Annotated in this window: 95 protein-coding genes and 5 pseudogenes (1 of these 100 running past the window's edge); 53 read left to right on the top strand and 47 right to left on the bottom strand. The window is 40.9% G+C overall.

Annotated features, from left to right (window positions below):
- From VB732_RS03140 to VB732_RS03120, 4 genes and pseudogenes are all read right to left on the bottom strand, one after another.
- Window positions 1–118, bottom strand: a pseudogene (locus VB732_RS03140) (type II toxin-antitoxin system HicB family antitoxin); the annotation flags it as partial.
- Window positions 115–354: a hypothetical protein gene (locus VB732_RS03135; RefSeq protein WP_323229363.1), complete on the bottom strand. Its 240-nt coding sequence runs from the start codon at window positions 352–354 to the stop codon at window positions 115–117. The gene VB732_RS03135 and the pseudogene VB732_RS03140, both read right to left, overlap by 4 nt.
- 15 nt (window positions 355–369) lie before the next feature.
- Window positions 370–3,909: pseudogene (locus VB732_RS35935) on the bottom strand (NACHT domain-containing protein).
- Between the two features lie 219 nt (window positions 3,910–4,128).
- Entirely contained in the window at window positions 4,129–4,785 is a 657-nt protein-coding gene (locus tag VB732_RS03120) for a Uma2 family endonuclease (RefSeq protein WP_323229359.1), read from the bottom strand.
- Between VB732_RS03120 and VB732_RS03115 the strand changes: the two genes are divergently transcribed.
- The 4 genes from VB732_RS03115 to VB732_RS03095 all read left to right on the top strand — a co-directional run bounded on the left by VB732_RS03115 (window position 4,764) and on the right by VB732_RS03095 (window position 8,774).
- Window positions 4,764–4,904: a hypothetical protein gene (locus tag VB732_RS03115; RefSeq protein ID WP_323229358.1), complete on the top strand. Its 141-nt coding sequence runs from the start codon at window positions 4,764–4,766 to the stop codon at window positions 4,902–4,904. The genes VB732_RS03120 and VB732_RS03115 overlap by 22 nt on opposite strands.
- A gap of 53 nt (window positions 4,905–4,957) precedes the next feature.
- Complete coding sequence (locus VB732_RS03110) at window positions 4,958–5,824, top strand: Rpn family recombination-promoting nuclease/putative transposase (protein ID WP_323229357.1); 867 nt, start codon at window positions 4,958–4,960, stop codon at window positions 5,822–5,824.
- A 676-nt stretch (window positions 5,825–6,500) separates the two neighbouring features.
- Window positions 6,501–8,315: a sugar dehydrogenase gene (locus VB732_RS03105; protein WP_323229356.1), complete on the top strand. Its 1,815-nt coding sequence runs from the start codon at window positions 6,501–6,503 to the stop codon at window positions 8,313–8,315.
- A 330-nt stretch (window positions 8,316–8,645) separates the two neighbouring features.
- Window positions 8,646–8,774: an element excision factor XisI family protein gene (locus VB732_RS03095; RefSeq protein ID WP_416235725.1), complete on the top strand. Its 129-nt coding sequence runs from the start codon at window positions 8,646–8,648 to the stop codon at window positions 8,772–8,774.
- A gap of 61 nt (window positions 8,775–8,835) precedes the next feature.
- Here the strand turns inward: VB732_RS03095 and VB732_RS03090 are convergent, their stop codons facing one another.
- Window positions 8,836–9,414: a Uma2 family endonuclease gene (locus VB732_RS03090; protein WP_323229354.1), complete on the bottom strand. Its 579-nt coding sequence runs from the start codon at window positions 9,412–9,414 to the stop codon at window positions 8,836–8,838.
- 1,058 nt (window positions 9,415–10,472) lie between these two features.
- The gene (locus VB732_RS03085; RefSeq protein WP_323229353.1) at window positions 10,473–10,682 is read right to left on the bottom strand and encodes a hypothetical protein; all 210 of its coding nucleotides are present in this window, start codon (window positions 10,680–10,682) and stop codon (window positions 10,473–10,475) included.
- Here VB732_RS03085 and nifB point away from each other — a divergent pair.
- The 7 genes from nifB to nifD all read left to right on the top strand — a co-directional run bounded on the left by nifB (window position 10,651) and on the right by nifD (window position 18,093).
- On the top strand, window positions 10,651–12,000 hold the full coding sequence (gene nifB / locus VB732_RS03080; RefSeq protein WP_323229352.1) for a nitrogenase cofactor biosynthesis protein NifB: 1,350 nt from the start codon (window positions 10,651–10,653) through the stop codon (window positions 11,998–12,000). The genes VB732_RS03085 and nifB overlap by 32 nt on opposite strands.
- Before the next feature lie 117 nt (window positions 12,001–12,117).
- Window positions 12,118–12,471 carry a 4Fe-4S binding protein gene (locus tag VB732_RS03075; protein ID WP_323229351.1) on the top strand — a complete coding sequence of 118 codons (354 nt, stop codon included), beginning with the start codon at window positions 12,118–12,120 and terminating at the stop codon, window positions 12,469–12,471.
- Window positions 12,472–12,497: 26 nt separating this feature from the next.
- Entirely contained in the window at window positions 12,498–13,706 is a 1,209-nt protein-coding gene (gene nifS, locus VB732_RS03070) for a cysteine desulfurase NifS (RefSeq protein WP_323229350.1), read from the top strand.
- Between the two features lie 110 nt (window positions 13,707–13,816).
- A complete protein-coding gene (gene nifU / locus VB732_RS03065; RefSeq protein WP_181928123.1) occupies window positions 13,817–14,716 on the top strand; it encodes a Fe-S cluster assembly protein NifU in 900 nt (299 codons plus the stop codon).
- Between the two features lie 222 nt (window positions 14,717–14,938).
- Window positions 14,939–15,295 carry a group 1 truncated hemoglobin gene (locus VB732_RS03060; protein ID WP_323229348.1) on the top strand — a complete coding sequence of 119 codons (357 nt, stop codon included), beginning with the start codon at window positions 14,939–14,941 and terminating at the stop codon, window positions 15,293–15,295.
- Between the two features lie 349 nt (window positions 15,296–15,644).
- Entirely contained in the window at window positions 15,645–16,538 is an 894-nt protein-coding gene (gene nifH / locus VB732_RS03055; RefSeq protein ID WP_193947864.1) for a nitrogenase iron protein, read from the top strand.
- A gap of 163 nt (window positions 16,539–16,701) precedes the next feature.
- Entirely contained in the window at window positions 16,702–18,093 is a 1,392-nt protein-coding gene (gene nifD / locus VB732_RS03050; RefSeq protein ID WP_323229347.1) for a nitrogenase molybdenum-iron protein alpha chain, read from the top strand.
- Between the two features lie 254 nt (window positions 18,094–18,347).
- On the opposite strand, the gene VB732_RS03045 is transcribed toward nifD, so the two are convergent.
- The 4 genes from VB732_RS03045 to VB732_RS03030 form a co-directional block, all read right to left on the bottom strand.
- Window positions 18,348–19,316, bottom strand: a complete 969-nt coding sequence (locus VB732_RS03045; protein WP_323229345.1) for a type II restriction endonuclease — start codon at window positions 19,314–19,316, stop codon at window positions 18,348–18,350.
- 11 nt (window positions 19,317–19,327) lie between these two features.
- Window positions 19,328–20,761, bottom strand: coding sequence for a DNA methyltransferase (locus tag VB732_RS03040; RefSeq protein ID WP_323229343.1), 1,434 nt, complete (start codon window positions 20,759–20,761; stop codon window positions 19,328–19,330).
- A gap of 279 nt (window positions 20,762–21,040) precedes the next feature.
- Window positions 21,041–21,343, bottom strand: a complete 303-nt coding sequence (locus tag VB732_RS03035; RefSeq protein WP_323229342.1) for a hypothetical protein — start codon at window positions 21,341–21,343, stop codon at window positions 21,041–21,043.
- A 216-nt stretch (window positions 21,344–21,559) separates the two neighbouring features.
- Window positions 21,560–21,715 carry a hypothetical protein gene (locus VB732_RS03030; RefSeq protein ID WP_323229341.1) on the bottom strand — a complete coding sequence of 52 codons (156 nt, stop codon included), beginning with the start codon at window positions 21,713–21,715 and terminating at the stop codon, window positions 21,560–21,562.
- Between VB732_RS03030 and VB732_RS03025 the strand changes: the two genes are divergently transcribed.
- Together VB732_RS03025 and VB732_RS03020 are read left to right on the top strand one after the other, a co-directional pair.
- Window positions 21,704–21,955, top strand: a complete 252-nt coding sequence (locus VB732_RS03025) for a DUF433 domain-containing protein (RefSeq protein WP_323229340.1) — start codon at window positions 21,704–21,706, stop codon at window positions 21,953–21,955. The genes VB732_RS03030 and VB732_RS03025 overlap by 12 nt on opposite strands.
- Window positions 21,952–22,284, top strand: a complete 333-nt coding sequence (locus tag VB732_RS03020; protein WP_323229339.1) for a DUF5615 family PIN-like protein — start codon at window positions 21,952–21,954, stop codon at window positions 22,282–22,284. The genes VB732_RS03025 and VB732_RS03020 overlap by 4 nt, the downstream gene beginning before the upstream one ends.
- A gap of 130 nt (window positions 22,285–22,414) precedes the next feature.
- Here the strand turns inward: VB732_RS03020 and VB732_RS03015 are convergent, their stop codons facing one another.
- The 5 genes from VB732_RS03015 to VB732_RS02995 form a co-directional block, all read right to left on the bottom strand.
- Entirely contained in the window at window positions 22,415–23,296 is an 882-nt protein-coding gene (locus VB732_RS03015; protein WP_323229338.1) for a DUF5677 domain-containing protein, read from the bottom strand.
- A 165-nt stretch (window positions 23,297–23,461) separates the two neighbouring features.
- Window positions 23,462–24,415, bottom strand: coding sequence for a polyphosphate kinase 2 (ppk2, locus tag VB732_RS03010; protein WP_323229336.1), 954 nt, complete (start codon window positions 24,413–24,415; stop codon window positions 23,462–23,464).
- 194 nt (window positions 24,416–24,609) lie between these two features.
- Window positions 24,610–27,747 (bottom strand): helicase-related protein, encoded by a 3,138-nt coding sequence (locus VB732_RS03005; protein ID WP_323229335.1) that lies wholly within the window; start codon window positions 27,745–27,747, stop codon window positions 24,610–24,612.
- Between the two features lie 347 nt (window positions 27,748–28,094).
- Window positions 28,095–28,280 (bottom strand): hypothetical protein, encoded by a 186-nt coding sequence (locus tag VB732_RS03000; RefSeq protein ID WP_323229408.1) that lies wholly within the window; start codon window positions 28,278–28,280, stop codon window positions 28,095–28,097.
- 36 nt (window positions 28,281–28,316) lie between these two features.
- The gene (locus VB732_RS02995) at window positions 28,317–28,895 is read right to left on the bottom strand and encodes a hypothetical protein (RefSeq protein ID WP_323229334.1); all 579 of its coding nucleotides are present in this window, start codon (window positions 28,893–28,895) and stop codon (window positions 28,317–28,319) included.
- A 170-nt stretch (window positions 28,896–29,065) separates the two neighbouring features.
- On the opposite strand from VB732_RS02995, the gene VB732_RS02990 reads away from it, so the two are divergent.
- Window positions 29,066–29,716 carry a TraX family protein gene (locus VB732_RS02990; protein ID WP_323229333.1) on the top strand — a complete coding sequence of 217 codons (651 nt, stop codon included), beginning with the start codon at window positions 29,066–29,068 and terminating at the stop codon, window positions 29,714–29,716.
- A 486-nt stretch (window positions 29,717–30,202) separates the two neighbouring features.
- Entirely contained in the window at window positions 30,203–31,159 is a 957-nt protein-coding gene (locus tag VB732_RS02985) for an orange carotenoid protein N-terminal domain-containing protein (protein WP_323229331.1), read from the top strand.
- A 715-nt stretch (window positions 31,160–31,874) separates the two neighbouring features.
- On the opposite strand, the gene VB732_RS02980 is transcribed toward VB732_RS02985, so the two are convergent.
- Both VB732_RS02980 and VB732_RS02975 read right to left on the bottom strand, forming a co-directional pair.
- Complete coding sequence (locus VB732_RS02980; RefSeq protein WP_323229330.1) at window positions 31,875–32,384, bottom strand: DUF6653 family protein; 510 nt, start codon at window positions 32,382–32,384, stop codon at window positions 31,875–31,877.
- Window positions 32,385–32,430: 46 nt separating this feature from the next.
- Window positions 32,431–33,621 carry a hypothetical protein gene (locus VB732_RS02975; protein ID WP_323229329.1) on the bottom strand — a complete coding sequence of 397 codons (1,191 nt, stop codon included), beginning with the start codon at window positions 33,619–33,621 and terminating at the stop codon, window positions 32,431–32,433.
- A gap of 269 nt (window positions 33,622–33,890) precedes the next feature.
- On the opposite strand from VB732_RS02975, the gene VB732_RS02970 reads away from it, so the two are divergent.
- From VB732_RS02970 to VB732_RS02950, 5 genes are all read left to right on the top strand, one after another.
- Complete coding sequence (locus VB732_RS02970) at window positions 33,891–34,196, top strand: hypothetical protein (RefSeq protein ID WP_323229328.1); 306 nt, start codon at window positions 33,891–33,893, stop codon at window positions 34,194–34,196.
- Between the two features lie 36 nt (window positions 34,197–34,232).
- The gene (locus VB732_RS02965; RefSeq protein ID WP_323229327.1) at window positions 34,233–34,658 is read left to right on the top strand and encodes a hypothetical protein; all 426 of its coding nucleotides are present in this window, start codon (window positions 34,233–34,235) and stop codon (window positions 34,656–34,658) included.
- Between the two features lie 281 nt (window positions 34,659–34,939).
- Window positions 34,940–37,123 carry an ATP-binding protein gene (locus tag VB732_RS02960; RefSeq protein WP_323229326.1) on the top strand — a complete coding sequence of 728 codons (2,184 nt, stop codon included), beginning with the start codon at window positions 34,940–34,942 and terminating at the stop codon, window positions 37,121–37,123.
- Between the two features lie 105 nt (window positions 37,124–37,228).
- Window positions 37,229–37,876 (top strand): class I SAM-dependent methyltransferase, encoded by a 648-nt coding sequence (locus tag VB732_RS02955; RefSeq protein ID WP_323229325.1) that lies wholly within the window; start codon window positions 37,229–37,231, stop codon window positions 37,874–37,876.
- Window positions 37,837–37,968, top strand: a complete 132-nt coding sequence (locus VB732_RS02950) for a hypothetical protein (RefSeq protein ID WP_323229324.1) — start codon at window positions 37,837–37,839, stop codon at window positions 37,966–37,968. The genes VB732_RS02955 and VB732_RS02950 overlap by 40 nt, the downstream gene beginning before the upstream one ends.
- A 38-nt stretch (window positions 37,969–38,006) precedes the next feature.
- On the opposite strand, the gene VB732_RS02945 is transcribed toward VB732_RS02950, so the two are convergent.
- Window positions 38,007–38,804, bottom strand: coding sequence for a dienelactone hydrolase family protein (locus VB732_RS02945; protein WP_323229322.1), 798 nt, complete (start codon window positions 38,802–38,804; stop codon window positions 38,007–38,009).
- Between the two features lie 250 nt (window positions 38,805–39,054).
- Here VB732_RS02945 and VB732_RS02940 point away from each other — a divergent pair, with 250 nt between their 5' ends.
- Complete coding sequence (locus tag VB732_RS02940) at window positions 39,055–39,594, top strand: DUF2267 domain-containing protein (RefSeq protein ID WP_323229320.1); 540 nt, start codon at window positions 39,055–39,057, stop codon at window positions 39,592–39,594.
- Between the two features lie 66 nt (window positions 39,595–39,660).
- Here the strand turns inward: VB732_RS02940 and VB732_RS02935 are convergent, their stop codons facing one another.
- Entirely contained in the window at window positions 39,661–39,753 is a 93-nt protein-coding gene (locus VB732_RS02935) for an element excision factor XisI family protein (RefSeq protein WP_323229318.1), read from the bottom strand.
- Window positions 39,754–39,807: 54 nt separating this feature from the next.
- On the opposite strand from VB732_RS02935, the gene VB732_RS02930 reads away from it, so the two are divergent.
- On the top strand, window positions 39,808–40,377 hold the full coding sequence (locus VB732_RS02930; protein WP_323229403.1) for a Uma2 family endonuclease: 570 nt from the start codon (window positions 39,808–39,810) through the stop codon (window positions 40,375–40,377).
- 144 nt (window positions 40,378–40,521) lie between these two features.
- Here VB732_RS02930 and VB732_RS02925 read toward each other — a convergent pair whose 3' ends face one another.
- From VB732_RS02925 to VB732_RS02915, 3 genes and pseudogenes are all read right to left on the bottom strand, one after another.
- Window positions 40,522–41,466 (bottom strand): protein kinase domain-containing protein, encoded by a 945-nt coding sequence (locus VB732_RS02925; RefSeq protein WP_323229316.1) that lies wholly within the window; start codon window positions 41,464–41,466, stop codon window positions 40,522–40,524.
- Between the two features lie 412 nt (window positions 41,467–41,878).
- Complete coding sequence (locus VB732_RS02920) at window positions 41,879–42,142, bottom strand: hypothetical protein (protein WP_323229314.1); 264 nt, start codon at window positions 42,140–42,142, stop codon at window positions 41,879–41,881.
- A gap of 73 nt (window positions 42,143–42,215) precedes the next feature.
- Window positions 42,216–43,559 (bottom strand): annotated as a pseudogene (locus VB732_RS02915) (site-specific integrase); the annotation flags it as partial.
- Between the two features lie 178 nt (window positions 43,560–43,737).
- Between VB732_RS02915 and VB732_RS35930 the strand changes: the two are divergent.
- The 13 genes and pseudogenes from VB732_RS35930 to VB732_RS02855 all read left to right on the top strand — a co-directional run.
- Window positions 43,738–43,905: pseudogene (locus VB732_RS35930) on the top strand (nitrogenase molybdenum-iron protein alpha chain); the annotation flags it as partial.
- A gap of 200 nt (window positions 43,906–44,105) precedes the next feature.
- Window positions 44,106–45,641, top strand: a complete 1,536-nt coding sequence (nifK, locus tag VB732_RS02910; protein WP_323229312.1) for a nitrogenase molybdenum-iron protein subunit beta — start codon at window positions 44,106–44,108, stop codon at window positions 45,639–45,641.
- A 195-nt stretch (window positions 45,642–45,836) separates the two neighbouring features.
- Entirely contained in the window at window positions 45,837–46,184 is a 348-nt protein-coding gene (locus VB732_RS02905; protein ID WP_181928153.1) for a Mo-dependent nitrogenase C-terminal domain-containing protein, read from the top strand.
- A 106-nt stretch (window positions 46,185–46,290) separates the two neighbouring features.
- Window positions 46,291–47,673 (top strand): nitrogenase iron-molybdenum cofactor biosynthesis protein NifE, encoded by a 1,383-nt coding sequence (gene nifE / locus VB732_RS02900; protein WP_323229402.1) that lies wholly within the window; start codon window positions 46,291–46,293, stop codon window positions 47,671–47,673.
- Complete coding sequence (gene nifN / locus VB732_RS02895; protein WP_323229310.1) at window positions 47,673–49,010, top strand: nitrogenase iron-molybdenum cofactor biosynthesis protein NifN; 1,338 nt, start codon at window positions 47,673–47,675, stop codon at window positions 49,008–49,010. Before nifE ends, nifN begins: the two co-directional genes overlap by 1 nt.
- A 191-nt stretch (window positions 49,011–49,201) precedes the next feature.
- A complete protein-coding gene (gene nifX / locus VB732_RS02890) occupies window positions 49,202–49,615 on the top strand; it encodes a nitrogen fixation protein NifX (protein ID WP_179071803.1) in 414 nt (137 codons plus the stop codon).
- A complete protein-coding gene (locus VB732_RS02885) occupies window positions 49,612–50,088 on the top strand; it encodes a NifX-associated nitrogen fixation protein (RefSeq protein ID WP_323229309.1) in 477 nt (158 codons plus the stop codon). The genes nifX and VB732_RS02885 overlap by 4 nt, the downstream gene beginning before the upstream one ends.
- Before the next feature lie 77 nt (window positions 50,089–50,165).
- A complete protein-coding gene (locus tag VB732_RS02880) occupies window positions 50,166–50,366 on the top strand; it encodes a CCE_0567 family metalloprotein (protein WP_323229308.1) in 201 nt (66 codons plus the stop codon).
- On the top strand, window positions 50,363–50,680 hold the full coding sequence (gene nifW, locus VB732_RS02875) for a nitrogenase-stabilizing/protective protein NifW (RefSeq protein ID WP_181928156.1): 318 nt from the start codon (window positions 50,363–50,365) through the stop codon (window positions 50,678–50,680). Before VB732_RS02880 ends, nifW begins: the two co-directional genes overlap by 4 nt.
- Window positions 50,681–50,690: 10 nt before the next feature.
- Window positions 50,691–51,500, top strand: a complete 810-nt coding sequence (locus VB732_RS02870) for a HesA/MoeB/ThiF family protein (protein WP_323229307.1) — start codon at window positions 50,691–50,693, stop codon at window positions 51,498–51,500.
- Between the two features lie 54 nt (window positions 51,501–51,554).
- Window positions 51,555–51,926 (top strand): HesB/IscA family protein, encoded by a 372-nt coding sequence (locus tag VB732_RS02865; protein WP_094327427.1) that lies wholly within the window; start codon window positions 51,555–51,557, stop codon window positions 51,924–51,926.
- A gap of 229 nt (window positions 51,927–52,155) precedes the next feature.
- A complete protein-coding gene (locus VB732_RS02860; protein ID WP_323229305.1) occupies window positions 52,156–52,455 on the top strand; it encodes a 2Fe-2S iron-sulfur cluster-binding protein in 300 nt (99 codons plus the stop codon).
- Between the two features lie 104 nt (window positions 52,456–52,559).
- Window positions 52,560–52,811: a FeoA family protein gene (locus VB732_RS02855; protein ID WP_323229304.1), complete on the top strand. Its 252-nt coding sequence runs from the start codon at window positions 52,560–52,562 to the stop codon at window positions 52,809–52,811.
- A 304-nt stretch (window positions 52,812–53,115) separates the two neighbouring features.
- Here the strand turns inward: VB732_RS02855 and VB732_RS02850 are convergent, their stop codons facing one another.
- Window positions 53,116–53,325, bottom strand: coding sequence for a molybdopterin-binding protein (locus VB732_RS02850; RefSeq protein ID WP_323229303.1), 210 nt, complete (start codon window positions 53,323–53,325; stop codon window positions 53,116–53,118).
- 650 nt (window positions 53,326–53,975) lie between these two features.
- Between VB732_RS02850 and VB732_RS02845 the strand changes: the two genes are divergently transcribed.
- From VB732_RS02845 to VB732_RS02835, 3 genes are read left to right on the top strand one after another with little or no spacing between them, the layout of a single operon-like run.
- The gene (locus VB732_RS02845; protein ID WP_323229301.1) at window positions 53,976–54,464 is read left to right on the top strand and encodes an ankyrin repeat domain-containing protein; all 489 of its coding nucleotides are present in this window, start codon (window positions 53,976–53,978) and stop codon (window positions 54,462–54,464) included.
- Window positions 54,427–55,713 carry a nitroreductase family protein gene (locus VB732_RS02840; RefSeq protein ID WP_323229300.1) on the top strand — a complete coding sequence of 429 codons (1,287 nt, stop codon included), beginning with the start codon at window positions 54,427–54,429 and terminating at the stop codon, window positions 55,711–55,713. The genes VB732_RS02845 and VB732_RS02840 overlap by 38 nt, the downstream gene beginning before the upstream one ends.
- A gap of 18 nt (window positions 55,714–55,731) precedes the next feature.
- Entirely contained in the window at window positions 55,732–56,106 is a 375-nt protein-coding gene (locus VB732_RS02835) for a hypothetical protein (protein ID WP_012407183.1), read from the top strand.
- Between the two features lie 16 nt (window positions 56,107–56,122).
- Here VB732_RS02835 and VB732_RS02830 read toward each other — a convergent pair whose 3' ends face one another.
- Genes VB732_RS02830 through VB732_RS02820 form a run of 3 tightly spaced genes read right to left on the bottom strand, consistent with a single transcriptional unit; the run spans window position 56,123 to window position 57,360 of the window.
- Window positions 56,123–56,596 (bottom strand): hydrogenase maturation protease, encoded by a 474-nt coding sequence (locus VB732_RS02830; RefSeq protein ID WP_323229299.1) that lies wholly within the window; start codon window positions 56,594–56,596, stop codon window positions 56,123–56,125.
- Between the two features lie 18 nt (window positions 56,597–56,614).
- Entirely contained in the window at window positions 56,615–56,956 is a 342-nt protein-coding gene (locus VB732_RS02825; RefSeq protein WP_323229298.1) for a XisI protein, read from the bottom strand.
- On the bottom strand, window positions 56,944–57,360 hold the full coding sequence (locus VB732_RS02820; RefSeq protein ID WP_323229297.1) for a XisH family protein: 417 nt from the start codon (window positions 57,358–57,360) through the stop codon (window positions 56,944–56,946). Before VB732_RS02820 ends, VB732_RS02825 begins: the two co-directional genes overlap by 13 nt.
- A gap of 56 nt (window positions 57,361–57,416) precedes the next feature.
- On the opposite strand from VB732_RS02820, the gene VB732_RS02815 reads away from it, so the two are divergent.
- Entirely contained in the window at window positions 57,417–57,605 is a 189-nt protein-coding gene (locus tag VB732_RS02815; RefSeq protein ID WP_323229296.1) for a hypothetical protein, read from the top strand.
- A gap of 161 nt (window positions 57,606–57,766) precedes the next feature.
- Here VB732_RS02815 and VB732_RS02810 read toward each other — a convergent pair whose 3' ends face one another.
- The 10 genes from VB732_RS02810 to VB732_RS02765 form a co-directional block, all read right to left on the bottom strand.
- Window positions 57,767–58,189, bottom strand: coding sequence for a hypothetical protein (locus VB732_RS02810; RefSeq protein ID WP_323229295.1), 423 nt, complete (start codon window positions 58,187–58,189; stop codon window positions 57,767–57,769).
- A gap of 205 nt (window positions 58,190–58,394) precedes the next feature.
- Window positions 58,395–59,690 carry an adenylosuccinate lyase gene (gene purB, locus VB732_RS02805; RefSeq protein ID WP_323229293.1) on the bottom strand — a complete coding sequence of 432 codons (1,296 nt, stop codon included), beginning with the start codon at window positions 59,688–59,690 and terminating at the stop codon, window positions 58,395–58,397.
- 40 nt (window positions 59,691–59,730) lie between these two features.
- A complete protein-coding gene (locus VB732_RS02800) occupies window positions 59,731–60,288 on the bottom strand; it encodes a DUF421 domain-containing protein (protein ID WP_323229291.1) in 558 nt (185 codons plus the stop codon).
- Between the two features lie 359 nt (window positions 60,289–60,647).
- Complete coding sequence (locus VB732_RS02795) at window positions 60,648–61,664, bottom strand: YihY/virulence factor BrkB family protein (protein WP_323229290.1); 1,017 nt, start codon at window positions 61,662–61,664, stop codon at window positions 60,648–60,650.
- Window positions 61,665–61,921: 257 nt separating this feature from the next.
- Entirely contained in the window at window positions 61,922–62,080 is a 159-nt protein-coding gene (locus VB732_RS02790) for a hypothetical protein (RefSeq protein ID WP_323229289.1), read from the bottom strand.
- A complete protein-coding gene (locus VB732_RS02785; RefSeq protein ID WP_323229288.1) occupies window positions 62,077–62,268 on the bottom strand; it encodes a hypothetical protein in 192 nt (63 codons plus the stop codon). The genes VB732_RS02790 and VB732_RS02785 overlap by 4 nt, the downstream gene beginning before the upstream one ends.
- A gap of 10 nt (window positions 62,269–62,278) precedes the next feature.
- A complete protein-coding gene (locus VB732_RS02780) occupies window positions 62,279–63,808 on the bottom strand; it encodes a YifB family Mg chelatase-like AAA ATPase (protein WP_323229287.1) in 1,530 nt (509 codons plus the stop codon).
- 189 nt (window positions 63,809–63,997) lie between these two features.
- Entirely contained in the window at window positions 63,998–64,702 is a 705-nt protein-coding gene (locus VB732_RS02775; RefSeq protein ID WP_323229285.1) for a DevA family ABC transporter ATP-binding protein, read from the bottom strand.
- Between the two features lie 81 nt (window positions 64,703–64,783).
- On the bottom strand, window positions 64,784–65,959 hold the full coding sequence (devC, locus tag VB732_RS02770; protein WP_323229284.1) for an ABC transporter permease DevC: 1,176 nt from the start codon (window positions 65,957–65,959) through the stop codon (window positions 64,784–64,786).
- Window positions 65,956–67,266, bottom strand: coding sequence for an HlyD family efflux transporter periplasmic adaptor subunit (locus VB732_RS02765; protein ID WP_323229283.1), 1,311 nt, complete (start codon window positions 67,264–67,266; stop codon window positions 65,956–65,958). Before VB732_RS02765 ends, devC begins: the two co-directional genes overlap by 4 nt.
- 253 nt (window positions 67,267–67,519) lie before the next feature.
- Here VB732_RS02765 and VB732_RS02760 point away from each other — a divergent pair, with 253 nt between their 5' ends.
- Together VB732_RS02760 and VB732_RS02755 are read left to right on the top strand one after the other, a co-directional pair.
- On the top strand, window positions 67,520–68,134 hold the full coding sequence (locus VB732_RS02760) for a TetR/AcrR family transcriptional regulator (RefSeq protein ID WP_323229282.1): 615 nt from the start codon (window positions 67,520–67,522) through the stop codon (window positions 68,132–68,134).
- 448 nt (window positions 68,135–68,582) lie between these two features.
- Window positions 68,583–69,290: a Crp/Fnr family transcriptional regulator gene (locus tag VB732_RS02755; RefSeq protein WP_323229281.1), complete on the top strand. Its 708-nt coding sequence runs from the start codon at window positions 68,583–68,585 to the stop codon at window positions 69,288–69,290.
- Between the two features lie 12 nt (window positions 69,291–69,302).
- Here the strand turns inward: VB732_RS02755 and VB732_RS02750 are convergent, their stop codons facing one another.
- Window positions 69,303–69,926 carry a PAS domain-containing protein gene (locus VB732_RS02750; RefSeq protein WP_323229280.1) on the bottom strand — a complete coding sequence of 208 codons (624 nt, stop codon included), beginning with the start codon at window positions 69,924–69,926 and terminating at the stop codon, window positions 69,303–69,305.
- 922 nt (window positions 69,927–70,848) lie between these two features.
- Here VB732_RS02750 and VB732_RS35925 point away from each other — a divergent pair.
- Window positions 70,849–70,998 carry a sigma factor-like helix-turn-helix DNA-binding protein gene (locus VB732_RS35925; RefSeq protein ID WP_416235724.1) on the top strand — a complete coding sequence of 50 codons (150 nt, stop codon included), beginning with the start codon at window positions 70,849–70,851 and terminating at the stop codon, window positions 70,996–70,998.
- 369 nt (window positions 70,999–71,367) lie between these two features.
- Here the strand turns inward: VB732_RS35925 and infC are convergent, their stop codons facing one another.
- Window positions 71,368–71,835, bottom strand: a complete 468-nt coding sequence (gene infC / locus VB732_RS02745) for a translation initiation factor IF-3 (protein WP_323229401.1) — start codon at window positions 71,833–71,835, stop codon at window positions 71,368–71,370.
- 258 nt (window positions 71,836–72,093) lie between these two features.
- Between infC and VB732_RS02740 the strand changes: the two genes are divergently transcribed.
- The gene (locus VB732_RS02740) at window positions 72,094–73,434 is read left to right on the top strand and encodes a DEAD/DEAH box helicase (RefSeq protein ID WP_323229279.1); all 1,341 of its coding nucleotides are present in this window, start codon (window positions 72,094–72,096) and stop codon (window positions 73,432–73,434) included.
- A gap of 177 nt (window positions 73,435–73,611) precedes the next feature.
- Here the strand turns inward: VB732_RS02740 and VB732_RS02735 are convergent, their stop codons facing one another.
- The gene (locus tag VB732_RS02735; RefSeq protein WP_323229278.1) at window positions 73,612–74,334 is read right to left on the bottom strand and encodes a carbonic anhydrase; all 723 of its coding nucleotides are present in this window, start codon (window positions 74,332–74,334) and stop codon (window positions 73,612–73,614) included.
- Between the two features lie 859 nt (window positions 74,335–75,193).
- Between VB732_RS02735 and VB732_RS02730 the strand changes: the two genes are divergently transcribed.
- A complete protein-coding gene (locus VB732_RS02730; RefSeq protein ID WP_323229277.1) occupies window positions 75,194–76,813 on the top strand; it encodes a glycosyltransferase family 39 protein in 1,620 nt (539 codons plus the stop codon).
- Window positions 76,814–76,815: 2 nt separating this feature from the next.
- On the opposite strand, the gene VB732_RS02725 is transcribed toward VB732_RS02730, so the two are convergent.
- Window positions 76,816–76,968: a hypothetical protein gene (locus tag VB732_RS02725; protein WP_323229276.1), complete on the bottom strand. Its 153-nt coding sequence runs from the start codon at window positions 76,966–76,968 to the stop codon at window positions 76,816–76,818.
- 339 nt (window positions 76,969–77,307) lie between these two features.
- On the opposite strand from VB732_RS02725, the gene VB732_RS02720 reads away from it, so the two are divergent.
- Window positions 77,308–78,318 carry a hypothetical protein gene (locus VB732_RS02720; protein ID WP_323229275.1) on the top strand — a complete coding sequence of 337 codons (1,011 nt, stop codon included), beginning with the start codon at window positions 77,308–77,310 and terminating at the stop codon, window positions 78,316–78,318.
- A gap of 248 nt (window positions 78,319–78,566) precedes the next feature.
- Here VB732_RS02720 and VB732_RS02715 read toward each other — a convergent pair whose 3' ends face one another.
- The 3 genes and pseudogenes from VB732_RS02715 to VB732_RS02705 all read right to left on the bottom strand — a co-directional run.
- Window positions 78,567–79,589: a zinc-dependent alcohol dehydrogenase gene (locus VB732_RS02715; protein WP_323229274.1), complete on the bottom strand. Its 1,023-nt coding sequence runs from the start codon at window positions 79,587–79,589 to the stop codon at window positions 78,567–78,569.
- Window positions 79,590–79,858: 269 nt separating this feature from the next.
- Window positions 79,859–80,044: a hypothetical protein gene (locus VB732_RS02710; protein ID WP_322641664.1), complete on the bottom strand. Its 186-nt coding sequence runs from the start codon at window positions 80,042–80,044 to the stop codon at window positions 79,859–79,861.
- Between the two features lie 256 nt (window positions 80,045–80,300).
- Window positions 80,301–80,438: pseudogene (locus VB732_RS02705) on the bottom strand (glycosyltransferase family 4 protein); the annotation flags it as partial.
- A gap of 435 nt (window positions 80,439–80,873) precedes the next feature.
- Here VB732_RS02705 and xth point away from each other — a divergent pair.
- Complete coding sequence (gene xth, locus VB732_RS02700) at window positions 80,874–81,656, top strand: exodeoxyribonuclease III (protein WP_323229273.1); 783 nt, start codon at window positions 80,874–80,876, stop codon at window positions 81,654–81,656.
- Between the two features lie 122 nt (window positions 81,657–81,778).
- Here xth and VB732_RS02695 read toward each other — a convergent pair whose 3' ends face one another.
- The 4 genes from VB732_RS02695 to VB732_RS02680 form a co-directional block, all read right to left on the bottom strand.
- A complete protein-coding gene (locus VB732_RS02695; protein ID WP_323229272.1) occupies window positions 81,779–82,867 on the bottom strand; it encodes a T3SS effector HopA1 family protein in 1,089 nt (362 codons plus the stop codon).
- 81 nt (window positions 82,868–82,948) lie between these two features.
- On the bottom strand, window positions 82,949–84,190 hold the full coding sequence (locus tag VB732_RS02690; protein ID WP_323229271.1) for an aminoglycoside phosphotransferase family protein: 1,242 nt from the start codon (window positions 84,188–84,190) through the stop codon (window positions 82,949–82,951).
- A 220-nt stretch (window positions 84,191–84,410) separates the two neighbouring features.
- The gene (locus VB732_RS02685) at window positions 84,411–84,629 is read right to left on the bottom strand and encodes a hypothetical protein (protein ID WP_323229270.1); all 219 of its coding nucleotides are present in this window, start codon (window positions 84,627–84,629) and stop codon (window positions 84,411–84,413) included.
- Window positions 84,630–84,847: 218 nt separating this feature from the next.
- Entirely contained in the window at window positions 84,848–85,711 is an 864-nt protein-coding gene (locus tag VB732_RS02680; protein WP_323229269.1) for a WYL domain-containing protein, read from the bottom strand.
- A 182-nt stretch (window positions 85,712–85,893) separates the two neighbouring features.
- Between VB732_RS02680 and VB732_RS02675 the strand changes: the two genes are divergently transcribed.
- From VB732_RS02675 to cas4, 7 genes are all read left to right on the top strand, one after another.
- Window positions 85,894–88,587 (top strand): CRISPR-associated protein Csc3, encoded by a 2,694-nt coding sequence (locus VB732_RS02675; protein ID WP_323229268.1) that lies wholly within the window; start codon window positions 85,894–85,896, stop codon window positions 88,585–88,587.
- Between the two features lie 20 nt (window positions 88,588–88,607).
- The gene (cas7d, locus tag VB732_RS02670) at window positions 88,608–89,636 is read left to right on the top strand and encodes a type I-D CRISPR-associated protein Cas7/Csc2 (protein ID WP_323229267.1); all 1,029 of its coding nucleotides are present in this window, start codon (window positions 88,608–88,610) and stop codon (window positions 89,634–89,636) included.
- A gap of 3 nt (window positions 89,637–89,639) precedes the next feature.
- On the top strand, window positions 89,640–90,398 hold the full coding sequence (cas5d, locus tag VB732_RS02665; protein WP_323229266.1) for a type I-D CRISPR-associated protein Cas5/Csc1: 759 nt from the start codon (window positions 89,640–89,642) through the stop codon (window positions 90,396–90,398).
- The gene (gene cas3 / locus VB732_RS02660; protein ID WP_323229265.1) at window positions 90,391–92,673 is read left to right on the top strand and encodes a type I-D CRISPR-associated helicase Cas3'; all 2,283 of its coding nucleotides are present in this window, start codon (window positions 90,391–90,393) and stop codon (window positions 92,671–92,673) included. The genes cas5d and cas3 overlap by 8 nt, the downstream gene beginning before the upstream one ends.
- Before the next feature lie 76 nt (window positions 92,674–92,749).
- Window positions 92,750–93,370 (top strand): 2OG-Fe(II) oxygenase, encoded by a 621-nt coding sequence (locus VB732_RS02655; RefSeq protein ID WP_323229264.1) that lies wholly within the window; start codon window positions 92,750–92,752, stop codon window positions 93,368–93,370.
- Window positions 93,360–94,229 (top strand): CRISPR-associated endoribonuclease Cas6, encoded by an 870-nt coding sequence (gene cas6 / locus VB732_RS02650; RefSeq protein WP_323229263.1) that lies wholly within the window; start codon window positions 93,360–93,362, stop codon window positions 94,227–94,229. The genes VB732_RS02655 and cas6 overlap by 11 nt, the downstream gene beginning before the upstream one ends.
- Before the next feature lie 31 nt (window positions 94,230–94,260).
- Window positions 94,261–94,517, top strand: the 5' portion of a protein-coding gene (gene cas4, locus VB732_RS02645) for a CRISPR-associated protein Cas4 (protein ID WP_323229262.1). The gene runs 337 nt beyond the window's last position; the window shows 257 of its 594 coding nt (coding positions 1–257); its start codon is at window positions 94,261–94,263; its stop codon lies off the right edge, out of view.

The raw sequence follows: 94,517 nt of genomic DNA, 5'->3' as shown, positions 1-94,517 counted from the left end.
GAGCGTCTTCGTAAGTCTCTCCGTGAGTGCAAGGCTGCATCATATCCGTAAACTCAGGTAGCGAAACCACATAACATTGGTCTTCTTCTGACCATTGAATCACGATTGTATATTTCATTCTTCTGAAACATAATTACGAATTGTTCTCCAGTTTTTTAGCCGACCTTCTGCAATATCTTTTTTACCTTCTTCAAATGATTCAATAAATCCAGGGATATCAAGTAACTCTTGGGTAGCATCTTCACTCTCCTTATCTGCTAGATATGCTAAAAAATCAGCAACCAGTTGTAAGCGTTCTGAAGATAATACATCTAAATATTGGTTGATTTGCTGACGAACTTCTGTGTTACTCATATTTTTGCAACTCTTCTACTTCTCTAATTGTGCCAACTTCTTCTGAGCAAATTCCCGCACTTGCTCATCTGGGTCATTTTGTGCGCGATCGCGCAACAGTGGTAAAGTCTGGGGATGCTGAGGAAATTGCTTGATAATTACTCCAAGTACCAGTGTTCGAGAGAGATTATCAAAGAGGTTCTCACTCTTAGAAGCTTGAGTGATGGCGATAACATGCAAAAATTCAAACATCCCTGGTTCATTATTGAAAGCACGCGCTAACTCTTGCACTGCGGAACGTTGTACATGGATACTATATTTATCAGAAGTCGCAAGTTGTTTAAGGAAAGATAGCGTGTCAGGATTCTCTTTCCAGCCATACGTTAACTCTCGCATTGCTACACTTTGCACACACGAATTACCATCTCTGGTAGCGAGTTCTTTGAGAAAAGTTAACGTGTCAGGGTTATCCTTCCAACCTCGTGCTAATTCCCTCACTGCTTCAGCTGGTAAATCAGAATCATCTTCATTTGAGGTTGCATGTTTTTCTAAGAAAGCTTTTGTATTCGTGTCATCTTTGAAAGAACGGGCTAACTCTCTTAATGCCTCACGCGCCACATTAGAATTATGATTAAAAATATGATCAAACCTAGTGTATTCCGCAAGCCAGCGTAATACTTCAGGATTATCTTTCCACCCTTTAGCTATTTGTTCCACGATGACTTGTCGCAGATGACCTTCTTTATCATTTCTAGCGATTTCCTTAAGAAAGGGTAAGATAGTAGGATCATGTTTCCACCCTTTAGCTAATTCGTAAATTACTGTTTGTTGCACTGGTATAAAATCTGATACCGCATGGTGTTTTAGGATAGCTACAGTATCGGGGTCATCTTTCCAAGAACGTACTAAGGCTAGCAAGGTAAATTCTCGTACTTCCTCACAACTATCGGTAGTACTTTCTTGGAGTAAGGCTTTGATGTCGAGATCATATTTCCAACCCAAAGCTAACTCTTGTACTGCTGCATATCGCACATAATCATCTTTGTCGGAGGTAGCAAGTTTTTTGAGTAAAGCTTTAATGTCGGGGTCATCTCTCCATTTCAAAGCTAACTCTTGCACTGCTACATATCGCACATCTCTATCTTCATGAGATGTCGCACATTTTTTGAGCCAGGGTAAGATGTCAGGGTAATCTTGCCAAGTGCTTACAAGTGCTGTAATTGCTTTGGTGCGAATCTCCTGAACTGAGTTATTATGTTCTATATCTTTTTCAAAATCTTCTATTTCAGTTATTGGCTGCGAAATGTTAATTACATTGCCATATTTAGTTAATCCTTTTATCTTTTCACGTAATTTATTGTCAACTAACTCAATTGCGTGACGATTTCTCACCTCTACAAGACATTTAGCCGCCAAAAAGAGATTGACAAACTTCTCCTCTTCACCATCTTGCGCCATTAAATACTCAAGAATCTCGCCAACAAATATTGGCTCAATCATTCCCGCAATTAGCAGCAAGACTTCATGCCAACTTTCATCCTGCCAATGTTTGCCAAAAACTTCATTCTTAAGTTCCTCAATAGTCAGAGTTTGCGTTTCTTTAAACTGCCAGACAAACTCCCAAGCACAGAAATATTCTAAAAATGTCCGATGCACAAAAGCATAATAATCCGCACCCCGGAAACATAACATAAAGTTGCGAGTCCGCAGTTGATTAATCATCACCCGCGCAGCTTCTCTGGGTTTATCAAATTCTATAGTTCTGAGATAATCAGTCAGAACTTTGACTAAATCATTTTCATTAATCAAATTACCTGCCAAACCTTTCTCACCAGTTTGCATAAGATAAGCAACCTGACGCAGCATCGCTTGCTTATCTTTATAATCAATAGTCTTGGGATCTAACCTTTTATCTTCTATCAAAACGCGTTCCACATCCCATCGATGTAGCAGTACCCGCGATGCTTCCTCATAAAGCTCGGCTCTCTTTCTTGGTAGCTCTTGATTACGATTAAGAATTGCCATCATCGTCAACAGCAGAGGATTTCCCGCCAATTCTGCAATAGCCTTGGAAGCTTCAATTCCTCTTTGTAGCCGTTCCCGTTTTCTCACCTTATCTACTGCATCGGTAAAAGTTAACTCATGCCAACGGTAGATAAAATCCTGAATTTGTTCAGAGTCTAAATCTTGTAATATAAAGTGGCGAAACTCAGCATTAAGCAATCGTTGCGGTTTATAGCCAATATAGCGTTTCCTAGTCTACTGAGGTACACCCAAATCTTGTTTACCAAGGTTAGTAGCTTTGAAAACGTACCTCACTAGGTTGGGAACCGCTATAATCCGAGATGTGACAATTACCTGCACATCAGGATACTCATTAGTAAAGCGATGAATATCAGTAATTACATCCTCTCGCTTACCAGGGTCAAATACCTCATCCAAACCATCAAACATCACTAAGGCATTACCAGCTTTTAATTGTTTATCTAGTTCAAGCTGATTGAGATGATGAACAGCACCACTACATTGATGAAAGAATTCTAGAAAATTATTGCACTCTTGATCTTCCCGTCGCCGCATATAAGTGCGTAACTCAATTAGCAAGGGAATTGGTAATGAGATAACATTATCCAGTGGGGACTCTGCCCAATTCAAAGCCAGAAATTGTAACAATGTAGACTTCCCGGAACCAGGATCGCCCAAAATCACAATGTATTTATAATCTTGCTTTTTATTGACAACATCTAAGACTGAACGGATCGGCTGTTCAAAATAAACCCGTTTGTGGCGTTCTAATTCTTCTAATTCCACTTCTGCTTCTACTTGGTCAGTTTCTCGCAGCCGTTTAAGATGTTCTTTAGGCAGTTCATGAACTTGTGCTAAAACTTGAGTTTCCCGGACATTTTGAGCAGTAAAAATCCGCCACAATTTTAGTTCGTTATAGGCATAGCCGCTAGTATCTAAGCTATCTAACTTGAGATTGCCATAGCTTTCGCGGATTCCTTCTTGATATTTAACTAAATCAAATGCAGTAATTTTCTGAGCATTGCCTTCTAAGATGTCTTTGATCTTATCCAGGTTTTGGGAATCCAGAACATCTCTGAGTTCAGGAATCCCTTGAATAATCTCTTTAACCTTTTGCAGATATTTTTTAGCAATCCGTTTCCAATTAAAATCATCTGGTAAGGGATTTGAAACATTAATTTCATCCCAAATTTTTTGTAATCTATTAGTGTCTATAGCTGGATTATTATCTTTAAAGGCATTTCCCAAAATTTCTTTGACTTCTTGATTTTTGAGAAATTGCTTTATCGGCTGCGTATACTTTTTGATTTCATCTTCAGAAAGTTCTCCACCTTTTAAATCTTCCTGCACCAGTTGTAAAAATTCTTTTAAAGCTTTACCAGCAGCGATTTCTATGTCTTCCTTCTTCAGTTTCTCTAAAATATTGCCAGGGATGCCTTTTAATAAATCTTTAGCCCAATCTTTAGCAGCATCCTTGGCTAAGTCTTCCAGAATGGGTTTAAAAATCAACCCGGCGGCCTGAGTTACACCCCAAATAACTAACCAGTCCATAATACCCGCGTCTGTTGAAAGTTTGACTACGAGTATATACACTAACTTAAGTAATGTTTCCAGATTTCAGAGTTATTGCAGAAATAATACTGCTCATCAGAGGGGAAGTTGATTTTTAGCACTACTAACGCCGATCATTCTTCTCTTGCTGAAGTCTCTGCGCGATCGCATGATCAAAGTAGTCAGTACTGAGTTAGCAGTTTTGAGTATAATTGCAGATTAATCAAGATTATCTGGGTCTATGCCGAGCGATCGCAATTTATCCGCTAGCCGTTGAATCTTCTCTTGTGGCGTAGGATAGCGTTTTCCTGATTCATCATACCAATAAAGCCATTCTCTGGTGACACCAGAATAATTGCCGCGATCGCAACCAATTCCTAAGCCAATTTCCGGTAGCCAAACCGGATTTCCTGCTTGTAATTCATACTTGCCATTTACTAATTTATGCACTTCCAAACGCGGTTTGCGACGGCGACGAGAAGAATAAATTACGTAATAAAGTACGCCTAAATCTGCGTATTCATCTAATTTAGTGGTATATTCTTTACGATAAGTTTTAGATACCACCTCTAGTACGAAAGTGGGTAAAACTTTTTCTTCCCACAATACATAACTGGGACGCAATTCTTCATCATAAAAGCGTTCTACCCCTAAACTCAAAAACCCATTTGGTACAATTGGCGGTTTATCAGGGTGATAATAAATACCCATATCTATGCCAAAGAACCAGTCCATGCGCTCTGCCCAAAGTATTAGTAGTATTGCCTTCAGCAAGCCTGGAATTAATTCTTGCAGTTCATTATCCACAGGCGTTTCGTCAGACTCTGGTAGTTCTTCGGCTGAAGGTAAGTAGCGTGGCAGGTTGTATTCTAACATGGCTGATTTCCCTAACACTCACCAAGATTATAGCGATTAACTCTGATTATTCTTCTGTTGCTGAAGTCTCTGCGCGATCGCACGCTCGCACAATCATACTAATTGCGATCGCTCACTAGACCACTCTCCACGAGATAATAACAATACCTTGTGAGATTCGTGTCTATTATTAATGTCCTTTGATAACCTGTGCAAACTGCTTTCAGAAAAACATCCCGCCACCTTTGCTAGTTGGGTTTTGGGAACACCACAAACGAACGTCAAAGTCCTGAAAACCGAATTAAGCATTGAACCGATTCGTGCTGATTATGTTACCTTTTTACAACTAGAAGGGCGGATTCTCCATCTAGAATTTCAAACCAAACTAGAATCAACACCACCTCTGCCCCTGCGGATGCTAGATTATTGGGTACGCTTGTATCGGCTATATCGTCTCCCAATAACGCAAGTTGTCGTATTATTGCTTCCTCCTGCACCAGAAACGGTAATTGAAACAGTCTTCAGTGTCGAAACCACCCGTCACGAATATCGTGTGATTTCTATATGGGAAGAAAAGCCCGAATTGTTCCTTAATGAGCCAGCTTTGTTACCATTAGCACCACTGGCAGCAACCACGCAACCGCAAACCTTGTTAAAACAAGTTGTGGAACGAGTTAATCAACTTCAGCCAGGACAACGGCCAGAAATTTCGGCTTACACCCAAATCTTGGCAGGGTTAAAATACAAAAAAGACTTGATTAGACAGCTATTTCGGGAGGGTATGATGCGCGAGTCAGTAATTTATCAGGAAATTCTTGCAGAGGGTGAACAAATAGGAGTGCAAAGAGGCGAACAAATAGGGGAACAAAGAGGTGAACAAAGAGAACGATCACTCATTCTCCGTCAACTGACTCGCCGCATAGGAGAATTACCCCAAGAAGTACTAGAACGCATTGAAACTCTTTCTCTAGAACAATTAGAAAATCTCGGTGAAGCTTTGTTAGATTTTCAGGCGATCGCAGATTTAAATGTCTGGTTTAGTACATTAGCCCAGCACTAGACAATCTGGCACTGAAGTGCAACCTAAATAGATGAATTCCCAGATAGTTGTTGGGACTGTTAGAGTACTCCAAGTAAAAAAATACTCAATTGTCATTGCGAGCGTTCGCGGAGCGTCTCGTAGAGAAGCGAAGCAATCCCAGCCCTTGCGATTGCTTCGCTTCGCTCGCAATGACGGGTTTTGGATCATTTATTTTTTGGAACACTCTTAATTAACTATAAACTGCGATGTCTACGATGGGCTGTGCGATCGCAGTTTTCCCTCACCTTCGCTATAAACATAAGTAGCCAGTAGTTCTTGTCAGGGATATGTGCGATCAATCACCAGACGAACTTACCCACTTTAATCAATTCTTTCAGTTAAATCACATCTTGAGTGTTGAGTTTGAGGGCTTTTTGAGTTGGAGAGAGCGATCGCTCTACCTTTGTTTGTTACCCTCGATTTCCCCATTTTTTGCTCAGAAAAAAATACAAGCATATAAATAAATTTAACGAAGTATTTTCAAAAACTCTTACCCTTAGTAATGTTTGTTCAAGCTCTCGGAAAAATTGGCTAGCCAAGAGTTCAGTGTAATAGAAACCAATACCACATTATGGGGAAGTTTAGAATCCTTATGTTTGCTTTAAACCCAACACGGATGCTTGGACGCATACTATTCACATCACTAATCAGTTTGATGTCCTTAGAGGTTGTTTCCACCGAAGCGTTTGCCATCCCACCTGCCGCCTCTGTTGACACTCTGGTGAAAGTGCCTGGTACAATGACCAATTCGCCCTTTGATACTAACCGTTACTTAAAAGTGCCACCCAACTTTTCCATCTCTGTTTATGCTCGCATTCCGAATGCTCGCTTTATGGCAGTTGCTCCCAATGGCGATCTTTTAGTATCACAGCCAAGTACAGGTAAAGTGTTAATTGTCCGGCCAAATGGCAGCAACGACCCAATTATTTCCGACTTCGTGACGGGTCTACGCAAGCCACACGATATTGTGTTTCATACAATTGATGGCATCACATACGTTTATATCACTGAGACTCATCAAATTAACCGCTTCATTTACAACTCTGGAGACTTAATCGCAACAAATCGCCAAATCGTTATAACTGGTTTACCAGACAGCAGCACATCAGAACTAAAAGGCGCTTATGGTCATGAACTGAAAAATATCGCCCTTGATGCCAATGACAAACTGTACGTGTCGATCGCTTCTGCCTGCAATGCCTGCAAGGAAGATACAGTCAGTGACCCAGTACGTGGTGCGATTTACCAGTATGACGCTACTGGAACCAATCGGCGGCTTTTTGCTCAAGGTTTACGTAATGCCGAAGGGTTAGCATTCTTCCCTGGGACAAATGACCTTTGGGTAGTCGTTAATAATCGAGACCAGATCGCTTATCCCTTCAACGATAGCACCGGCAATTACGGTAAGATTATCCCCTCTTACGTAGACGACCACCCACCAGAGGAATTCACGAAAGTCCGAGATGGCGGTAACTACGGTTGGCCATTCTGCAACCCCAACCCTGACACGCCAACTGGCCTCAACAATATGCCATTTGACCGTGACTATGAATACAATGCTGATGGAAATGTTAATTGCGATGCAATGGACAGGATTACCAAGGGTATCCAAGCCCATTCAGCGCCCTTGGGACTAACATTCTTACAAAATACTACCTTTCCCAGCCTGTACTCAAGTGGGGCAGTAACGGGGCTACATGGTTCATGGAATCGCCAGAAAAAAGTCGGCTACAAAATAGCTTACTTTCCCTGGGACACTACGACAAACGCTCCAGGAGATGAGATGGATTTAGTCAACGGTTGGCTGAATCCAGCAACGCAAGAAGTCTGGGGGCGACCCGTGGATATGGTAGTTGATCTACAAGGCAATTTGTTAATTTCGGATGATTATAGCGGTACCATTTACAAGCTCTCCTACAATCCCCCCTCCACGCAATCATCAGAAGTTAAGGTCTACGCAGAAGCTAATTTTACTGGAGTTTCCCAGTCTTTTACCACAAGCCCAGGGGTATACAAAGCCAACGAAGGTGACTTAAATGTTGTGGGGAATGACACTATTAGCTCATTAACTGTACCTGACGGTACAGTTGTACGTGTATGCCAACATGAAACTGGTGGTCTATGTCGTCAGTTTAGTGCTGGTAATTATGAATCTGTTGGAACTGAATTCAATAACATGATCTCGTTTATAGAGGTCAATCCGCGATCGCAGGTTAAGGTCTACACAGAACCTAATTTTGCTGGAGTTGCTCAGTCTTTTACCACAAACCCAGGGGTATATAAAGCCAACCAAGGTGACTTAAAGTTTGTGGGAAATGACGCTATTAGCTCATTAATCGTACCTGACGGTACAGTGGTACGTGTATGCCAAAGTGAAACTAGTGGTCTATGCCGTGAGTTTAGTGCTGGTAATTATGAATCTGTTCCACCTGAATTCGAGAACACGATCTCGTTTATAGAGGTCAAATAGCACCACTTGCCGAATTTTAGATTTTAAATTTTGGGTTTTGGATTGAGTAATTTAAAATCCAAAATTTAAATGAGAGCAAGGAAATTTAAATGCAAGAACAATTCTATTATTCAAAAGCCAAAATTCAGTCACCTGTGCTGTTTTTGGCTTATTGTCTCTAATCAACTAGAAACTGCGATGTCTACGACGAGCTGCTTCAACGCAATTTTCCCCACAGCAAGCCCAGTCTCGCTATAACTATGAGCCGCCGCAAGTTCTTGTAAAGGATATGTGCGATATTTTGCTGAATGAACTCATATCATGTCCGGTTAAATAATTGGCAAAATCTAGATTCAACGGGATGGCACAGAAGAAGGCATTGCCGCCGATTTAGAACGGCCTGGAATTCCTAAAGAGCATATTGTTCTAGGGTTTCGTCCACCGGAGTTAAGACCTTACACTGGCTATGCAGTTGCTTAAGGTGCATAGGCGCAGCCCGTCGTAGACATCGCTCTTTAAGAGTGAACACGGAACATTCTCTTTATTCTTCAGTGGTAAATACAACACCTTCGTACAGTAATTCAATCGGACACTCAAATTCAATACTCGATAAAGTGACGATATCTCCAGCCGTATAGGGATAGTAAAGCCACATCCTACCCTCACCCCGACAGTAACGCTCAACGGAGATTTGTTCCGAGTCAATCAAGATATATTCTTGCAAACTGGGGATTGTCAAATAATAAGTAAATTTTTCACCCCGATCTTTCGCGCTTGTACCTGGCGAAAGAACTTCGGCAATCAGCTTGGGATGTTGGATAAATTTGCGGGCATTAAGGTCTTCAGGGTCGCAACTGACAATAACATCAGGATAATAGTAGCGACTCTGGGCAGTGAGTTGCATTTTCACATCTGACACATTCACTCGACAACCCCTTGAACGCAAATGAGGGCGTAAGGCAGTGTACAAGTTAAGTGCAATGTCGTTATGGGGAATTGTACCGCCTGTCATCGCAAACACTTCGCCATTGGCATATTCGTAGCGAAGGTCTTGCTGGGGTTCCCATTCGAGATATTCCTCAACGGTCATTTTTGGCGGCTGCTGGGGGATAGCTATCATAACTTAAGATTTTTTCACGCTTGGTTTGATTGTAGCTAAATAGTATCAGCAACAAAGAGCGGTATCTGGAAAACCTCTCTCCTATAAGAAGAAATATTTTAAATTTTGCCCCTTCCCGTATTGGGAATGGGGTTTTTTGTTAAGGTTTGTAGTGAGCAATTCAGAAAATTCATTGCGATCGCTCAATCATGTTAGATTATAGTTTGTTGTTTCTCTCAAACACAAAATCTGAGAGTTTCCTGCCCATCTCCTCATTGTGGGAATGAAAAAAGAAGACTGAAAAGTTAAGTTTTTTGAAAATTATATGCAGCAACACATCTATTTCCATTAGCTTCTACGGCTTACCAGACAAGGCTTAAAGGCATAATTGAACATCATTCTCAAAGAAAAATTAAAAGAATATGAAGTGCATTTTTACCCTCAAAAAAATGATATGTTAGATACAGAATTGAATTTCGCACGTTTCTGGAGTAAAACAATATAAATTACTCCAGTTTTTCACCCTCAAACCCTTGTCATTTATACCTTTTGACGAAAATTGAGGGCAACCTGAGTACACATTTAAATAACCGAAATCCAGTTGCAATTAGATTAAATTCTTTGCTGGGATTGGTTTGTGGCTGAGTACAAAGAAATCCTGAACCCCTATCTATAAACACTAGAACCCCAACCAAAAAAGACTAGAACCCCTACCTGAAAAAAACTTTTTTAATTCTTGTAACGCTTGAAGAATTAGGGTTTTTAGTATTTGAGTACAAAAGTAATAAATCCAATAAATTCTATCCTGGAGAGACGCAACATCTGTCTGGGAGACGGCTGCTATAAATCTTATATCGCCAATCACCTAACGCTCTGAAACAAAACAAAGCGAAGGGTGAGTGGAGGGATGACATAGCACCATGCCTGAAGTGAAGAGAAGTCGCGGCTGTAAGCACCAATTCTACCCAAGAACCAAACGTTGACACACACCAGCCGAACATCAGATATCTATCGCCTGCCTGACTTGAAAACAAGTCGCCCTCACCCAAGGGTTTGCAGGCAGTGTGGAAGACGCGACTTCAATTCTGGGCATAGAGAGCAGCAACAACATCTCCCACAGTGGCAGCCAAGTCCACCGACCTTTTGCGAAACTCAATGACATCACCGTCTACACGACTCCTCAACTCCAACGCTACGGAATCGCCAACCCAAGCAAAATCAGGTGGTTGCGGCTGCGATAGCACCACCAGCACCACCGTGGAAAGGGACGAAAAGCTCCAAGAACGCATTGCTAAACATCCCTGCTACAGCGAAGACGCTCATCACCACTACGCCCGGATGCACGTTGCAGTTGCACCAGCTTGCAACATTCAATGCAACTATTGCAACCGCAAATATGATTGCGCTAACGAAAGCCGTCCTGGAGTAGTTAGCGAATTGCTAACACCAGAAGAAGCCGCACACAAAGCTTTAGTCATTGGTGGCAAGATTCCGCAAATGACAGTTGTGGGAATTGCTGGCCCTGGCGACCCATTGGCGAACCCAGAAAAAACCTTCCGCACATTTGAGTTGATTGCAGCACAAGCACCAGATATCAAGCTGTGCTTATCAACCAATGGTTTAATGCTGCCTGACTACATCGATCGCATTAAACAATTAAATATAGATCACGTAACGATCACCATTAACATGGTAGATCCAGAGATCGGTGCTAAGATTTATCCTTGGGTTCACTACAGACGCAAGCGTTATAGAGGTCTTGAAGGTGCGAAAATCCTCCACGAGAGACAAATGGAAGGATTGCAAGCCCTGAAAGATGCTGACATCTTGTGCAAAGTCAACTCCGTGATGATTCCCGGAATTAATGACCATCACTTAGTCGAAGTGAATCGAGTCATTCGTGAGAAAGGTGCATTCTTGCACAACATCATGCCATTGATTTCTGCACCAGAACATGGCACACACTTCGGTTTAATCGGTCAACGCGGCCCCACACCCAAAGAACTCAAAGAAGTTCAAGACAACTGCTCTGGTAACATGAAAATGATGCGTCACTGTCGCCAGTGCCGTGCCGATGCAGTCGGATTGTTGGGAGAAGACCGCAGCCAAGAGTTTTCCAAAGAGAAATTCTTGGACATGGCTCCCGAATATGACATGGAACAACGCGCTACTGTTCACGAAGGAATTGAGAAGTTTAAAGAAGAACTTAAAGTAGCCAAAGATAAGGCGCTAGCTGGCAAGAAAATTGCCAACAGTCCGAAAGTTTTAGTTGCAGTAGCAACCAAAGGCGGCGGATTAGTTAACCAACACTTCGGTCATGCGAAAGAATTCCAAATTTACGAAGTGGGTGGGGACGAAGTTCGCTTTGTTGGTCATCGCAAAATTGACCAGTACTGCCAAGGTGGATACAGCGAAGAAGCTTCTTTTGAGCATATTATGAAAGCGATCGCAGATTGCAAAGCAGTTTTAGTCTCCAAGATTGGTAACTGTCCTCAAGAAAAATTGCAAGAAGCTGGAATTAAGACTGTTGAAGCTTACGACGTAATTGAAAAGGTTGCTTTGGAGTTCTACGAGCAATACGTTAAGGAATTAGGGAATAACGAATAGGGCATGGGGCATGGGGCATAGGGCATGGGATAAGAATTATCCTCAATGCCCTACCCTAAACCCAATCCTCAATGCCCACTTCCCCACTGCCCCATTCCCAAAAAAGGAGAATAAATCATGGCTTACAAAATTCTTACTAGCCAGTGTATTTCCTGCAATCTTTGTCTAACGGTATGTCCCACAAATGCAGTAAAAGTAGTTGACGGACAGCACTGGATTGACCCTGAACTCTGTACAAACTGTGTTGGTAGCATTCATACTGTGCCTCAGTGTAAAGCTGGTTGTCCCACCTGCGACGGTTGCGTTAAGCAGCCTAGCGATTACTGGGAAGGCTGGTTTGCTAATTACAACCGCGTAGTTGCTAAATTAACAAATAAACAAGATTACTGGGAACGTTGGTTTAACTGTTATTCCCAGAAATACTCGGAACAGTTGCAAAAGCGCCAACCCCAAATAATTCGTAATTCATAATTCGTAATTCGTAATTGAAGACAACAATGCAAAATAACTGCATCTATCTCGATAATAATGCCACCACTAAGGTAGACCCAGAAGTTATAGAGGTAATGCTACCTTACCTGACGGATTATTACGGCAACCCCTCCAGTATGCATACCTTTGGTGGGCAAGTCGGTAAAGCAGTGAGAACCGCAAGAGAACAACTTGCAGCTATGCTGGGAGCCGATGAGTCTGAAATTGTCTACACAAGTTGTGGTACTGAGGGAGATAACGCGGCGATTCGAGCCGCACTGTTAGCGCAACCAGAAAAGCGCCACATCGTCACTACCCAAGTTGAACATCCAGCAGTACTCAATGTCTGCAAACAATTAGAAACCCAAGGTTATAGTGTTACCTATCTATCAGTAAATAATCAAGGGCAGCTAGATTTAGATGAGCTAGAAGCCTCCTTGACGGGTAACACCGCCTTGGTGACAATTATGTATGCTAACAATGAAACAGGCACGATTTTCCCGATTGAGCAAATTGGGTTGCGCGTCAAAGAATATGGAGCTATCTTTCATGTAGATGCGGTGCAAGCAGTGGGAAAAATCCCGTTGAATATGAAGACTAGCACCATCGATATGTTAACCCTGTCTGGTCACAAGCTGCACGGGCCAAAAGGAATTGGTGCTTTATATATTCGGCGCGGGGTTCGGTTCCGTCCCTTCATTCTTGGAGGACACCAAGAACGCGGACGTAGGGCGGGAACAGAGAATGTTCCAGCAATTATCGCCTTGGGCAAAGCTGCGGAACTAGAACTGTTACACTTAGAAGAAGCGACGGCAAGAGAAAGAAAGCTGCGCGATCGCCTCGAACAAACTTTACTCGCTAAAATTCCCGATTGTGTCGTTAACGGTGACGTTACGCAGAGATTGCCAAACACAACCAATATCGGCTTCAAGTACATCGAAGGTGAAGCAATCCTACTGTTATTGAACAAATACGGTATCTGTGCATCATCCGGTTCTGCTTGTACCTCCGGTTCTCTGGAACCCTCCCATGTCCTGCGGGCAATGGGCTTACCCTACACAACTTTGCACGGTTCAATTCGCTTCAGTCTTTGTCGCTACACCACTGAAGCAGAAATCGATCAAGTAATAGAGGTAATGCCCAGTATTGTAGAACGTTTACGCGCCCTCTCACCCTTCAAAAATGATGAAGCAGGTTGGTTGCAAGGACAAGAACAAGCACTAGCGCATCGTTAATTAATTAGGGAATAGGGAATAGGGAATAGGGAATAAAGAATTTACTACTCCCTACTCCCCACTCCCCACTCCCCCACTCAGCACTCAGCACTCATTACTCAGAACTAAATATGTGGGACTACACCGATAAAGTATTAGAACTGTTTTACGATCCCAAGAATCAGGGAGAAATTGAAGAAACGGGCGAAGCTGGAGTTAAGGTTGCAACGGGTGAAATCGGTAGCATTGCTTGCGGTGATGCTCTGAGATTGCACCTGAAAGTAGAAGTAGAATCTGATAAGATTCTAGATGCTCGCTTTCAAACCTTTGGTTGTACTAGTGCGATCGCATCTTCTAGTGCATTAACCGAAATGGTTAAAGGTTTAACCTTAGATGAAGCTTTGAAAGTGTCCAACAAAGACATTGCAGATTACCTGGGTGGTTTGCCAGAAGCAAAGATGCACTGCTCTGTCATGGGACAAGAAGCCCTAGAAGCCGCTATCTATAATTATCGTGGCATTCCTCTAGCTACCCATGATGATGACGATGAAGGTGCGTTAATTTGCAGTTGCTTTGGCATCAGCGAATCTAAAATTCGTCGCGTCATTTTAGAAAATCATCTCACGGATGCCGAGCAAGTAACAAATTATGTAAAAGCTGGTGGCGGATGCGGTTCCTGTCTGGCTAATATCGATGATATTATTAGATCAGTTCAACAGGAATACGCCTCACCTGCTCTCAACAACTACGGCGTACAAGTTGCCACAGAAATTGTTACATCTAAGCAACGAGCGCTAACAAACGTGCAAAAGATTGCTCTAATTCAAAAGGTTCTCGATGAAGAAGTCAGACCCGTACTGATTGCAGACGGGGGAGATGTAGAACTATATGATGTAGAAGGCGATCGCGTTAAAGTTGTACTGCAAGGTGCTTGCGGTTCCTGTTCTAGTAGTACAGCAACTCTGAAAATTGCGATCGAAGCCAGATTACAAGATCGTGTCAGCAAGAGCCTTGTAGTCGAAGCAGTTTAGGAATTGCTGTAGGACTTAACGTAATCTACAAATACGCTCTAATATGCATTCAGCCAGGAACAGAAAGTAGGATTTGAACCATATAATTGTCTCCACATCAATGCTTCAATCCTACCGGCAACCAATAGCTAAATTTAGCTATGAGGCTAACAGCATATAGGCAAAGAGATTAAGTGCCTACTTGCAAATTTCATCATCCAACTCGCTTCAAAGGAACAGGATATGAGCACATTGTACGACAACATTGGTGGACAACCAGCTATTGAACAAGTAGTAGATGAACTCCACAAACGCATTGCTACAGACAGCCTCCTCGCTCCCGTTTTTGCTGGTACAGACATGGCGAAGCAACGCAATCATCTAGTTGCTTTCTTAGGTCAAATATTTGAAGGGCCAAAGCAATACGGCGGTCGTCCAATGGACAAAACCCACGCTGGAATGAACCTACAGCAACCACACTTCGATGCGATCGCCAAGCATCTCGGTGAAGCAATGGCTGTGCGTGGAGTGTCAGCAGAAGACACCAAAGCTGCACTAGATCGCGTCACAAATATGAAGGGCGCTATTTTGAACAAGTAATAGGACTTATGTATTGATTGTTGACAAATAACAACATCAAGTCCTATTGAATCTTGCAAGCTGAAACACATTATGACGTATTTGTAAATCGCGTAATTTTCTTTGTTCTTTGTCAAAACAAATGACAAAGGACAAAGGACAAAAAATCAAAAGAAAAAAATTTTAACGAGGAAGATCGATGAACTTACTGTCAATAATTTTGGCTGTGGAGCGATCGCCCCCAGCAGGCATTTATGCCAACGCTACCAACGATGCTCTACACGCGCTCACTACTGTCGCTCAACTGGCGTGAACGCAACTGACAAACGCACAGACCCACCAACCAACCAATTGCAGGGAAACAAGAACCATGACAGACGAAAACATTAGACAGATAGCTTTCTACGGTAAGGGCGGTATCGGTAAATCTACCACCTCCCAAAACACCTTAGCAGCTATGGCAGAAATGGGTCAACGCATCCTTATCGTCGGTTGCGACCCTAAAGCTGACTCCACCCGTTTGATGCTGCACAGCAAAGCTCAAACAACCGTTCTTCACCTCGCCGCAGAACGTGGTGCAGTAGAAGATATCGAACTCGAAGAAGTAATGTTAACCGGTTTCCGTGACGTTCGTTGCGTAGAATCTGGTGGGCCAGAACCCGGTGTAGGTTGTGCAGGTCGTGGTATTATCACCGCCATCAACTTCTTAGAAGAAAATGGTGCTTACCAAAACCTAGACTTCGTATCTTACGACGTATTAGGTGACGTTGTGTGCGGTGGTTTCGCAATGCCTATCCGTGAAGGCAAGGCACAAGAAATCTACATCGTAACATCAGGTGAAATGATGGCGATGTATGCAGCTAACAACATCGCTCGTGGTGTTCTTAAGTATGCTCACACCGGTGGCGTGCGCTTGGGTGGTTTGATTTGTAACAGCCGTAACACTGACCGGGAAATCGAATTAATCGAAACCTTGGCAAAACGGTTGAACACCCAAATGATTCACTTCGTACCCCGTGACAACATCGTTCAACACGCTGAATTGCGCCGCATGACAGTTAACGAGTACGCACCAGAAAGCAACCAAGCTAACGAATACCGGACATTGGCTACCAAGATCATCGACAACAAAAATCTAGCTATTCCTACACCCATCGAAATGGAAGAACTAGAAGAATTGTTGATTGAATTCGGTATCCTCGAAAGCGACGAAAATACCGCAATGCTAGTTGGTAAGAGTGCTGCTGAAGCTCCTGTAGTATAATTCGCTGCTAATAAATAACGCTTTAGCACAAGGAAAAAGGAAAAAGGAAGAATCTCACATTTGACCTTTGACCTTTGACCTTTCCCTCTAATCTCCCCCCTAATCTTAGAGGGGACTCCTAGTCCCCCTATGCCCCGATCCTTACGAGTCACAGAGGCTAAATATGACACCTCCAGAAAATCAAAACATCATCGAAGAAAGAAAAGAACTAATTAAAGAAGTTCTAGAAGCTTACCCGGACAAAGCTAAGAAAAAACGGGAAAAGCACTTAGGCGTATACGAAGAAGGTAAGGCCGATTGCGGCGTTAAGTCTAACATCAAATCCCTTCCTGGGGTAATGACCGCTCGTGGTTGTGCTTATGCCGGTTCTAAAGGTGTGGTTTGGGGTCCTATTAAGGACATGATCCACATCAGCCACGGGCCTGTAGGTTGCGGTTACTGGTCTTGGTCTGGTCGTCGTAACTACTACATCGGCACCACAGGTATTGACACCTTTGGTACCATGCACTTCACTTCTGACTTCCAAGAACGAGATATCGTTTTTGGTGGTGACAAGAAACTTACCAAGCTCATCCAAGAACTTGATGTACTTTTCCCACTCAACCGTGGTGTTTCCATTCAATCAGAATGCCCCATCGGTCTAATTGGGGATGACATCGAAGCAGTAGCTCGGAAGACATCGAAAGAAATTGGCAAGCCAGTTGTACCTGTTCGTTGCGAAGGCTTCCGGGGTGTTTCCCAATCTTTGGGACACCACATCGCTAACGACATGGTTCGTGACTGGGTTTTCACCAGAGCAGACCAAGCGAAAAAAGACGGTACACTTCAGTTTGAAGGTACTCCTTATGATGTAGCCATCATTGGTGACTACAACATCGGTGGAGATGCTTGGGCTAGCCGCATCCTGTTAGAAGAAATCGGCTTGCGCGTAGTCGCTCAGTGGTCTGGTGATGGCACAATCAACGAAATGTTGATGACCCCCAATGTGAAGATGAACCTCATCCACTGTTACCGGTCGATGAACTACATCAGCCGTCACATGGAAGAAGCTTATGGTATACCCTGGTTGGAATACAATTTCTTCGGCCCCACCAAGATTGCTGAATCTTTACGGGAAATCGCTTCCAAGTTTGACGAAACAATCCAAGCAAATGCTGAGAAAGTTATCGCCAAATATCAGCCCACAATGGATGCGGTAATTGCTAAGTATCGCCCCCGCTTGGATGGTAAGACCGTTGCCATCATGGTTGGTGGTCTACGTCCTCGCCACGTTGTCCCAGCTTTCCTAGACTTGGGCATGAAAATGATTGGTACAGGTTATGAGTTCGCTCATAATGACGACTACAAACGTACCACTCACTACATCGAAAACGGCACCATCGTTTATGACGACGTTACCGCTTACGAATTCGAGGAATTTATCAAAGCGCTGAAGCCTGACCTAGTTGCTTCTGGTGTGAAAGAGAAGTACGTCTTCCAAAAGATGGGTCTACCTTTCCGTCAAATGCACTCTTGGGATTACTCCGAACCTAGCGATCGCTCCTCAACATCATAATAATGCAAGGTTTTTTCGCGGCGGGAGAAAAAAGAGCCTATTTCTAGCCTAAATGCAGGTTGCAGGGTTATTTAGGAACAATCTTTTTTGATGCTTTAGATAGTATAACTCTTATGGAGTCTGGTTTTTAGATTTTGCTTGCATTTTACTCAAAGGAAAACTGTAAAATAAAAGACTATTTAAAATGACGATTTTTTAGATTAAATGGTGCGATCGCATGATTGAAAACACAATCAATACACTTAAGTACACTTTTATAGACTGCACAACCAACGAGAAATAGATGCAACTTGATTCTCTTGATTTAAATTAGCAGCGTTGCTGAGAGTGCTGTTTTCCAATTGATTCCAGATTTCGCCTGCCATCCTTCTGGCGATCGCTGATCCTACGAAGAAAGTCAGAGGTGAATGCCCTACTCTAGAAAATGCTTCACGTATACGATTTAGTGCTGCTTGTGCAGTTTTCCAATGTTCATCTGCGCCTGCGGGATCTATACCTCCTTTAAGTTCACCAAGAGCAATAACGTATGGCGCAACTACAGATGGTTCAATGGCATTAGATTTGTTGGCTACTAACTCTGCTGGGTTCAGGTTAAACAAACATAGATCCACATTACTTCTAACTAGCGGGACAGTCAGGTTATAAATTAGTGTGCGATTACCAATCTCGGTTTCCCAGCTTATTCCTCGTAAAGATAACTCAATTTCTGAGTCATTATTTGTCATGGCTATCCACTTTTTACTCTTTGAGTGTTGCCAGTGGTATCTTGTACCTGCGATCGTGAGAGTAGAGAGAATTGCACGAGTTAGCTTTCTTTGTGCCAACACGCCTCCAACATTTCGCATTGAACCACCAAGTGTGTCACCACGAGTCAGCAAAAATCTAAAAACCAATTCCTCTGGAAAGTTTGCACCTGCTGGCTCAAGAAAATTTTTTATCAGACCATTTACAGCCTGTACTTTATCCTCTGACATCAGGTGTGCTAAAGATTTATCAGATAAGCCTGCCGCAGTTAACAATCCCATCTCAATGCCCTTAATCTTTAGTAATTCAATAGGACTCTCAGCTTGAGCAGCAGCTTCTTTAAGTGCCCTTGCTTCTGCGACAAATGGCGTAGCACGTCGATTTTTCTCTAGTGCAAGAGCTACAAAACCTGCACGAATTGCCTCATAAGTTGTTATAAGATCATCAATGGATTGAAGATGATTTTGATAGGAACACATAGGAATTCAAGTTATGGCTTTTTCCACACATAAACGCACTTCCGCAATGGATCGCGTCCATGATTTCCCATCTGCTGGCTACTATTACCTTTATCACTTGGCAAAACAAGGATATTTTCAATAACAAAACCTAGCTGTTCGGCGAAATCAGAGAGAATCATATCTACTGAAATGCTTGCACCTGCATAGCGAACATTGTCGTTAACCATGAATAAAAGTGCCCCTGGTTTAAGAACACGAAAACATTCTTGTATTACACACGCCATCTCATAAAAATATCCTCTGATCATTCTTGGTATACCATTATTATTCAACGCACCCTTTGCTTTTTGGTTATCGAGATATTTCAAGATAGCCTGCAACAAATTCTGTGAATCAGCAATATTTAAGGCTGTTTTCCAATCTGAGTTAATAGTCAATAAATCTTTGGGGCGATTTTCAACTGTACAACTTAGCATTTCCTGACGAAGGTTAATTAACTCCTTTTCAGAAATACCAAGTAGAGCTAGTTCCAGTGCATAAGTGCGAGTATAGTCGTATCGATTGCAATAGGGTGGAGATGTAATAATTGCATCATATACGGAATTGGCTAGACGCGGCATAATCTCAAGACAAGAGCCTTCATAAAGATGAATTTGACCTTGAGAGTTTTTAATTGGGAAAAGCTCAATTTGTTGTGTTGAAGGCAGTAAATCATCAATAATTTCACTTATTTTATTGGCGATCGCATTATCGAACTCTAGAATTTCGCCTTTGTTGAAAAGTTTCTTGCTCTGTCCACGACCGGAACGATAATCCCAACGGAGGTACTGTCCATCTTTACGTGTATAACTTATGGATTCTAAAACGCACAGTAAGACAAAGTTTAAAACTGCCTGGACTTTATTATTTTCTCCTTTGCAAGCTGCAAGATACTGCTCAATTGCATTTATAGTTATTTCAGAATAAGCTCCTTTTGTGATTCTCAATTCTGGTAAGTCTTTTTTCTGCTCACATTGCTTCCAAACGTGTAACTTTGACCAATCTTTTATTCTATCGAAATTTTCAAGATTGAATTCAGAATCTAAAAGCTTTTTAGCATTAATTATTTGTTGACCAATGGGCAATAATTCAATACCATCAGCGTCAATTCCAGCTTCTCTAGCAGCAAATAGCATAGTTCCACTGCCTGCAAATGGATCTAAAACCTTACCTTGAGTAATTTTATATTGTTGCAATAGATATTCTATAAGAGATGCAGAAAAAGCTTCTTTATATTTATACCACCGATAGATAGGTCTAGTTTTGTTAGCTTGAAAACTAACTATAAGTCGCGTCAATGAAGGATGAACCAAAAATTTATTCTGGAAGCGCTGATGCAGTTGCCTATCAAGGTTGTCAATTTCACCTAAACCATCACTTTCCACTTCGGACACGGTATTGGAGACACTTGCTAGGCTGATCACAGATGAATTTTCCTAGAGAATTAACTAGTCAAGTTAGTATAGTTCTAAATTTTAGGGGTAGATATATGATTCGCCCAAACTTTACAAAAAGTCACTGTATATTTAGGAATGGTGTGTGGGATGTGCAAGGAGTAGACCCTCGTAGCGATGTCTGCGAAGGGCTTCGCCTACGCTCTCACTCGGCAATAAACTAGGCGATGTCTACGACGGGCTGTTCGGCATCGCCTTTAAAGATTATCTGTGAGATGTAGAAGAAGTAGACCGTTTTGGCGATCGCCCTCACTTGACAATGTAGAGATATTGGTCGTGCTGCTCTGCGCTATCTGTATGCAAGTTAACAAGTTCTTCAGAAGGAATACTCTGAGCAAATTGCTCGAACTCGTTGAAGAGATTTTGTAAGGAGTTATCTGCTTCAACAGTAGAAGCAATTACTTGGGTTTTATCTGCTTCCTGAATACTATCTTGATTAAAACCTTGGAAGCTAGATTGCGCCTTTACAGACTGCAAAAGGTTCAAGATTGCCTCAATCAGTTCCTCTGGTGCTTGCTCAATTTCACGAATAAGTTGCTCTTTTGCCGTCATTGCTGATACCCTCAAGCAAATACCTTAAATCTTACTATTAAGTTTAACTCCTATCACTCTGACCCCATAAAAAACATTGCATATTTAGGGATTTTATAACTGCGATGTCTACAACGGGCAACTCTTGGAGAGGCTGCGCCTACGCATTAAACCATCCAATCCTCAATTAACAATTCGGGTACTTTGCTAAAATCCTGATGATTGCGTGTTATAAAACTAATTTACGAGATAGTGCGATCGCCGAATAGCCCCTCGTAGACATCGCAGTAAAAGAAGTAGACTGTTGTTGCGATCGCCTCGTTGCTGCACGATGTAAAGCTGTTCTAGACTTAGAAAGATGCTATGCAGTTTATAATCACCATGAGCTATCACGATATTATTACAATTGAACCGGACAAGCGAGGTGGTAAGCCTTGTATTAGACGGATGCGAATCACCGTGTACGATGTTCTAGGCTGGTTGGCATCTGGTATGTCTCATGGAGAGATATTAGACGATTTCCCTGAATTAACAGAAGAAGATATTAGGGCAAGTCTAGAGTTTGCTGCTGACCGTGAACATCGTTTAGTTGCCTCTCTACCAAACGTTACGCGAACAGCAGGTGGTATTTGAAGCTGCTTTTTGATCAAAATTTGAGTCGCAAGCTGGTAACTCAATTAGCAGATGTTTTTCCTGATTCGAGTCATGTTCAGTTTCATGGACTAGAAGTAAAGACTGATACTGAAATATGGGAATTTGCTAAAACCAATGACTTTTGCATCGTAACTCAAGATGTAGACTTTGCCGAAAGAAGCCGTTTGTACGGTTCTCCACCTAAAGTTGTATGGCTAGGCTGTGGAAATGCACCAACAAAACAAGTTGAATCTCTACTTCGTTCTGGGGTGGAGGTAATTCAGGAGCTTTTAAATAATCCAAGTCTGCATTGCTTAGAATTGTACTAAAGCTTTGCGAGGGATTGTCTGTGAAATACTGAAGAAGTAAGCCGTTGTAGTGATTTCTGCGACGGGCTTTGCCTACGCCCTCACTCGACAATAAAATAGGCGATGTCTACGAAATTTAAGCACATAATAATTAGGTGTATGGCTTCAAATAGCAACGCTCACGCCGGCTCAAATGATCAGCTAGTTCAGTGAGCCTATTTTGTATATCGTTTGGTAAACTGTCAAACTGATTTGGAAACTCCATTAGAGTCAGAAATCGCTTGCATAGCTTCATACTTTGACGGCACTGATATTTGATTTCTTTGATTTCAACTAATGCTTCAAAAGTTAATGACTCACTTAAAATTAGTGTACTTATATAAATGGCAAAAAACGCAGCCTGTAAAGTGTTTGAAGCTTGCCAATAGGAATAATGTATGTCATTATCCTCTCGATAATTGCCAGAAGCAACCATATTAGGGTGAGTATGCTCACTCAGGAACGGAAACATGATTGTATGAACTGCTTGATCATACTTATACTTACTTCGAGAAACTAAAGTTGATATACCTACACCATAGGGTAAAGTTTCGCCAGTTTCAGTATCTATAACTTGATGTGAGAACTTTCGTCCTTTTTGAGAAACTGGATGCTGTAAGCGCCCTGTATAAAGACCAATTTTTTTATACACAAAATCGTCTATATCCTCTGGATTTTCGATCACATATATGATGTGCAGATAGTTTTCATAGACGCTACGTAATAAGCTCATCGCATCTTCAGGTAGTTTATTCTCAAGGAGAATTGATACAGCCATCAAACTTTTACACGCTTTGGTAAAACAGTAAAATACATAATCATGTACAACATACTTTTGAGAAAAATTATTGTCTATAATTGCGTCAACTGTGCCATATTCAAAAACAATACTTTGACAAAGATTAATTTGTTCATTGAGCCTTCGCTTGAAAGCTGTTAATAATCTGAGTAGTGCTGTTTTTTTACGTATATTTGACGAGTCTGTATCAGTCATTAGGTTTAACTTAAAAAGTGTTGCGAGAAGAATTTATTATCAGAATTCGGATTCTCCACAAGAGTAGGTGTTTATGTAACGCCCATAGATAAAATTGCACATACCTTTCGACTTCTCCCTATATTCAATCATTAGCGAGAAGTTGCAACACAACAATGATGTTGCTCAATACACTTGAGGGACAAAGAACTGCTCATTGCGGGGGGCGCGAACATAATCCTCAGCCACAGGTCTGGAGGGAAGCTCTAAGGGAGGAGGTGTCATATCTTCGTAAGGAACTTTGCTCAACAAATGATGAATGCAGTTGAGCCGCGCCCGTCTTTTATCATCTGCTTCAATCGTAAACCAGGGGGCTTCTGGAATATTTGTGTAAGCAAACATGGTATCTTTTGCTTTGGAATATTCTACCCAGCGATCGCGTGATTCCAAATCCATTGGGCTGAGTTTCCAGCGCCTTGCGGGATCGTGACTGCGAGAGAGAAAGCGTTTTTCTTGTTCTTCATCGCTGACGGAGAACCAGTACTTGATTAAAACAATGCCCGATCGCACCAGCATTCGTTCAAATTCCGGGCAAGATTGCATGAATTCTTGATATTCTGTTTCAGTGCAAAAACCCATCACCCGTTCAACTCCGGCTCGGTTGTACCAACTGCGATCGAAGAGGACAATTTCGCCTGCTGTTGGAAGATGTTCCACGTAACGCTGAAAATACCACTGAGTTTTCTCGCGATCAGAAGGGGTTCCCAGAGCAACTACACGACAGCCACGAGGATTGAGTGGATCGGCAATGCGTTTAATTACTCCTCCTTTGCCAGCAGCATCACGTCCTTCAAATATGACGACAACCCGATAGCCAGTGTGCTTAATCCAGTATTGCATTTTGACTAACTCAATCTGGAGTTGCTTTAGTTCAGTTTTAAAAGTCTTTTTGGGAATTTTCTTGGCAAAAGCTTCAGTACTACCATCAAAAATCCGTTGGGATTTCTTAGATTTTTTCTTGTCTTTTGCCTCTACTAGGCTTTTTATTAAGTCTGTAGAGGGATTAGATAGACCATTATCTTGTTGGTTTTCAACTTCATCAATTGACATTGCAGTGACTCCATGCCATTGAATCGGCATAATTAAATTTATCTATAAAGTATATATTTTAATGCAGACTGAGTGTAAAGATACACAGTAATCTGTTTATATGCTTTGCTAATATAGCTATTTAAATCTAAATTGCGATCGCGCGATAAACTTGATGTCCACCACGCGCTACGCTTACACCCTAATTCAACAAAAAATTAGGCGATCGCATCCCCATCATGCGATCAGAATTCTTTAATCTCCAGGCTTTCATCAACAATTGCAACCAAAGCAACAGGAATCGGTACGAAATAACTTGACTCTTCATCTAAGAAGTCATCACCACCGATACCGAGAGAATCTTGTACCCATTTAGAGATATCCCGCCCTGCTGATTTTGCCTGAGTAATTGTGTCAGATGATAGAGAGACTGCACCTTGAACAATTTGCTCCTCCAAGAAGGTAATCATTTCATGCACTTCAATAGCAGAAGCACCATCGGGATTGACTGGCTGACCAAAATCATCTGTAAAACTATAGTAGGTCAAGTATTTAGCTGAGTCTGATGATTTGTTTATCTCTAATTCTCTTAATGGATGAGTAGCAAACAGTAAGTAAGAGCAGCCTTTAAAATTTGGAAAATGTTCGCACAGCTTTTGTGTAGAAACAGCGATAAAATCCGCTTGTCTTTGTCTAGCAAGAGACTGGGTTAAGCTTCCAATTGGATCATTTCCAAGAAGAGGTCGATGTTCTTTTGTACCTCCATCACTTTCTTTTATGTACCAAGGCAGCAACCCAGCTAATCCATTGGTATTTTTTTCTTGGCTAAAAAGAGCAAATTCTGGGTCAAAGTTAAACCTATCTTTTTTATTGTTTTTGTTCTGAATTGCCAGAACTTCAGAAACTGCTGACTCCATCTCTGTTTTTTCTTCTCCAAAAACAGGACGTTGCCATTCTTTAGCTTCAAAAGCTAGTTTATGTTTGTAATAATCGTATTCGGTAACTTTCAAATCATGCCAGATTTTGAGGCGTTTGAGTAGTTTATTGCGATCAAGAACCTCAACGGGTTTTAGCTTTTCATTTAACTTACGAAGCTCCGTCTCCATAACATCACTGTGTTGCTTTGCTGCTATGAGAATTTGGTCTACACTTCCCATATCAACACCATCATCTTTAACGGCACTTGTAATTTTTTCCTGCTGTTTATTATCAAGCTGCCCCAAAATTTTAAGTTGCATACGCGGATCTGTAACCCCTGCTTCCGTCAGACGCTCTAGTAAAGCAGTGTCTCTTTTTTCAGCTAGTGTGCCTTCTAAAATAAGATAGTAGGCAGTAACCTCAGAAATTTGACCTAAACGAGCAACTCTCCCATTGCGTTGCATTAAAACAGCAGGATCAGGGCTAAGATCCCAATGCACAACTTTATTTGCTACTTGAAAATCTAATCCTTCATCCGCAGCAGAAGTTGCTACAAGAATACGGTAATTCTTTGTTCGATCATAAAATTTCTTGACTACTTCCTTACGCTCATCAGCATTCATCCCACCAGTAAGTGGAAGACTTTGGTTATGGAAAGTTGCCGTAATAATAGCAGTAGTTTGTAAGACTTCAGTAAAAACGAGAAAACGAGAATCTGCATGTGCTTCAAGCATAGCTTTTAACCAGTTGAGCTTGGCATTTTCAACACTTCTACCTGATGTCAACAAGTTTAATGCTAATTCTGACAGTTCTAATATTTCCTCTATTGTTGCTTCTAAATCTGTATCCTCATCATCATCTTGATCCTTGTTTTGTTTTACCTTCTCCAGTAGTTTCTTTTGAAACTCATAAATAGCAGGGATATTGCCTTCTCCTAAATTTCTAGATGTAAAACAAAAGTTGCCATCGGAGGGAAAGATTACCTCTTTGGCATATTCTATCTCTCTATTCTCATCAAATTCTGCTAGACGTTTGGAAATCTCGCGGATTAATTTTTTCAATTGTTTTGTATCATCTGATGTATCTGCTTTATACATTCTGTCGTTTTGCCATTTTGGATGATGGCGGACACACCAGCGAAATAACCAGCAAGCACCTGCTAAAGAACTACTTGTCAAGCGTGTTTCAAGATGTGCAGTAGCAAATCCTCCAAAACTATCATTATGATCTCGATAAATTCGCTGTACTGTCCTTTTGATGTTCTCTAATGTTGACAGATACTCTTCGTCAGTTTTTTCAAGGGTTGGCTCACCTTCCCTGTGGGGGCGAACTATAGTTAATTTCGGAAATAATCGCTTATCAGACCAATTACGAATCTCATCCTGTTGTCGCCAGATCACTGTTACAGGCGAATCATCTGTTGATATTGCTGCTAAAAGTTGTTTTTTACCAACATCTTTTGCATAAGCATTTTTAAGTGCAGTTTGGTGTGTTAGTAGTCGTAACAAATTTGTAAATTGATTAGCAGAGCGAAAAGGTGTGGCACTCATCAGAATAACTAGCTCTGGCGGTTCAGATTCTTGCCAGAACTTACCTGTGATCATTTGGTATGCAGCTTTATATGCTTGTGTTGTATCGATTGCAGATTCTACTGAATCACCATTTAAATCAGCATTGCTGGCACAATGATGACACTCATCAATGATGATAATGTTGGGTTTAACTCCTCTAGGTAAATCTCTTTTATCACTGTTATCAAGATAGCGTCTAGCAGCGTGCATACTAGCAATCCGAATACCTTTTTGACTAATGCCATCGCCATATTCTCTAAAAGAATCTACAACACTAATAATGCTATCGCCAGAATCTTTAATCACGCTACGCAGTTTTTCTTTAACATCTTCTGTTAAACCGCCAGAGGTTAGATAAAGACAACGAAAATCATCTTTTTGTGTAATTAGTTTATCTCTAAGGATCAAAGCTACTTCAATTGTCTTGCCTAAACCTACTTCATCGGCGATCAGAATACGCTTAATGCGAGACTCATGATTCTTCACATATTGCTGTAATGCCAGTTGATGGGGAAAAGGATCTTTGTCACTGGCAGTAATACGCCCAGAATAAATATTTGCTAATAACTCTAATGCACCAAGCCTCAAAACAGTTTGAATATGATGCTTAGGGTTTAATTCATTTTCTCCAAGAACACTTTCACCTGCATAGTAGGCAAGATTTTCTTTAAGACGTAAAAATAAGTCAGGAAATTTTTCCTTGAGCATTCCTTTTCGGCGCAAGTTCTTAAAACGGATACCCCGCCCATCTATTACGCTGTTTTCACTGTCAGTTGTTTCAATTGCATAGGCTAGGTGAGTGTAGGCATTGCGATCGCCGCTACTAGGATCAGCCCAAACAACATCTGCATGACTACCGTTCTCAGATGGAATTTCAAACAGTCTATAGGTCATGTGTCTGTCCTCAGAAGCTTTTGATGATGGCTAAGTTAGCAATGCTTAATACTAGTAATAATTGCAACTACGTGGCTTCAGTATATATAGCTGTAATATCTAATTTTTCTATACAGATGTTCAGTTAATAAGGATCGATATATAAGCAGTCGTAGACATCACCCTAACCCGTTAGACTGAATTTGGAATTGTAAAGTAATTAGAAATTATGCCTTATAGTCAATTTACAAATATTAGTAAAGTTAAAGAAGCTTTTGGGTTAAAAACACAGGCATCTAATAAGCAGAGACAGAAGAGACATTCTTCTTTTCTGTTCTGCTCTCTTTAGTGAATATTTACCCCGATCGCTACGGATTCATCCGAATCAAGTCTGTTAAAATACTATTCAAGCTACCGTTAACTTGAATTCGATCAATCTTCTCTGCAATCCGCTCTAATAGTTCCAGTTCCTTCAGACGCAATGCAACGGGATTATGGCCAAATAACCACCAAGCGTGTACTCCTAGCGATCGCTGTCCTTGAAACTCTTGCATTTTTGTCAAAGGAGTTTGAGCAATGATTTTTGGGCTTCAGTCTGGAAAAGCTAGACCAGTCATCGGGTCACGAATATACAACCCTAGCGTCAGGCTACGCATCGCTTCATCCCAAACGGGTATTAATTGTTCTGCTTGATCTGCCCAATAATCGAATGTAATCAAGCACTGAACATTTGACCCTAAACCAATGCAAGTCCGCGAAAATGCTTCCCTTGGTTCTTCCTGAACATCAATGAACTTCATCTCTGTCCAGACAATTCTAGCTGTTTGGCGCTTGATGGTAACAATTTCTCCCTTAGCAATGACGTTGCGACTGTCGTCTTCCATCACTTTTTTCAATGTAGATTTGAGCGGAAACTGACTCCAGTCGTTGGGTGGTAGACGATTGAAAGATACTTCTAGACAGCAATCTTCGTCAGGTGGTTTTTTGTCGAGGAACTTGAAAGATTTTTCTTGTGGCTCAAGAATCCAATCTTGGGGAACATTGAAGCGAACAGCGCCTCGATCTGCTACAAATATTTTGTAACCTGATGGAGATTCCCAGCGATGGTCAGGTTTTAGTTCAAGCGTTTCTTTTATCCACTGGAGATTGCTTTTTTTACGCTTTGCCATAGTGTTTCTGCATTTTCTGCTGAAGAGGGTGACGCGGAATCAACCCATCGTAGACATTGCCCTTTTTGCTAATATTATCAAATTGCGAGGATTTTGAATAACTATTATATTAAATTAATAATAAAATTTTATGGATTTTATATCAAGGAATCCAAGGTAACTGTAACGTTGTGATTAAAATTTCAGCTTTTAGCATTAAAATCTTAGCCGCAGTGTTCATGGTTATGGATCATGTGTGCTATTTGCTAATGCCAGAGTTAAGAATCTTGCACTTTATTGGACGATTGAGCTTTCCTCTGTTTGCATGGCTTCTAGCTAAAGGTGAAAAACACACCCAAAATATATACCGCTATGGTAGCAGACTATTAATTACAGCAATTATATCTCAGCCTATTTATAGTTTTGTTTTTCGGAGTTTATCACTTAATATTCTCTACACGCTTGTTCTTGGACTTGTGATGTTGCGCTTAATAAGGCGTTATTCGCAATTATGGCAGCAACTAATAATTATTGGATTGAGTGCAGCAGTTGCTGAGAGTTTGGGGGTCGAATATGGAGCCTATGGGATTGGAGTAATTTTCTTGATGTCTTTAACAGACAAACTGAAGCCTAGTGTCTGGTTGCTTTGCTGGTGCATCTTTGAGTTTATTTTAGGAACTTTATTTATCCGTAATATATTTCAACATTGGGCAATTTTTGCTGGATTCATTGTTTTTCAGTTCAATGGTAAACAAGGTTCACGAGCTAAATGGTTTTATTTATTCTATCCGGCTCATTTAATTGTTTTAGGTATAATTTATTATTTAATACAGTCCAGGTAGATTGAAGATTTGATCAGCGTGACTGTCAGATCATAGTTCAAGCCAAAGTCGACAGCAAAAAGATTAAACCAGAGGCATTCCCTAAGCCTGCAACATATACAGTAATTAAAAAAACTGATTTAAGCGATCGCAAAATTTTATCTTATTACCGGAACATTCAAAAAGCAGATATATTTATCTAGATAGATATACCCTAAAGAGGCAAATATCTTCCTTTAGAAGGATACTTTTTTCAGAAACTACTTTTATTTGACCAGAAATTGAAAAACAAATAGTAGATATACGTTTCATTCAATGATATTCATTAGATAAATCTTAGTCTTTTGTTAACGTTTACCAGCTATGATGCCATAGTGAATAATAATTCGGATTTGAATATCTAGGGATAATTGTGTCATTTAGAAGAAATGCCCTAGATTTATCCCTAAAACTACAAAATGTAGCCGAAAGCAACTACTGAATAGATAAATCTTTGAGGTAACAAGCATGAATTATACTATCGAATCTGCACGCAATATTTTCTCTAGTACTCAAGTGGCAGATGCTGTTCCAGCCACTACAGCAATGTTTGCTAAACTCAACATTGACGATCAATTGGCATTTCTCTGGTATGCCTACGCTGAACTAGGTCGGACAATTACTCCAGCTGCTCCCGGAAAAGCAAATCTCCAATTAATGGAAGGTATATTCAACGATATTAAGCGGATGTCTCATGAACAACAAACGCAGTTAATGAGAGATTTAGCGAGTAATGCAGATACTCCTATCAGCCGTTCCTATGCATACTTTGGAGTCAACGCCAAGCTAGGATTCTGGTGGCAGTTAGGAGAGTGGATGAAACAGGGTATTGTCGCTCCTATGCCATCTGGCTATCAAATGTCAACTGAAGTTAAAGCAGTGCTAGAAGCTGTTCAGAAAATCGATTCGAGTCAGCAAATTACTGTACTACGCAATACTGTAGTAAATATGGGGTTTGATCCGTCTCTGGCTGATAACAAACAGGCACAAATAAACTTTAATTTTCCACGTTCATCTGTAAGTCCCAAATTTACTATTGAGGGAGTTACAGAACCAACGGTGGTAAAATACATTGAAGCTATGAATGCAGATAACTTTGAAGCTGCTGTTGCTTTATTTGCTAACAATGGTGCGCTGCAACCACCTTTCCAAAAACCAATTGTTGGTCGAGAAGCTATCACTGCTTACCTAAGAGATGAAGGACAAGGGTTAGTGATGAAGCCAACCAAAGGTGTTTCGGAATCCATAGAAGATGGTTACACACAGCATAAAGTTACTGGTACAGTCGAAACTCCTTGGTTTGGAGGTAATGTTGGGATGAACATTGCTTGGCGATTTTTACTCGATCCTCAAGGTCAAATTTACTTTGTGGCTATTGATTTACTTGCTTCTCCCAAAGAACTGCTTAATCTAACTCGCAAGTAAAATTTCTTTGCTTTATTAAATTGCGCTTGTCTAAGATGATGTTTTAAAAGATTTTTTTGCTCTGATAGTTAGCAAATCATTGCATATTAGTACATAGCTAAAACCTTAATTTGGCGTTGTACTTAACCCACGTAGAACTACGAAATTATAACTTTCGGGGCTTTTAAAACATCTTCTAAGAGGTTGTTTAAAAAGTAGCTGGCTGTGATTTTAGGTACTTATTGATCCCCCCTAACCCTCCTTAGAAAGGGGGTAACTGGAATCAAAGTCCCCCTTTACAAGGGGGATTTAGGGGGATCTAAAAGGATTTGATACATCACTAAGAACTTTTCAAACATCCTTTATAGCGTTTCCTAGTCTACTGAGGTACACCCAAATCTTGTTTACCAAGGTTAGTAGCTTTGAAAACGTACCTCACTAGGTTGGGAACCGCTATAAGTGTCATGACGATCATCAAATAAAATTTCAATTCATGCTCGGTTTACCTAAAACCGAGCTTTTGTCATGTTTTAGCAATTTCTAGCAGCTATTTGGATTGCTCCCTTTTGGCACTATGTAATGCGATCGCACTACCATCACAACGATCAAAACTAGCCATCGCAATCCAAAAATATAGATGTTTCAAATTTTTAGTGCGTAGTAAGTCTTGTTTATACAGTTAAGCGATCGCCTTAGTTAGGTTATAAGTGAGCCTATGCTTATTTTGCGAATGGTATCAATACAGCCAGCTTTGATACTCTTGATTTACGTCTTTCATATCGCTGTAAAGCCACACCATCCGATCAATGTACCAAAGTTTACCTAGCGTAACTAGCGTAAAACCTAACAGAGTAATCCAGATGTTGAGTACGATTAAGCCCCAAACAAGTACAATTCCACCGAAAGCAGAGATAGCGTTCAGAATATTAGGCATAAAATGATGGTGCTGAGGAACTGGAATTTGATCGCGATTCAACCAGACTCGTTCGCCAAGAACACCTTTGGAAATCCAATTGTTGGTTGATTGTGGTTTGGGAAAGATGCGTGGGTTCAACCATATCCAAAAAACAGCGATCGCAACAGGAATGAGTGACCACCAACCTAACCAAACGCGACTCCAGACTGCAATAATTAGCAGAGGTAGGGCAGTAAGAAAACGTGTCCATCCACTCCAAGGGTTAGCATGACGTATCCAAGCATCATCACTCATGCTAAAAGCTTCCGCTACCTTTCTTTCAAGAGTCATTGGTATATCTCCTTAGCGATCGCTGCTAGCTACCCTAAGTCTACCCTTATACTAAGCCTACTGAACCTGTATACCCTTTGAGAATTCCCAAAGAATTACAGCCTGAACTAATTAATGTGTCATTACCGATCCGGCTGAAGCTGGCGTTTAATCCACTGACATTTAAGCGATCGCTGCAATCAAAATTATAGATGGTTGCAAAGCCACTGCTTCCCAGAATCACTGTATCTGTTCCTTGACCCAAATAGACTTTATCATTCCCTCCGCCTATTATTTCAACAGATGAACCAAATAGGTTTGTATCCGTAGCTAAAGGGTTAGGAAGAGAAACCGTTTCTCCCCGCAGATTGATTAAATTATTGCCATTTCCAACAAAGATAGTGTCATCACCGGAACCAGCAAAAATTAAGTCATCACCAGAACCAGACTTAATAATACTGTTGGTATCAGTCGTAACGATTGTATTATTGCCATTACCTGCTGAAATATTTACAGAACTTGAACCAGGGATTCCATAAGCAAGAATAAAATCTTCGCCTTTACCAGTTTTAATTGTGGTTTCGCCATAAGGAGCAACAGCAATCTGATTGTCACCATCTCCAGCATTTATGGTTTGGTTATACAATGGTAAATCAGCGCCTGAAAAAATGTAAGTTGTTATTGAAAGTTCACTGCTAATAACATCATTTCCAGAACTTGTATTGATGTTAGCATCTCCGCTTCCCAGTAAAATTAAGTTGTTACCTTTTCCGGCATTAATTGTTCGGTTGGCAAATCCACTTAAATAGAAAATATCGTCTCCCGATCCTGCTGAGGAAACTAATTTTGGCGTTGCCTTCAAACCAATAATATTATCATCAGAATCAAACAGGTAGTTTCCACCATAATCGTCTAAAAAGTTGTTGCCACTGCCCAAATAAATTTTATGATCTCCGGCTCCTAAACTGACATAATCATCTCCTGCTCCAGTCCGAACAGTTGCATCAACTTCATCTTGATTACAGGCTAGTGGACTAGTTTGCAAGACTTCACCATTAAAAACGCTAGTATCAAGAGTAAAAATTCCGTCTATTTGTCTTCCTAGCAAGACGACATCGTTGCCATTTCGCGTATTCACAACATTGTTGCTGCCTTCTACAATCAACCAGTCTGGATTGGCAGTACCTAGAATTTTTTGATCGCTTTCTGAAATGATTTGTTGAGTGTAGTTAATACCGCGAAAAACTTGAGATGTCATAAAAAGTTCCTTTATAAGTTAATACATCTTTGCGAAACCCGAAAGTTACGTAGATGAGGTATTCTTCTAAAAAAAATAATAGAATCCGGTAAATTTACCAGGCATTTTTCTACTTTCTCTAAATATATAGAGTCCTCAGATATTCGCAATGATAAAGACAGTATTTGAAGCACATCTGACGTAGGGGCAATTGATGAATTGCTACTACCTTGTTGTCTATTACAGCCTAAAAATATAACTAAAGCTGAATTTAGTTAGTAAAAGCAGCTTTGACTTACTCAAAAGCAGCTTTTACTTATTCATTTTGGTGTTTTCCGCAAGCAAAAGCTGCTTTGGCTTACTCAAAAGCAGCTTTTGCTTATTCATTTTGGTGTTTTCCGCAAGTAAAACAAGCTTTTGCTTATTCATTTTGGTGTTTTCCGCAAGCAAAAGCAGCTTTTACTTTCTCAAACCCCAGTTTGCTTACTCATTTCAGTAATTCGCGCATTTGTAACAGCGATCGCTTTTGTAGCAAAAGCATTGCAGATTTGCCGGAATTTTCTCAGCCCAATCTATACGTAAAACTCTTAAGGTAAAGAATATTAACCGTATTGTATTACAAGGTGTAGCTCATGGCTCGGAGAAAAAGAACTTCCCTAATTTTAGAAAAAGCAGTGCGTCGTGCAGCCAGCATCAACTCTATCGATCCAAATTTAGATTTAGGCAATGGACTCAGCTTACCTGCCTTTTCAACCCTGATTGAAACGATGCGAACTAGAGAAAATGCATATAATAGTGCCCTTTCTAGCTTAGATAAATTGTATCGGGAAATGCTAGATACAGAAGACCAGTTAGGAGATATGACAGAACACATGCTAATGGCAGTTGGCACTCGATATGGTAAAAGCAGTGTCGAGTATGGCATGGCGGGAGGAGTTCCTAAAAGCCAGCGTCGTAAGGGACTGCGAGGCGATGCGCCAACTCCTAATACTGAGCAACCGTCATTTGTTGCCAGTGTGGAGGGTAAGAATGGAAAGAAACCAGCAGCTACAAGTTAGGATATGTGCAATTACTCAAAGCTTTGTCAAACCCAAATAATTGCATAGATGCAAAGTGAGATTATGGTGTGTTGTCCAAAGGGCAATGCACCTTATACTATTTTGGATTTTAGATTTTGGATTGAGAATTTTTCTGTTAGCTCGTGTCCGGCTAATTAGTTGTCATTGCGAAACAGCCTACAGCAGCCTAAGAAAAAGAAAAGATTTAAAAAAGATGAGTCTGTAGGCATCTTGGGAACTATAGAAGTAAATCAAATCACTACAACTTCCAGCTTCCAGTAATGAAGACTCACTATCCCCACAAAAGTAAAGCGTTCCCTTTACAGATTGTTCTTGTTGTTCCCTTCTTGCTCCAAATTTTTGGAGCGGTTAGTTTAGTGGGTTATTTGTCCTTTAAAAACGGGCAAAGAGCAGTTAACAACCTAGCAGAACAGTTGATAGATCGCACCAGCGAGGTAGTAAAAGAACATCTGAATTCTTATCTTTCCATTCCCCAAACCCTTAATCAGATCAATGCAAATGCCATCAGCAGGGGAATATTGGACGTGCGCGATCGCCAAACCCTGGGTAAGTATTTTTGGGATCAAATACAGGCTTATGACTTGACTTATATTGGTATGGGACTAACAACGGGTGAAGGACTGGGAGCAGCTCGTTATGACGGCAAGACAATCACTATTGACGATTGGACTGCCAAGCCTCCTAATAATACTTTCACTTATGCCACAGATAATCAAGGTAATCGAACTCAGGTCAATGCTCGGTGGGATTGGGAAAATTCTAAAGAACCTTGGTATACCCAACCCATTGCTGCTGGTAAACCTATTTGGACAAAGATTATAACTGGGAATTATCCTAGTGGCCCCTACATTGCCGCTTCTGCTAGTCGTCCCATTTATGATTCGCAAAATCGCTTACTGGGAATGATTGCTATAGATATCCATCTGCTAAAACTCAGCAATTTTTTACGCAATTTGAATATTAGTCAGTCTGGGCGAGTCTTCCTTATGGAGCGGGATGGCACATTAATCGCCAGTTCTGGTACAGAGAAGCCTTTTGTTTTGATCAATCAAGATATCCGGCGATTGAGTGCGATCGATAGTTCTGACCCAATCATACAAAACATTGCTAAATACCTCCAAACCTCTGGGTTTGGATCTATCACCCAAGACACAGATTTTAAAATTGAGGTGCAAGGAAAACGGCATTTTGTCAATGTTCTACCTTGGCGTGACGAGTATGGCTTGAATTGGCTGATGGTAGTAAGTGTGCCTGAAGACACATTTATGGCGCAAATTAATGCCAACACGGGCGTTACGATCGCACTTTGTTTTGGCGCATTGATTATTGCCTCAGTGATGGGTGTGTTTACATCCTATTGGATTGTCCGCCCGATTCTGCGCCTAAATTGGGCAAGTGAGGAAATGGCATCTGGCAATTTAGTTCAGACAGTAGAAACTAGCGGTATTCAAGAACTTAATACCCTTTCTAACTCTTTCAATCACATGGCAGAGCAACTGCATGAATCGTTTACTGCCTTAGAAAAAAGCAAAGAAAAACTAGAGGAGCGAGTAGAAGAACGTACCACTGAACTCAAAAATGCATTAGAGGAATTGCAGCGCACTCAATCTCAAGTTATTCAAAGTGAAAAAATGTCTAGTCTAGGACAACTAGTTGCTGGAGTCGCACATGAAATTAATAATCCAGTCAACTTTATTCATGGCAACCTCGTTCATGTACAAGAATATACCCAGAATTTATTAACGTTTGTGCAATTGTATCAGCAGTATGATTCTAACCCTGCGGTTGAAATTCAAATGGCTGCCGAAGACATCGATCTAGAGTTTTTGCAAGAAGACTTACCAAGAATGTTGTCTTCTATGAAAGTAGGCACTGATCGCATTCGTCAAATTGTATTGTCGCTGCGAAACTTCTCCCGCATGGACGAAGCGGAGTTTAAAAATGTCGATATTCATGAGGGCATCGATAGTACTTTGATGATTTTGCAACACCGCCTTAAAGCTAAACCAGAACAACCTGAAATTGAGGTAATTAAAGACTACGGCTCTGTACCTTTAGTAGAATGCTATGCCGGACAACTCAACCAGGTGTTTATGAATATTTTAATAAATGCGATTGATGCGTTAGAAGAAAATAATACTAAGCGTACCTATCAGGAGATCGAGGAAAACCCCAATCAAATTAAGATTCGCACATCTGTAATTAATTCAAAATGGTTAGAAGTTGCGATCGCTGATAATGGAGTCGGTATTTCTAAAGAATTTCAGCAACGAATATTCGATCCTTTTTTCACCACCAAACCAGTTGGCAAAGGAACCGGAATGGGTATGTCGATCAGCTACCAAATTATCACAGAAAAACATGGCGGCAAACTTGAATGCTTCTCAACTTCAGGTGTTGGAACCGAGTTTATCATTCAGATTCCTCTTCAGCTAAAGGTTTAATTTGGAATTGCCAAGTTACTTAGTGACAATTACGGCAGTCAAGCTTTATAAATATTATGATACCTCAGATAGATGAAGTCAGTAGTTCTATTTATTAAGGAACCTATGCAGATAAATCAGGTGATTGAAACCTACGATAAAGGAGCAGTGGATTATGACGCGATTATGAAGCGTTATTGGCACATTGAGCGCCAACCTCTAATTGATTCTTTGCAACTGAAGCCAGGACAAACTATATTAGATGCTGCGGTAGGAACAGGTCTTAATCTTTCAGCTTACCCGGAAGGGGTAAATGTTGTGGGTATTGATTTTTCTGAGAAGATGATGGATGAAGCACGTAAAAAGCGCGTATCCGCAGACATCACCCTTAAAATAGGGGATCTCTGCAATCTTGATTTTCCTGATAATAGCTTTGATGCAGCAGCGTCGGGATTTACCCTCTGTGTCGTTGAAGATCCAGTTATTGCTCTTAAAGAAATCCTACGAGTTACTAAACCTGGAGCATTTATTGCCATTCTCGATTACTGCAAATCGCAAGATCCAGAGATTCAAAAATGGCAAGAGTTGATCGCTGATGGTACTTCACAGCTAGGCTTCCCGACTGGCAAAATCAAGTGGGATGCATTGATGGATTATGACGAATTGATTTACAACAGCAAACTTCCCATTGAAGTGCTTGTGGACGATCGCACAGACAGTCCAAACCCATTTTTATGTGGTTGTCAATTCCTGCTGAAAAACTCAAAAGCTTAAAAGCAATTGCGATCGCACTCATTGAACAAGAGTGCGATCGCAGTATGTGCGTTATTACTCAAGATTTTGTCACTGAAATTGTGGTGCATTAGACTTAATAAAAAGACACCACAATCTACATCATTTAGTTTTACAAGTTATTTTGAAACAGTTCTAGAACACGTTTCCAAGCATCAGGAGCGGCTTCGGGACTGTAGCTTGGATGTTGTTCCATAAATGGATACTTATCTTTGAACAATCCAGCAAAAAATCCATGCCCTGCATCGTATCGGAATATACGATGATTAATTTTATGTTTCTTTAATTCTGCCTCAATTTGCTCGTTTTCTTCCTGGGAAACTAATGCATCTCTTGTACCAAAAAATGTATAAATAGTACCTTTAATTTCTGAAGTACGATTAATGGTTGGAGTCTCTTCACCATAACTAGAAGTGGTAATTCCACCGCCATAGAATGAAGCTGTGGCTTTGATATCGGGTAAAGTTGCAGCCATGTAAGCAACATGACCGCCAAAACAGAAACCAATGACACCGATCGCATTATCTTTGACATTGGGTAAAGTTTTGAGGTAAGCGATCGCAGCTTGAATATCGCTGAATATCTCTTGATACTTCACTTGTTGATAATATTCCAACCCAAGCCGATATGCTTCTGGACTAAACCCAACATCTTCAGCGCTAAAATCAGCCTCAAAACCGGGAGCAATACGTTGATACATTGCTGGAGCGATCGCTACATAACCTTGTTTAGCGATTAGTTCGGTGATATCTCGAATATTACTATTGATTCCAAAAATTTCTGGAAAGACTATAATCGCGCCAAAAGTCCCGTTCTGTGCTGGTTGAGCTAAGTAAGCATCGATTTCTAAGTCATCGTTGGGTACTTTGACATAGGAAGTGTTAATTTCGATGTTTGTTGTTTCTAGCATCTTTGTTTCGGCTGATTTTATACCAACTCATTTATTTTGACTGGTTTTCGGCACAGACGGGCACAAACATCAGCAGTATTGCTCTCCTCACCTCAACCATGATTTTACAGCTATGAGCAGATCAAAGAAATTTCTAACTTTTGAATAGATACCATCTCAAACTTCTGGAAGATTCCAAGGGTTTTTGATTTGTGCGACCTTACATAAAGTAAGCATAAAGACTCAAAATTAATAACCAGAAGAAAAAACAATGCCAGATCAAAGTTTTAGAACAAATATTCCAGAAGTTGACCCAACAGAGATTGAAGATACTCGAACTGCGATCGCAGACGAACATCACTCCTTTCTTGAAAAGGTGATGGTTAAAAGCGGATTTGCAGATTTGTATGACGCAAGAGACTTTACCGAAGTTGTATATCGCGTTATGCGTGACTTAATGACTGCGGACACAATCGATCGCGTCGAGTCAGAACTGCATACAGAAGCTATACCTACAGATGAAAAAGCACTCCAGTTTGAAGTGGCTGAACTCTGGAAAGACACCAATCCCATTGTGAGATTTTTAAGTAAAATCCGTCAACCTTTAAAAGGGCCGGCTCCCATTGGAATTGACTCCAAGCTATTTCTAACGCGGGTTGCGAATGAAGGAGGGGTTCCAGGATCAGTCGAGGCAGAACAGGCAGTTAAAGCAGTATTTTCTGCTACCAAAGACGAACTTTCCCCAGAGCGGATTCAGGAAATTGCTGGCGCACTGCCTGATTATGTACGTCAGCTTTGGGAGCAAGCTTAATTAGAAAGCTAGAAAAAGTCAAGTCTGTTTGTGGATAGCGATCGCAAACAGGCTTTTTCAATAGGTTTATCCGACAGCAAACTCTGTATACTGTCTTACGTGAGGTGCATGATATGCGATCGCAATATCTTGCTTAGGCACTCCCTCGCTCACAACCAATTCTGTGACAAAATAATATTGTTGTCATATAGCCAATGCGATCGCTTACGACCTATGATTTCTACCATCTCGCGCCGCTACAGCTTGGATGAATATCGTGCGATCGAAGAAAAAGCCGAAGGACGCAACGAATATCGAGATGGAGAAATTGTACCCATGCCTGGAGGAACCGTTAAACACAGCCGCATTGGTCGGAACATTCTGACCTATTTTAGTACTGTGATGCGCGATACTCAATTTGAGCCAATTAACAGCGATTTACGGCTGTGGATTCCCGAACATCGACGCGGAGTATACCCAGATGTAATGGTTTTTGACGGCGAACCGCAACTGAATGGCGATCGTTTAGATGAAGTGTTAAATCCCGTGCTGATTGTTGAAGTCCTATCTCCTTCCACCGCAGATTGCAACCGACTCAGTAAATTTCGGATGTATCGCTCAATTGAGGGTTTTAGCGAATATTTATTAGTCGAGCAGGATGAACCTTTTGTTGAACGCTATAGTAAACAAGCCAAAGGTTGGTTGCTCAGTGATTTTAGTGGCTTAGAGCTATCTATTACTTTAGATTCAGTTAGTATTGATTTGCCGATGGCAGAAATTTATCGCGGCGTTGTTTTTGAGTGAATGAATGGACGCTACAGGAGGGATGCGATCGCATTCACTGTTAACGGTTGAGGTCAGGGGTTGCTAAAGATGATTTTAAGACTTACACACTCAGGCCACAAGAGAGAGGCGATTGCACTTGTTGTTTCTTTATATTTAAGATAATTACCATATATCGAAGTTTCTCTCACCTGTATAATCTGCTTTATGTAAAAGTGTTTGAACCATTACGTGACCATCTTCAACCTGCCTCATTTTATCTCTAAGAGCTTCTAGTTCAAGGGTTGTCACTATTTCAACCTCAGTATCTGGGAATATTTTGATTGTTTTACTAATGCTGACCATTTCTCTTCCTAGTAATTGTCGAAGAGAATCTACATCATGTTCACACTCAGACTTAAACTTATATGAGCGCAGCTTTAAAGGATCTAACCCAAATAAATCAGTAATGCTGTCTAAATCACTCGCTACATTAGTAAATAAGTCTAAAAAGCTTCTTTCAAGTTTTGCAATGCTTTCTGGTTTACCTAGCATTTTTCTAAGTTCATCATAACCCACTATGCCTAATTCAGAGTTATAGATTAATGAAGAAAGAATACAGTCTAGTTGCCTAATATCATAATCTAAGCGTTGCTTTTGAGCATTCGGAGCTAATTCCGACATAGAATTCATATAAAGAATATCAATAATCTTAACTGTGTCGTCTTGTTTGACCATGACATTCTCTTCATGTAAGTCCATATGAACTAGCCCTTGAGAGTGAATATGCTTAATTCCAGCAAGAATCTGTTCACCAATGTTAAAAGCCTCCTTAGCTGTGAGTTTCTTTTCTATTCTTTTTCTCAGCGAAACACCATCTATGTGTTCCATAACAATACATTTTGTTCCTTTTTCAGAATCAGGGAGTACAAGATATTCAATAGAATAAACGTCCACAACGTTTGTGTGCTTTGCCCTAACAAGAGCTTGGGCATGTTGCAATATAGTAGATACACCTTCTCCTGACTCTCGAATAACTTTGATAGCCACATTTCTTCCTATCTCATCATCTCCAGCCCAAATATCTCCAAACATTCCATGACCAATAGATTCTTTAAAAGTAATTTTCATATTTTTTCTGCCTTTAATGACACATCATACAATCATGCTAAATTTATTATTAACACTCAATGTTTATTTATACTATCTCTATTAGCTGCGCCTCTGCATAATATTTTTGCTTATTATTCACAGCTAAAATTTAATTTTATTGGTAATTGATATTTTCTGTGACTTCAAAAATTTGATAGTTTTTCTGTAAATTACATTTGAACTGATTACGTCTTATTCTCGTATCTGTAATGCTAATACTTCCACTGCGCGATCGCCTGGTAATTGCTGCTATAATTTCTACAGCAGTTATTGCTGCAATAAATACCTAATTATTGAGAGCCGGATCAAATAGCCCTAAAACCCAAACTGATCCAGTTTCGCTAATATAACGCTTTACTAATGCGCTACTGTTTATGAAGTAAATTGCCATCTAACGACGTTCCTCAATGATAGTTTCAGAAATAGGCTTTCCCTCGATCTGAATTAGTCGTCGCTCAGTTAATGGCTCGTAAGTAGGATGCTTGATTTGTTTTACTAAACCAGAATCGATCAGGGCTTGATGAAATGCTGCTTGCTTAAGAGTTTCTTCATTATCAGCAAGATACTTTTGAATTGTCTGATTAAGCTGCTGAAGTTCTTTTATTTCAAGTGTTTCAAGCTGCTTAAGTATTTGGTTCAGAATTTCTAATGCCATAGTTTTTAACTGATGATTTCTCACCTATAAATCATAGCAAATTATCTAAAACTGGTATTATTTGTCAGTAAATTCAACTTTGCTTATAAACCATTTCCATCCTCAACTTTTCAATCTCCAATCTCAAGTTGTCATTCTCCATCCTCAATTTAGCATTCTCCTCTCTAATCAATTCAACTTCATTTCTCTTACTTAAAGCTTGATTAATTGCCAGCTTCCGCATATCTAGCGAAAACCAACGCTGATAAGTTTGGGTATGAACTTGCACACTATGCCCCAAATTATCGGCCGCCGCTTTAATTGGTATTCCCAAAATATGCGCCCGAATTGCCCAAGCGTGACGTAAATCATAAGGTTTAAAATCCAAACCTATTTTGCGAAACCACCAACTAACTCGCTGTGTTAACGCCGTTATCTCAGCATGATTTGTATTATCTTTTTTAGCGATCGCACTCCTCAACATCTCCAAATACTTCGGATTTCTCAAATCAAAGTCATCAATCCATTGCCGATATAATGGTAATGCTTGTCTTTCACCAGTCTTACAATCTTTATCAACTTTCCATGTCAAATCTGTATTTTCTGCACTCAACCACCAATCAATATCAGGATTAATAAAAAGTTCCCGTGGGCGTAAACCAAAAACTGCTAACATTCCATAAGTCCACTGCCAAAGTTGCCAACTATCTTGAACGTTTTGATTAACTTGATTACCTCTATTATGTTGGTAATCTTCAAACTTGATAACTCCCTCAGATATTTCTGCATCGGTCGGTATATTGCGGGAATTATTCTCAGGCATTTTGGAATATTTCGATAAATCAATTTCGATATTGAATGTCACACAAAATGCTGCGATCGCTCTAGCTGCATTATATTTAGCCCATTCTTTATCAATTTGTTCAATTGAACTTATCAGATTTTCAGCAGTTGCTAAATCTTTAGAATTCGTAAATCTCTTGGTGCGGGAAAAGTAATAAAAAAAAGTATGTTCGCTTTTCGTTGTGCGTTTATGATTTTTAAAATACTCTTCTTCAAATTGTTCGAGTAATTCTCCTATAGTTTTAAATTCTTTTTTAATTGCCTCATTACCTAAATATTTATCATTCCATTCAAACGTTTTACGAGCGATTAACTTGCCTAATTCATAAGCTTCTTCCTCAGCCGTCTTGAGTCCATCTAAGTTAGAGGGAATATTCAAACTGAGATTGTATTGCTTTCTCCCAGTACCATTGCTATCTTTGTCTCCCGGTTTAATTGGTAACGTCGCCCGTAATTGCAGACTTCCATTCGATTCTCTAATTGTCACCTTTGCCTTTGCAGACTTCAAACGCAGATTAACCTTCTCTAATTCTAGTAGTACTTTCGTTCTCATGTGTTCTTTTTGCTGCTGTGCTTGCAGAGATGAGCAAAAAAACAGGCGATTTTTTAATCGCCTTGGTTCAGGACAACATTTAGATGATGCGTGAGTCCTGAACCTAGTTATGCTGTGTTTTTAGCCTATATTTAGGCTAAAAATAAATGTGTTCTCAGAAAACAATGCTTATCGCTGACACTGTTTACTGCAAACATTAGGCTGTTGAAAAGAATTAAACCACAAAAAGGATTACTCCGGCCCTTATCACGGTTATGACGGCTTCGCCATCTTCGCACGCGATATGGACTTGGCACTCAATAGCCCAACCTGGGCATTAATTGGCGCTCCTTGGAATGAAAAAGCTCAGGCTAAGAAGGCTGAAGCTAAGGCTAAGGCTGCCGTTTAGGGAAATGGGAGAGTGAGATAAGTAAGGATAACCTGGGGCTAAAACCCCAGGGGGGAGTTGGGAATACAAAATTCAAAATTGAAAGATTAAAAATTTATTTTGATTTTTGCATTTTGAATTTTGAATCATATTTCCACTCCCTACTCCCCACTCGCACCTCAATCAGTAAAAGAATTCAGTAACCTTGGAGTCCAGAAGAAATGCCTCAGAATCCAGAAAAAATTCAAGATCACGTCGAGTTATTCCACCAGCCTGAGTACCAACAGCTATTTGAAAACAAAAAGCAGTTTGAAAACGGTCACGAAGCCGAAGAAGTACAACGGGTTGCAGAGTGGACAAAGGGTTGGGATTATCGTGAAAAGAACTTCGCTCGTGAAGCTTTAACCGTTAACCCTGCTAAAGGCTGCCAACCACTAGGAGCAATCTTTGCTGCTGTTGGTTTTGAAGGTACTCTACCTTTCGTTCAAGGTTCTCAAGGTTGCGTTGCTTACTTCCGCACCCACTTAACCCGTCACTACAAAGAACCATTCTCTGGTGTATCTTCTTCAATGACTGAAGATGCAGCCGTGTTTGGTGGTCTGCAAAACATGATTGACGGCTTGGCGAACTCTTACCAACTCTACAAGCCCAAGATGATCGCTGTCTGCACCACCTGTATGGCAGAAGTAATTGGTGATGACTTGCAGTCTTTCATCAACAACGCCAAGGAAGCTGGTTCAGTTCCTCAAGATTTCCCAGTACCTTACGCTCACACCCCTAGCTTTGTCGGTTCCCACATCACTGGTTACGACAACATGATGAAGGGGATTCTTTCTAACCTGACAGCAGGTCATAAGAAAGAAACCAGCAATGGTAAAATCAACTTCATCCCAGGTTTTGACACCTATGTAGGCAACAACCGCGAAATCAAGCGGATTGCTTCCCTGTTCGGCTTTGACTACACCATTCTAGCTGACAACAGCGACTACCTGGATTCACCAAACACAGGTGAGTTCGATATGTATCCAGGTGGAACAAAGCTAGAAGATGCAGAAGATTCAATTAATGCTAAAGCTACAATTGCTCTGCAAGCACACTCTACCCTCAAAACCCGCGAGTACATCGAAAAAGAGTGGAAGCAACCAACCTCAGTTTCCCGTCCTTGGGGCATTAAGGGTACTGATGAATTCTTGATGAAACTCAGCGAATTGAGTGGTATCCCCATTCCTCAAGAATTGGAAATCGAACGCGGTCGTGCAGTTGATGCCATGACTGATTCCCACTCATGGATTCACGGCAAGCGCTTCGCTATCTACGGCGAACCAGATTTAGTATACAGCGTTGTTGGCTTTATGCTAGAAATGGGTGCTGAACCTGTGCATATCTTGGTTCACAACAGCAACGAAGTATTTGAAGCAGAAATCAAAGAATTGCTTGCTTCTAGCCCCTTCGGTCAACATGCAACTGTTTGGCCTGGTAAGGACTTGTGGCACATGCGTTCACTGTTGTTCACCGAACCAGTAGATTTCTTAGTTGGTAACACATACGGTAAGTACCTGTGGCGCGACACCAAGATTCCCCTCGTGAGAATCGGCTACCCCATCATGGATCGCCACCACTTACACCGCTACGCCACCATTGGTTATCAAGGTATAATCAACCTCCTCAACTGGACTGTAAACACTCTGTTTGAAGAAATCGATCGCAACACCAACATTCCTTCTAAGACAGATATTTCCTACGACTTGATTCGTTAGAAATTGCGTAGAAACACAACGTGTTAATTAAAGGGTAAAGAAGGGGAGTAGGGACTGGGGAGTAGGGACTGGGGACTGGGGACTAGGGACTGGGAAAACACCCAATGCCCAATGCCCAATACCCAATCCCCAATCCCCAATACCCAATCCCCAACTCCCCTTTTTCTTGATAGCATTTACCCAAGGAATTGATAAATGGAAACCATCAATCACACTCACGAACACACTCACACTCATCCTCATCCTAATTACCATCCACCTAATCAGAAAAAACCAGGATGGTTCCACAATCTTCTTAATCCGTTACGCCGTGTGGTGGATGAAATTCAGGTTAAAAATAATCGCATCGCTCATCTAATTTGCCAAACAATTCCTTGTTGTTGTCCCTTTGAGCGACAAATTAAATTATTTGGGAAGACTATTGATATCCCACCACTATGTAAACTCAATCCTTTATATGACGAATTTGTAGGATTGCGTTTTCGCGCTCTATCTTACCTCGCTGATGTATGTGGAGAGGATGTCACGAAATACATTTGTTAGTCATTAGTCATTGGTCATTGGTCATTAGTTATTAGTCATTAGTTGTTAGTTATTCAAAGGACAAATGACAAATGACAAAGGACAATTAACAATTAAGAGAATAGAGATGAAAAGCACCCAAGGAAAAATCAACGAGCTGCTGACTGAGACAGGATGCGAGCATAATCAGCACAAACAAGCAGAAAAGAAAAACAAATCATGCGCTCAACAGGCACAACCTGGCGCGGCTCAAGGGGGCTGTGCCTTTGATGGTGCAATGATTGCTCTAGTGCCGATCGCAGATGCTGCTCATTTAGTCCACGGGCCGATCGCCTGTGCTGGTAATTCCTGGGGCAGTCGTGGTAGTCTGTCGTCTGGCCCTCAACTCTACAAAATGGGCTTTACCACAGACTTGGGTGAAAATGATGTCATCTTCGGTGGCGAAAAGAAACTCTACAAAGCAATTTTGGAACTTCACGAGCGCTACCAACCAGCAGCAGTATTCGTCTATGCCACTTGCGTTACAGCCCTAATTGGCGATGATATCGATGCTGTCTGCAAAGCTGCGGCTGAGAAAATTGGTACTCCTGTTGTTCCCGTCATTGCTCCAGGATTCATTGGCAGTAAAAATCTGGGCAACCGTTTTGGCGGTGAATCTTTATTAGAATATGTTGTCGGAACAGCAGAACCGGAACATACAACGCCCTATGATATTAACTTAATCGGTGAATACAACATCGCCGGTGAAATGTGGGGAGTAACACCACTGCTAGAAAAATTAGGCATCCGTATTTTGTCTAAAATTACGGGCGATGCTCGCTACAATGAAATTCGCTACGCCCACCGCGCCAAGCTCAACGTCATGATCTGCTCACGAGCGCTGGTAAACATGGCGAGAAAGATGGAGGAGCGTTACAACATCCCTTACATTGAAGAGTCTTTCTACGGCATCGATGATATGAATCGCTGTCTGCGAAACATCGCCGCTAAATTAGGCGACGCTGATTTACAAGAGCGGACAGAAAAGTTAATTGCAGAAGAAACGGCTGCTTTAGATTTGGCACTAGCTCCCTATCGCGCTCGACTCAAAGGTAAGCGGGTTGTGTTGTATACAGGTGGTGTTAAGAGTTGGTCGATTATTTCGGCTGCTAGAGACTTAGGCATTGAAGTTGTTGCTACTAGTACTCGGAAAAGTACTGAAGAAGATAAAGCCAAAATCAAGAAGTTGATTGGCAACGATGGCATCATGCTAGAGAAAGGCAACGCTCAAGAATTGCTACAACTGGTTAAAGACACTCGCGCAGATATGCTGATTGCTGGTGGACGTAACCAATACACAGCTTTGAAAGCTCGGATTCCTTTCCTTGATATCAACCAAGAACGCCATCATCCTTATGCAGGTTATGTGGGAATGATTGAAATGGCGCGGGAACTGTACGAAGCACTGTATAGCCCGATTTGGGAACAAATACGCAAACCCGCTCCTTGGGAAGAAGAGGAGGAAGTTTAATGGCGATCGTTACCACTTCTAACAAAGCACTGACAGTTAATCCCCTCAAGCAAAGTCAAGCTTTGGGCGCAACTTTAGCCTTTTTGGGATTGAAAGGGACAATGCCCTTATTCCACGGTTCCCAAGGTTGTACTGCTTTCGCCAAAGTTGTCCTAGTGCGGCATTTCCGGGAAGCGATTCCCCTTGCTACCACAGCGATGACGGAAGTTACTACAATCTTGGGTGGTGAAGAGAATGTGGAGCAAGCAATTCTGACTCTGGTGGAAAAGGCTAACCCAGAAATTATTGGTTTATGTAGTACTGGGTTAACGGAAACTAGAGGCGATGACATTGAAGGTTTTCTTAAGGAAATCCGCGATCGCCATCCAGAATTGAATGATTTAGCGATCGTTTTTGCACCTACCCCAGATTTTAAAGGTGCGTTGCAGGATGGTTTTGCTGTTGCTGTGGAAAGCATAGTTAAGGAAATTCCTCGCGCGGGTGGACTCAGAACTGAACAAGTCACAGTTTTGGCGGGTTCTGCCTTCACACCTGGGGATGTACAGGAAATCAAAGAGATAATCACGTCCTTTGGACTAGTGCCAATCTTTGTACCTGACCTTGGCGCTTCTCTAGATGGACATTTAGAGGATAATTATAGTGCGGTTACAGTTAGTGGAACTACCTTAAAACAGCTACGAGAAGTAGGTTGTTCCGCTTTTACCCTGGCATTGGGTGAAAGTATGCGGGGGGCTGCCAAGATTCTGGAAGAACGCTTTGGCACACCTTATGAGGTGTTTGGCGAACTGACGGGATTGGAACCAGTAGATGAATTTATCCAAGCATTGGCGATTCTGAGCGGTAATAGCGTACCCGAAAAATACCGCCGCCAACGTCGTCAGTTGCAAGATGCGATGCTGGACACACACTTTTACTTCGGTGCAAAACGAGTTTCCTTGGCACTAGAACCAGATTTGTTGTGGTCAACCGTGCATTTCTTGCAATCGATGGGAGCGCAAATTCATGCTGTGGTGACAACCACGCGATCGCACCTCTTAGAAAAACTCCCGGTTAAAAGTATTACCATCGGCGACTTGGAAGACTTTGAGAGTCTAGCAGGTGGTTCTGATTTGCTGATTGGTAACTCGAATGTCGGTGCGATCGCAAAACGGCTTTCGATTCCTCTTTATCGTTTAGGATTGCCCATTTATGACCGTTTAGGTAATGGTCAATTTACTAAAGTTGGCTATCGAGGCACGATGGAGCTTTTATTTGGCATCGGCAACCTATTTTTAGAGGCAGAAGAAGCGAGAGTTAAACAGTTCCAAGAGTTCGGAACTGTGAGCGCAGAGTTTTGAATTCACACTTGAAATTCAAAACAGTTCAGTTAAGAATTGATCCTCCCTAACCCTCCTTAAAAAGGAGGGAATAGAGCAAGCCTTAAATTAGCCCCCCTTTTTAAGGGGGGTTGGGGGGATCTTCCGAGACTAAATATTACTAACTGAACCGTATTGCTTCAAAATTCAAAACTTTAGAGAGGAGAATTACAATGAAAATAGCCTTCACGACGAGTGACCGAGTTCATATTAATGCTCACTTCGGATGGGCAAAAATGATTGATGTTTACGAAATTTCCGATGAGGGATATCACTTCGTAGAAACCCTCAATTTTGAAGGCGAACTCAAAGAAGATGGGAATGAAGATAAAATCAACCCAAAACTTCAGGCAATAGGCGACTGTACGATTGTTTATGTAACAGCAATTGGTGGTAGCGCCGCCGCTCGGTTAATCAAGAAAGGTGTCACCCCAGTGAAGGCGCGATCGGAAGAAGAAGAAATTAGTGAAGTGCTAAACAAGCTAGTCAAAACCCTCAAAGGTAATCCTCCACCTTGGTTGCGTAAAGCTTTACAGCCAAAAACCACAAACTTTGCTGATGAAATTGAAGACGAAGCAACAGTATGACCGCAAATAATAGTGTTAACGGAACCGCTACAACTGAAGTCTTGAACTCACCTTTTCTTAAGGTATTAATTAAACAAATCCGTGGTCAAGACAGTTATGGAGTTTATCGTACTTGGTCGGATGAGTTGATTCTCAAACCCTTTATTGTCACCAAACAAAAGAAACGGGAAATCTCCGTTGAGGGCGAAGTTGATGCGGTGACTCAAGCCCGGATTATGGCATTTTTTCGGGCTGTAGCGGCTGGGATTGAACAAGAAACAGGTTTAATATCCCAGGTTGTAGTTGATTTGAGCCATGAAGGATTTGGCTGGGCGCTAGTTTTTTCTGGCCGTCTTTTGCTAACTGTGAAAACCCTGCGAGATGCTCATCGTTTTGGCTTTGACTCGCTAGAAAAATTAGCAGAAGAGGGAGAAATCTACGTCAAAAAAGGTCTTGATTTGGCGAAGCGCTTTCCTGAAGTTGGCAAAATTTAATTAGTCATTGGTCATTGGTCATTGGTCATTAGTAAAAGACACATGACTAATGACAACAGATGAGGGACAAAGGACAAATGACTATTGAGGAACTACAAGCAAAAATCAGACGGCTTAACAGCAAAGCAGGTCAAATGAAGATGGATCTGCATGATTTAGCTGAAGGTCTGCCAACAGATTACAAACAACTTATGGATGTTGCCGCCGCAACTTATGAAATCTATCGCCAGTTAGATGAACTTAAGCAACATCTGAAACAATTGGAGAATGCTAAATGACTGGAACTATTGATGAATTCAAGAAGCTCGTAGATGCAGAAGAATTTTTTCAATTCTTTAATATGTCCTACGACTTAGAAGTTGTGAATGTGCATCGTCTACATATTCTGAAAAAGTTTTCTCAACATATCCAGGAAATTGATGATAATTCTCCTGACTTGAGTCAAGAAGAGAAATTAAATCAATATTCTTTGGCTTTGCAAAAAGCTTATCAGCTATTTATCGAATCGACAGCTTATGAACAAAAGCTGTTCAAAGTGTTTAACGACAAGCCGAAAAATGTAGTCACACTGACAGAAATCACTTCTGATTAGGAGGTATAAATTGGTTAACCTAACGCCTACCGAATTAGAACGCTATCGTCGCCAAATGATGCTTCCGAACTTTGGCGAAACAGCACAGAAACGCCTGAAGTCAGCGACAGTTTTGGTTACAGGTGTGGGGGGATTAGGCGGTACGGCGGCGCTTTACTTAGCAGTAGCGGGCGTTGGGCGGCTAATCCTAGTCCGGGGTGGTGACTTGCGGCTAGATGATATGAATCGTCAGGTTCTCATGACTGATGATTGGGTAGGTAAGCCAAGGGTATTCAAAGCTAAAGAAACTCTGGATGCGATTAATCCTGATGTCCAAGTGGAAATTGTTCATGATTACATCACCCCGGAAAATGTAGATTCGTTAGTGCAATCTGCTGATATGGCTCTTGATTGCGCCCACAATTTTACAGAGCGCAATTTGTTAAATGAAGCCTGTGTGCGATCGCGTAAGCCAATGGTGGAAGCTGCAATGAATGGGATGGAGGCTTACCTGACAACGATTATTCCTGGTGTGACTCCTTGTCTATCTTGTCTGTTTCCAGAAAAACCTGATTGGGATCAGCGCGGCTTTTCAGTTCTAGGCGCTGTTTCTGGAACCCTAGCTTGTCTAACAGCACTGGAAGCTATCAAGCTGATCACCGGGTTTAGTCAGCCTCTATTGTCGCAATTGCTGACAATCGACCTAAATCGGATGGAATTTGCTAAACGCCGTTCTCACCGCGATCGCTCTTGTCCAGTATGCGGTAATAGTGCGCCTTGGAGACACGCGCAATCCAATTCGATGGAACCCACAGCCACGGGTATTGCACAAAATAGTTAATTTTCGTCCCCACCTGAAATCAGAACAACTAATCGCTACAAATCAGGAGACTTAATGGCCGTTATATTATCAGAAAAAGCAGAATTTCATCTGCGGGCATTCCTTAAAGGTTCCGCACCCGATGCTAATGGCGCAACTAAAGGTGTCCGCATCTCGGTAAAAGATGGTGGTTGCAGTGGCTATGAATATGCGATCGATATCACCAGCAAGCCCCAACCAGATGATTTAGTAAGTCAGCAAGGCAAAGTGCTGGTTTACGTTGATGCCAAAAGTGCGCCGTTATTAGACGGAGTTATCGTTGACTTCGTTGAGGGAGTAATGGAAAGCGGTTTTAAATTCATCAACCCCAATGCAACTGATACCTGCGGTTGTGGAAAGTCCTTCAAAACAGACGATGGTACGCCTACTGGTGTACCTTGCAGCTAACATCATTCCGTTAGCGCCAAGTCAATTGTAAAGGCTTCCCATAGAAGCACTCCGCAGAGTTTCAATGCTCTTGAGATAGCTTTCTCGTTCGCCTTGCATCCCTTACCCCTATAGAGAAGCCTACTAAACTTAGCATCTCCGTAAGAAGAAAGGAAGCAAAAAGTAGGATAGGTTACTCAAAAAATTCGGCAATTAGACCAACTGTATAACGTTTGAGGAGAATCTGAAAATGGCTTCCTACCAAGTTAGATTAATCAACAAAAAAGAAGACCTCGACACCACAATTGAAGTTGACGAAGAGACCACCATCTTAGACGCAGCAGAAGAAAGTGGTATTGAGTTGCCAGCTTCTTGTCAAGCAGGTTCTTGCTCTAGTTGTGTTGGCAAGGTCGTTGAAGGTGAAATTGATCAAGAAGATCAAAACTTCCTGGATGACGAACAGATTTCTAAGGGATTCGCTCTACTTTGTGTCACTTATCCCCGTTCTAATTGCACAATTAAGACACATCAAGAAGCGTATCTCGTATAAAGTATTACTTTGGTTGCTGTCTTTGGCAACCAAATAAAGCATGAAGGATGAAGGATGAAAATATACTTCCTTCTTCCCTTCAAAATTCTTAATTTATAATTCAAATGTTTACCCCCTTTAGTGTAACTGGCTGTTCATTAGAATTATTGAGAACAGGAGAGCGAGGAATCGTCACCTTCTGTAAAAGTCAGGATGAAAGAATCTTAAACGAACTGATATCAATAGGGGTAACACCAGGAACAATTATTACTTTAGAACAAAACTTTCCATCATTCCTTATTAAAATAGAAAATACATCTTTAGCACTAGATACAAAAAGCATCCAAGCTATTTATGTCCGCATTATTGATAGTTGAAACAATTAAAATATATATAGCGATTTTAAATAAGTTGTGAAAATCGAGAGACTCAGATCCCCGACTTCTTTGAGAAGTCGGGGATCTTATTGTTTACGAATGATTTAGGACTGCTATATAATAAATAATATTTTATTGGACAAATTTTTTTGACTTCTTAATTAAGACTATACATAGCAATTACGAATTAAATTGACCTCACTCCTATATTAATTCAAGGAGTGAGGTCATTAAATTGAGAGATATAAATGCAATTCGATATTAGCGCTAAAGCCGCTTGCAAGAAAAGGCAACTTGCCTATTTTTACTCAACAGCAACTATCACATCTGATGATTTAATCACGGCATAAGCCTCCTTGCCTTCTGTAAGCCCCAGCTTTTCTGCTGATGATTTTGTGATTATTGACACTAACTCTACTCCTGGTGCAATTTCTAAAGTTACTTCAGTGTTAACTGTACCAGGCACAACTTTTTTTACAGTACCTTTTAGAGAATTACGAGCGCTAATTTCCATGTTTTGCCTGTGTTTTGCTTATTTCTACTTAAAAAAGATAGCAAATTTGGCTTGAAAAAAGAAAATGTTTTAAATTTCTTAATAAGTCTCAGATGTAAAAAGTAAATCTCAATATCATAATTCAAGTTTATTAAACACAATATTCAATGTAAATGTAGCATCAAGTTTGAGCAAAACAGTGTGCTTAAGACTATTCTTAAAGCCAGGAGAACTTACATAATAATCTACTATTTTCGCAAAAATTCTATATGCTATTAGTCTAGATAATGAAATTAGATTGTAAAAAATACTGCATTTTAATTGTTTTTAAATATTTTCTCCTAGATATATCTAGGGATCTTTATAAATGATTCATAATTCAAACTTATCATAGTGATAATATATAACTAAGCTAAATTGTTGCTAGTTAACTTAGTACTCAAACAAACCAAAATTAAATTGCTGGGTGAAGGCGGGGAGTAGGTAGTGGGTAAAGATTTTTTTTGTTTTACCAAACTTTTAAATACCTAGAAAAGTTACTTTGGTAAACAACTAGACTTTAGCTACTCGTATAAAATTCTAAAATAATGGTGGGTAATGCCCACCATTAAGTTTTCCAAGCATGAAATTGCTTAGAAAATACTTAATCGTGTGACGTTGAAAGAATAATTATGAGTCAATTAAACAGACAAGACCTGAGTGAAGCAACAACTCAATGGCTAATAGCAAAAGGCTATAACTCTGGGGATTTAAATCAGCTAGGGGAAAATGGCGATACAGCTTTAATGAAAGCTACAAGAGAGGGAGTGTATGCAGTCGTTAAAGAACTGATTGATGCAGGTGTAGATATCAACGCTCAAAATAGCGATCGCAACAATGCTTTGTGGTTTGCTTGTTTTGGTAATCACTACAATTTAATTAATTTACTCTTAGCTAATAACGTTGACATTAACAACCAGAATGATAACGGTGCAACTGTTTTAATGTACGCAGCATCAGCCGGAAAGACAGAAGTTGTCAAGTCACTTTTACAACATCATCCTAACTTATATTTGAAAAACTTAGACGATTATAAAGCTATCGATTTTGCCAGCAATGTAGAAGTTTTAAGGATACTTAAAAATGCCATCAAGTCAGATATCGGGCAAAGCTTATCATGAAGCTACCAAGCATTCTTATTTATCGGTACAACTCGATCCAAATTATGTAGATGCTTCAACACAGCCATCTGCATTTAAAGTTTATCCAAAATTTTATCGGAGAGTGAAATTAAATCTCAATAATCATGTTCACTCTTTTATCTCGTTAACCAGTGCGATAACACTAGAAAAAGTATATAAAGATGGCCCTTATAAATTGCGGGTGAATCCATCAGCAGGCGCTCTGTATCCTACGGAAATTTACGTACAGGTTCGCGGGATTGAGGGAATGGTAGATGGTATATACCATCTAGAAGTTGAGAATAATTGTCTAACTCTCATCTATGAATTAATTGATGATGGGTTAGAGAATTATATTATACCGGGTAAAAGTATCAACGGATTCATCTTTTTAATTAGTTGTGTTTATTATAGGTCTAGCTGGAAATATCAAAATAGAAGCATAAGATATTGCTTCTTAGATAGCGGACACCATTTAGGTGCGATCGCAGCTTCAGCTTATCTCCACAACCGAGATATACAACTAATTTTTGACTTTGATAAACTTAGCCTCAATTCTGATTTGGGATTCGAGAATAAAGAGTTTATTACTGCTTGTGCGGTATCAGGAGAAATACAAGACAAGAAAATCAGACGCTTAAGGCTGAAAGTTCCTTTTGTTTCTGGCACTGATTATTTTGAATCCAATCAATTTATTGAAGATGCTTATCAAGCAACTACTCTACAAAATCATCGCCAGCAGCAATTAGAATATCCTCAATTTGATTTCGACAAAGAGAAATTTTATCAAGTTGTTTGGGATAGACGTTCTATTAGACGTTTCCGGAAAGAGGCTATTTCTCAAGAAGATTATTTATATATAGTGCAACAACTTGAGCAGTCAATACCGACAGAAAACTATGAGCAAATAGAAATTTACTCGGTCGTGCATCGAGTAGAGGGAATGACACCTGGGTTATATAAAGGTACATATCTGGTTAAAACAGGTAATTTTAGTGAAAAGACAGGTTACTTATGTATTAATCAGGCTATTGCTAAAGATAGTGCTGTAACTTTATTTTTTGTGTCAGATTATTTAAACTATCAAACTGCTATGCAAATAGCTGGTTTTCTGGGACAGAGGCTTTATTTAACTAGTAATTATTTGGGAATACAGTGTAGTGGAATTGGTGCTTATTATGATAATGAAACCCAAGAATTATTAGAAACAAATAAAGATGTACTTTATGGAATGGTGATTGGAATATAAGCAGGAAGCTAAAGAGAGATGGCTAGAAATATGTATTACTTTAATAGCGATGACTCACATCCTATGCAACCAACATCGGCAGATATTATACTGCGACAGCAATTAGAGGATTCTATTAGTAGATACTTTTATGACGCTTGCGATCGCACCATTCAAAATCTGCTATCTGATTGTCGGTGGTATGTCACAACCCACGCCAATGCTCTGACATTGGTAATTGAATGTCCCGATCAAGTTATTAATTGGCGTGTTTTACAAAAAATTGTGCCAATGGGGACATTGCTATATGGAATTGTTAACAGTGCGAAAATCCGTGTTTGTCCACCAGAGAGTCAAGGCGTACCTTTTGAAATGAGGGTAGATGAACTTTCTGTTTACCGGGATTGGGCTTGATTCGATTTTGGATTAATTAAAAGTTAATATTCTGGTTGATAAGTGCAGCTACCTCTTCAAAAACCAAATCAGCAGAATGTTTGACAACAGGACTTAACTCTAGTCCCAAAGTAAGATTTGCCGCCTCAATTAAATAAACTGTCACATCTTCAGGAAAGTCATTTTGAAAGATTTTCCGTCCGGCGGCTAAAGCATTATCCCAGCGAAAATCATGCAAGTTATAACTAGGTTCTGGCAAAGTTTCCAGTTCTCTTCCTGGAACTTTAAACACAGCACCCGGTTCAGAACCTGTTGAACTTGCATCAATAATTACTAATTGTTTACTACCTCTAGCTTGAAACATTACTTCCATACCTGCGGTGCCACAGTCATATACTCGCACATAAGAATGAGGATTTTCAGCTAGATATTTTTGTAAGCGTTGGGCAATGATTACGCCTACTGCGTCGTCACTGCGATTGAGATTGCCGCAACCGATAATAGTTAGCATGGAGTAAGATTTAATTGTTTAAGCAGTTGCAAATTCAGTTAAAGCGCGATCGCTGGGAGGATGAAAAGCTAACACAATATCACTTGGAGGAACGCCGGCGTTTAATAAGTCAGTGGCAATACCTTCCTCAGTCCAGTCTTCTTCGATCCAAATTTTGTTATTTTTAATCTGAATATGTACAGTAATACCTTTAATTCTGCGATTTTTTTGCCAGCCAATCTGAAACCATAGATATTGATCGCGTTGATCATCAAGTGCTAAAAGGCTCTCTACATCGTCATCAGGCGAGCTATTGCAGAGGCGGTCATACTCTATGAGAATATTTTTAATAATATTTCTGTAGTGACTTAGTTTATCCATTGAACTATAACCTCACTTTCGACATCTACAACCATTAATAAGAGTTGATTCTGCTGAACTACTAATGTAATTGCTTTTAGCTGGAAAAAGTTTTCATAAGTGCTTTCCTTGATTGCTAAATAAAGTTGATATTGAGGTTCTGTGACTTTAATCAGATTACGATAAAGAATATATTGACCTAAAGCATTTTCAAAGTCATTTATTGGCGATTTACCTAGAAAACTTTTAATTTCAACAATAATTTTAGTTCCGTTGCGTTCAGCTGCAAGTGTTCTCTCAGCCGCTAGGTCAGCAAATAGTTTAGTATTTTCATACTTAATTATGTAAGGGTCATCTGTAATTATCCAACCGTCTTTGATGAGGGCTGCTTTTACAGCATTATGATAGTAATCCCTAGCGGGCATAGAGTAACAAAATTATAGTAAGTATATTCTAGCAATACCACAGTGGACATGTAATTATGAGGTTGGTGATGGAGCGATCGCAAAAGAAAAAAGAAGTAGACAACCATAAATCTTCTTTTCTAATGTCTATTGCAGGATTAGGAGCTTCTGCGGAAACTGATATCTCAGAACAAGATGAAGATATATTAAAAAATGAGATTGATTCTGTACGTGGTTGGGGTCTTAAAGCAGATGATAGTACATGACAGCAATCCTGGATACAAGTTTCTTATTTGCACTTACTAACAAGAGCGTGTTCGTCCGAGACACTGTGATTATTTTGAGTTATTGCCATAATCTGCAAAATATGAGGCTCTGACTGATGAGACAGACAAAGCCTCTGAGAAACTAAATTATCAGCAGGAAACTAGAACTCTACACCATGTTTCTTGGCAACTTCATTCAGTTTATCATACTGATCTTGTGACACTTTAGTTAATATCTCTTCAGCCTGTTCTTTTGTACTTCCTTCTTTAGGAATTAAATACTTGACATAAAGAGATACAAAATCGGCAGCGATCGCTAAACCGGATAAAGCGTGTTGGTCAGCTTCCTTACCAGCGATCGCAGCTACCAAACCGGCTTTAATTGGGTCTGGTTTAACTTTCATGAACTGCTCGACAAGTTTAGGAACGTAGTCTTCTGGTGGCAAATTATCTAACTTACTTCTATCAGGAGTAAAGTTACATTCTGCGGCTTTTGCCTGTTCTAAAACACACCATTCTATGTATTCTTGCAATGCTGCATCGGGAACGCGAGGGAGATAATTATGTAGCGCTAAATCAGACACAAGCTTACCGTGTAAATTGCTGTTTATGCAAATGCATTAACGCAAGCCTAACCCACTATTTCTATAAGTTTTAGTGTGGTACGCTACGAGTTTTGAATATAAGACATTGGGAATAGGACATTGGGAATAGGTTATTTAAGTAATTTATTTCTTGAGTCAAAAGTTTGTAGTAAGCGCTTAAACGCTCACTACAAAACAATTAATCCTAAATTCCCAGTCGTTGGTAAATTTCTTCTAAATGCTGGAGATGTTGCTGGGGGTCGAAACAGATTTCTAGTTCTGCTGGGGACAACTTTTGAGTAACGCGAGGATCTTTGCTAATCAAGTCCTGGAAATTGCCTCCTGGCTTGTTCCAAGCGGCGTGAGCGCTTTCTTGAACGATCGCATAAGCTTCTTCTCGGCTGCTTCCTTTGTCTATCAAAGCAAGTAGCACTTTTTGGCTGAACACAACGCCACCGTAGCAGTTGAGATTTCGTGCCATGTTTTCAGGATAGACCAATAGGTTTTTCACCAAGTCGGTTATTTCTGACAACATAAAATGCGTCAAAGTACAAGCATCTGGCAAAATTACCCGTTCCACAGAACTGTGGGAAATATCCCTCTCATGCCAGAGAGCAATGTTTTCCAAGGCTGCACCAGCATGACTTCTCACCAGTCGCGCCATTCCCGTTAGCCGTTCCGAACGGATGGGGTTACGTTTGTGTGGCATGGCTGAGGAGCCTTTTTGACCTTTGGCGAAGAATTCTTCAACCTCTAAAACGTCTGTTTTTTGCAGATTGCGAATTTCTACAGCAAAACGTTCGATGGATGCCGCCACCAAAGCTAACTGTTGCACATAGTCGGCGTGGCGATCGCGGGAAATAACTTGTGTTGAGGCCGTGTCGGGTTTGAGTCCGAGTTTCTGACACGCGATCGCTTCTACACGGGGTTCAACATTGGCATAAGTTCCCACCGCACCAGAAATCTTACCCACGGCAATGGTTTCGCGGAGAATTCTTAAGCGTTCTTGGTGTCGTAACACTTCAGCTAACCAGCCAGCTAGCTTGAAACCAAAAGTAATCGGTTCAGCATGAATACCGTGCGATCGGCCAGCCATCACTGTATGACGATGTTCCCGTGCTTTTTCACGAATTACCTCAATCAAATCTTCCAAACGTTGCAATAATAGATCCAGGCTGGCAACCAATTGCAGTGCTAAAGCTGTATCCAAAACATCCGAACTGGTTAAACCCAGGTGAATGTAGCGTCCGGCATCACCTACATATTCGTTGACATTTGTCAAGAAAGCAATGACATCGTGGCGGACTACAGCCTCAATTTCCAACACCCGCTTTGGATCGAAATTTGCCTTAGCCTTAATTTCCTCAACCGCCTGAGATGGAATGTAACCCAATTCAGCTTGAGCCTCACAAACAGCAATTTCGACTTGCAGCCAAGTTTTTAGTTTATAGGCTTCACTCCACAGATTAGCCATTTCCGGCAAAGTATAGCGCTCAATCACGGTTCGGCACAGAATACAACCGTCATATTTTACAGTTTAATTAATGTAGATCGCTTTTTAGTGTTACTTTTTGCTCAGAGATAGGATTAGTTTTTGACTCAAAAGTGATGATGCTAATCCTACCGTCAGCCTCCATATATGCAAACTTCACATCTGCTAAAAATTCCACCCCTTGCTGACGTAACTTGCTCATCAATTCATCGTCTGTAATTAATTCTCGTTGCAAATGACGTTCAATCATCCGACCATTTTTTACTAGTAGTAGCGGTGGCTGATTTATAAAACGTTGGAACTGGGGTATTTTGTAGCCTAACCAGTTCAACAAATAACTCCAAAAAATCACAGTTCCTACCAGGATAGCGCCTTCAGTAATTGATGTATAATTGCTTGCCATCGCATTTTGAGCAGCTTCAGCAAATAGCACAACTACGAGTAAATCAGTAATTCCTAATGTTCCTAGTTGTCGGCTAGGAAGGAAGCGTAAAACTGAGAACAGGGCTAAATATACCAGCGAACCACGGATAATCAACTCAAAGATGCTGATGCTAGGAACAAAGATTGCTTGCCAATCGATAAAAAACCATTTTTCCGTTAGCACTGATTTTCTTCCTTTTTCAATAGACTTCTGGGAAAAATCCAGTAGCAGGTTATTTATCTATTATCAAAACAGAATTCAGGAGTCAGGAGCCAGAATGGGCTAAACCTTAGCTATCCGCTAACAGGATGAATTTTGTCCGACTGGCGGATAACGGAGTGTTAGCGAGTCAGACGCTCCTGCTGCGCTATCGAGCATTTGAATTAAGGGGTTTGAGACTCCCACTGATAGCGAGTATTCGAGCGTCTTGATTCTGACTCCTGAATTCTGACTTCTGAATTCTTCTTAAACTGATTTCTATTAGAGGTTAAATACTTCAATATTTATCAGAATTACAAACATATAACCCTTCGATAGTGGAATTAAAATGGCGGATTTTTCCTTCTTGCTTTCAATCGCTTGGGCTTTTTGAAAGAATTTAATAAACGATTAATCAAGTTAGAAGATGGCTTTTTCTTGGTGGACGATTGACTCGTTTTCGCCTTGCCATTATATTCCGTATTATCAGATAAAGGAACGGCGTGTTTTGTTGGGGTTATACCGCTTCCATACCTTCTGGCATAAACTTGAGTAAATTCAGCACCGAAGAAAAGAATCTGCGCGGCATAGTTAACCCAAGCTAAGATTACCACCAGTGAACCAGCAGCACCATAAGCTGATCCAAAACTCCCGTTACCTAAATACTGTCCTAAGAAATATCTCCCAATTGAGAACAAAAAGGAGGTGAGCATAGCCCCAATTAAAACATCACTCCAACCAATCTTGACATCTGGTAGGACTTTAAAAATGAGTCCAAACAGAAACGTAGTGATGGCAAAAGAGATGACGAAATTGAGAATCTGCCAGAGAAAATCTACACCTGGCAGTAAGCTGCTAAAGTATGTTATTAATGCTGTTAATACCGTACTAATTACTAGAGAAACTAACAGTAAAAAACCAATACCTATGACCATTGCAAAGGACAAAATGCGTAGGCGAATGATGTTAGTTACACCGCGTCCGGGTTTTGGTTTAACTTCCCAAATCGTATTAAGAGAATCTTGCAATTCAGTAAATAAACCAGTAGCACCCAATAGCAGAACTACAACACTAATAATCGAAGCGATCGCTCCTGTCTGTGGTTTGTTCGCATTCTGAATCGCTGTTTGGATAAATTCTGCGCCACCTGGGCCGACTAAACCTTGAATTTGTCCGACAATTTGACCCCTCGCAGCCTCTTCTCCAAATACTGCCCCTGCGATCGCAATTACAATAATTAACAACGGTGCAATCGAAAAAATCGTGTAATAAGCCAACGCCGCCGCTAACCGTGAGGCTTTATCCTCACTCCATTCTTTGAATGTCTCTTGGAATAACTTCCAAATTGCCTGCAAATTCATCCAACCAGTCTCCTTCTAAGAGGATATTGCTTACTTCCTGATATATTTGATACTTATTCTCTGGGTGGCGACATCCTCCCAAGGGAGTTTGTAAAGCGTTCTTGAGGAGGAATTTAGTAGAGTCGATAATTTGCTGACGGCAATATCCATAATTTGCCTTATGGTAGGTAATAGGTACTGCGATCGCCTCAGCATATAAAATTCAATGGCATAACAAAGCAACTGTTATCTAAAAGCAATGACACAGACGGTAGCGATTACCACTCTTCAGGATGCAGAAAATCGATTCGGTTTTGTTCGTGTTGAAGACGAGCAATTTTTCCCAGAGTGGTATGAAGGTTTAGGCGACGAGCAATTTCTAAATTTCCTCTCTGGAAAAGAGAAAGGCTATCAGTATCGAGAATCCAAAGACTCAACTTGCTTCCCTCTGCGTACTAGAATCTGCCGCTTTCTCAGTAGCATCTAATTCTTGACGATATTCTTGAATATACTGCTGAACCACGTCAAAGTCTGGATCATTTTTAAATACTCCTGCAAATTTCATCCAAGGTTTTTGAGATTGCTCAGTTTGAGGAAATTTGATTTCCATCGGAATAGGCATCATAACAAGATTTCTACTGCATTCTATCAATTGTGCGATACTGAATTGCTTCCGCCACATGATTAGTTTTGAGCTTTTCGTCTCCCGCTAAATCTGCAATAGTTCGTGCTACTTTGAGAATGCGATCGCTAGCTCTTGCCGATAAACCTAATTTTCTAATGGCTGCTTCTAATAAATTACGACTAGCGTCATCTAGCTTGCACCATTTTTGGAGGTGACGACTTTGCATCTGAGCATTGCAACGCAGATTTGCTTCTCCTTGGAAGCGGGTAATGGCGCGATCGCTTGCTTGTTGCACTCGTTGTAGGACTGATATTGATGTTTCTCCCGTCGGTTGTTGGGTAATTTCTTCTGGTTTCAAGCGATTCACCGCAACTTGTAAATCAATTCGATCCATCAACGGCCCAGAAAGTTTTGCCCAATATTGCTCGCGTTGGCGGGGAGAACAAGTACATTGTTGGATGGTATCGCCATAGTAACCGCAAGGACAGGGATTAGTACTCGCCACCAAAGTAAACTGCGCGGGAAACGTTACCGATAGTTTGGTTCGGGAAATCGTAACGTAGCCATCTTCTAAAGGTTGACGCAGAAATTCCAGTACATCACGTTTAAATTCTGTTAACTCATCCAAAAATAAGATCCCATTGTGGGATAAAGAAATTTCTCCAGGACGAGGGAAACTACCGCCACCAACCAGAGAAGGCCCGGATGCTGAGTGGTGGGGACTGCGAAAAGGGCGATCGCGTACCAACGAACCGCGATTTTTCAATAAACCAGCCACCGAATGGATGCGAGTCACTTCTAAAGATTCAGCAAAACTCAGGGGCGGTAAAATTCCTGGCAAGCGCCGTGCTAACATGGTTTTTCCACTACCAGGCGGCCCAACAAAAATTAAATTGTGTCCACCAGCAGCAGCAATTTCTAAAGCCCGACGCGCATGAGCTTGTCCTTTCACATCATGCAAATCTACACTTGGGTAAGATACTGTTGTTCTGTCCACTGTACTATCCATCTGCACAGGTTTGTAACGCCCTGGATTATTTAAAAGAGCCACCACATCAGACAGATGGTTGCAGCCGTAAACAGCCAAACCTTGAACTACTGCGGCTTCTTGAGCATTATCAGCAGGGATAACTAAACCGGCAATTCCCATTTTTTGGGCTGCTGCTGCGATCGGTAAAACACCAGCCACAGGGCGCAAGCTGCCATCTAGAGACACTTCACCTAAGAATAGATAGTCCCCCAACAAATCAGCGCTAACTTGCTCAGAAGCCGCCAAAATTCCCACACTAATAGGCAAATCAAAACAGGGGCCTTCTTTGCGTAAGTCTGCCGGAGTTAAATTGATCACAATTTTCCGCATCGGAAAGGCGAAACCTGCATTTTTCAGCGTTGCTTTGACTCTTTCTCGTGATTCTTGAATCGCTGAATCTGGCAGTCCCAAGACAACAATTCCCGGTAATCCCCCTGACACATCGACTTCCACGCCTACTTTGACGGCATCGATGCCCACAATTGATGCACTCCAGACTCTGGCAAGCATTGCTTATATAACAGTAAACCTTTCAAATCTCTAGCAGATGACTGGGGAAATTGGCATTGGTGAAATTACAGGGAATGGGGAATGGGGAATGGGGAATTGGGAATTGGGAATTGGGGATTGGGAATTGGGAATTGGGAATTGGGAGTAGTATGGTTAAATTACTTGAAAAAATATCTTGGGAAAACTAGCCTAACTGGTTGTAACAGCAGCACGGTCATTTACTAACTTGCCATCTTCCATGTAGACGATGCGATCGGCAATATCTAGAATGCGGTTGTCATGAGTTACTAAGAGAATGGTGCAATCCTGCTCTTTAGCTAGTGCTTGCATGAGGTTGACGACATCTCGTCCCGATTTACTGTCAAGGGCGGCGGTGGGTTCATCTGCTAAGACAATTTTAGGACGGCCAACCAACGCACGAGCGATCGCTACTCTTTGTTTTTGTCCCCCAGATAAATCATTAGGATAATAATTCACGCGCTCTCCTAATCCTACCTCTTCCAGCATTTGCGCTGAACGGCTTTTCATCTCTGCCGATGAAATATTATTATGTACTTCCAAGCCCATTCTGACGTTCTGGAGTGCTGTCAGGCTACCGTGCAAGTTGTGCGCTTGGAAAATATAACCGTTATTACGTCGCACCTCGGTAAGTTGTCTTGTACTAGCACCGCAAAGTTCTTGTCCCAATATCTGCAAACTGCCTGATTGGGCGGAACGCAAGCCGCCTGCTAAGGTAAGAAGTGTAGTTTTCCCAGAACCAGAAGGCCCAGTCATAATAATAATTTCACCAGCGTTAATATCCAGATTGATATCAAAGAGAACTTGCTTACGAAGTTGACCAGAACCAAAGTAATGGTCGAGATTTTTAACAGAGATAACGGGTTTGCTAGTCATAGATAGCTCGATTACTGGTGATGATTGTCATTTGCCCTTTTGAGTAACAAATGACAAATGACAAATGACAAAGGACTAATTTCAAAACATATCTGCGGGATCAGCAGACTGTAATTTACGAGTGGCGATCGCACCAGAAATTACACACATAATCATGGTTAAGGTTAATACCGTTAATGCCCGCCCTACGGTCATGTAAAGTGGCAAATTAGTAGCATTACGAGTTAAATGATAAAGTCCCAAAGGTGCGATCGCTCCAGGGATAAAGCCCAAGACGGCTAAAATTATCGCCTCTTCAAACACCACACCTAATAAGTAGAGATTGTTATACCCCATTGCTTTGAAGGTGGCGTATTCTTTTATATGAGAATTAACATCTGTAGAAAGAACTTGATAGACGATAATCACGCCCACCATAAAGCCCATTGCTACACCCAGGCTGAAGATAAATCCGATCGCAGTATTTGTTTTCCAGTAATTTATTTCAAATTCAATAAATTCTGCTTGGGTTAAAACTTTAACATCTTTATCTAAATGAGCTTCTAAAGCTGCTTTCATCTGTTTTGGGTCAGACCCTGGTTGCAACTGTATCAAACCAAGACTGACACCGCTTGCTTGTTGTCTGGGAAATAGTCGCAAAAAGTTCTGGTCGCTGGTGATTAAAGTACCATCTGCTATGAAGGAAGCGCCGACTGTAAATAAGCCGCTAACGGTAATTGTTCGGCGTTCTATTTCGGTTGTGACAGTTTTACCTTGTTCAATGTTGGCGATCGCTTCATTATAATCTCCTCTAGAGGCGCGATCGAAGAGAACGGTATCTGGTAACTTAACAGCATCTACTTGGCGATTCACATCCGCTAAGTTAAACACCTGCTGATCAGGATTAAACCCCATAACTAATATTGTCGTTTTCTGTTGTGTTTGGGGATTTTTCCAATCAACAATGCTGATATACATTCCTTCTGCCGACTTTACACCTGGCACATCCATTGCTTGATACAGCCGTCGCCGCGTAAAGTTAGACATATTTGCTAAGTTACGTGCTTGGGGACTGATGACAAACATATCAGCCTCCATACTGCGATGCAGGATTGTGTTACTTTCAAACAGGGCAGTCTGAAACCCTAGCTGCATAAACATTAAAACATCGGCAAAGGCAATACCTGACAATGCCACTAAAAGACGACCTTTTTCATGGCTCAGTTGCAGCCATCCTAGAGGGGTTCGCCGCCGCAGTTGCTGGATAAATCCAATCACAGTACAATTACCGCCTTGACTTGCAAATTAGTAAAACTAGAAGCGTTTTGGCTGGATAGTTTATTCAATTCCACATGAACTTCCACTACTCTGGCATCAATATTACTAGAGGGATCAGTGTTGATCAGATTTTGCCGCTTTACCTGCATCCCAATCCTATCCACTCTTCCCCCTAATTCATTGCGTAAAGAATCACTACTTACTCGCACATCCTGTCCGGGACGCACTCTTTTGATGTCACTTTGGTAAACTTCTACTACTGCATACATCTGGTCGGTTTGACCTAGAGCGACAATTCCTTCATCCCCAACAGTTTCTCCGGCTCGCGTATTAATCTCCAAAATTCGACCGGATTTAGGAGCCACAATGTATGCTTGCGCTAGTTCTGCTCTAATTTTATCCGCAGTGGCTTGAGCGCTATCTATCTCCGCCTGTGCATTTGCTATATCTGTGGGACGGACTTCAGCAGTTTGATTCAGGTTAGCTTTTGCTTCCTTAATCTGCTGTTGCAAGCTGGCGAGGGTTTGATCTCGGTTGGCTTTTGCTTCGTTAAGCTGCTGTTGGAGGGTGGCTACAGTTCTTGTCTGAGTGGCTTGGCTTTCAATTAACGCTTGAGTGGAAGTTTCGGCGTTTAAGCGTCTGTTATCAACTTCCTGGCTAGAAATTGCTCCTGCTTGATATAAAGTCTCGTAGCGCTGCACGTTAGCTTGGGCATTACGTTTCTCGGCTGCGACGCGAGCCACCGTTGCTTGCAAGCTCCGTTGTTGCCCAAGGAGTTCTGCTTCTAGACGATTAATTGTGGCTTGCTGAGTTTTAATGTTTCCCTCTAATTCCACTTGCAGACGATTTATAGCAGCTTGACGCACTCCAATTTCTCCTTGTTTGGCTCCAGCTTTTACCTGGTTAAGGCGAGATTTGGCAACTTGAACTTGTTTTTGTGCTTCAATCAAACTAGCTTGTAAGCGATCGCGGCTGTCCATAATTGCAATTACCTGCCCAGCTTTGACGGGATCGCCTTCTTTCACCAATAGTTGCTCTACCCGACTTCCTTGCCCATTTGACGATGGTGCTGACAGTTTTATTACCTCTCCCTTTGGCTCTAACCGCCCTAATGCTGTTACAGTTTTTACCACAGGCTGAACCGCTACTGGTGTTTCTTCTTTTTCATTGGCTGTAGCCTGGAACTTCATCACAGCATAAACACTGATTCCGCCTATTGCTAGTGATGCAATTATTGCAAGTAGAACAGGCGATCGCAAAAGATTCTGAGAAGATCCCAAACTCTCTGAATTTCTGTTTTGCTCCATACTCTTTTCCCTTTACCACCAGTAGCAACTTGTACTGAACTGTCCAGTTCAATTCATGCTAAACTAAACGGACTAGTTTAGTCAATATGATACAACTAAACTCATCAATCAATTTGCTCGGCATTATGCATCGGAATGCCATTCCTGCTCCCCGCTCCCTGCCCCCTGCCCCCTTCTATTTATTTTTGCCATTTTGCACTGGGATATTTTGCCGCATCTATTAATATTGTTTATACGAAAGGATGATTAATAAATGGTACGTATGAAAGCTGGCGAAGTAGATCGAGACAATTCTGTTGATAAAGTGGAGCAAATTCTGCAAGGAGCAATGCAAGAATTCCTTCAGCATGGCTATGCTGGTACAAGCATGGATCGGGTAGCAGTAGCAGCAGGTGTATCTAAAGCGACAGTCTACAGCCACTTTCAAGATAAAGAAGGACTTTTTAAAGTTCTGATAGAGCAACTGGCAAGCAAAAAAAACAACTCTATTTTTGGCACAGAATCTATTGAGGAAGAACCAGCTGTCATAGTGCGCCAGGTAGTGACCAAAGCATTAGAGCAGATGGTTAACGACAAAGAACATAGTGCATTTATGCGAGTCCTAATTGGGGAATCTGGCCGTTTTCCTGAGTTAGCTAAAATTTGTGTTCGTGCAATAATTAAGCCAGTAATGGAAACTCTTACTCACTACTTAGCGGCTCCTGAACTAAACATACCTGACCCAGAAGCAACAGCAAGAATTCTTATCGGAGCATTGGTGCATTTTCACATTACTCAAGATGTGATGCATGGGAAGGACATTGTACCAATGGAAAGCGATCGCCTAATAGATGCGTTGACACACTTAATCACTAAATGCGCCGATTAGATTGGCTATTTCCCGGTGCTTTTTCGCAAAGGTTTGGGATTGCCGCGCAACGCTTGCAATGACATAAGTATTAAGTCGAACATGATATAGGAATCCGGTTTGATTCCTGTTCGCGCAGCGTGGCGTAGCCATATTTATTTGCGTGGATTGGGAATTGGGAATTGGGAATTGGGAATTGGGGAGAAAAGAAGGGATACATCCGTACTGAGTCTTGTTCAAAAATCAAATAGGAGTCCTATATAATAACAAAAGGATACGTTTGATTAATACGGATTGCAAAAGCTTACTTGGCGTGAAAACCTTAAAAAGGTATCAGCTAATTATCAAAAAACTGCTGGCCAATATCTCTTCAAAATTGGCGAACTTCCCGTAGTTATGTTTATAGGTCTTTGAATGCCATAGCTTAAACAATATTCCAAATAGTTAATAAACAAGCTTTAAGACAAATATGGCTACTCAAAACCTTCTGCTCACCGCCCTGCCCCGTGAGGTATACAAGCAGATAGAAAACAAAATGCAGGAGGTTGAGCTTTCATACGGTGAGGTACTCAACCGACCCGGCGAAACCATCGAAGAAGTCTACTTCCCTCTCACCTGCCTAATCTCAGTCACTATCACAATGATGGACGGTAGCACAGTTGAAGCCGGAGTGGTTGGAAGCCGTGAGATGGTGGGGATCAACGCTTTTATGGGCGGTCAGGAGACGACGCAGACCGAGTACATCGTTCAGGTTCCCGGCAATGCGGTGAAAATGAAGGCACATCTCCTGCTGGATGAGTTCGACAACAATAAAGCTCTGCGGGACGTGATGCTCAAATACACACAAGCTTATATCGCGCAAATCTCGCAGAATGTTGCCTGCAACCGCACTCATACTATAGAAAAACGCATGGCGCGTTGGTTGCTTGAGTCCAGCGATCGCTTATACTCGGATGAACTGATCCTGTCCCATGAGTTCCTCTCCCACATGCTGGGCGTGCGCCGTTCTGGTATCACCGAAACCGCCCATATTCTAGAAAAGAAAGGTCTTATCAAATGTAGCCGAAAGAAAATCCAAACCATTGATCGGCAGGGACTAGAAGAGGCTTCTTGCGAGTGTTACGAGGTAATCAAAAAGGAATACGATCGCCTGCTAAAGTTTAAGTTAGAAAGATAACGGATAAAGCCCTTATGACCTTTCTAGCGCTAATTGAGGCTGTTGCCAGACGTGAATCATGTCGCGCACCATCCAGCGCAAACCTGTTAACTTGCCCTTAACGTCCCGCATAGGAGCTACAGTCACAGCAGCCTCAAAAGGCTCACATTGACGAGGCTGTATGCGTAATATCAACTCTTGCACATAGTCAAATTCACACTCGTACATCTGGTTTAGTTGGCAACGAAACGCCCGACGTTCTTCTGCTGCAATGAAACAGGCCAATGGTTTGTTTATCAAAAATCGCTGTTGAAGATTGAACAGTGTGGCAGTGGCATGATTAGCTGATAGAATTTTCCCTTGTGTGTCACTCACGAAGTAAGCATTTGGTACGAACTCTAACAGGTCTTGATAGCGCTTGTATTCCTCTCTAAGCCATGCTTGTGCATTTACCAATTTTTGAGTTTGCTCAAATAGTTTCTCTGTAACTATCCCTAGTTTTTTTGAAGTAGTATCAAGTTCTTTCAAGGCTGCTAGCAGCAAATCACCTTCTGGCTGTACTACGGTGTTCGCATCTTGGTGCAAGTTTAAACACTTTTGCAGTGACTGTAACTGCTCGGTAAAGATATTTACATTTATGGTAAATTCAGGTGACATATAAGTTTAAATTCTTGAATAAAAAGAAACTGCTAACCAATTCTTAATAGGTTTTATTCCACGAATCATTTTTTACTAGGTTTTCGCCAGTAATAAGAAGTTAAGATATATTGCCATCAATGAATTTGTTACCAAATTTCTTACAACTTTGGAATTTCCACATTAAAGACTAAAACACCCAGTCACTGTTAGTCAGTACGATTTCGTACAAAGTTATAAAAATCCGCTCTCGACACTCCGATTCCGGTATCGCTGCAAGAGTCGCCACGAATTTCTACCCTCTAGCTTTGAAAAACTACAACCAAGCAAAAAGGTTAAAACATTGCTCCTACCTATAAATAATCCTAAAATCAGTCGTGAAAAATATAGATAAGGAAACGAAGCGCCATCTCGACGACAGGCTTCCGCCAACGCACAACGTCAGATAAAGTACTGATCTAGCTAGAGAAAGGTATTGAGGTTATGTTAACAACTATTTTGTATCCCTTATTGCTATTGAACTTAACATTAGACCATACTTTATCTGCCTTAATTAATTCACTAGATGGAAGAATAAAGTTAATAAAAAAAGTAAGTTTTTTTTAGACGATATTAAGCACGGTTAGTTCTCTAGTCGATTCAAAGGCTAGAGACTTTTTTTTGACATCCTCACCGCCGTGAACGCACGGAGAAGAAGGAGTAATGAGTAATAAGTAATGAGTAATGAGTAATGAGTAAATACCCATTTTTCATCCACTCATTACTCCTTACTCATTACTTTAAAGCCGTGCTGGAAACACGGGGTTTTAAACCCATTTTTCTGATAACTCAAAGGAGTTACGGAAAATGACTGTAAAAGGTTATTTTGCAATAATTTTTCCATCTAGGTAATGTAATACTAATATAATTTTTTACCAAATCCTATACAAAAAAGGTCTCAAAAATGGATGATTTAAAACAATTAGACAAATATACTTTTCAAGTCTTAACTATGAGTAGAGAAGGGTATTCTAGCCGCCAGATCGCCCAGCAGTTTCATTTAAGCTATAAGACAGTAAAGGATATTGTGGAACGGTTTTCTTACTGCCGATAAAATAATGAAGAGAATTTTCAATCCCCCAGTATCTCTGTTATTGTCATAAAACCAAAAACCGCACTTATAAATATCAGTGCGGTTTTGAGTTCCACAGAAGTGGGGTTGCTCTATTTTTGTAAAGAGGAGCTGGGATGTTTTTATATCCCAGTATTTGGGGTTACGCTATCCCCAACTGGTTTAAGATTCCATCATCATTTCCACTATAGCTCTGTGCAAGCGTGACTTGATGCACAACGAAAAAATCCCCTTGCTGCCTTCAATGGGGATAATCTCAATGTTTTTTCCATAGAAGCTACAGTGTTGCCTCCGGGTTTTTTCATTCTTTACAAGCTGTTACAAATATATCTTCTAGCGATCGCAAGATAACTAGGCAGGAATGACTTGAACAACTAGTGCGCGTTTATCCAGTGATTGGATTTTACCTACTTGGCTGAGATCATTTGCAATTCGGTCTAGCAGTTCTCCTGCTTTGTCACGATATTGATGTTCTCGGCCTCGTAAACGGATGGCAAACTTAACTGAATCGCCTTTACTCAACCATTGGCCTGCTTGTTCGATACGTAAATTATAATCAGCCAGACCCACATTTAGACCAAATCGAACTTCCTTTACTGTCGGTCTAGCACTCTGGCTTTGACGTTTTTTCTTTTGATATTGAAGCTTGCCATAGTTGAGAATTTTAGCGATCGGAGCCTCTTTACCTTGAGAGACTACAACTAAGTCAAGCTCTAAGCTTTCGGCTAGCTGTAGCGCCTCATTGGTGTCGATCAGACCACGATTGTTATTTTCATGGTCAATCAAGAAGACGCTAGGTGACTTGATTTGTGAATTAATCAGTTGCTTTTGGATTGCGATAACGAATTTCTCCTAATTGTTCAACACTTTACATTGCAAGTAATGCTAATTTAACACAACACTGAATCAGAGCAACTTTAACCACACAATAGACTACAATCTGTTAGGATATGGAATTGCGGCACTCGCTCTTCAGTCTTTGCGCTATTGCCCATCCAGCCTTTCAACACTTTTTTATCCGTCCGCCTAAGACTGACGCCGCCATTGGCGACAGGCCGATGTTATTTTTGGAGTTTTATGGATTTTTCTACTCTCGGCTTGTCCAATGAAATTATCCGTGCGGTTACAGAGCGAGGGTATACCGAACCTACGCCAATTCAGATACAGTCCATTCCTGCCGTCTTGTCGGGTAGCGATTTGCTAGCTGGGGCGCAAACAGGCACTGGAAAGACCGCTAGTTTTACCCTACCGCTCTTACATCGGTTATCGTCTGAGAAGAATGTCAAAGGTACATATAAGGGATACCCGCCAATCCGGGCGCTGATTCTTACCCCGACTCGTGAACTCGCCGCCCAAGTGGAAGAAAGCGTGCGCGAGTACGGCAAGTACTTGCAGCTAAACTCGATGGTGATGTTTGGCGGAGTCGGTATTCATCTGCAAAAACAGCGTTTGAAGAACCGAGTCGATATTTTGGTTGCTACTCCAGGGCGACTCCTAGACCACGTACAGCAGGGGACGCTGAATCTGTCGCATATTGAGGTTTTGGTGCTAGATGAAGCAGATCGGATGCTAGACATGGGTTTTATTCATGATATCCGCCGCATCCTTGCACTGTTGCCCAAACAGCGACAAAATTTGTTATTCTTCGCTACCTTTTCAGACAAAATTAAAGCACTAGCCGCCGGACTGCTCAATAACCCGAAGATGATTGAGGTAGCACGCCGCAACGTTACCGCCGAAACGATCGCTCAAAAAGTTTACCAAGTAGACCGTGATAAGAAACGCCAATTACTTGCTCACCTGATTCGGCGAGATAATTGGTATCAAGTGCTAGTGTTTACTCGCACTAAGTACGGTGCTGACCGTTTGGTTAAGCAGTTGGGCGAAGACCGCATTCAAGCACTGGCAATCCACGGAAATAAAAGCCAGCCGGTGCGTACTAATGCTCTGGCAAAATTCAAGAATGGCAGCTTACAGGTATTAGTAGCGACAGACATTGCTGCTAGAGGTCTTGATATTAGTGAATTGCCTCATGTCGTCAACTTTGATTTGCCCAATGTACCAGAAGATTATGTTCATCGGATTGGGCGTACTGGTCGGGCTGGCGCGTTAGGTGAAGCTGTATCGCTGGTGTGCGTCGATGAATACAGTCTATTGACAGATATCGAAAAATTGATTGAGCAACGTTTGCCAAGGGAAGTAGTGGCTGGCTTTGGCCCTAACCCCGATACAAAGCCCGAAGCAATCCCCAATGGACGGCAACACAGACCTAAACCCGAAGGTGACAAGCGTCCGGCTCGTACTCCTAAACCATTACCACGAACATCAGCTAAACGTAAAGCTGCACCACCCGCCACCAATGGCGATCGCTCCGGGGCGCGTTCGTCATCGCGCCGTTCTGATAAACGCGATCGCTAAGTAGTTAAACATAATTAATTACACAATGTCATTGCGAATGTAGCGAAGCGAAATGAAGCAATCCCAGCCCTTGCGATTGCTATCTCTACGAGACGCTCCGCGAACGCTTCGTACCCTGCGGGAACGCCAAGGGCGGTACGCAATGACAATTATTTAACCAGACATAATATTATGTATTCAATTAATAATCTTGACCTTACCAGTGTCAATATCGTAAAAAGCACCAACAATTTTGAGTTTACCTTCACTGAGCAATTTAGCTAAGATTGTTGAGCTTTCCTGCAATTTTTCAGTTTGATATTGAATGTTAGCTATAACCGCATCTTGTATATTATCGCCCGTTCTTAACTTTACTCTTTCAAGAGATGGTTTGATACCCTCAGTAATCAAACCAATTCTGCCAGGAAGTGGTTCGTTTTTGATTGCTTCTGCAACTGCACCGCATCTTTTATGACCTAAAACCATAATCAACTGCGAACCTAACACTGTTGTAGAGTATTCCAGACTACCTATAACGGTGTCACTGACAACATTACCAGCAACTCGCACAACAAATAAATCTCCGAGTCCTCGATCGAAAACGATCTCCGTAGGTACTCTAGAATCTGCACAGCCTAATATTGCAGCAAAGGGATATTGAGCTTTAGCAACTAATCGTAGACGTTCTAATGATTGATCGGGATATTTACGTTTTTGTTCAATAAATCTTTGATTACCATCCAGTAGGCGTTTGATTGCTTCATTAGGATTAACTGGATTAGGGTTTCCTGGATGAATATCAGCAATAGCAGTTTGCTCTGGATTCCAAAAGCTATCACCAAAAGTAGTGGTTGCAATACCTACGATACTGGCAAACTTTAAGAAATCACGTCGTCCTACAAATCCATTAATTCGACTCATTAATCTAGCTGATAATAATAAATTTGCTCTCAGGAATATATCAGATTAAAGCAAGATGTAAGAGTACCCTTTTACACGATTTAAGAGTCCTTTAATCTTCAAATAGCATTCGTAATTTATAACTTACGTAATTAGACAAAATCAAACATCCAATAAAACCCTAGTTCGTAGTGATGAAAGCATCCCGAATGTGCATAAACATAAGCTATCATTACCGTGAACGACAAGATCCCCGACTTCTCTAAGAAGTCGGGGATCTAAGCCTCTCGATTTTCACAACTCATTTGGGATCGTTATAGATACTGCGATTGCTTCATTCCGCTCCGCTTCACTCGCAATGACAGGAGAGATATTTTTGACTGTCACAAAAATAGCATGAACCGAAAATCACTAAATTTCATCAAAGTCAACACTCTACTGCTGTGCCCCTACCTGTGTACTTCACTTACCTGAAAAACGTTGGATTTAGAGATTTCATTAAAAAAGCATCTTTAGTTCTTGATTATTTAATCGGTATTTTAGGTAATCAATAATTATTTTTTACAAATAATATTTAACCAAATTGTAGATAAAATTTAAACTAAGCGTCACATTCAAAATTAAATACAAGTTTATTTACGGATTATAAAAAAGGTAATAAATATTTTATTGGATGTATTATTTTTATCATTCATCAGCTTAAATGTTATTTAAATTACTAATATATTTTTTCAAAAAATAGAGCGAATTAGAGAAAGTTGAGTTAATCTTGGAAACTAGCAATTGTTAATAACATACGTTGTTACTGGGTGACAACATTGGAGATTCGCTAGATGTCTCTATGTAATCAAACCAGAAAGTAAAATGATTACCATAGAATATGCAAGAAGGAAGCTTTATCTGGAGTCATCTAGAAAAACAGCATCGCACGGTTGGCAAATGGATTGATTGGGTATGGCTAATAGTATTGCTGTTGGCAGCAGTATTACTGTTTAGCATCAATCTGGGAGGATTGCCCCTGCGAGATTGGGATGAAGGGACTGTGGCACAGGTTGCTCGTGAAATTTGGCACGCCCCAGAAGGTTCAATGCGTTGGCTTTACCCAACGCTAGGAGGCGAACCATATCATAACAAGCCGCCTTTGATGCATTTGATAATTGCTTGGGCTTATTCTCTAGGGGGCGAAAGTGAGTTGACAACGCGCCTACCTGGAGCAATTTTAACAGCGACATCTGTACCTTTACTGTATTGCATAGCTCGTGAGATATTTCGCCAACGTTGGGCTGCTATTTATAGCGCTTTGATTTATCTAACAATGCTACCTGTGGTGCGTCATGGGCGCTTGGCAATGTTGGATGGGGCGATGGTAAGTTTTTTGATGGTAATGATGCTGTGCGTGTTGCGATCGCGCCGAGATTTACGTTATTGCCTTGGTGTTGGTGTCAGTTTTGGGCTGGTTTGCCTAACTCAAGGACTACTCGGCGCATTGCTAGGTGCGATCGCCATCGTATTTCTCTTTTGGGATACGCCACGACTGCTCACCTGTTACTATCTGTGGTTAGCAATCTTCATTGGTATTCTGCCTGTGGCTGGTTGGTATAGCGCCCAACTAATTCACTATGGTTACACTTTCGCCCAAATTGGGATTGTAAACCCATCACTAGGTAGAATTGGCTCGTTTGTAGAGGGTAATCCTGAACCACCTTGGTACTATGTGATTGAACTTCTCAAATACACATGGCCGTGGTTATTATTCTTACCGCAAACTGTCCGCTTAACTTGGGAAAATCGCAATCTTAGCTGGGCAAAACTAGTAATGGCGTGGAGTGGTGTTTATCTGTTGGTAATTTCTTTCATGATTACCAAAGTGCCTTGGTATTTATTCCCCATTTACCCTAGTTTAGCTTTAGCTTTTGGTATCCAATTATCAGATACAGAAAATTCGCCTTTACTCTCATCCTATCCCCGCGCTTGGGTTGGTGGTTTGGCAATACTTGCAGTAGTCGCTTCTGCTGGGAGCATTTATTTCAGTTGGGGCACAACACCAAAAACAGACTTACAACTGATTTTTGCAGCAGTAGCTTTAACGATGACCTTAGCGGCTATTTTGGCAGAACGAGGCGACGGACAATTTCTGAAGATTTTGTTTTGGGGAAGTTATCTTTCGCTGCTGCTGTTAATGAAATCTAACTACTGGGTTTGGGAATTATCTGAAGCCTATCCGGTTAAACCAGTCGCCGCCATGATTGTGCGGGCAAATCCAGCGACGAAGAAGATTTACACATCTTTTTCTTACCATCGTCCCTCGTTGGATTATTATAGCGATCGCACCATTATTCCCGCTTCTGTTGGTGAACTGGAATATTATTGGCACTACAATGGGCAACCCTATTTTTTGCTTCATGCATCTGCTTTCAATAATCTCAAACTAGATTCGATGAAGCTAGTTGACCAAGCTGAAGGCTGGAAATTAGTTACAAAAGAAATTAATCGTCTTTAAGTTTAGGGCATTGGGCATTGGTTATTAAATATAATCCTCTGCCCCATAGCCTTTTGCTTCTCCACTGCGTATTTATCCTGCTCTGAATTCATCAAATAGTCATCATCAATCAATTCAACTGTTGTAACAAAAGCTGCACTAATTTTGTGTTGCATGGTCTTTTTTACCTGAAAAAAAGCCCAAATTTAAAATTACAATAAAGGAAATAAGTAATTTCTCATAAATGTTGTTTTATTGCAGTTAATATCTCATAGATTTAAGTACTTAAATTCCTTGTTTTTGTGTTAATTCAGTTGACATCTTTTGTATAATTTTTACCTATAAAAAATAACCTCATCTGGCGATCGCCTTTTCCTAGTAAATATAAAAATCTGGAATCTAAATTTAAAGAAACGATAAACTCCGTAATCTTGCGGTTTTGCCAGCGAGATTGATCTCTCTATACTTTAAATATTACGAAATGTTTCATTTATCAAATTTAGAACCAGGTGTTTATGGGGTTACAAAATCTTTCATTCTTACCGCAAGAAAAAGGAGGGCTTGAGACAGCAGCAAACCAGCCATTTTCAGAAGTATGGGCAAAGAAGTATTTGCGAAAGCTAGCTCAACAGGATGATCGCGTTGAAGTTCTCAAACGGAGTGAAATAGCATCTGAAGTTGCAACAACGTTAATGCAGGCACTCCGAACTACAAGTCTTCAAGCGTGGGGAAAAACAGAAGCACTTTTGTCTCAAGAGGTGATTAGGCATCAAATTGATCCTGACTTCATTGATCCGTGGGAAGTGGCAAAGGATACCCACCAGATTTATAAAACTGCCCTCTCAGCTTATGCTGAACAGATTCCTCCGCCGAAGTTTTCTACTCAGATTGCAAAGAATATGGGAAAGATTCGGCAGAAGTATATAGCAGATGATCCGAGAGTGATTGGGTTCATTAGTATACAGTTCCACTATAGCGGACAAATGCTCCTCAACTTGGCACCGCCAGCACAGCAACCATTGCTGAGTGCTTATTTTAAGGTGATTGATGACCATCTCTATATGCCGCTTCAGCGTGCTTACCAGGCAGCAGCAGAATATGCTTACGACGCACCACAGTTAAAAGCAGTCCAGCAACTCTTGCCGTTATGCAGTGAGATTGCGACTAAGATTGTAGAACGGGTGATGGAATTATATCCCACCTATCGCTGCTACACAGGTCGTTTAAGTGATACTAACATTAGGATTTCGAGTATCCGTGATGCGGAGATGTTTCAAGTCTATCTCTGGGTATGTATTTTGGAGAACAACATTAGTGCTATTCAACAAGAGCTATTTCCACTATGTGTCATGCTGTATCCCAAATTGAAGGTAAGCTGGGAATTAGTGCGGCAATTAATTAACTTACTCGGCATCGAAATCCGCTCTCGTTTAGAACCGGAACAGGCTGCTTACTTTCTGCCTTACTATGAGTCGTTGTGGGGAATGTTTTCACCGCAAGTATTCCCCGACATTGACATTCCTTAGCCCTAATATCGCAATATCTAACTTAGAATTTACGCACTGTACAACAAAATAATCATATTGTGTAGCAACGTAAATAGCTTAAAGCCCTTACAAATAGACATCTCCATAAATTAAATATGCCTTACCTAGAACCCTTGTAGAGACGTAGCACTGCTACGTCTCTACATTCTTTTTCGGAGATGTCTAATGACCAATGACAGCCTTTGCCAGTTAGCTTTAATTGCGCCAACCTACTTACTTAAAACCATCTAAGGAATCATCGCTACCTTAATTACCTGTCGCGCCTTCATCTCACAAAACACCTGTTCTAAATCTTTTAATGGCCGTTGTTCACTAATAAGCAACTCAAAGGGAATTTTGCGACTAGCGATCAGTGCTAACGCCTCCCGTACATACTTTGGTGTATTGTGAAACACGCCTTTGATGGTCAGTTCGCTGTAGTGTAGCTGTTCTGTGTTGACAGTAATGCTGGTATCTCGTGGACATCCACCAAATAAGTTGACTGTTGCACCAGGACGGGCGCAAGCGATCGCAGTTTCCCAAACACTTGGTACACCTGTGGCTTCAATCACCACATCTGCGCCCCATCCTTGGGTAAGTTCTTTCACCACACCGGGAATATCCGGGATTTGATGATAATTAAAGGTCTGGGTTGCACCCAATTTTTGACCAATTTCTAGCCGATGGTTATTACCTCCCCACAGCAACACCTCAGCTTTCTCGCTCAACGCCGCCACAAACATCAGCCCGATCGCCCCATCTCCCAAGACGACTACTTGATCTTTGGGCTTGATATTAGAACGGGCTACACCATGCAACACACAAGCTAAGGGTTCCGTCATGGCTGCCAATTCCCACGGCAACTCATCGGGTATCTGCAATAAATTATGCTGTACTATCGGTGCGGGAATTTTCAGGTATTCCGCAAAAGTCCCGTTATTCCAGGTCAGATTCGGACATAATGAATACTCTTGGCGTTGACAAAAAAAACACTTCATGCAAGGCGCGGAATTATTAGCGACGATGCGATCGCCCACTTGCCAATTTGTAACGCCTGTACCCAAGGCAACAATTCGCCCAGCACCTTCATGACCAAACAGCGTTGGCGGTATTAGCATTTTGGCATGACCACCACGCCGCCAAACTTTCAAATCTGTACCGCAAGTTGTTGCTGCCCCTACTTGAATCACAACTTCACCAGTTGCCGGAGTGGGGTCAGAAACTTTCTCTAAGCGTAAATCTTCTTGCCCATAAAGTAACGCTGCTAACAAAGCTTTAAACCTATTAATTAGCTCCATCCGATTTTACCAGTTGGAGCTAATTGATAGGTCTAAACAAATTTTATCGAACAGAATTCAGGAGTCAGGAGTCAGAATTCAGCATGAATTCTGACCGAAAAAGCGGATGAATAACCGGGTTTAAAACCCCCACCAAATCGTAGATTTGGTGGTCATCAATCCTGCACCGGTCTGAATCCCCGACTGATTGATTCTGACTCCTGAATTCTGACTTCTGAATTCTTCTTCAAAAATAGCAAAAACTAAGTATTTACCACTGGTTGGGGAAGCACCCCGGTGTTCCGGGTATCCACATTAGGTAAGCGAGTAGCAGTTAAGAGTGGCACTTCTTGTCGGCACGATAGGCAAAACCAATATAGTTCACCATGACGGGCATGACGCAGGAGGGAACCACCGCAGCATGGGCAGGTGTTGGCTCTTGTACTCATACCAATGTCCTCCTTAAAAAAATTTGTTGTTTTAAACTAAGCAAAAAAACAGGTGATTAAAAATTGATTTTGGTCGCATTCATGCAACCATTCGATTCTATGCGGTCTTTTATAATTTGTCCGTAAACAGATTCATATCCGTTAACCATTTGGCTAACGCATTGCCCAGAAGTTCAGCTTTTTCGGCGTGGTTAATTTCACCTAGATATTCAATCTGCTGATCATCAATGTGAGGGGCAATCTTTTGTTCATGAAAATCGCCAGGGGCAAATGATGTCAACTCATGACCGCGACGAACAAGTTCATCAGTCAAGCGACTCACCACCAGTTCTATTCCTCCATAAGTGGGAGGTGGAACCCTTTCCCATAAGGGGGCAACTTGAGCGATTTTCATAAGTTTTTTTGGTTCAGTCTATGAAATTGTCCTCAATATAATGAGTTGCATCATTATTCTATGAGAACAAAGCATTTCTACTTACTCTTTTGACATTTAAATTAACCTAAAAGGCTACCAAAAGTGCAATAAAGGTTAACAGTCGTGTAAGTTTTCTATCGGCAAATCTCAACTCGGAGCCAGACTTATAACCTATAGCAAATCAATTACTTGTTGCATCTGTCTTGGGGATCATAATGAAGTAAAATATTTTGTAGCAGAGCTTACAAAATTGAATATTTAGTAACTGACAATACTAAAATATCTAATGGGATCAAATGATTAAAGGTTTGTTTAAAGGTAATTGGCAAATGAAAAATAAATTATAAATATTAAGTAATTGTACAATAATTACATAATTTGTAATTTTTAATTTACAAAAAATTCTGATAACTAATGAAAATCGCTACTTGGAACGTCAACTCAATTCGCACTCGTCTCGAACAGGTTACTGATTGGTTAACTAACAATCCCGTTGATGTTCTCTGCTTGCAAGAAACCAAAGTTGCGGATGCCGAGTTTCCGCGATCGCCTTTTGAGCAGTTGGGCTATAACCTTTATATATCAGGACAAAAATCTTATAACGGCGTAGCCCTGATTAGCCGACAGCCACTTTTAAACGTAAGTAGCGGGTTTAGGGCGATTTTGCCAGATTTACATCACGAATGGGATGAGCAAAAACGGGTAATAACAGGTGTAATTGATGGTGTTCGGATTGTTAACTTATATGTTCCCAATGGTGCAGCAGTAGGAACGGAAAAATATGAATACAAACTGCGCTGGTTAGCAGCGCTACACGAGTATTTGCGATTGCTGGTGCTGTCGGAACCTGCAATTTGTGTGTGCGGTGACTTCAACATCGCCTTAGAAGATAAGGATATTCACGAGCAAGTGAGTACAGACAATCACATTATGGCAACAGCAACCGAGCGCCAAGCCTTACGCGATATTCTGAAACTGGGATTTGCCGATGCTTTCCGCAAATTCACCACCGAAGGCGGAAATTATACCTGGTGGGATTATCGCGCCGCCGCCTTTCGTCGTAACTTAGGTTGGCGGATTGACCATCACTATCTCACACCCGTACTATATGAGCGTGCTACAAGTTGCATCATTGATGCCGCACCCAGAAAATTAACCCAACCCAGCGACCATACGCCGGTTATTGTGGAATTTTGAATTTTGGGAATGGGGAAGAGGACTTGGGGACAAGGGGACAAGGGGACAAGGGGAAAGACTTGTTTCAAGTTCTCACCCCCAGTCCCTAGTCCCCAGTCCCTATTCCCATTCCCCATCCCCTATCAATTTAACGGCTTATATATATCTTCTGAACTGGGATTGAGATAAGGGCGTTGTAAATCTATTAGGTGTCGCGCAAAATGTTGGTCAATCGTCCTCATCCGTTCCTCCATTGCATTCTTGCCTTTTTGCCAAGCTTCAAGTAAAGCATTAGCGACAATTTGGCAACGGTTCATCCCAAAAGTTTCTTGTGCGGCAAATTTTTGGGTTGGTTCTTCGGCTAAACCTAAACCTGGGGCTAGAAATTTGGTAAACAAGGGGATTTCGGGCTGGAAATGAGATTGATTTTCTGGATAAATAGCCTGAAGGATTGTGCGAATTGCTGGATAGTCGGGGAGTTCAAAGTAAAGTAGCCCCGAATCGTAGCGTCCGTATGCAGAAGGGTTGTGGAGAACCTGAAAGCTAAAGGGAATGGAGGCTGCATTCAATTGCAGTGTCAGACTTTCCATAAGAGCGATCGCACCAGATGGTGTAAAGTTAAAGTAAATTCGCCCTGCTCCCAAATCAGCATCAGGGTTACTTAGCTGTTCCTGCCCAACATTACTAACTGCTAAGTAACAACCATTTTGCATTCTATTTTTGGGCATCCAGATTGCTACCATGTCACCCACTTTGGTCGATTTCTTGCTGGATTTGAGGTGGCAGTCTGGCTCAATATAAAGTGTTAAACCGCCTTTAGTCACAGCCATAGTCCCATCAGGTTCTTTCCGCAACACCTGCCATCGAGGGTCAAAGTAACCTATGCCGTGATTACTGGCGTGTAGATGCTCGTAAAAGTTCCAATCAATTTCTAAGATGGAATTATCTGCTAAATCATGCTTTGATGGGCAATTATTACTATCAGTATTGACCGCTAAAGTACTTTGTAGAGAGCCATTGTAATAGATCCCATAAAGAAAGTTTCGCAGCAGTAGAGTTAGATATTTCTGTTGTAAATCTACAGAATTTTGCTGAAATCTCTCGGCTACTTTAGTCGGCAGAGCAAAGGGTTGATAATTGGGATGATAAATACAAAAATTTGGTTCAATCTGAATATTCTTAGCAATATCGAATAGAGAATTTAGCGGTTGATTGATAGAGTAATTTAGCATTAATCCATTTAGAACTCAAACTTTAAAAAACAGAATTCAGGAGTCAGGAGTCAGAATTCAGAACTGTTCTGCTTCCTGCTATTAACAACCACGAAGCCGAGTTTTTTCGTAATAAAGACGAAGTAGCTGTGGCTCTTTTACAAGCTGAGGAAGTTTATGAACTTTCCCCACAGGGTTAAGGATTTCTGACTCTGATATTCCGAAAATAGTCAGTACACCTTGCTGCGGCATAGTGAGTAAACTTTTAGCCACTTGCAGCATACAAATATCAGCATTATTAAAGGATTTCCGGCAGGTAATCATATCCTGAATTTGATGAATTAGTGCCAGTCCTGCAAACTGGATAACGCGCACAATAAAGTCACTGCGATATTCCAAAATCATCGGGAAAGTATTTAGATAACCCCTAATGAGGGCAATAATTGAGGGTTGTAAACTCTCCAATGGTGTCAAAGCCAGATGTAGAGATTCTTGTAACTCAATGGTGGGATCTACGACGAGACTATTGAGCCAAATTCGTAAATAGCTTGCGAGTAAAGTCCCTAAATCAAAAGCTGGATCTCCCCAAGAACAAGCTTCCCAATTAATTAGTCTGACTAGGCAATTGTCTAGTTTTTCCCACCTGGAATGAACCAAGATGTTGTTCAATTTCAGGTCGTTGTGAGTCAAGCAGCAGGGATTCCAGTCATACGCCAAATCAGCGATCGCAGATTCTAAACTCTCAGACTGCTGGTATAGTAGATAGAATTTCAGCGCCTCTGTGGGAACCGTGCCAAAAATCTCTGGCCCAATTGACTCTAACCCTTGCGCCGGATTGTAAAAGCCATAGCGAAACTCTCCTTGGGGAGCAGTTGCCATAAAATCCTTATATTCTCGGCGGTTGTAGGTTGCGCGATGGAGTCCCGCTAAAGTAGTACCGATCGCAGTGGCAATTTCTTGTGGACAAATCTCATTGTTGTGGTACAATGTCGCAAGTTCCCGATATTCACTTAAGTAGTTGCGGACAAGGATGGAATTCTCTTCGTCAAAATGAACTACCAACGGTGCGATCGCAGAAATGTTGCCAAGAACTGGAAACTGCTGGAGTAATTGATGAAATAGCCACTCCTGAAACAATTCACGAGGAGCGCCGTCATTGCTTTTAACGTTACGTTCTTGTTTAATGAGCAGTTTACGATTATCTGCTAGAGTCACGAGTAAATCGAAACTGTTCTTACTACTTCCTGGCAACTCAGATTTATCTGATGCGTCATCTTCTGAGCTACACAGCCCCGCTTCTAGCAGATACTGAATAACGTTATGAGAAGACAGTGATAATACCATGTATTATTTCCTACTTCATTAAATTACTTAAACTTATCTGTGTCGGTATTTGCTTGTACTTAGCAGTTGTTGGTAGATAGTGAATAACGATAAAGATTTGTACAATCTACTAATATCCCATCTTTCCGATCAAAACCTGCCAAAATGGTACAAAGTCCTTTACAATTGCTTTAAAATTCACTCCTAGATACGGTGATATCTTTAGACTTTTTCAGCATAGTTACTTAGATACATCTAGAGCAAGTTTTGTGGTACAGCCTTTTGATGTAGCAGCATCTCCAGCAAAAAACTGATTGGCGGCAGATGTTATTTGATGCTCAGTAGTCATCCTGAAGGCGGCGAAGAATTTCAGTAATCCTTCGTGGTAGGAAGCATGACATTCAACGCTATTATTTTTATTTATCATCCCAAAGCCAAAAAAACCGGAATTTTTAGGCAATTAGTATTTATTTTTTTCTTTAATTTTCAGAATTGATGTCTGGAAGCCTTGTTATTACGTCATTTTTCTTACTTACGTATTGTAAATGGCTATAGGCGATCGCAGACAACGGTTACATGAGTACATCTTATGGAAGTGTACTTTTGTCAAGGATGGTAAGACCTCTCCCTGGTTTTCCTATGTAAAACCGTCCCTCTCCGAGTCGGAGAGGGGAAGAGTTAAGATTTGGTTTCGATATCGTATAAATTGCAGAGGGTGAGGAGTTTTTGTTTGAGGCGATCGCGCAGACTCTCAGGTGATACAATCACGCAATCTTCCCAATACCGCGATACTTCTCGAATCAACCAGAAAGGATTAGCTACTCGCCGCACCACCTGACGCACATTATTAATCATGTCATCCTCAATATCATCTTCTTTCGGTTGATAGGCTTTAGCTAGCCAGCCCCGAAAGTGTAATTGCACTTTTACATAATCAAGTTCTCCTCGCCAATCACCACTTGTAGGGACAACAGACTTAATTCGTTCAAAGCTTAAGCAACGATTGTGCCAAAGTTCGGGTAATTCTGGGATATCGTTTTCTACGTCTGCTGTCTCTTCACACCAAATCATCAGATAAAAGCGTTTCTCAAAAAAGCGCACCTCAGCGTGACGAACTTTGTAATCTAACTCGTGACCTTGAGAGTTGGAATAGAGAATGTAGAAAGGCTGTTTGGCTTTACTTAGTTCTTCTATGGTATTTCGCCATTCTTGGATAGGTTGACTAAGTTGCTTCATCAGCAATTGACGAAGAGGTGCTTCGAGATTGCCACGTTCTAGTAAAAGTGCAAGTACAGTTTGCGCTTCTCCTATGTGGACTGCATCATTCAAAGCTTTTATTGCCTGCTGTAAGGCATTAATTTGGTTAGAGTCAAGCGTAAAGGGCTTTCCGACCTCTACAGATTGTTGTGCGATCGCCACTATTAAGCCCGAAATACTGGGTTCTTTGCCCCAAGTGATATTGAGTTGGCGAGCGATCGCTTCTAGTTGTTCCTTAGTTCCTGGCGGAATTGACAGTGTAATCGTTTCTTTTTTTCTCGACATTTATAAAATGTACTTGCACTTGTAATTTATTTGTGCCATATTCATAGATGTAATTATAAATAGTCTAGTTGCAAAAAAGTGCAGTGACATAAATTGAGTTTGTCAGGTTATGTCAGTATAAGCACTCATCTCAAAAGTTGACTTTGCAACCTAGACTCGATTTTGGATTGGAGTATCTTTATATGTCCAAGCGCAATAGGCTTTTGAATAATCCTCCAAAGTCTTTGGAGGAGATTTATTTCAGTGAAATTCGCCCCCAGCTTTACGAAAATCATGCACATCATCATCAGTACGGCGTGAGAACGGGTACAACCCTTGCAGAACATCTCGATTCTGCGTGTCAGTTCATTTTGACAGTTAGCCGAATCGCAGAAGTTCCAGAAGATAAAAGACCTTTGCTACTAGCTGCAACTGCTGTTCATGACCTGAATAAATTAGATACCCAAGGACGCAATGTTAAAACCCTGGCTAGAAATCAGGAATTTTTACGAGAACAACTTGAAAAAGCTTGTGTACTTAGTTTTGTTGTCTCAGAAGATGATTTGGAGTTAGTCAGAAAGCTAATTGAGCGCCATTCAGGTCATAACGTCAGCGATGGAGCAAGATTTTTACCAGAAGACCCAAATATTGAACGTTGGGCGGCGATGCTTACAGCTGCGGACTTATTTGATTTAGGAATTCCAGATGCCCAACGTTTTCGTAAACTGGAAAAAGAATTAACCGTTGCTTTTGGACGAAGCTGTAACCTGTTTAGAATTAGCATTTCTGAAGATAAAGGCTATATTACAGCCTTGTTGCTGGGTGCTTGCGAAGAGGTTTTGCAAAAGTATGGGTTAAATCCTTTAGCAATTTTCCCTGATGGCGAACTTTTTGAAGGGGAAGCTTTAGCAAATATAGATTTGACAAAAGAAATAGCTGCTGTTTGGCAAAGTAAAATTGACCAAGTTTTTGGGAATAATATCGAAAGACTTGTCAGACCTACTAAAGATGGTATTAAAGTTACTTATCAAGCTATCCAACAAAATATTGAGGAAGTTTTGGTAAATGTTGAGGCTCTTTTAGAAAGGAAAAAAGCTGGATACAAATCAGACAAGATTGCTAAAGATGTAACGAAATGGGGTGAAGCGGCTGGTGCAGATGCACTAATAAAAGCGGCTGAACTTCAGTTATTACCTGTAAGTAATGCAGAAGAATTTGCCATATCTGAAGGCTTGAAGGCAGCTTATCTTAGTTACCGTGAAGCCGGATTAAGCCCTAAAGAAGTTTGGGATAAAATTGCTCATCATACGGGTATATCTGAACTTCAGCGTACTGCAATTGAGTCGTTTAATGGTCAATATGGGCGACCTTTATTTGCTGCTAAGGCTGCTGTTAAGGGAATTGAGGGTATTAAAGAAGCTCTACAAGAATCTTTCCAACTAAGAAAGGAAAGTACACAAATATCTGAAGAAACAGAAGTATCTGAAGAAATGATTGCAGCCGTTAGCCGAATGGTAAATTTACCTTTTGCTATTCGGCTAAATGGAGCTAATGATTTAAATGCTTATGTAGAAGCAAATCCCAGACAAAGATGCTCTTTAGGTTCTACTTCTACTGATATAGATGAGCTAATTTCAGATAATATGCCTCCTGGTACAAAAGTACAAGCTTTTTCTAATCGCTTACCGGGTGGTATCAGTGCTGAACCGAAAAGACAAGCAGATTCAATTGCAGCTTTAGCCTACCAATTAATGGCAGTCGGGGCGAACTTTCCTGCTGTTAAAAAACAAGACCCGCTTTATTTGCACTTGGCATTACCGAAAGGTTCTGCTCCAGAACTGTTGAGAATTTGGCGTGGACTTTTAAAACAACTTGCAGCAACAAATGCTGAAGGTGGTACTGTCACTATTGATGAATTGAAATTATATAAAGATAATCAGCTTGAATTTAAAGCTAACAAAGTAGTTGGTTTAGCATTGCCAAAACGTCCTAATTTTGTTCATACATCTGTCATTATTCCTTTACTTTGGGGAGATGTTAATAATTCTTTAGCTTTACTCAAATCACTGAGGCTTGCTTTAGAAATTTCCCTGTCTTTAGATATTGGCTTTCCTTTTGTCTTGAGTAGCAATCTAGAAGTTGAGTTATCTAGTGATATTTACGGACGAATAGAGGGAATTCCTTCTGCACTGCAAACTTTATTGGGAAATGGACAATATCAGCAACGCCAAGATGCAGAAAAAATTCTTGAGCGACTACGTTGCATTGGCAAACTAGCAACATCTGTTGCAAGTATTCAGAAAGCTGATGATTGTTTGTATGATTTGGCTCGTGCTTGTGTCAGACCAATTGAACTTTATTATGTCTTGCTACGTTGGACTCTGCGAGAACAAGACGAACCAAACTTGAGCGTTATTTGGAGTCGCATTTGTGAGCCGTTAAATACTTTACTGGAGAGCTTTATGCCAGATGAAAACTTACTCTTAACTAAATATCTTAGAGAAGCTGCTCAAGTTGCAGCAGAGGGAAAAATTTGGGGAAGTTCTTTTAAACGAACTGCTCAAGCAGAACCGTTTACAGCTTTTATTGCTGCTATTCGTTCTCAAAAGCCTTATTTGGGTTTAGATGTCATTTTTGCCGCTTTAGTACAGCAATATCATACTCGCTTAGACCGTATCCGTGAGCATGGCGTAGGTGCAACAAAGTATGAACAGGTCAAGCGTTATTACGAGCTATTACGAAAACTATATGAGGAGGTTTATTCAGCACGTCCTGAAAAGTTTTTATCTGACCAAAAAACTTTAGAAGCTGCTTATTTATTCTTCCTTGAGGAAGCGCGTAAACAACTTAAAAGTCAATCTGAAGATGATTCTGTCGAAACAACTACAACTGTTTAAATAATTAGGAGTTTTTCATCATGTCCATTTCAAAACTTTCCTCGGTACTAGCAACAAGTTATGAGAATTTCCCCAAAGGACGTTTTATTACTTTAGTTGTTTTAAGAACAACCCATTCTGAAACTATCTTCCGTACAGAAGGTTCAGGTGAACCAATGTGTAGCGAATTTGTCCAAGCTGGTTTAGAGGGTGAAAATCAAAAAACTATAATTCAACGCTTGGTAATGACTAAGCGTAAACAAGTAGCACCAGAAAGACGCTACGGACGAGAACATTTAAGAGCGCATGAACTTTTATACAGCAACCCTAAAGATGGCTCTCTTTGTTCTTTAAATACTAATGCACCTTGTGAAATGTGTGTAGATTGTTTCCTCTACGGCTTCGCGGCTGGTGGGGGTGGCGCACAGAAAAGTCGCATTTGGACTGAAGACGCTTTTAGTATTTTACCTGCTAGTGATGTTGTAGGCGATCGCACCATAAACGCCATCTACGAAACTGGTACAATGCGCGATGAAAAAGGTAACGCCTCAACAGCTTTAAATACCAGCGAATACATCAAACCAGGCGTGCATTTTTTAGATGTCGTCACCCTAAAAGATGTAACTGCGGATGAACTGCGCTATATCATCGGTAATATTCTTTTCACAAGTCGTTACGGCGCGGTTTCCAGTCGTGTTGGACGCATGGAAAATGAAATATTAGGTGTATTTGGTAGTATTACCGAACTTCCGAGTTCTTTGGAACTTGTACAAGCTACTTATGATGTCTTAGGTAAGCCTTTAGAACATCCTTTGAATATTAATCAATTAATTACAGCAAGTAAACAAGTAATTTCTAATTGGAAAAATAAGAGAGGGGTTTCTGTGCAGCTATCTGAAGAAGAATTAGCAAATTTACTGACTGATGTAGAAACTAATTGGTCAGAAGCTGAACGTGATAATTTTCTCAAGCGTTTAACGCAATCCTATGAATCCTTCCGTCAGGTTGCACCTGAAAAGAAAAAGGCTAAGGCGAAAGGCAAAAATACACCAGTTGAAGTAGAGATTTAGATTATGTCAACAATTCCTTTTCAGCAGGCAAAACTTGTTGAATTATACTGTCTTGAACCAGTCTTTTTTGCCTCTAGGGAGTTGTCTGATACCTATTACACTGAGGGGGTAATTGGGAATTATGCTCTTACCTATGCTTTAGGTTGGGTTAATTCCCCCTATCGCCTCCAAGGTCAGGCTACAGGACGACCAACCTACAAAGAAGATTTACAACCAATAGCGCACGATTTTTATATCTTACCAGCTTCACCAGTAGGTAGAGTGACATTCAGATTTGAACGTTTCAATGCTCTTTCTGATTCTTACTGGTATGCAATGACTAATAACCGTGTTGCTACGGCGCGGGAAGATTTACCATTACAACGCCAAGGGAAAAAACCAAGTTCATTTAGACCAAGTAATTTTCCGCAAACTGGAAGACTGCGGATGATTGAACGCAGAAATAAATTTCAAACTTTGGTATTTGGAAATAATCAATTACCAAATTATATTCGCCTTGGTAAGTTCATGAGTAAAGTCAAGGTGAATGTGCTGAATGAATTTCCTGTGACTCTACTACCAGAAGGCGAATATCAAAGTCAACATTATCTAAATGCTGCTGATTTACCACAGCAAATAGAGGCTTTAGCATTCGATTTAATTTCTATTCCTCCTGCACCCATCATTAAAAATCTTCGTTTTCGAGGTGCTGCTTGGCAAGTTGGAGAAATGATTGTACCAGCAGGTTTACATTTTTGCGGTAGAGAAAGCAACAATGAGTAATCAAAGATTAGTTATCAGATTAGAACCGCGCAGTATTTCGGCTTGTGCATCTTTGCCAGATGAACTATCTTTTATGGGGAATGCGCTCCAGCATCAAGTTGATGTATTTGAACAATCTAAGGATGCAGATATTATCCTTGATTTAGCACCAACTGGCACAGGTAAAACCAACGCAGGACTAACAGTATTAAAACATCAGCCAAATAAAAGTGCTGTTTACATTGCTCCAACTAATGCTTTAATTGAACAGCAAACAGAAGCAGCAAAAAAGTTTGTTAGAGAAGCTAACTTACCTCATATAGTCAAATCAGCTTCTGCTAAAGATATTAAAAGCTGGTCTAACGATAAAGTTGGCAGTCGTTCAGGGGAAAAGCTGTATAACGTATTACGGAATCCAGCTACAGTTTTTCCTGATGTTGGAGCTAATACGCCCATCATTTTAGTCACAAATCCTGATATCTTTTACTATGCAACTTTCTTTGCGTATAACAACTTAGATAGAGGTAATATCGCCAGTAGTTTTTACACTAAATTTTCGACAGTCATTTTTGATGAATTTCACCTCTACGATGCTAAACAGCTAGTAGGAATGTTGTTTTATCTCGCTTATTCTCAAGTTTTTCGCTTTTTTGAGAACGGACGCAAAGTAGTATTGCTGACAGCTACACCAGAACCAGCTTGTGAATTAGCATTGCAGAATTTAAAACAGGCTGGTGTGAAGATAGCAAGAATTGATGGAGAAGCAGGTAATACTAATCTTTTACCGTCACAAACAGCAGTTAATCTAGAATTAAGACCAAAACCAGATAGTAAAGAAGAGTGGTTAGCAGAGTTAGCAGCAGAAGTTGTCCAACGTTTTCGAGAAAGACCTGATGAAAATGGTGCTGTAATTCTTGACTCTCTTGATAATATTAATCGTCTCTCAGATTTACTGCGAAAGCAAGGAATTGGTGATGATATCGGGCGCATTACAGGCCCTGCACCAAAAAAAGATAGACAAAGGGCTATGCAGTGTCAAATCATTTTGGCTACTAGCACTGTAGATGTAGGATTTAACTTTGAAAGACATCCTGAACCGAAACGGCAAAATTTAGATTGGTTGATTTTTTCAGCACGCGATCGCGCCGCATTTTGGCAGAGAATTGGTAGAGTAGGGCGTGTTTTGGGTAAATCTGAAACTAATATTGATTCAGAAGCTATTGCTTACTTACCTACTAACGCTTGGGAAGAAGGCTTAACGTCTCTAGATACTACTGGGGGACGTACAGCCTTAAAAGACTTACTTGAAACACTTCCCTGTTTAGATAAGCCTTTTTTAAAAGCTTACTGGCGTTCAGAAGCATTTCTAGAAATTGCCCGTCCCTTGTTGGAATTGGAAGAAATGCTTGAAGGTTTAGCTGAGGAAAAATTGATTTTGGAGTTATTCAATACTCTAAAATATATTTTTGAAGGAAACAGAACTTGGGATGATTATCGCTATAGAATGAAACTTTTACGAGGTGCTGAAACTATTGCGAAAAAATCTCTCAAAGAAATCAAAAAGGATTGGAAGTATATCAAAGGTGGTCAAGCTTTTGTCAGAAGTTTTATCAAAGCTAAATTTTCTGAAGATTGGGATGACTTACAAGCTGGACGTACAACTTTAGACGAATACGTAGATTTATTTCAAAAAGATGAAGAGGCACTAGCTGAGTTAAAAGAATTTGCTGAAGTTTTTAGTACAAGCTATGCACCGTTATTTAGTTTTCGCTCTAGTCTGTTTGAAAGTCTTTCCATTCGTGACCCTCATGGTTTGATTCTAGATGAATCAGAGGAAACAAGACTAGATCCTTTTCACCTATTACGCTATTACGAATTTGTCCAAAATGGTGATTATATTGAAATCACCAGTCGCGCTACTGAAACTTATCAATTGAGTTTTCGATTGCGTTATACTGATAACTGGCAAGAATTTATCAGTACAGAACTGAACAAGCTAACAGCTTTTAAAAATTGTCAAATTATCCGCAGTGCTGGAGGAGCAATACGGCCTACACCTCTAATACAAGCTTTGAATAGACATCTTTTACCAGGAGTAATTATTTGTCCAAGAACAAATGCTGCTGTTATTTTCCAATTAAACAAGCAAGGAATTACTTCTTATCCAATAATCATTGATTGTAATGATATGGAGAAAGAATATAGATTTTTTACAGGCTTGTCAGGCATTTTAACAATGGCAATGAAGTTTAAACAATTACGTCTTCCAGATGATGAAGTTTTTATTGCGGGATAAATAATTAAATTCTCGCACCAATGGTGCGAGAATTTGTAGAACATCAATTTATAAGTATATTTCTCTCACATCCCCCGTGAAACACTATCAACAACAAACCAACGCCTTCCCCAGCGATTACCTAAATAACTTGTGGGGAGAAATCCAAGCTTGTCCTTACTTTGCTATCAACAACCTCAACCGCGATTTTGTCGCTACGAAAGGATTTTCTGTAGTGTTCCAGCGTTCTGGATTAGCAAAAGTAGAACAGCAGTTTCCCTACTTCAAACCTTACCTAGATTTGGCTCTCCAGCCGAGTTGTAATGCTTTTTACCTCAATCCTTTACAACTCAAAGAAGGCTCCCGCGTCGATCCGCATATCGATCGCTCTTTACGTTCCTACTCCAAAACCATTGAACCGCCTGCGGTTGTTAGTGTTCTCTATGTGCGCGTACCTGCGGATATGGAAGGGGGAGAACTGGTATTGCGATCGCACAAACGCCAACTTGGGCAAGTTAAGCCACAAATCAATACTTTAGTTTATTTTCAAGGTGATTTAACCCATTCGGTTAACGCTGTCAAAACTCCAGGAAATCGTCTAAGTCTCGTTTGTGAACAGTATAGTTTGAGTGATGCTGAACTCCAGGAAATCCCTGAGTTTACTGTAGAGTCAAGAATCACTCAGTCTACAACCAAAAAGAGAAAATATGCCTCATAGTTTAGTGTTGAATTTGCTACCTCAATCGCCCATTCCACCACAGTATCTCACAGGTAGACATCTCCACGCCCTATTTTTAACCCTCGTTAGTTCTGTAGATACCACATTGGGCGATCGCTTGCACGATTCCACCGCAGATAAAGCTTTCACCCTCTCCCCCCTGCAAATAAGGGGAGAGGGAATAGGGGATAGGGGACAGGATCGGGGTAAATATAAATCTAAAATTTCTACTAGCAGTAGTTTGCAGTACTCACATCAACAACCTATTCCCGCCGGAACTCCTTGTTGGTGGCGCATCTCTTTATTAGATGACACTTTATTTGGCAAACTTACCCAACTCTGGCTAAATCTTAATCCCAATCGCCCTTGGCATCTTGGCCCGGCTGACTTGTATATTACCAGCATTCAAGGCACACCCCAATCTATTCAACCTTGGGCAAATGCCAGTACTTACGCTCAATTATATGAAGAAGCTAGCGATCGCCATTCTTCCATTAACCTTAGCTTCTCCACACCCACTGCCTTCCGTCAAGGACAGTATGATACTACCCTTCCTACTAGAGAATCTGTGTTTAATTCCCTACTTTCGCGGTGGAATAAATACAGTGGCATAGAATTTACTCAAATTGCGATCGAGTCAATATTTCCCTCATTTGTCAATATTCACACAGAAATATTAGCTGATTCTCGCAGCAAATTTATCGGCATTCTTGGCGAAGTAACCTATAAGATTTTAGGGGCAGTTGAACCAATACAAATTAAGCAAATTAACGCTTTAGCTGACTTTGCTTTATATACTGGTGTCGGAAGAAAAACAACAATGGGTATGGGAATGACGCGACGGCTGTATTCTCCTTAATTTGAACAATCATTTAAAAACCACCTGAGTTATGAATCAAACCGAATATATCTCCATTGCGGCATTGAATCAATATGCCTATTGTCCGCATCGCTGTTGGCGGATGTTTTGTGCAGGAGAGTTTACCGATAACCAATACACAATTGAAGGCACAACTTTACACGATCGCGTCCATACCACAAGCGATGTACAGCGAGGAGAAACTTGGCAAATTAGAGCAATTTGGTTGAAGTCTGAGCAATACAAACTAATCGGTAAATCTGATTTAATTGAAGCAGAATCAGGTAA

Source organism: Nostoc sp. UHCC 0252 (genome assembly GCF_034931145.1).
GTDB lineage: Bacteria > Cyanobacteriota > Cyanobacteriia > Cyanobacteriales > Nostocaceae > Nostoc.
Note: the sequence above shows the minus strand (reverse complement) of the source record. Positions and strands in the feature narration are given on the sequence as shown.

What these genes read in the sequence shown, in the direction of transcription:
- VB732_RS03135 (WP_323229363.1), bottom strand. Translation starts at nt 354, where the DNA reads ATGAGTAACACAGAAGTTCGTCAGCAAATCAACCAATATTTAGATGTA.
- VB732_RS03120 (WP_323229359.1), bottom strand. Translation starts at nt 4,785, where the DNA reads ATGTTAGAATACAACCTGCCACGCTACTTACCTTCAGCCGAAGAACTA.
- VB732_RS03110 (WP_323229357.1), top strand. Translation starts at nt 4,958, where the DNA reads ATGTCCTTTGATAACCTGTGCAAACTGCTTTCAGAAAAACATCCCGCC.
- VB732_RS03105 (WP_323229356.1), top strand. Translation starts at nt 6,501, where the DNA reads ATGTCCTTAGAGGTTGTTTCCACCGAAGCGTTTGCCATCCCACCTGCC.
- VB732_RS03090 (WP_323229354.1), bottom strand. Translation starts at nt 9,414, where the DNA reads ATGATAGCTATCCCCCAGCAGCCGCCAAAAATGACCGTTGAGGAATAT.
- VB732_RS03085 (WP_323229353.1), bottom strand. Translation starts at nt 10,682, where the DNA reads ATGCGTTCTTGGAGCTTTTCGTCCCTTTCCACGGTGGTGCTGGTGGTG.
- VB732_RS03075 (WP_323229351.1), top strand. Translation starts at nt 12,118, where the DNA reads ATGGCTTACAAAATTCTTACTAGCCAGTGTATTTCCTGCAATCTTTGT.
- nifS (WP_323229350.1), top strand. Translation starts at nt 12,498, where the DNA reads ATGCAAAATAACTGCATCTATCTCGATAATAATGCCACCACTAAGGTA.
- nifU (WP_181928123.1), top strand. Translation starts at nt 13,817, where the DNA reads ATGTGGGACTACACCGATAAAGTATTAGAACTGTTTTACGATCCCAAG.
- VB732_RS03060 (WP_323229348.1), top strand. Translation starts at nt 14,939, where the DNA reads ATGAGCACATTGTACGACAACATTGGTGGACAACCAGCTATTGAACAA.
- nifH (WP_193947864.1), top strand. Translation starts at nt 15,645, where the DNA reads ATGACAGACGAAAACATTAGACAGATAGCTTTCTACGGTAAGGGCGGT.
- nifD (WP_323229347.1), top strand. Translation starts at nt 16,702, where the DNA reads ATGACACCTCCAGAAAATCAAAACATCATCGAAGAAAGAAAAGAACTA.
- VB732_RS03045 (WP_323229345.1), bottom strand. Translation starts at nt 19,316, where the DNA reads ATGTGTTCCTATCAAAATCATCTTCAATCCATTGATGATCTTATAACA.
- VB732_RS03035 (WP_323229342.1), bottom strand. Translation starts at nt 21,343, where the DNA reads ATGACGGCAAAAGAGCAACTTATTCGTGAAATTGAGCAAGCACCAGAG.
- VB732_RS03025 (WP_323229340.1), top strand. Translation starts at nt 21,704, where the DNA reads ATGAGCTATCACGATATTATTACAATTGAACCGGACAAGCGAGGTGGT.
- VB732_RS03015 (WP_323229338.1), bottom strand. Translation starts at nt 23,296, where the DNA reads ATGACTGATACAGACTCGTCAAATATACGTAAAAAAACAGCACTACTC.
- ppk2 (WP_323229336.1), bottom strand. Translation starts at nt 24,415, where the DNA reads ATGCCGATTCAATGGCATGGAGTCACTGCAATGTCAATTGATGAAGTT.
- VB732_RS03005 (WP_323229335.1), bottom strand. Translation starts at nt 27,747, where the DNA reads ATGACCTATAGACTGTTTGAAATTCCATCTGAGAACGGTAGTCATGCA.
- VB732_RS03000 (WP_323229408.1), bottom strand. Translation starts at nt 28,280, where the DNA reads ATGCAAGAGTTTCAAGGACAGCGATCGCTAGGAGTACACGCTTGGTGG.
- VB732_RS02995 (WP_323229334.1), bottom strand. Translation starts at nt 28,895, where the DNA reads ATGGCAAAGCGTAAAAAAAGCAATCTCCAGTGGATAAAAGAAACGCTT.
- VB732_RS02985 (WP_323229331.1), top strand. Translation starts at nt 30,203, where the DNA reads ATGAATTATACTATCGAATCTGCACGCAATATTTTCTCTAGTACTCAA.
- VB732_RS02980 (WP_323229330.1), bottom strand. Translation starts at nt 32,384, where the DNA reads ATGACTCTTGAAAGAAAGGTAGCGGAAGCTTTTAGCATGAGTGATGAT.
- VB732_RS02975 (WP_323229329.1), bottom strand. Translation starts at nt 33,621, where the DNA reads ATGACATCTCAAGTTTTTCGCGGTATTAACTACACTCAACAAATCATT.
- VB732_RS02965 (WP_323229327.1), top strand. Translation starts at nt 34,233, where the DNA reads ATGGCTCGGAGAAAAAGAACTTCCCTAATTTTAGAAAAAGCAGTGCGT.
- VB732_RS02960 (WP_323229326.1), top strand. Translation starts at nt 34,940, where the DNA reads ATGAAGACTCACTATCCCCACAAAAGTAAAGCGTTCCCTTTACAGATT.
- VB732_RS02955 (WP_323229325.1), top strand. Translation starts at nt 37,229, where the DNA reads ATGCAGATAAATCAGGTGATTGAAACCTACGATAAAGGAGCAGTGGAT.
- VB732_RS02950 (WP_323229324.1), top strand. Translation starts at nt 37,837, where the DNA reads ATGTGGTTGTCAATTCCTGCTGAAAAACTCAAAAGCTTAAAAGCAATT.
- VB732_RS02945 (WP_323229322.1), bottom strand. Translation starts at nt 38,804, where the DNA reads ATGCTAGAAACAACAAACATCGAAATTAACACTTCCTATGTCAAAGTA.
- VB732_RS02940 (WP_323229320.1), top strand. Translation starts at nt 39,055, where the DNA reads ATGCCAGATCAAAGTTTTAGAACAAATATTCCAGAAGTTGACCCAACA.
- VB732_RS02930 (WP_323229403.1), top strand. Translation starts at nt 39,808, where the DNA reads ATGATTTCTACCATCTCGCGCCGCTACAGCTTGGATGAATATCGTGCG.
- VB732_RS02925 (WP_323229316.1), bottom strand. Translation starts at nt 41,466, where the DNA reads ATGAAAATTACTTTTAAAGAATCTATTGGTCATGGAATGTTTGGAGAT.
- VB732_RS02920 (WP_323229314.1), bottom strand. Translation starts at nt 42,142, where the DNA reads ATGGCATTAGAAATTCTGAACCAAATACTTAAGCAGCTTGAAACACTT.
- nifK (WP_323229312.1), top strand. Translation starts at nt 44,106, where the DNA reads ATGCCTCAGAATCCAGAAAAAATTCAAGATCACGTCGAGTTATTCCAC.
- VB732_RS02905 (WP_181928153.1), top strand. Translation starts at nt 45,837, where the DNA reads ATGGAAACCATCAATCACACTCACGAACACACTCACACTCATCCTCAT.
- nifE (WP_323229402.1), top strand. Translation starts at nt 46,291, where the DNA reads ATGAAAAGCACCCAAGGAAAAATCAACGAGCTGCTGACTGAGACAGGA.
- nifN (WP_323229310.1), top strand. Translation starts at nt 47,673, where the DNA reads ATGGCGATCGTTACCACTTCTAACAAAGCACTGACAGTTAATCCCCTC.
- nifX (WP_179071803.1), top strand. Translation starts at nt 49,202, where the DNA reads ATGAAAATAGCCTTCACGACGAGTGACCGAGTTCATATTAATGCTCAC.
- VB732_RS02885 (WP_323229309.1), top strand. Translation starts at nt 49,612, where the DNA reads ATGACCGCAAATAATAGTGTTAACGGAACCGCTACAACTGAAGTCTTG.
- VB732_RS02880 (WP_323229308.1), top strand. Translation starts at nt 50,166, where the DNA reads ATGACTATTGAGGAACTACAAGCAAAAATCAGACGGCTTAACAGCAAA.
- nifW (WP_181928156.1), top strand. Translation starts at nt 50,363, where the DNA reads ATGACTGGAACTATTGATGAATTCAAGAAGCTCGTAGATGCAGAAGAA.
- VB732_RS02865 (WP_094327427.1), top strand. Translation starts at nt 51,555, where the DNA reads ATGGCCGTTATATTATCAGAAAAAGCAGAATTTCATCTGCGGGCATTC.
- VB732_RS02860 (WP_323229305.1), top strand. Translation starts at nt 52,156, where the DNA reads ATGGCTTCCTACCAAGTTAGATTAATCAACAAAAAAGAAGACCTCGAC.
- VB732_RS02855 (WP_323229304.1), top strand. Translation starts at nt 52,560, where the DNA reads ATGTTTACCCCCTTTAGTGTAACTGGCTGTTCATTAGAATTATTGAGA.
- VB732_RS02850 (WP_323229303.1), bottom strand. Translation starts at nt 53,325, where the DNA reads ATGGAAATTAGCGCTCGTAATTCTCTAAAAGGTACTGTAAAAAAAGTT.
- VB732_RS02845 (WP_323229301.1), top strand. Translation starts at nt 53,976, where the DNA reads ATGAGTCAATTAAACAGACAAGACCTGAGTGAAGCAACAACTCAATGG.
- VB732_RS02840 (WP_323229300.1), top strand. Translation starts at nt 54,427, where the DNA reads ATGCCATCAAGTCAGATATCGGGCAAAGCTTATCATGAAGCTACCAAG.
- VB732_RS02835 (WP_012407183.1), top strand. Translation starts at nt 55,732, where the DNA reads ATGGCTAGAAATATGTATTACTTTAATAGCGATGACTCACATCCTATG.
- VB732_RS02830 (WP_323229299.1), bottom strand. Translation starts at nt 56,596, where the DNA reads ATGCTAACTATTATCGGTTGCGGCAATCTCAATCGCAGTGACGACGCA.
- VB732_RS02825 (WP_323229298.1), bottom strand. Translation starts at nt 56,956, where the DNA reads ATGGATAAACTAAGTCACTACAGAAATATTATTAAAAATATTCTCATA.
- VB732_RS02820 (WP_323229297.1), bottom strand. Translation starts at nt 57,360, where the DNA reads ATGCCCGCTAGGGATTACTATCATAATGCTGTAAAAGCAGCCCTCATC.
- VB732_RS02815 (WP_323229296.1), top strand. Translation starts at nt 57,417, where the DNA reads ATGAGGTTGGTGATGGAGCGATCGCAAAAGAAAAAAGAAGTAGACAAC.
- VB732_RS02795 (WP_323229290.1), bottom strand. Translation starts at nt 61,664, where the DNA reads ATGAATTTGCAGGCAATTTGGAAGTTATTCCAAGAGACATTCAAAGAA.
- VB732_RS02785 (WP_323229288.1), bottom strand. Translation starts at nt 62,268, where the DNA reads ATGATGCCTATTCCGATGGAAATCAAATTTCCTCAAACTGAGCAATCT.
- VB732_RS02780 (WP_323229287.1), bottom strand. Translation starts at nt 63,808, where the DNA reads ATGCTTGCCAGAGTCTGGAGTGCATCAATTGTGGGCATCGATGCCGTC.
- VB732_RS02775 (WP_323229285.1), bottom strand. Translation starts at nt 64,702, where the DNA reads ATGACTAGCAAACCCGTTATCTCTGTTAAAAATCTCGACCATTACTTT.
- VB732_RS02765 (WP_323229283.1), bottom strand. Translation starts at nt 67,266, where the DNA reads ATGGAGCAAAACAGAAATTCAGAGAGTTTGGGATCTTCTCAGAATCTT.
- VB732_RS02760 (WP_323229282.1), top strand. Translation starts at nt 67,520, where the DNA reads ATGGTACGTATGAAAGCTGGCGAAGTAGATCGAGACAATTCTGTTGAT.
- VB732_RS02755 (WP_323229281.1), top strand. Translation starts at nt 68,583, where the DNA reads ATGGCTACTCAAAACCTTCTGCTCACCGCCCTGCCCCGTGAGGTATAC.
- VB732_RS02750 (WP_323229280.1), bottom strand. Translation starts at nt 69,926, where the DNA reads ATGTCACCTGAATTTACCATAAATGTAAATATCTTTACCGAGCAGTTA.
- VB732_RS35925 (WP_416235724.1), top strand. Translation starts at nt 70,849, where the DNA reads ATGGATGATTTAAAACAATTAGACAAATATACTTTTCAAGTCTTAACT.
- VB732_RS02740 (WP_323229279.1), top strand. Translation starts at nt 72,094, where the DNA reads ATGGATTTTTCTACTCTCGGCTTGTCCAATGAAATTATCCGTGCGGTT.
- VB732_RS02735 (WP_323229278.1), bottom strand. Translation starts at nt 74,334, where the DNA reads ATGAGTCGAATTAATGGATTTGTAGGACGACGTGATTTCTTAAAGTTT.
- VB732_RS02730 (WP_323229277.1), top strand. Translation starts at nt 75,194, where the DNA reads ATGCAAGAAGGAAGCTTTATCTGGAGTCATCTAGAAAAACAGCATCGC.
- VB732_RS02725 (WP_323229276.1), bottom strand. Translation starts at nt 76,968, where the DNA reads ATGCAACACAAAATTAGTGCAGCTTTTGTTACAACAGTTGAATTGATT.
- VB732_RS02720 (WP_323229275.1), top strand. Translation starts at nt 77,308, where the DNA reads ATGGGGTTACAAAATCTTTCATTCTTACCGCAAGAAAAAGGAGGGCTT.
- VB732_RS02710 (WP_322641664.1), bottom strand. Translation starts at nt 80,044, where the DNA reads ATGAGTACAAGAGCCAACACCTGCCCATGCTGCGGTGGTTCCCTCCTG.
- xth (WP_323229273.1), top strand. Translation starts at nt 80,874, where the DNA reads ATGAAAATCGCTACTTGGAACGTCAACTCAATTCGCACTCGTCTCGAA.
- VB732_RS02695 (WP_323229272.1), bottom strand. Translation starts at nt 82,867, where the DNA reads ATGCTAAATTACTCTATCAATCAACCGCTAAATTCTCTATTCGATATT.
- VB732_RS02690 (WP_323229271.1), bottom strand. Translation starts at nt 84,190, where the DNA reads ATGGTATTATCACTGTCTTCTCATAACGTTATTCAGTATCTGCTAGAA.
- VB732_RS02680 (WP_323229269.1), bottom strand. Translation starts at nt 85,711, where the DNA reads ATGTCGAGAAAAAAAGAAACGATTACACTGTCAATTCCGCCAGGAACT.
- VB732_RS02675 (WP_323229268.1), top strand. Translation starts at nt 85,894, where the DNA reads ATGTCCAAGCGCAATAGGCTTTTGAATAATCCTCCAAAGTCTTTGGAG.
- cas7d (WP_323229267.1), top strand. Translation starts at nt 88,608, where the DNA reads ATGTCCATTTCAAAACTTTCCTCGGTACTAGCAACAAGTTATGAGAAT.
- cas5d (WP_323229266.1), top strand. Translation starts at nt 89,640, where the DNA reads ATGTCAACAATTCCTTTTCAGCAGGCAAAACTTGTTGAATTATACTGT.
- cas3 (WP_323229265.1), top strand. Translation starts at nt 90,391, where the DNA reads ATGAGTAATCAAAGATTAGTTATCAGATTAGAACCGCGCAGTATTTCG.
- cas6 (WP_323229263.1), top strand. Translation starts at nt 93,360, where the DNA reads ATGCCTCATAGTTTAGTGTTGAATTTGCTACCTCAATCGCCCATTCCA.